Genomic DNA, 114,898 nt, shown 5'->3' on the forward strand with positions numbered 1-114,898 from the left:
CGTTCAGCGGACGCTGGCGAGTCAGTTCCTGGGCCCACTCGCGCGGCGTCTTGCCGGGCAGGCGAGCTTCCGGACCGCGATAGCCATGGCGTTGATCGTAGGCGATCAGCCCGGAGCTGATGGCGTGGTTGGCGTCTTCCTGCAGATTGCTCGGCACCGTGGTGGTGACGTTGAAGCCCTGTGTATAGGCCTCGCTGCCGTAGCGCCCGACCATTTCGGCACGGGCCATTTCGGCGATCCACGGCGCGCTGACTTCCGGCGTGGGCACGTGATAGCTGGCGTTGAGCGGCTCGCCGACGGCAGCGTTGTAGCTGGCTTCGTCGATTTTGCCCAGGCGGAACATGCGTCCCAGGATCCAGTCGCGACGCTCCTTGCTGCGCACCGGGTTGGCCAGCGGGTTGAAGCGCGAAGGCGCCTTGGGCAGGCCGGCGATCATCGCCATCTGCGCCAGGCTTACGTCGCGGATCGACTTGCCGTAATACACCTGTGCGGCGGCTTCGATCCCGTAGGCCCGGTTGCCCAGGTAGATCTTGTTCACGTACAGCTCGAGAATCTCATCCTTGGTAAGTTGGCGCTCGATTTGCAAGGCAAGGAGGATTTCAGTGATTTTGCGTGAAAAACTGCGTTCGGACGTCAAGAAATAGTTCTTGGCGACCTGCATGGTGATGGTACTGCCGCCGGTCTGGATATGACCGCTGCGCACCAGCTGCGAGGCGGCGCGCATGAGGCTGCTGGGGTCGACGCCGTAATGGTTTTCGAAATTGTCGTCTTCTGCGGACAACAGGGCTTGGATGAAATGTGGCGGAATCTCGGCGAACTTGATCGGCGAGCGGCGCATCTCGCCGAACTCGGCGATCAGTTTTCCGTCGCTGCTGAAGACCCGCAGGGGGATCTGCAGCTCGACGCTGCGCAGGGCGTCGACAGACGGCAAGCTGGGGCTGAGATACAGAAATGCCCCGCTGAGTACGAGCAACAGCCCGCAGACGACGGCGAGGAAAGACCACCAGAAAAACTTCAGCAGGCGTATCAAGGCTTTTGGATTTCCAGATAAAAGAATGGGTTAAGCGCAGCACGCGGTACGTGGAAAAAAACGCTGGGCATTATAAGCATTTTTCGACCCGGAGCGTCATTTGCGCTTCTGTCAAGACTGCTATTAAATGCCTCGTACGACAAAGGGTCCGTAAGTCGCGGATAGTAATAGGGAATCGGTTGTGCGTGGACTCTTCAGCAAGAAAGCACATTCGCTATTGGGCATCGACATCAGCTCCACGTCGGTCAAATTGCTCGAGCTGAGCCGCACGGGCAACCGTTTCCGGGTCGAGTCGTATGCCGTGGAACCGTTGCCGGCCAATGCCGTGGTCGAGAAGAACATTGCCGAACTCGAAGGCGTCGGGCATGCCCTGAGCCGCGTGCTGGTCAAGGCGCGCACCGGTACCCGCATCGTCGCGGTGGCCGTGGCCGGTTCGGCGGTGATCACCAAGACCATCGAGATGGACGCCGGCCTGTCGGACGACGAGCTGGAAACCCAGCTCAAGGTCGAGGCCGACCAGTACATTCCCTACCCCCTCGAAGAAGTCGCCATCGACTTCGAAGTGCAGGGCTATTCGGCGCGCAACCCCGAGCGGGTCGAGGTATTGCTGGCTGCCTGCCGCAAGGAAAACGTCGAGGTCCGCGAGGCTGCCCTGGCCCTGGCCGGGCTGAGCGCCAAGGTGGTGGATGTCGAGGCGTATGCGCTGGAGCGTGCCTTTGGCCTGCTCACCGCGCAGCTGGCCGGTGGCAACCAGGCCCTGACCGTGGCCGTGGTGGACATCGGCGCGACCATGACCACCCTCAGCGTGCTGCACAACGGCCGCATCATCTATACCCGCGAGCAGTTGTTCGGTGGGCGCCAGCTGACCGAGGAAATCCAGCGCCGCTACGGCCTTTCCAACGAGGAAGCCGGCCTGGCCAAGAAGCAGGGCGGGCTGCCCGACGACTATGTGGCCGAAGTGCTGCAACCGTTCAAGGATGCCGTGGTACAGCAGGTGTCGCGCTCGCTGCAGTTCTTCTTTGCCGCCGGCCAGTTCAACGATGTCGACTACATCATGCTCGCCGGTGGCACTGCTTCGATTTCCGGCCTGGATCGACTGATCCAGCAACGCCTGGGCACCCCGACCCTGGTGGCCAACCCGTTCGCCGACATGGCCCTGAGCAGCAAGGTCAATGCCGGTGCGCTGGCCAGCGATGCACCGGCCTTGATGATCGCCTGTGGCCTGGCGCTGAGGAGCTTCGACTAGATGGCAAGGATCAACCTGCTGCCGTGGCGCGAGCAGCTGCGAGAAGAGCGCAAGCGACAATTCCTGATTGCCATGGCCGGCGTGCTGGTCGGCGCCATCGCGGTCATTTTTCTGGCGGACCGATTCATCGGCAATGCCATCGACACCCAGACGGCGCGCAATGCCCACCTGCAGTCCGAGATCGTCCTGCTCGATCAGCGCATCAAGTCGATCAGTGAGCTCAAGGCGCGGCGCAAGCAATTGCTCGAGCGCATGAAAACCATCCAGGACCTGCAGGGCAACCGCCCGATCATCGGACGCATCTTCGACCAGATGGCGCGCACGCTGCCCGACGGCGTGTACTTCACCGACGTGAAAATGACCGACAAGAGCATTGCCATTGCCGGCGCCGCCGAGACCAACAACCGCGTGTCCGACCTGCTGCGCAACCTCGACGCTTCGCCCTGGCTGGAAGCGCCCGCCCTCAACGAAGTCAAGGCCAACACCAGTGCCGACGTCAACGGCGCCAACAGTTTCCAGCTGACCGTGCGCCAGACCGCTCCGGTCCAGGCCGAAGGGGACGACAAATGAACCCTTCGAGCTGGATGGACAGCCTGCGCAAGGTCGAGCTCAGCGAGCTTGACCTGAACAACATCGGTTCGTGGCCGACTGCGGTCAAGGTGATTGCCGGCGTGTTGCTGATGGCGCTCATTCTCGGCCTGGGCTACAACTTCCACATCTCGGACCTCGAAGCGCAATTGCAGCAGCAGGCCGATCAGGAAACTGCGCTCAAGGAGCAGTTCTCCACCAAGGCCTTCCAGGCGGCGAACCTGGAAACCTACACCGAGCAGATGCAGGAAATGGAAACGTCGTTCGGCGCGATGCTGCGCCAGTTGCCCAGCGACACCGAAGTGCCGGGCCTGCTCGAGGACATCACGCGCACCGGTCTGGGTTCGGGGTTGGAGTTCGAAGAAATAAAATTGTTGCCTGAGGTGACCCAGCAGTTTTATATCGAGCTGCCGATACAGATCAGCGTGACCGGCACCTACCACGACCTGGCCACCTTCGTCAGTGGCGTGGCCAGCCTGCCACGGATCGTCACCCTGCACGATTTCGAAGTGAAACCCGTGGATCCGAAGGCCAGCAACAGCCAGCTGCGCATGAGTATCCTGGCCAAGACCTACCGCTACAACGATCAAGGCCTGCCTGGCGCGGACGCGGCACCGACACAGGGGCAAGCGAAATGAAAGCAGTATTCGTTGCAGGCCTGGCCGCGTGCATGCTGGTGCTGGCAGGTTGCGGTGGCAACGGCGATTTCGCCGACCTCGACGCATTCATGGCCGAGGTCAAGGCCAGGCCCAAGGGCAAGATCGAACCGATACCGCGCTTTGCGCCCTATCAGGCGTTCAGTTACGAGGCTGCGTCGTTGCGCAGTCCGTTCCAGCCACCGATCAAGATCGAACTGGTGAACAGGCAGAAGGGCTCCCGGCTCATCAAGCCCGACACGACGCGGGTCAAGCAATTCCTGGAGGGTTTCAACATCGAGGATTTCGAAATGGTCGGCACCCTGGGCAATGCCGGTGGGCGCTTTGCCCTGATGCGCGGCGCCGGTGGCGTGCACCGCCTGAAGGTAGGCGATTACCTGGGTCGCAACGACGGGCGGATCATCGCCATCAGCGATGCCCAGGTCGATGTCGTTGAAATCGTTCCCGATGGGGATGGTGGTTGGTTGGAGCGGCCTCGCACCATCCCGCTCAAAGAGCGCTCGTAAAGGGCTTGGGTCAAGCATGTCTAGTGGAACTCGAAAATGAACAGGATTCTCTCAGCCTTCGGTATTTCGCTAGGGATAGCGATGCTTTCACCGATCGTCATGGCCGCGAACTTGAAGACGCTCGACGTTGCCTCCCTGCCCGGTGATCGCGTCGAGCTCAAGCTTTCGTTCGACGGCCCGGTCACGGCGCCACGCGGCTATACCACCGAGCAACCGGCCCGGATCGCCCTCGACCTGCCGGGTGTGACCAGTCAACTGGGCGCCCGCAGTCGCGACCTGGGCGTGGGCAATGCCCGCAGTGTGGTGGTGGTCGAGGCCACCGACCGCACACGGATCATCGTCAACCTGACAAAGCTCGCGCCCTACAGCACTCGCGTGCAGGGCAACGACCTGTTCGTGTTGGTGGGCGAGGGTGCCGCGGCCCTGCAGGGCACGGCGATACCGGCTCCGACGGCAGCCCGGCCCGCCCCGCGACCCGCAGCCGTGCCTGCGCCTGCGCCTGCGCGCGCGGCAGTGCCCGCCGGCCGGGCCATTCGCAACGTCGATTTCCAGCGCGGCGAGCTGGGTGAGGGCAATGTCATCATCGACCTGAGCGACCCGACCATCAGCCCCGATATCCAGGAGCAGGGCGGCAAGATCCTGCTCACTTTCGCCAAGACCCAGCTGCCCGATCCGTTGCGCGTGCGTTTGGACGTGAAGGATTTCGCGACCCCGGTGCAGTTCGTCAACTCCTCGGTCGGCGCCACTGGCGCGACCGTGACCATCGAGCCCAGCGGCAGCTTCGACTACTCCTCGTACCAGACCGAAAACCGCCTGACCATCAGTGTGCGGCCGCTGACCAACGAGGACGTCGCGCGGCGCAATGTCGAGCGCAATGTCTATACCGGCGAGAAGCTCTCGCTGAACTTCCAGGACATCGACGTGCGTTCGGTGCTACAGCTGATCGCCGATTTCACCAACCTCAACCTGGTGGCCAGTGACACGGTGCAGGGTGGCATCACCCTGCGCCTGCAGAACGTTCCCTGGGATCAGGCGCTGGACCTGGTGCTCAAGACCAAGGGCCTGGACAAACGCAAGGTCGGCAACGTGCTGCTGGTGGCCCCGGCCGACGAGATTGCCGCCCGCGAGCGCCAGGAGCTGGAGTCGCAGCGGCAGATTCAGGAGCTGGCGCCGCTGCGCCGCGAGTTGATGCAGGTCAACTATGCCAAGGCTGCCGACATCGCCAAGCTGTTCCAGTCGGTGACCCGCGGCGAGAACGTCGAGACCGAGCGTGGCTCGATCACTGTCGACGAGCGCACCAACAACATCATTGCCTACCAGACCCAGGATCGCCTCGACGAACTGCGTCGTATCGTTACCCAACTGGATATTCCGGTGCGTCAGGTGATGATCGAGGCGCGCATCGTCGAAGCCAACGTCGGCTACAACAAGGCGCTGGGCGTGCGTTGGGGCGGTTCGACCAACCTGAGGGGCAAGAACAACTGGACGGCCTACGGGCTGGACAACAATGGCGACGAAGCCGGCAACACCGGCGCCGACGTCGGCAGCAACACGCCCTTCATCGACCTGGGGGCCGCCGATGCAACCTCCGGCATCGGCCTGGGCTTCGTGACCAACAACGTTCTGCTGGACCTCGAGCTCAGTGCCATGGAAAGCACCGGCAATGGCGAGATCGTCTCCCAGCCCAAGGTGGTGACCTCGGACAAGGAAACCGCGAAGATCCTCAAGGGCACCGAGGTGCCCTACCAGGAGGCCAGCTCCAGCGGCGCCACCACGGTGTCGTTCAAGGAGGCTTCGCTGTCACTCGAGGTGACGCCGCAGATAACCCCGGACAGCCGTATCATCATGGAAGTGAAGGTCACCAAGGATGAGCCCGACTACCTGAACGCGGTGCTGGGTGTACCGCCGATCAGCAAGAACGAGGTCAACGCCAAGGTGCTGGTCAACGACGGCGAGACCATCGTCATCGGTGGGGTTTTCTCCAACACGCAAAGTAAAACCGTGGACAAGGTGCCCTTTTTGGGCGACGTGCCGTATGTTGGGCGCCTTTTCCGTCGGGATGTCGTGTCGGAAGCCAAATCCGAGCTGCTGGTATTCTTGACACCGCGTATCATGAATAACCAGGCGATTGCTGTGAGTCGTTGATTCTGTGCGAAATTTGATACTTGTTGGGCCAATGGGTGCAGGCAAGAGCACCATTGGCCGTTTGCTGGCCAAAGAGCTTCGGTTGCCGTTCAAGGATTCCGACAAGGAAATCGAGACCCGTACCGGAGCGAATATCCCGTGGATCTTCGATCAGGAAGGCGAGGCCGGCTTTCGCGACCGCGAGCAGGCCATGCTGGCCGAGCTGTGCGAGTTCGACGGCCTGGTGCTGGCTACCGGCGGTGGCGCGGTCATGCGTGATGAAAACCGCCAGGCATTGCACGCCGGCGGGCGCGTGGTCTACCTGCACGCCTCGGTCGAACAGCAAGTCGGTCGCACGGCACGCGATCGCAATCGGCCTCTATTGCGCACCGCCAACCCGGAGGCCACGCTGCGGGCCTTGCTGGCAATCCGCGATCCGCTGTACCGCGAGATCGCCGACCTGGTGGTGCAGACCGACGAGCGCCCACCGCGCATGGTGGTCCTCGATATCCTCGAACGCCTGCAACGCCTGCCGCCGCGCTGAAGGCGGCCGTACGCGCGGCTATCCGCTACCGGCGCAGGGCGCCGTTTGACGGCATTCGATTCACAGAACAATAGTGGGGACACATGCAGACACTCAAGGTTGACCTCGGCGAACGCAGCTATCCGATCTACATTGGCGAAGGGCTGCTAGATCAGGCTGGGCTGCTGGCCCCGCACATTGCCGGGCGAAAGGTGGCGGTCATCTCCAACGCCACGGTGGCGCCGCTCTACCTGGATCGCCTGACCCAGACCCTGGGCGCCTATTCGGTGGTGCCCGTGGTGCTTCCGGACGGCGAAGCGTTCAAGAACTGGGAAACCCTGCAGACCATTTTCGATGCCATGCTCACGGCACGGCTGGATCGGCGCGTTACGGTCATTGCCTTGGGCGGCGGTGTCATTGGTGACATGGCCGGGTTCGCTGCTGCCTGCTACCAGCGCGGTGTCGATTTCATCCAGGTGCCGACCACGCTGCTGTCCCAGGTCGACTCGTCGGTGGGCGGCAAGACCGGCATCAACCATCCGCTGGGCAAGAACATGGTCGGTGCGTTCTATCAGCCGCAGGCGGTGGTGATCGACACCACCACCCTGGCCACCTTGCCGCCGCGCGAGCTGTCGGCGGGGCTGGCGGAGGTGATCAAGTACGGATTCATCTGCGACGAACCGTTCCTGGGCTGGCTGGAAGATAACGTCGATGCCCTCCGGGCGCTCGATCAGGCGGCCCTCACGCTGGCCATTGCCCGTTCCTGCGAGGCCAAGGCACGAGTGGTGGGTGCGGACGAACGCGAGTCCGGTGTGCGCGCCACGCTGAACCTGGGGCATACTTTCGGCCACGCCATCGAGACCCATATGGGGTATGGTGTGTGGCTTCACGGTGAGGCCGTGGGGGCCGGTACGGTGATGGCGCTGGAGATGTCCATGCGCCTTGGCTGGATCACCCAGGCCGAGCGGGATCGCGGCATTCGTCTGCTGCAGCGCGCCGGCCTGCCGGTGGTGCCGCCGGCGGAAATGACGCCGACCGATTTCCTCGAGCACATGGCAATCGACAAGAAAGTGCTGGATGGCAGTCTGCGCCTGGTGCTGCTGCGCAGCATCGGCGAAGCAGTGATCACCGCCGACTACCCGCACGATGTGCTTCAGGCGACCCTGGAAGCGGATTACCGCGCCATCGTCGCCGGGCTGGAAGCCTAGTGGAGCCTGTTCCAGCAGGACGTGTTTCCAGCAACCCATCAACGATCCACCTTTGTTCTACGAGAGTTCGATGACAAGTCTGCATGCCGATGAGGCCTTTCTCGGCCACTACCAATTGGATCATGACCCCTTCGCCGCAAGGGTGCCTGGCTTCAAATTCTTCCCGGCCCAGCGCAAGCCGGTGCTGGGCCAATTGCACCATCTGGCGCGCTATAGCCAGCTGTTGCTGGTGGTTACCGGCCCGCATGGCAGTGGCAAGACCCTGCTGCGCCAGGCTTTGGTCGCCAGTACCAACAAGCAGTCGGTGCAAAGCATCGTGGTGTCGGCGCGCGGAGCCGGCGATGCCGCCAGCGTGCTGACCCAGGTCGCCCAATCGCTCAACCTCAATACTCTGGAAGTGCCGGCCCTGCTGGCGCAGATCGTCCAGCTGGGGCTGACCGGGCAGGAAGTCTACCTGCTGGTGGACGACGCGGAACAACTCGACGAATCCGCACTCGAAGCCCTGCTGGCGTTGGCGGCGGGCACCGCGGACGGGCGCCCACATGTGTTCCTGTTCGGCGAGCCTTCATTGATCGCGGGCCTGGAGCAGTTCAGCGCCGGGCAGGAATTGTTCCACGTGATCGAGCTGCAACCGTACAGCCTCGAGGAAACCCGCGAATACCTGGCCCTGCGTCTGGAGGGTGCCGGTAAGGGAATCCAGTTGCTCACCAATGATCAGATCGCCGACATTCACGAGAACTCGGATGGTTGGCCAGGAGCCATCAACCAGGTTGCTCGTGACGCGCTGATCGAGGCCATGATCGCTAGCCGCTCGTCGGTGAAGCGTCCTGCTATGGGGTTTAAGATGCCTAAGAAACACGTATTGGCGATTTCCGCCGTTGTCGTCGTCGCTGTGGCTGCCGCCTGGCTGATCCCCAGCCGCGACGGCAAGGCACCGAGCACGACAGAACAGGCCCAGTTGCCAATGGGGCAGGGGCAGCCAAGTGCAGCTCAGTCCAACAACGGCAATCCATCGGTCGAATTCAATGGCAGTTCGCAGTCGTTGCCGATGAATGGACAGCAGCCGGTCATGCGTGGCCCGCTGGCCGAGTCCACCGGCATGGGCGACGGAGAAGAGACGGGCGACGCGGTGAATACGTCGCCGCAGCCGCCTACCGTGACCACCATCGCACCGCCAGCCGGTGTGCCGGCAGGTTCGCCTGCAGCGGTTGCGCCGAGCCCGGCGCCTGCGCGTCAGACAGCTCCGCCAGCAACCACCAAACCTGCGCCGACCACTGCCGTCAAGCCTGCGCCTGCGCCCACCGTGGCGGCCAAGCCAGCTCCGGCGGCCCCTGCAGCGGCCGGCAAACCTGCCGCCGGCGGCAGCTGGTATGCCGGGCAGTCGCCAAGCAATTATGTGGTGCAGATTCTGGGGACCAGCAACGAAGGCGCTGCGCAGGCCTACGTCAAGGAACAGGGTGGCGAGTTCCGCTACTTCAAGAAAACCCTGCAAGGCAAACCGCTCTACGTGATCACCTATGGCAGCTTCGCCAGCCGTGATGCCGCCGTTGCCGCCATCAAGAACTTGCCAGCCAAGGTCCAGGCTGGTAAACCTTGGCCACGCACTGTCGCCAGCGTCCAACAGGACCTCGCGACAGCTCGCTGATTGTCGGGCGGCACCCTATCCCCGCCGCCCCACCCTCCGGCGTCATCTGAATCCCGAGCCTGCCCCGCACTGCGAGGCAGGCTTCGCCGTCCCTGTCCCCTGGTTTGCTCTGAAAGGCTCAAGCACGGGCCCTGCAGGCATGCGGGCTTGCACTGTCAGGCTGCGGGATTCAGAATCCAGCTCAAGTCGCTATCACAATAGCCTGCTGGAAACGTTCACATTTGCGACAAATGAGTTATTGATTTCGTCGCTGAATTTGTGACCACCCGTAGCGCTGTGTACAATGACCTCCCTTTTGCCCCCGCAAAGCCGGCGAACGTTCGGCGCGTGTGGTAACTAGTTGAATCGAAAAGAAATTGCCTCGAACAAGAGGCAGCCTGGTGAGAATGTGTCTATGAAAACAGGTCTGTATCGTCCGGATGAATTCAAGGATAACTGCGGTTTTGGCCTGATTGCCCATATGTCGGGTGAGCCCAGCCATAACCTGTTGCAAACGGCCATCGAGGCCCTGACCTGCATGACCCACCGCGGTGGGATCAACGCCGACGGCAAGACCGGCGACGGGTGCGGCTTGCTGATCCAGAAGCCCGACCTGTTTCTGCGTGCCATCGCCCAACAGCACTTCGGCAACGAACTGCCCAAGCAATATGCCGTGGGCATGGTCTTCTTCAATCAAGACCCGGTACGCGCCCAAGCGGCCCGCGAAAACATGAACCGCGAAATCGAGGCTGCCGGCCTGCAGTTGGTCGGCTGGCGCGACGTACCGATCGACACCAGCGTGCTGGGCCGCCTGGCCCTTGAGCGCCTGCCAAAAATCCAGCAAGTGTTCGTCGGGGGCGAAGGCCTGAGCGATCAGCAGTTCGCGATCAAGTTGTTCAGTGCCCGCCGCCGGTCCTCCGTGGCCAATGCCGCCGACACCGATCACTACATCTGCAGTTTTTCGCACAAGACCATCATCTACAAAGGCCTGATGATGCCGGCCGATCTCACGGCCTTCTATCCAGACCTGTCCGACGAGCGTCTGCAGACCGCCATCTGCGTGTTCCACCAGCGCTTCTCCACCAATACCCTGCCGAAATGGCCGCTGGCCCAGCCATTCCGCTTTCTCGCCCACAACGGCGAGATCAACACCATCACCGGCAACCGCAACTGGGCGCTGGCCCGTCGCGCCAAGTTCGCCAACGATCTGATCCCGGATTTGGAAGAGCTCGGCCCGCTGGTCAACCGCGTGGGTTCCGACTCTTCGAGCATGGACAACATGCTCGAACTGATGGTCACCGGTGGTATCGATCTGTTCCGTGGCGTGCGCATGCTGATTCCGCCGGCCTGGCAGAACGTCGAGACCATGGACCCGGACCTGCGGGCGTTCTACGAATACAACTCGATGCACATGGAGCCCTGGGATGGGCCGGCCGGCGTGGTCATGACCGACGGCCGCCATGCCGTGTGCCTGCTCGACCGCAACGGCCTGCGTCCGGCGCGCTGGGTCACCACCAAGAATGGCTACATCACCCTGGCCTCGGAAATCGGCGTGTGGAACTACCAGCCCGAGGACGTCATCGCCAAGGGGCGTGTGGGCCCGGGCCAGATCCTGGCCGTCGACACCGAAACCGGCCAGGTGCTGCACACCGATGACATCGACAACCGCCTGAAGTCGCGCCACCCTTACAAGCAGTGGCTGCGCAAGAGTGCGCTGCGTATCCAGTCGACCATGGAAGACAACGACCACGGTTCGGCCTTCTACAGCAGCGACCAGCTCAAGCAGTACATGAAGATGTACCAGGTGACCTTCGAGGAGCGCGACCAGGTGTTGCGCCCACTGGGTGAACAAGGCCAGGAAGCCGTGGGTTCGATGGGCGACGACACGCCGATGGCCGTGCTGTCGCGTCGCGTGCGCACGCCTTACGACTATTTCCGCCAGCAGTTCGCGCAGGTGACCAACCCGCCGATCGACCCGCTGCGCGAAGCGATCGTGATGTCCCTGGAAATCTGCCTGGGTGCCGAGCGCAACATCTTCCAGGAATCCCCGGAGCATGCTTCGCGGGTGATCCTCAGCTCGCCGGTCATCTCGCCCGCCAAGTGGCGCTCGCTGATGAACCTGGATCGGCCGGGGTTCGATCGGCAGGTCATCGAGCTGAACTACGACGAAGCCATGGGCCTTGAAGCGGCCGTGCGCAACATCGCCGATCAGGCCGAGGAAGCGGTACGCGCCGGACGTACCTTGCTGGTGCTCAGTGACCGCAACATCGCTGCGGGCAAGCTGCCGGTGCATGCGTCGCTGGCCACCGGTGCGGTGCACCACCGCCTGACCGAAAAGGGCCTGCGCTGCGACAGCAACATCCTCGTGGAAACCGCCACCGCCCGCGACCCGCATCACTTCGCCGTGCTGATCGGCTTTGGCGCTTCGGCGGTCTATCCGTTCCTGGCCTATGAAGTGCTGGGCGACCTGATCCGCACCGGTGAAGTGTTGGGCGACCTCTACGAGGTGTTCAAGAACTACCGCAAGGGCATCACCAAGGGTTTGCTCAAGATTCTCTCGAAGATGGGCATCTCCACCGTGGCGTCGTACCGCGGCGCCCAGCTGTTCGAGGCCATCGGTCTGTCCGAGGAAGTCTGCGAGCTGAGCTTCCGTGGTGTGCCGAGCCGCATCAAGGGCGCGCGCTTCGTCGACCTGGAAGCCGAGCAGAAAGCCCTTGCCGCCGAGGCCTGGAGCCCGCGCAAGCCGATCCAGCAAGGCGGTCTGCTGAAGTTCGTGTACGGCGGCGAGTACCACGCCTACAACCCGGACGTGGTCAACACCCTGCAGGCCGCCGTGCAGCAGGGCGACTACAGCAAGTTCAAGGAATACACCGCGATCGTCGACAACCGTCCGGTGTCGATGATCCGCGACCTGCTCAAGGTCAAGACGCTCGACGAGCCGCTGGGCATGGACCAGATCGAACCGCTGGAAGCGATTCTCAAGCGTTTCGACTCGGCGGGCATTTCCCTGGGTGCATTGTCGCCCGAAGCCCACGAAGCGCTGGCCGAGGCAATGAACCGCCTGGGTGCGCGTTCCAACTCCGGTGAAGGCGGCGAAGACCCTTCGCGCTACGGCACCGTGCGCAGTTCGAAGATCAAGCAGATCGCAACCGGCCGCTTCGGTGTCACTCCCGAATACCTGGTCAACGCCGAAGTGCTGCAGATCAAGGTGGCCCAGGGCGCCAAGCCCGGCGAGGGCGGCCAGCTGCCCGGCGGCAAGGTCAACGGCCTGATCGCCAAGCTGCGCTATGCCGTGCCTGGCGTGACGCTGATCTCGCCGCCGCCGCACCACGACATCTACTCCATCGAGGACTTGTCGCAGCTGATCTTCGACCTCAAGCAGGTCAACCCGGCCGCGCTGGTGTCGGTCAAACTGGTGGCCGAGGCAGGTGTGGGCACCATCGCCGCTGGCGTGGCCAAGGCCTATGCCGACCTGATCACCATTTCCGGCTACGACGGTGGCACCGGTGCATCGCCGCTGAGCTCGATCAAGTATGCCGGTGCACCGTGGGAACTGGGCCTGGCTGAAACCCACCAGACCCTGCGCGGCAACGACCTGCGCGGCAAGGTGCGGGTACAGACCGACGGCGGCCTGAAGACCGGCCTGGACGTGATCAAGGCGGCGATCCTGGGTGCCGAGAGCTTCGGCTTCGGCACCGCGCCAATGATTGCCCTGGGCTGCAAATACCTGCGCATCTGCCACCTGAACAACTGCGCCACCGGCGTGGCCACGCAGAACGAGAAGCTGCGCAAGGATCACTACATCGGCACGGTCGACATGGTGATCAACTTCTTCACCTACGTGGCCGAGGAAACCCGCGAGTGGCTGGCCAAGCTGGGCGTGCGCAGCCTGGGCGAGCTGATCGGGCGCACCGATCTGCTGGAAATGCTGCCGGGTGAAACCGCCAAGCAGCAGCACCTGGACCTGACCCCTTTGTTGGGCAGCGACCATATTCCAGCCGACAAGCCGCAGTTCTGCCAGGTGGAGCGCAACCCGCCGTTCGACAAGGGCCTGCTGGCCGAGAAGATGGTGGAAATGGCCTTGCCGGCGATTCAGGGCAAGACCGGTGGCGAATACGCGATGGACATCTGCAACTGCGACCGCTCCATCGGCGCGCGCATCTCCGGGGAAATCGCCAAGCTGCATGGCAACCAGGGCATGAACGCCAATCCGCTGACCTTCCGTTTCAAGGGCACTGCGGGCCAGAGCTTCGGCGTCTGGAATGCCGGTGGCTTGAACATGTACCTGGAGGGTGATGCCAACGACTACGTCGGCAAGGGCATGACCGCTGGCAAGCTGGTGATCGTGCCGCCCAAGGGCAGCCCGTTCAAGACCCAGGACAGTGCCATCATCGGCAATACCTGTCTGTACGGCGCCACCGGTGGCAAGCTGTTCGCCGCCGGTACCGCAGGCGAGCGTTTCGCGGTGCGCAACTCCGGTGCCCACACGGTCGTGGAAGGCACGGGTGATCACTGCTGCGAATACATGACCGGCGGTTTCGTCTGCGTGCTCGGCAAGACCGGCTACAACTTCGGCTCGGGCATGACCGGCGGTTTCGCCTACGTGCTCGACCAGGACAACAGCTTCGTCGACCGGGTCAACCACGAGCTGGTGGAAATCCAGCGCATCAGTGGCGAAGCCATGGAGGCCTACCGTACTCACCTGGAGCGCGTGCTGGCCGAATACGTCGCCGAAACCGACAGCGAATGGGGCCGCAACCTTTGGGAAAACCTGGACGACTATCTGCGTCGCTTCTGGTTGGTCAAGCCCAAGGCCGCCAACCTGAAATCGCTGCTGTCCAGCACCCGTGCCAACCCGCAGTGATATGCGCCTGAACAGTTTGATGAGGTTTTAACAATGGCTGAACGTCTGAGTAATGACTTCCAGTTCATCGAGGTCGGGCGCAAAGATCCGAAGAAGAAACTGTTGCGTCAACGCAAGAAAGAGTTCGTAGAGATCTACGAGCCCTTCAAACCCGCGCAGTCGGCCGACCAGGCCCACCGCTGCCTGGGCTGTGGCAACCCGTACTGCGAGTGGAAGTGCCCGGTGCACAACTTCATTCCCAACTGGTTGAAACTGGTGGCCGAGGGCAACATCCTCGCCGCCGCCGAGCTGTCGCACCAGACCAACACCCTGCCTGAAGTGTGCGGCCGGGTGTGCCCGCAGGATCGTCTGTGCGAGGGTGCCTGCACCCTCAATGACGGCTTCGGCGCGGTGACCATCGGTTCGGTGGAGAAGTACATCACCGACACCGCGTTTGCCATGGGCTGGCGCCCGGACATGTCCAAGGTCAAGCCGACCGGCAAGCGCGTCGCCATCATCGGCGCCGGCCCGGCCGGTCTGGGCTGCGCCGATGTGCTGGTGCGCGGTGGCGTGACCCCGGTGGTGTTCGACAAGAACCCGGAAATCGGCGGCCTGCTGACCTTCGGTATCCCCGAGTTCAAGCTGGAGAAGAGCGTGTTGAGCAATCGGCGCGAAGTCTTCACCGGCATGGGCATCGAGTTCCGCCTGAACACCGAGGTGGGCAAGGACATCAGCGTCGAGCAGTTGCTGGAAGAATACGATGCGGTGTTCATGGGCATGGGCACCTACACCTACATGAAGGGCGGCTTCCCCGGTGAAGACCTGCCTGGCGTGCACGATGCCCTGGATTTCCTGATCGCCAACGTCAACCGCAACCTGGGCTTCGAAAAGTCGCCGGAAGATTTCGTCGACATGAAGGGCAAGAAGGTCGTGGTGCTGGGCGGTGGCGATACGGCGATGGACTGCAACCGTACCTCCATTCGCCAGGGTGCCAAGGCGGTGACCTGTGCCTATCGGCGTGACGAGGCGAACATGCCGGGCTCGCGCAAAGAGGTGAAGAACGCCAAGGAAGAGGGGGTCAGATTCCTCTACAACCGCCAGCCGATCGCCATCGTTGGCGAAGACAAGGTCGAAGGGGTGAAGGTGGTCGAAACCCGTCTGGGCGAACCCGATGCCCGTGGCCGTCGCAGCCCCGAGCCGATTCCGGGTTCCGAGGAGATCATCCCGGCCGATGCCGTGGTCATCGCTTTCGGTTTCCGCCCAAGCCCGGCGGCGTGGTTCCAGGACCACAGCATCCAGACCGACAGCCAGGGCCGCGTGGTGGCGCCGGAGCAGGGTCGGTTCAAGCACCAGACCAGCAACCCGAAGATCTTCGCTGGCGGCGACATGGTCCGCGGTTCGGACCTGGTGGTGACCGCCATCTTCGAAGGCCGCAACGCTGCCGAAGGGATCCTGGATTACCTGGAAGTCTGAGTCAGACTGGGCGGTGGTGAGCTAGGAGCGGTCATCGGCCGCGAAAAGAGCACCGCGGGGTGTTCAGCCATACCGCGGCGCACCCTTCGCGGCCGATGACCGCTCCTACGGTGGAACTGCGGTGGCATGAGCGAGATGTAGGAGCGGTCCGTGGCCGCGAACGGGACGACCCGGTGCTCAGGCGGCCATTACGGCCTGAATGTCGCGGGCCAGCTCGCGCACGCGGGCTTCCTCGGTGTCCCATGAGCACATGAAGCGAGCGCCGCCGCTGCCGATGAAGGTGTAGAAGCGCCAGCCCTTGGCGCGCAGGGCTTCCAGCGCCGGTTCCGGCATCTGCAGAAACACCCCGTTGGCCTCTACTGGAAACATCAACTCCACCCCCGGTATACCCTCGACCAACGCCTTGAGCAGTTGCGCGCAATGGTTGGCGTGCCCCGCATGCTTGAGCCAGGCATCGTTCTCCAGCAGCCCCACCCAAGGCGCCGACAGGAAACGCATCTTCGACGCCAGCTGCCCCGCCTGCTTGCAGCGATAGTCGAAATCTTCGGCCAGCCGGTGGTTGAAGAACAGAATGGCCTCGCCCACGGCCATGCCGTTCTTGGTGCCGCCGAAGCACAACACATCCACTCCCGCTTTCCAGGTCAGCTCGGCCGGTGTACAGCCCAGAAACGCACAGGCGTTGGCAAAGCGCGCGCCGTCCATGTGCAGGTTCAGGTTCAGTTCCTTGCAGGTGGCGCTGATGGCCTTGAGTTCTTCGGGGCGGTACACGCTGCCCACTTCGGTGGCCTGGGTCAGGGTGACCACGCGAGGCTTGGGGTAGTGGATGTCCTGGCGCTTGAGCGCGACTTCGCGAATGGCCTGAGGGGTCAGCTTGCCCAGCTCGGTGCGTGCTGTCAGCAGTTTGGAACCGTTGGAGAAGAATTCCGGAGCACCGCACTCATCGGTTTCGACGTGCGCGGTTTCCGAGCAGATGACGCTGTGGTAGCTCTGGCACAGCGACGACAGGGCCAGGGAGTTGGCCGCAGTGCCGTTGAAGGCGAAAAACACTTCACAGTCGGTTTCGAACAGGCGGCGGAATTCATCGGCGGCGCGTGCGGTCCATTGATCGTCGCCATAGGCGCGCTGATGGCCCTGGTTGGCCTGCTCCATGGCCGCCCAGGCCTCGGAGCAGATGCCCGAATAATTGTCGCTGGCGAACTGTTGGGTTTGGTCGTTCATGGGCGGGTCCTTGGTGTTAGGTATGGGGGCACTGTAAACCAACTGTGAAAGATGTGTCGTCTAGGCGGGCCTCTTCGCGGCCACTGGCCGCTCCTACGGGAAACGTGTCGTCCATGCGGACAGCTCCTGCGCTGTGTGAGGCTCGCGTGGAAGCGGTCTGTCGCCGCGAAGAGGCCGGTATGACAACCCAAAAACTGGAGCTTTTTCTCGGATGATCCGACATCACGCACTGGATCTGCTCAAATGGCTGGCCATGCTGTGCATGGTCCTCGACCACCTGCGCTATGTCGGCTGGTCGCTGGACTTCCTCTACGTGCCGGGCCGCCTGGCTTTCCCCTGGTTCTGCCTGGCGATTGCCGCCAACCTGACGCGCCGCCCTGAGGCTCCCCTGGGCGGCCGCTACCTGGCCTGGTTGCTGAGCTTTGCCGCTCTGTCTGAAATCCCCTACCGCCTGTTCGTCTACCCGGCCGACACTCTCAACGTGCTGCCCACCCTCGCTCTGGGCTTGATCGTGGCCAAGGCCTGGCAGCAACGTCGACAACCCGCCATGGTCGCACTTGGCTGCGCGGTGGTTGCCGTGGCGGCGTTGTTCGACCACCAGTTGATGTTCGGTCTGGCGGGCGTGCTGCTGCCATTGGGGTTTGTCCTGGCCTGGCAGCGCCCGCTGTACTGGGCGTTGCCCCTGGGCGTGCTGTGCCTGGCCGCCAACGCCTGGGCCAACCTGTTCGAATCCGCGCGGCACTTCTACTGGCCGGCAATCGGCGGCATCGTTGCCTGTCTGCTGGCACCAGGGCTGGGCCTGCTGGTGCTGCGCGTCGGGATACACCAGGCAGTTGTCCCCATGCGCCGTTGGGCGTACGCCATCTACCCCCTGCATTTCCTCGCCCTGCTGGGCCTGCGCCTGCTGTTGCGGGCACTCTGACGCTGGCCTGATCGCGCCATGTCGTAAACGAACCTCTGCAAGGCGCGCGCAGGCATTTGGTCGGATCGCGCCGGCCCTACCATCGCAATCAAGGGAGGCAGCCGTTGCCGGTCGCCTTCGTCCAACATGCCAGGCGCCACGCCGCCGCTGGGGAGACCGCGATGTTCAGCAAACAAGATCAGATCCAAGGTTATGACGACGTCCTGCTGGCTGCCATGAACGCCGAGGACCAGCGTCAGGAAGACCACATCGAACTGATCGCCTCGGAAAACTACACCAGCAAGCGCGTGATGGAAGCCCAGGGCAGCGGCCTCACCAACAAGTACGCCGAAGGCTATCCGGGCAAGCGCTACTACGGTGGCTGCGAGCACGTGGACAAGGTCGAGCAACTGGCCATCGATCGCGCCAAGCAGCTGTTCGGTGCCGACTATGCCAACGTCCAGCCGCACTCGGGTTCCCAGGCCAACGCCGCGGTCTACCTGGCACTGTTGCAGGCCGGCGATACGGTCTTGGGCATGAGCCTGGCCCATGGCGGTCACCTGACCCACGGTGCTAAGGTCAGCTTCTCCGGCAAGCTCTACAACGCCGTGCAGTACGGCATCGACACCGACACCGGCCTGATCGACTACGACGAAGTCGAGCGCCTGGCGGTCGAGCACCAGCCGAAGATGATCATTGCCGGCTTTTCGGCCTACTCCAAGACCCTCGACTTCCCTCGCTTCCGTGAAATCGCCGACAAGGTCGGAGCCTACCTGTTCGTCGACATGGCCCACGTTGCCGGGCTGGTTGCCGCTGGCCTGTACCCCAACCCGATCCCGTTCGCCGACGTGGTCACCACCACCACCCACAAGACCCTGCGCGGTCCGCGTGGCGGGCTGATCCTGGCCCGTGCCAACGAAGCCCTGGAAAAGAAATTCAACGCCGCGGTATTCCCCGGCGGCCAGGGCGGCCCGCTGATGCATGTGATCGCTGCCAAGGCGGTGTGCTTCAAGGAAGCGCTGGAGCCCGAGTTCAAGACCTACCAGCAGCAGGTCATCGACAACGCCCAGGCCATGGCCGGCGTGTTCATCGAGCGTGGCTTCGACGTGGTGTCCGGCGGTACCGACAACCACCTGTTCCTGGTCAGCCTGATTCGCCAGGGCCTCACCGGCAAAGACGCCGACGCCGCCCTGGGCCGTGCGCACATCACCGTGAACAAGAACGCCGTGCCGAATGACCCGCAGTCACCGTTCGTGACCTCGGGCCTGCGCATCGGTACCCCAGCGGTCACCAGCCGTGGTTTCAAGGTGGCCCAGTGCCTTGATCTGGCCGGCTGGATCTGCGACATCCTCGACAATTTGGGCGATGCCGACGTCGAGGCCAACGTGGCCCGTCACGTGACGGCCCTGTGCAGCGACTTCCCGGTCTACCGCTGAGAGTGGAGTGAACACCATGCAACGTTATTCTGGCTTCGGCCTTTTCAAGCACTCGCTCAGCCACCACGAAAACTGGCAGCGCATGTGGCGCACACCGACCCCCAAGAAGGTCTACGACGTCGTCATCGTCGGCGGCGGCGGGCACGGCCTGGCGACCGCCTATTACCTGGCCAAGGTCCACGGCATCACCAATGTGGCCGTGGTCGAGAAGGGCTGGCTGGGCGGCGGCAATACCGCGCGCAACACCACCATCGTGCGCTCCAACTACCTGTGGGATGAGTCGGCCCACCTGTACGAACATGCCATGAAACTGTGGGAAGGCTTGTCCCAGGACATCAACTACAACGTGATGTTTTCCCAGCGCGGCGTGTACAACCTGTGCCACACCCTGCAGGACATGCGCGACTCCGAACGCCGCGTCAGCGCCAACCGCCTCAACGGCGTGGACGGCGAGCTGTTGAACAACAAGCAGGTGGCCGAAGAGATCCCCTACCTGGACTGCACCAGGAACACCCGTTACCCGATCATCGGCGCCACCGTCCAGCGCCGTGGCGGCGTGGCCCGCCACGACGCCGTGGCCTGGGGCTATGCCCGTGCCGCCGATGCCCTGGGCGTGGACCTGATCCAGCAGACCGAAGTGACCGGCTTTCGCAAGGAAAACGGCGTGTGCATCGGTGTCGAAACCAACAAGGGTTTCATCGGTGCCAAGCGCGTCGGTGTGGTTACCGCCGGCAACTCCGGGCACATGGCCAAGCTGGCCGGTTTCCGCCTGCCGGTCGAATCCCATCCGCTGCAGGCGCTGGTGTCCGAGCCGATCAAGCCCATCATCGACAGCGTGATCATGTCCAACGCCGTCCATGGTTACATCAGCCAGTCGGACAAGGGCGACCTGGTGATCGGTGCCGGTATCGACAGCTGGGTCGGCTACGGCCAGCGCGGTTCGTACCCGATCATCGAACACACCCTGCAGGCCATCGTCGAGATGTTCCCGGTGCTCTCGCGGGTGCGCATGAACCGCCAGTGGGGCGGCATCGTCGACACCACGCCGGACGCCTGCCCGATCATCTCCAAGACCCCGGTGCCGAACATGTTCTTCAATTGCGGCTGGGGCACCGGTGGCTTCAAGGCCACGCCGGGCTCGGGCCATGTGTTCGCGGCCAGCCTGGCCACGGGCGAGATGCACCCGCTGGCCAAGCCGTTTTCCATCGAGCGCTTCCACAACGGCGCGTTGATCGACGAACACGGCGCCGCCGCCGTCGCCCACTGACAGGAGAAACCACCATGCTCAACATCTTCTGTCCACACTGTGGCGAGCTGCGCAGCGAAGAAGAATTCCACTGCTCGGGCCAGGCGCACATTGCCCGCCCGCTCGACCCGGGTGCGTGCACCGACGCGCAATGGGGCGAGTACATGTTCTTCCGCAACAACCCGCGCGGCCTGCAGCACGAGCTGTGGATCCATGCCGCCGGTTGCCGCCAGTATTTCAATGCGACCCGCAACACGGTGACCTACGAGATCCTGGAAACCTATCGCATCGGCAGCCAGCCGCAGTTCGTCGAGAAGACCATTGATGAGGCGCCGCAGATCGCCTCGGGAGACAAGCCATGAGCCAGGTCAATCGCCTCTCCACCGGCGGACGTCTGGAGCGCAGCAAGAAGCTGACCTTCACCTTCAATGGCACGACCTACATCGGCTATGAAGGCGACACCCTGGCCTCGGCCCTGCTGGCCAATGGCGTCGACGTGATCGGTCGCAGCTTCAAGTATTCGCGTCCGCGCGGCATTGTCGCAGCGGGTGCCGAGGAACCCAACGCGGTGCTGCAGATCGGCGCCACCGAAGCCACCCAGATTCCCAACGTGCGGGCCACTCAGCAGGCGCTTTACCAAGGCCTGGTCGCCACCAGTACCAACGGCTGGCCGAACGTCAACACCGACATGATGGGTATCCTCGGCAAGGTCGGCGGCAAGCTGATGCCGCCGGGGTTCTACTACAAGACCTTCATGTACCCGCAGTCCTTCTGGATGACCTACGAGAAGTACATCCGCAAGGCCGCCGGCCTGGGTCGCTCGCCGACCGAGGTGGACCCGGATTCCTACGACTACATGAGCCGCACCTGCGACGTGCTGGTGGTCGGCGCCGGTCCTGCCGGCCTGGCTGCCGCTCTGGCCGCCGCGCGCAGTGGCGCCCGGGTGATCCTGGCCGACGAGCAGGAAGAGTTCGGCGGCTCGCTGCTCGACACCCGTGAAAGCCTCGATGGCAAGCCGGCCGGCGAATGGGTTGCCGCGGTGATCCGCGAGCTGGCAGGCATGCCTGACGTGGTGCTGTTGCCGCGTGCCACCGTCAACGGCTACCACGACCATAATTTCCTGACCATTCACCAGCGCCTCACCGATCACCTCGGCGACCGACCGCCGATGGGCCAGGTCCGCCAGCGCATGCACCGGGTTCGCGCCGGGCGCGTGGTGCTGGCAACCGGCACCCACGAGCGGCCGCTGGTGTACGGCAACAACGACGTGCCGGGCAATATGCTGGCCGGTGCGATCTCCACCTACGTGCGCCGCTACGGCGTGGCGCCGGGCAAGAAACTGGTGCTGTCGACCAACAACGACCACGCCTACCGCGTGGCCCTGGACTGGCACGACGCCGGCCTCAAGGTGGTTGCCGTGGCCGATGCCCGCCACAATCCGCGCGGCGCGCTGGTCGAGGAAGCACGCGCCAAGGGTATTCGCATTCTGACTGCAAGCGCGGTGATCGAAGCTCGTGGCAGCAAGCATGTCACCGCTGCCCGGGTCGCTGCCATCGACGTCAAGGCGCACAGGGTAGTCAGCCCCGGCGAATGGCTCGATTGCGACCTGATCGGCAGCTCGGGCGGTTACAGCCCGGTGGTGCACCTGGCCTCGCACTTGGGCGGCAAACCCGTCTGGCGTGAAGACATCCTCGGTTTCGTGCCGGGCGAAGCGCCGCAGAAACGCGTGTGCGTGGGCGGCGTGAACGGCGTGTATGCCTTGGCCGACGCCATGGCCGACGGTTTCGAAGGCGGTGCCCGGGCAGCGTCCGAGACCGGTTTCGGCATCGTCGAAGGCACCCTGCCCAAGGTCTTGAACCGTGCAGAGGAACCGACCCTGGCGTTGTTCCAGGTCCCTCACGACAAGGACACGGCGCGCGCGCCAAAGCAATTCGTCGACCTGCAGAACGACGTCACCGCGGCCGCCATCGAACTGGCCACCCGTGAGGGCTTCGAGTCGGTGGAGCACGTCAAGCGCTACACCGCGCTGGGCTTCGGCACCGATCAGGGCAAGCTGGGCAACGTCAACGGCCTGGCCATCGCCGCCCGTTCGCTGAACGTCACCATTCCGGAAATGGGCACCACCATGTTCCGCCCCAACTACACGCCGATCACCTTCGGTGCGGTGGCCGGGCGTCACTGTGGCCACCTGTTCGAGCCGGTGCGTTTCACCGCGCTGCATGCCTGGCATGTGAAGAACGGTGCCGAGTTCGAAGACGTCGGCCAATGGAAGCGCCCCTGGTACTTCCCCAAGCGTGGCGAGGACATCCATGCTGCCGTCGCCCGCGAGTGCAAGGCGGTGCGCGACAGCGTCGGTCTGCTGGACGCCTCGACCCTGGGCAAGATCGACATCCAGGGCCCGGACGCCCGCGAATTCCTCAACCGCATCTACACCAACGCCTGGACCAAGCTGGACGTGGGCAAGGCACGCTACGGCCTGATGTGCAAGGAAGACGGGATGGTCTTCGACGACGGTGTCACCGCCTGTCTGGCCGACAACCACTTCCTGATGACCACCACCACCGGCGGTGCCGCGCGGGTCCTGCAATGGCTGGAAATCTACCAGCAGACCGAATGGCCAGACCTGAAGGTCTACTTCACTTCGGTCACCGACCATTGGGCGACCCTGACCCTGTCCGGCCCCAACAGCCGCAAGCTGCTCAGTGAAGTGACCGACATCGATCTGGACAAGGACGCTTTCGGCTTCATGACCTGGAAAGAAGGGCAGGTGGGGGGTGTGCCGGCGCGCGTGTTCCGCATCTCCTTCACCGGCGAGCTGTCGTACGAGGTCAACGTCCAGGCCGACTACGCCATGGGCGTGCTGGAGAAGATCATCGAGGCCGGCAAGCAGTACAACCTGACCCCCTACGGCACAGAAACCATGCACGTGCTGCGTGCCGAGAAGGGCTTCATCATCGTCGGCCAGGACACCGACGGGTCGATGACCCCCGACGACCTGAACATGGGCTGGTGTGTCGGGCGGACCAAGCCCTTCTCGTGGATCGGCTGGCGCGGCATGAACCGCGAAGACACCGTGCGCCACGAGCGCAAACAACTGGTCGGCCTCAAGCCGGTCGATCCGAACAAGTGGTTGCCCGAGGGTGCCCAGCTGGTATTCGACCCCAAGCAGGCCATCCCCATGAGCATGGTCGGCCACGTAACGTCGAGCTATGCCAGCAACTCGCTGGGTTATTCGTTCGCGATGGGTGTGGTCAAGGGCGGTCTCAAGCGCATGGGCGAACGGGTGTTCTCGCCGCAGGCCGATGGCAGCGTGATCGAAGCCGAAATCGTCTCCTCGGTGTTCTTCGATCCGAAGGGCGAGCGGCAGAACATCTAGCACAAGGCGCCCGTAGGAGCGGCCAGTGGCCGCGAAAGGCACGCCGCGGTGTGCCAGGCCTACCGCAGCAAGCCCTTCGCGGCCGATGATCGCTCCTACGGGAGCTCACCACCTTCTTACAGGCTTGAACAGCATTCACTGACAGGTGCAGCAAAATGACCACAGTCAACGTATACCAGCAACGCCCCGCTTCGGGCGCCAAGGCCGAAGACCCGCTCCACCATGCCGACCTCGCCAGCCTGGTGGGCAAGGGTCGCCAGGGCGCCGGTGTGACCCTGCGCGAGAAAAAGCTGCTGGGTCACCTGACCCTGCGCGGCGACGGCCATGACCCGATCTTTGCCGGCGCCGTGCACAAGGCAACCGGCCTGGAATTGCCCGGCGCCTTGAGCCTGGTCAGCAGCGGCGACACGTCGCTGCAGTGGCTGGGCCCGGACGAGTGGCTGCTGATCGTTCCCGGTGGCGAGGAACTGGCCACCGAGCAACGCCTGCGCGAAGCGCTGGCCGGGCTGCATGTCGCGGTGGTCAACGTCAGCGGCGGCCAGTCGCTGATCGAACTGAGCGGGCCGAACGTGCGCGACGTGCTGATGAAGTCCACGAGCTACGATGTGCACCCGAACAATTTTCCGGTAGGCAAGGCGGTGGGCACCGTGTTCGCCAAGTCTCAGCTGGTGATCCGCCGCACCGACGAGGACACCTGGGAGCTGTTGATCCGCCGCAGCTTCGCCGATTACTGGTGGCTGTGGTTGCAGGATGCCTCGGCCGAGTATGGGCTGAGCATCCAGGCCTGACAGTGCAGGGATTGCACAGCCCTGTGGGAGTGGTCATCGACCGCGAACCAGGCGCCGCGGTGCATCGGACATACCACCGTGCGCCGTTCGCGGCCGATGACCGCTCCTACAGTTGTTTCGACCTCGACACCAAGGACTACCCATGAGCCGCGCCCCTGACACCTGGATCCTCACCGCCGATTGCCCCAGCGTATTGGGCACGGTGGATGCGGTTACGCGCTACCTGTTCGAGCAGGGCTGCTATGTCACCGAGCACCACTCGTTCGATGACCGACTGTCGTCGCGCTTCTTCATCAGGGTCGAGTTTCGTCAGCCCGACGGCTTCGATGAAGTTGCCTTTCGCGAAGGCCTCGCCGAGCGCGGAGCCAGCTTCGGCATGATCTTCGAGTTGACCGCGCCGCAATACCGGCCCAAGGTGGTGATCATGGTTTCCAAGGCCGATCACTGCCTCAACGACTTGCTCTACCGCCAGCGCATCGGCCAGTTGCCGATGGACGTGGTCGCGGTGATCTCCAACCACCCGGACCTCGAGCCGCTGGCGCGCTGGCACGACATTCCCTATTACCATTTTCCGCTCGACCCCAAGGACAAACCCTCCCAGGAGCGCAAGGTGTTGCAGGTGATCGAGCAGGCCGGCGCCGAACTGGTGATCCTCGCCCGCTACATGCAGGTGTTGTCGCCAGAGCTGTGTCGGCGTCTGGACGGGTGGGCGATCAACATCCATCACTCGTTGCTGCCTGGTTTCAAGGGCGCCAAACCCTATCATCAGGCCTACAACAAAGGCGTCAAACTGGTCGGGGCAACGGCGCACTACATCAACAACGATCTGGACGAAGGCCCGATCATCACCCAGGGTGTAGAAGTGGTCGATCACAGTCACTACCCCGAAGACCTCATCGCCAAGGGCCGCGACATCGAATGCCTGACCCTGGCCCGAGCCATCGGCTACCACATCGAGCGCCGCGTGTTCCTCAACGCCAACCGCACGGTAGTGCTGTAGCAGCGGCGCGAGCCGCGTCAGGGCATCGCACGAACAAACGCATGACCGCAGCACGCAAAACCCAAGCTCAAAAACAACAAACAGCGAGGTGAAAGCATGTCTGGTAATCGTGGAGTGGTGTATCTGGGCTCCGGCAAAGTCGAAGTGCAGAATATCGATTTCCCCAAATTGCAGGACCCCAGGGGCAAACGCATCGAGCATGGCGTGATCCTGCGCGTGGTCTCGACCAACATCTGCGGCTCCGACCAGCACATGGTCCGTGGCCGTACCACCGCTCAGGTCGGCCTGGTGCTGGGCCATGAGATCACGGGCGAAGTCATCGAAGCCGGTCGCGACGTGGAACACCTGAAAGTCGGCGATCTGGTTTCGGTACCGTTCAACGTCGCCTGCGGCCGCTGCCGCTCCTGCAAGGAGCAGAACACCGGCGTCTGCCTGACCGTCAACCCGGCGCGCCCCGGCGGCGCCTATGGTTACGTCGACATGGGCGACTGGGTCGGTGGCCAGGCCGAGTTCGTGCTGGTGCCCTATGCGGACTTCAACCTGCTGAAGCTGCCGGACCGCGATGCCGCCATGGAGAAGATCCGCGACCTGACGTGCCTCTCCGACATTCTGCCGACCGGCTATCACGGTGCCGTGACCGCAGGCGTTGGCCCTGGCAGTACCGTCTACGTGGCCGGTGCAGGTCCGGTCGGGCTCGCTGCCGCGGCTTCCGCGCGCCTGCTGGGTGCGGCAGTGGTGATCATCGGTGACGTCAACCCGGTACGTCTGGCGCATGCCAAGGCCCAGGGCTTCGAGATTGCCGACCTGTCCCAGGACACACCGTTGCACGAGCAGATCGCCGCCTTGCTGGGCGAGCCGGAAGTGGATTGCGCAGTCGATGCGGTAGGCTTCGAAGCACGCGGTCACGGTCACAGTGGGGCCAAGGCAGAAGCACCGGCTACCGTGCTCAACTCATTGATGGGCGTGGTGCGTGTGGCGGGCAAGATCGGCATTCCCGGCCTGTACGTTACCGAAGATCCGGGCGCGGTGGACGCGGCGGCGAAAATGGGCAGCCTGAGCATTCGCTTCGGACTGGGTTGGGCCAAGTCGCACAGCTTCCATACCGGCCAGACCCCGGTGATGAAGTACAACCGGCAGCTGATGCAGGCCATCATGTGGGACCGCATCAAGATCGCCGATATCGTCGGCGTGGAAGTCATCTCGCTGGACGAGGCCCCGCGCGGCTACGGCGAATTCGACGCGGGCGTACCGAAGAAATTCGTCATCGACCCGCACAAGCTGTTCAGCGCCGCCTGACCAGACCCGCTCCCACAACCTCCCTGTGGGAGCGGGGCGGGCGACGAGCCCTCTGCCCGCGAAAACGCAACGCGTCGCGCCTGATGCGCCACGGTTCTCTGTGGGAGCGGGCTCTGCCCGCGAAAAGTACACCGCGCAGTACCTGAATCCTGTGGGAGCGGGCTCTGCCCGCGAAGAGTACACCGCGCAGTACCTGAATCACCGCAGCGCGCCCTTCGCGGCCACAGACCGCTCCTACGTGGCTTCATCTTTGCCATTACACAATTTTCACCCCCGAGGAACATAATGGGACCGAACTGCCGTTTGACGACGGTCCGTCTATCTGTCCCCGAGGTTGCTGCACAATGAACATCACTCGCGCCATGGCCCTGGCTTCCCTGATGGCCGTTGCCACCAGTCCCGCCTTCGCCTTCAACCTGAACGACGCGGTCAATGCCGCCTCCACCCTGCAGAACGGCAAGCAAGGCAACAACGCTGCCGTCGCTGCAGCCCCGGAAGCCGCAGGCCTGCTGAACACCTTGGGTTCGACCCTGAACATCACTCCGACCCAGGCCATCGGCGGCACCGGCGCCATGCTGGGCCTGGCCAAGAATCAACTCAGCACCGCCGACTATTCGCAACTGAGCAAATCCGTTCCCGGCATCGACAAGCTTTCGGGCAACAACGCCTTGGGTGGATTGGGTGGCCTGAGCGGCCTGCTCGGCAAGTCCGACCAGAAAAACATCAGCGCACTGAACAACGCCCTTGGCGACGTGAAAACCACCAGCGACATGAACAGCGCCTTCAGCGCGCTGGGCATGAACAGCGGCATGGTCGGTCAGTTCGCGCCAGTCATTCTTCAGTACCTGGGCCAGCAGGGTGTCGGCGGCCCGTTGCTGCAAAGCCTGGGCAGCATCTGGGGCGCCACCGGCAGCTGATCAACGTCCCGATTCGGTGCGCAATGTGCCGATCAATTGGTCTTTCTCGGTCCATAGCTGGTTGACCCAGTTCTGGACCTTGAGCCGAAATACCGCATCGTTTTCATAATCGCCATCGATCAGGCCCGGATCGATGCTGCGCGACTTGATATCCACGATCACCTTGCGCACATCCCCGCACAACAGGTTCCAGAAGCCCGGGGTACGCCCGTGCGGATACACCACCGTGACGTCCAGCAAGCGATCCAGTTGCGGCCCCATCGCGGCCAGTACGAAGGCCACGCCGCCTGCCTTGGGCTTGAGCAGATAGCGGAAAGGGGAGGCCTGCTGCTCGCGCTTGGCCTGGGTGAAGCGAGTCCCTTCCAGATAATTGACGATGGTCACCGGCTGACGCTTGTACAGCTCGCACGCCGCCTTGGTGATTTCCAGGTCCTGGCCCTTGAGGTGTGGGTGCTTGTCCAGAAACGCCTTGCTGTAGCGCTTCATGAACGGATAGTCCAGCGCCCACCAGGCCAGCCCCAGGAACGGTACCCAGATCAGCTCCTTCTTCAGAAAGAACTTGAAGAACGGCGCGCGACCGTTGAGTGCCTGGATCAACGCGGCAATGTCGATCCACGACTGGTGATTGCTTACCACCAGATAGGACGTGCCCTTGCGCAGGTCGCGTGCCCCGCGAATATCCCACTCGGTACGGGTGCAGACCTTGAAGATCAGTTTGTCGATCTCCGACCAGGTCTCGGCAGTCCACATGACCGCCGCCGAGGCACGGTCGCGCCAGCGACCACGCACCCCCAGCTTGACCAAGGCGAACACCAGCAAGGGGCCGATCAACACCAGCGTATTGAGCAGCAGAAGGGCGGTCGCGAGACAGCCGGTGAGAAGGCGGCGCATAGGGCTACTCTGGCTTCATGAAGCAGGCAATGATAAGCACAAGCGCGCCTGTAACCAATTCTGCCCGAGGGTTTCGTCAACAAATGTTTCACTTTTATCTCGGTATGCTGCGCGCATTGCACACTGCCCCGAAGGAATCCCAGGTGAAGAACGTACTCGCCCTGTTGTCCATACTGGCCCTGCCCGCGCTGGCAGCAGAGCCGACCCTGTATGGTCGCTATGAATACATCAAGCTGCCCGAAATTGGCGGGCAGACGCTCAAGGCCAAGATGGACACCGGCGCACTGACAGCGTCGCTGTCGGCCAAGGACATCCAGACGTTCACCCGCGACGGCGACGACTGGGTACGCTTTCGCCTGGCCACCAAGGATGCCGACAACAAGATTTACGAGCACAAGATCTCGCGCATGAGCAAGATCAAGAACCGCGCCGAAGAAGACGACGATGGTGAAGGTACCGAAGTCTCGCAACGCCCCGTGGTCGACCTGGAGCTGTGCCTGGGCGACGTCAAGCGCACCATCGAGGTCAACCTGGTAGACCGCAGCAGCTTCAACTACCCCCTGCTGATCGGCGCCAAGGGCCTGCGTGAATTCAAGGCCGCGGTAAACCCTGCCCGCCGCTTCGTCGCCGACAAGCCCGACTGCTGATTCTGCGTGTGACAGGCTGGCAATGCGCCTGTCACGTATCCAACGTGCATTAATCAGGATCGTGAGGCCTACGAGGCGAACGGAAAATCTCTCATTTTCCCCCCTTGGATGCTGGTATATATTGTGGTGTATACCAGCACTGGGGAATGCACATGTCTCAGACAGCAAAAGTCTTCGTAAATGGTCGAAGCCAAGCCGTGCGCTTGCCTGCCGCTTTCCGATTCGACACCGATGAAGTCTTCATACGGCGCGATCCCGAGACCGGCGATGTTATTTTGTCCAGAAAGCCGGATTCATGGGATGAGTTTCTGGCACTTGTCGCGGAAGGCGGCATTCCAGACGACTTCCTGAACGCCGACGATCGCACCAAGGTGGGTGGTGAAAACCGTGATCCACTTGACGGTATCCCTGAATGAAGCAGCTGATGCTGGACACCAATACAGTCAGCTACCTGCTCAAGGGGCATCCAGCGGTCATCAAGAACTTGAGCGCTGTGCCAATGGCATCGGTGTGCATTTCCTCCATCACCGAGGCAGAGTTGCTTTATGGCCTGGCCAAGCGACCGTCGGCGCAGCGATTGGCGGGGCTTGTCAATGCGTTCTTGAAAACCGTCGATATCCTTCCCTGGGGCAGCCAGGCGGCCCAGGCCTATGGCTCGAGCCGAGCCGTAGGCGAGCGTCGCGGGCAATGTCTGGGCACATTGGACGGCCTTATCGCCGCCCATAGCCTTTCGCTCGGGATGACACTGGTCACCAGTGACAAGGCGTTTCGTTTTGTCGAGGGACTCGAGGTACAGGACTGGTGCGAGGTCGCGTGAGCACCCCGGCCTGTCAGGCCGACGGCACAGTCGAGCGCAGCGACTCGCGCTCACTCACCTCGGCATACCACCCTGCCAACCCCGGATAGCGCTGCCGCCAGCCAGACTCCGGCATGCGAAAATCAACATACCCCAGCGCACAGGCCACCCCGATCGCTGCGATATCGAACGCTGCGCTCAACTCCGCGACCGCCGTGGCCTCCAGATACGCCAGTCCCCGTTCGATCTTTTCCGCCTGATTATCCAGCCACAACGGCCAGTGCAGCTCAGGCGGCCGCAGGGCCTTCTCGTAGCGAATCAGCACGGCCGCGTCGAGCATCGCATCCGCCAATGACGCCACCGTCAACCGCCGCCAGCGCGACGCCCCTTCCCGAGGGATCAGCGGGTTGCCCACATGCTGGTGATCCAGATACTCCAGGATCACCCGACTGTCATGCAGCGTAGTGCCGTCTTCGAGCACCAACGCCGGAATCTTCCCGGCCGGGTTGTCCTGGTTCACTGACGCATCCGGACTGACAGGGCTCAACGCCACCGTCTTCAGCGCGACCCGCTCCAACTGACCGGTCTCATGCAGCAGCACCATGACCTTGCGAGCAAAGGGGGAGGCGGGGTTGTGGTAGAGCGTCATGGCGGGCATGAGGTGTTCTCCTTGGATAAGGAAACACCCTGTATCAGCTGTGAGATGGGGTCAAGCCGTCTCAACTTGATCGTGACCTACGCTCTCCGACATTGGGTGCGTTGGCCAGGAATGCAGGTTCACAGCTCAACTTGTACACAGGGCTATCGCTCAGCGTTCTGGCACCTCCGCTATGCCTTCGAGCAGACCTGCCTTCTTTCTCAACAGATGCCATGGCCCATCGGCAACGATTCTGCCCTGCTGAATAACCAGAACCCGGTCGAAACGCGCCAATGCTTCGATATCGTGAGTAACGCAGATCAACCCTTTACCTTTGAATGCATGCATCAAGGTGTCCCACGTAGCCATGGCCAGCTCCTGATCGAGTGAAGCGGTTGGCTCGTCAAAAAGATTGAAGCGTCCAGGTCTGTTCAACAAGCGAAGCAGGCCAAGCCGCTTGGCCTGTCCACCGGAAAGGTTGGAAGCGTTGTCGTTGAGATTCAATTGGCTCAGGAGTGCGCTCAATGATAGTTGCCGGGCCTGCTTCAACAGTTCAGGTCCGGCGGCATGGCCATACATCACGCCCGATTCCAGATCGCCCGGCAGAAATACCGCACTTTGCGGGCAGTAGCGCAGCGCGCGCAGCTGCAAGGCGCCGCAGATACGCTGGACGCAGATACCATTCAAAGAGAGATATTGTCGATACGCCGCATCCATACCCGCCAGCAACTCGAGCAGTGTTGACTTGCCTGCACCACTGGGGCCCGTGATGGCCACGCTCTCATCGGACTTGAATCGCAGGGAAGCGTCGAGCGTCAAATGTCGGCCTGACACCTCGCATGCTGCCAACTCCAACGAGGAGAAGAGGGGTGTCCCAGGTTCCAGGGATCGGTCCGGTCCATCGAATCGCGGAAGGCTGAGGGTCTGCTGCAGTTTCACTCTGTCAGCCATGAACTGGTGGGCCGAACGATAGGCTTCGGCAATGCCCGATATGTTGGTGAGAAATCCACCCGCAATCGAGCACAGGGCAACCAACTCGCCGATGGTCAATGTCGGGTTTGTCACCCCCTGGTTTCGAACGCCCCACACCAGAAGTCCACACGTGGAAAGCCCGATGAAGAGCATTTTCGCGGACCCCAGCGCCGCGGCAGAACTGGCGACGGTGGTAGCGCAACGCGCGTAGCGCTCGAATGCGAGGTTGAGCGGGGATAGCGTTTGTTCTGCCGCGCCTTCCAGCTTGATCGACCGTGCGGCGCGCAGCGTGCTGAACAGACGTTCAGAGACTTCGTCTTCGCTGTCGTTGACGTCGTTGATATGTCGAGTCCGCCACTGAATGATTCTGTGGCACACATATAAATAGATGCATGACGCCGTCAACAGCGCTGCAAAGAGTTGGGCGCCGCCAAAGTGCACAAACAGAACGCTGACGACAAGGATCTCGATGATCAGGGGCAGCCCAACGGTGACAAAGAAATTCAGTATCTGCTCATGAGCGGTAATGCCCCGGTCCGTCGCTTTGATCAAATGGCCGATTCTCAGATTATTGAAGATGCTGAATTCTTTTCTGAATATCTCCGCCATCCAGCTGATGGATCGATCCTTGACCGTCTGCTGCACCAGTCGAGTCAGGACATACGTCTGGATGGGTGCAACCGCAGCTGTCACCAGTATGACCAACGCATAACCACCGAGCAGATAAGGTATCGTCAGGTTTTCAGCGCTGTTGTCGAGTGACAGGTTGTCAATAATGGAACCCAGCAAGAGTGGAGGCGCAAACAACGAAAGCTTGAGGATGAATATCGTGATCAAGGTAGCCCCGAACAGGGCTGGCCTTTGCGTTACTGCATGCGCCAGGAAACGCCTCATACCGATGGGGCCTCATTTCAATGTTGGTTTGTTCACGAGCTGAATGCACAATTAGCCCGAGCAAACCAGTGGGCGTAGTGCGAGGCAGATAGAGATATCATTATGTTTGATTCGATACAACGTTAACGCACAGTGCTGCGTCCTGAAAAATTGTAGGATATTTAACAGTGAGCTATCAGAGTAATTAGCTTCAAAGTAGGGCGTGATCTTCGATTGTTTGATGTAGAACGGTTTGATGTGTAGGATTTGGAAACTTCGGTTGCTCGGATGATAAAGTTAAACAAAACATTACCGCCTAGTTAACCAGGGGTAACTTCCTTCCTCCCAGCTCAGCCCTTCCTCACCAATCCCCACACCCCCAGCACCGCAGGAACCCCCAACCCCACCCACGCCAGGGCATCCCACCCGCCATCCCCCAACAGGGCGGCGAACAATCCGGTGGTGCCGAGCACGCTGACCAACAGCGGAATGCGGAACACCGGCCAGAACATCGACTTCTTCCTTTTCGTCACGCCGTGGCCTCTGCGCCAGAGGCCTTGGCGGCGCGGCGGCGGACCCACCACAGGTACACGCCACTGCCCAGCACGATGATGGTCAATACATCCAGCGCCGCCCACAGGATCTGCATCGGCATGCCGCCGTAATCGCCGAAGTGCAGCGGCTGCGACAGGCCCATGGCGTCCATGTACCAAGGCCGTTCGACCACGGCAGTGACGTCCAGCGTGGTGGCGTCGATCAGCACTGGCGTCAGCAGGTGCGAGGTCAGGTGGGTACCGCCTTGCATGAACACCGCGTAATGATGTTCGCTGGAAAAGCGCGTCCCGGGGAAGGCGATGAAGTCGGGTGTCATGCCTGGCGCAGCGCCATGGGCGATGTCCAACAGGCGGGTGGCGGGCGCCAGTTGTTTGAGCGGTGGCGCGTCGCGGTAGGGTTCGATCAAGGCGCTGAGGGTTTCTGCCCGCCAGGCACCGATCAGCAGGTCGGCGCAGGCGCTGATCACCCCCGTCACGCCCACCACCAGCGCCCAGGTCAAGGTGACCACGCCGATCAGGTTGTGCAGGTCGAGCCAGCGGGTGCGGGTGGATTTCTGATTGCGCACGGTGCCAAACGTGAGTTTGCGCATGAACGGCGCATACAGCACCACCCCGGAAACGATCGCCAGCACGAACAGCAGACCCATGAATGCCAGCAACAGCTTGCCGGGCAGGCCGGCATACATGTCCACATGCAGGCGCAGCATGACCATCATGAAGCCACCGTTGGCCGAGGGCGTTTCCACGGCTTCGCCGGTACGCGCATCGAGCATGAAGGTGTGCGACGAATTGGGCTCGGTGTTGGCGGTGGCAGCGGTAATCGCCAGCACGCCGTGAGGCTCGTCCTCGTCCCAGCTGAAGTATTGCACCACTTCACCCGCACGATGGGCCTGGGCGGCTTCCACCAGTTGTTGCAGATCCAGTTGCGGCGTATTGGCAGGCATTTCGCGGAACTGTGGCGCATCGCCCAGCAGGTGTTCGATCTCGTGATGGAACACCAGGGGCAGGCCAGTGATGGCAAGCATCAGCAGGAAAAGGGTGCAGATCAGGCTGGTCCAGGTGTGGATGAAGGACCAGCGGCGGATGGTGGTGCTTTTCATTTCAGGGCCTGCAAAAAGAACCCAGCCGTCCACACAGGGATGGCTGGGTCATGGCGCGTTGAGTGCCAGGACGTTATCACCTGTAGTCGATACTGGCGACCGCTGTCGGGTAGCGGTCGGGTGCATACACGCCTTTGCGCTGGTCAGAACACCTGGTTCTGCTGCCTGCGCCGCCACTGGCTCACTTTCTCGGCCAGGACGCGGGGGCTATCCAGACCTTGGCGGCGCGCACGGCTGAACAGCAGCATGGCCAATTCCGCGGTGACCAGCGCATCGGCACTGGCGTGATGGCGCTCGCCGACCTGCAGGCCGAAATGCATGGTCCAGTCGTCCAGTCCAGCTGCGCGCAGCAGCGCATCGGGGCAGAGCATCGGCGCCAGCTCGGCGACATCGATGAAGGGGTGTTGCAACGTGCAGCCCAGACTGTCCTTGAGCGCGCGGCCCAGCATGTGCTCGTCGAACGGTGCGTGGAACGCCAGCAGCGGGCTGTCACCGACGAAGGTCATGAAATCGAGCAGGGCGTCTGCGGGCACCTGGCCGGCGGCGATCGCTTCCGGCCCCAGGCCATGGATCAACACACTGGCGCCCAGCCGCGGTTGCTCACGCAGCAATGTGCGTTCGAACTGCTGGGAGAAGTCCACCGCGCCGTCTTCGATGACCACCGCGCCGATCGACAGCACCTGGTCCTTGTTCAGGTTCAAGCCACTGGTTTCCAGGTCCAGCACCACCCAGCGCTGTTCGCGCAGGCTGCAGTCAGTCAAAGGCTGCGGGCCTGGCAACCCTTGCAGGCGCTGCTGCAGCTCGGCCGCCAGCGGCATCGGGCGTGGCCGCCGCCACGGGAACAAATTCACAGTTGATACCTCAGGCTCAGGCTGGCCTGCAGACGTTGGGCCTGGCGCAGCGACTCGCGCAGGATGCGCCGGTCCAGGTGGTTGAGTTCGGCGGGGTCGATGCGATTGGAGTAGGGCAAGTGCTGCCGAGCCTGGGCCTGATGCTGCTGCATGCGGGTCTGCTGGATGAAATGGTACGCCTCTTCGTAGGCGGCGCCGTCCTGCGCGTCGATGACCTCCTTGGCCACCAGTTGGCGCAGGCGCTCCAGGGTATTGCCGGTGTCGATGCCGTTGGCCAAGGCCAGCAGGCGCGCGCCGTCGACGAAGGGCGTCAGGCCTTGCACCTTGAGGTCCAGGGTGGCTGCCTTGTCGCTGCCTTGACGGGTCAGCACGAAGTCGCGAAAGCGCCCCACCGGTGGGCGTTGGCGCAAGGCGTTCTGCGCCAGCATGCGCTGGAACAGTCGATTGTCGGCCACCTGCTCCAGCACGCTGCGGCGCAACTGCGCACACGCCGAATCATCGCCCCATACCGTGCGCAGGTCGAAGTAGATGCTCGAATTGAGCAGGTTCTCCGGGCTCGCTTCGCGAATGAAACCGGCGAAACGCCGTGCCCATTCCAGACGCGACAGGCACAGCTCGGGGTTGCTGGCCATGACGTTGCCCGAGCACAGGCTGAAGCCGCACTGCGCCAGGGCCAGGGTGATCTGGTGCGCCAGCGGCAGCAGCTTGCCGCGGATCTCGGCGGCGTGGGCGGCGTCACGGGCTTCGAAGACGATGCCGTTGTCTTGATCGGTGTGCAGGGTCTGCTCGCGGCGGCCCTCGCTGCCGAAACACAGCCAACTGAAAGGCACGCCCGGATCACCGCGCTCTTCCAGCACCAACTCGATCACCCGGCAGACGGTGTGATCGTTGAGCAAGGTAATGAGCTGGGTGATCTGCGTCGACGATGCGCCATGGGCCAGCATGCGCTCGACCAGAGCGCTGATCTCCCCGCGCAAGGCAACCAACTGTTCCAGGCGCGAGGCATGGCGAATGGTGCGTGCCAGGTGCACCAGATCCACCCGCTGCAGGGAAAACAGGTCGCGCTCGGACACCACGCCGCACAGGCGCTGGTCTTTCACCAGACAGACATGGGCGATGTGTCGTTCGGTCATGGCCACGGCAGCATCGAAGGCGCTGGCTTCAGGGCTGAGGTGGAAGGGCCGCGGGATCATGTAGCGCTCGATGCCCGCACCGAAATCGGTGGCCGCGTCGGCCACGGCCTGGCGCAGGTCGCGCAGGGTGAAAATGCCCTGGGGGGCCTTCAGGTCATCGACGATGACGATGCTGCCCACTTGCTGCTCGTGCATCAGCCGCACGGCGTCGCGCAGCGGCAGAGAGCCTGAGCAAGTCACCGGGTGGCGCATGGCAAGGTCCCCCAGTCGGGTGTTCAGCGAATACTGGGTGCCGAGGGTTTCCACGGCCTGGCGCTGCACTTGCTGGTTGACCTGATCGAGCAGGCTGCTCACCCCGCGCAGGGCGAAGTCGCGGAACACCGTCGACAGCGCGAACAGCTTGATGAAGGCCGGCTTGTTCAACTGCAGGCAGAAGGTGTCTTCGGCCGCCAGATGCTCGGTGCGCGTGGCGCGCTCGCCGAGCAGGGCGGCCAGCGGGAAGCACTCGCCGGCAGTGATCTCGAACGTGGTTTCGGTGCCGCGACGCGCACTGTGCGGCCGCTCGCCCACCACCTGCCCTTGCTTGACGATGTAGAAATGCTCGACAGCACCGTCGGCCGGTTTGATGATGCTTTCACCGCCGGCATAGAAGCGCAGCTGGCACTGCTCGACCAGGTACGCCAGGTGGGCGTTTTCCATCTGGTTGAACGGTGGGAAACGTTGCAGGAACTGCACGGTGCCGTGGATGTTCTGCAGCACCGCGGTCTTGCCCGCCTGGGTGAAGGCGTCGGTTTTGCTCATGGCCATTACCGCTCGATAGGTCGAATCGGAAGTTGTTGTTATGGGAGATTTGTCTTTATCGTTCGGCCATGGTCGACTGCATGGGCGAAGGTGCCCATTGGACGTAAGTCTAAAAGGCGGGATCGAGCGCAATGGCCAGATGGATAGGTTCTGGATGACGGGAAGCGTATGTCCGATCACGAATTGTTGTTGAGCGATGCCGAGCGTGAAGCGCTCAGCGAACTGGGCCAGGTGCAGGCGCTGCCGCCGCAGCTGGTGCTGGTAGTGGATGATGACGACGACACGCGGGATGTCCTTGCGCAGATTCTGGCGCTGCATGGCATCGAGTGCCTGCAGGCCGACAGCGCCATGGGCGCAATGCTGCAGTTGCGCGCCAACAGGGGCATCGGGCTGTTGATCACCGACCTGCGCATGGGGCCCGAGTCGGGCCTGGACCTCATCCGTGAAGTGCGCGAGTCGGAGCGTGCGGCGCTGCCGATCATCATCATTTCAGGCGATGCCAGCGTGAAGGATGCGATTACTGCCATGCACCTGAGCGTGGTGGATTTTCTCCTCAAGCCGATCGACCTGGACCTGCTGGTAAAACTGGCGCGCGAAGAGCTCGGCTTGATCTGAAGCCTCTCTCAGGTTATCCAAGGTTATCCTGCGCCTGCCTGTGGATAACCTGTGTCGACCTCTCTGCAGGGCGCGTCCTGCAAGGCTTACAGGAAATCGTTCAAAAAACAGCCAGTTTACGGCATGTTGTGCACAATCCACGGGGACCAGGCTGTGGATAACCTCGGCGTAGATCTCTGTACACTACGCCCGGCGTGGCCTGCAGCCGGTAGATCATTTTTTGATCAGTGACGTTCGCGCCGGTTCCACCAGATATCCACACTGTAGATAACCAGTCCCGCCCAGATGAAGATGAACGTGACCAATGTCGCTGGCGCCAGATGTTCCCCGAATACCTGAACGGCCAACAGCAGCACCAGCGTGGGTGCGATGTACTGCAAAAATCCCAGTGTGGTGTAAGGCAGGTGGCGCGCGGCGGCATTGAAACACAGCAGCGGCACCAGTGTGATCGGCCCTGCAGCCATCAACCAGAGTGCATCGCTGGTAGTCCAGAAGGCCGGCTGGATACTGACGGCATCGCCGTGCCAAAGCAGCCAGCCCGCGGCCAGCGGTACCAGCAACCAGGTTTCGATCACCAACCCTGGCAACGCGGCCACCGGTGCCCGCTTGCGGATCAGTCCGTAGAAACTGAACGTCAGGGCCAGTGCCAACGAGACCCATGGCAGGCTGCCCACCTGCCAGACCTGCTGCGCCACCCCCGTCGCCGCCAGCGCCACGGCGATCCATTGCAGCGGGCGCAGCCGCTCGCGCAGGATCAGCAAGCCGAGCACGACGTTGAGCAGCGGGTTGATGTAGTAGCCCAGGCTGGCCTCGAGCAGTCGACCGTTGTTCACCGCCCACACATAGACCAGCCAGTTGGCGGCGATCAGGCAACCGCTGCCCACCAGGATCGCCAGGCGCACAGGGTTGTCGCGCAATTCGCGCAGCCAGCCGGGATGCTTCCACACCAGCAGCAGCAATGAGCCGAGCAGCGCCGACCAAAGCACGCGCTGGGCGATGATCTCCACGGCCGGGTAGTGCGCAAGGGTCTTGAAGTAGAGAGGGATGAACCCCCAACAGATGTAGGCGCTCAGGCCCAGGATGTACCCCCGACGGGGATTGGCGACTTGCATGGAGCTCCCTGCTGGCACGGTTTCGAAATCGAATCGCTGGTCGGTAACTGTTACACATCAAAGCATTGGAAACAAAAAGGCGAACGCTGCTTTCAGGTCCGGCGCCCGGCTAGAACAGCTTCAACGGTTCTTCGTTGAGTGCTGCCAGCTGCTCGCGCAACGCCAGCACCTGGTCACCCCAATACCGCTCGGTGCCGAACCAGGGAAAACTGCGCGGAAAGGCTGGATCTTCCCAGCGCCGCGCCAGCCAGGCGCTGTAGTGCATCAGGCGCAGCGCCCGCAGGGGTTCGATCAGCGCCAGCTCACGCGGATCGAAGTCGTGGAATTCGCGGTAGCCGTCCATCAGCTCGGACAACTGGCCGAGGCATTCCTGGCGGTCGCCGGCGAGCATCATCCACAGATCCTGAACCGCCGGGCCCATGCGGCAATCGTCGAGGTCGACGATATGAAACACTTCGTCGCGGCACATCATGTTGCCCGGGTGGCAGTCGCCGTGCATGCGGATGTTCTGGTGCGGTGTGGCCTTGTACACCTCTTCCACGCGCTTGAGCAGGTCTCGGGCGACCGACTCGTAGGCGGGCAGCAGGCTGCGCGGTACATGGTTGCCTTCGAGCAAGGTCTGCAGCGAATCGTGGCCGAAATTCTGCACCCCCAACGCTTCGCGGTGCTCGAACGGGCGTGTGGCGCCCACGGCATGCAGGCGGCCCAGCAGCTGGCCCAGGCGATAGAGCTGATCGAGATTGCCCGGCTCCGGCGCCCGGCCGCCGCGGCGAGGAAACAGGGTGAAGCGGAAACCGGCGTGCTCGAACAGCGTTTCGCCTTCATGCACCATGGGGGCGACCACGGGCACTTCGCAATCGGCCAGCTCGGCGGTGAAGGCGTGTTCTTCGAGGATGGCCGCGTTGGTCCAGCGATCGGGACGGTAGAACTTGGCAATCAGCGGTTGGCCATCTTCGATGCCCACCTGGTAGACGCGGTTCTCGTAGCTGTTGAGCGCCAGCACCCGGGCATCGCTGAGAAAGCCGATGCTTTCCACGGCGTCGAGCACCAGGTCTGGGGTCAGTGTTTCAAAAGGGTGGGCCATGCGTACTCCTGCGCGCGGCAGGCTGCCGCGTCCGGCTCGCCATGGTAGCGCAGACGCTGCGGCAGCGGTGGCGCGTTACGCGCCGATCACCCCGCCATCCTCGCGGCTGATGGCAATCACCGAGGAGCGCGGCTTGCCGTTGGGCAGGTGCTCGGGGAAGGTCGAACCACCGTTTTCACCCGGATGCTGGATGCCGATGAACAGGGTGCGTTGATCGGGGGCGAAGCTGACGCCGGTGACTTCGCAGCCGACCGGGCCGACCATGAAGCGACGGATCTCGCCGCTGGCCGGGTCCGCGCAGAGCATCTGGTTGTTGCCCATGCCGGCGAAGTCACCCGCGTTGCTGGTGTCGCCATCGGTCTGTACCCACAGTCGACCGGCATCGTCGAACGCCAGGCCATCGGGGCTGTTGAACATGTTCTGCGGATTGATGTTGGACGAGCCGCCCTTGGCCTGGCCAGGGTGCACGCTGGGGTTGCCGGCCACCAGGAACAGGTCCCACTCGAATTCCATGGCGCCGTGCTCGTCGCCGCTTTCGCGCCAGCGCAGGATCTGACCGTAGACGTTCTTCGCGCGCGGGTTGGGGCCGCCGACCGGTTGGCCGTCGTCACCGCGTTTGACGTTGTTGGTCAGGGTGCAATAGACCTGGCCATCTTTCGGGCTGACCACGATCCACTCGGGACGGTCCATGCGCGTGGCCTGCATGACGGTGGCAGCCAGTCGCGCGTGGATCAGTACCTCGGCCTGGCTGGCAAAGCCTTTGCTGGCATCCAGGCCGTGCTTGCCATGGGTCAGCTCCAGCCATTGGCCGCGGCCCTTGGGGTGGTCGGGGTTGCCGTCGCCGTCGTCGAAACGCGCAACGTACAGTGTGCCGTGGTCGAGCAGGTCACGATTGGCCTTGGGGTTGTGGTGATCGATGCGATCGCGGCTGATGAATTTGTAGATGAATTCGCCACGCTCGTCGTCGCCCATGTATACCACGGCATGCCCGTCGCGGGTTTCGGCCAGGGCTGCGTTCTCATGCTTGAAGCGACCCAGTGCGGTGCGCTTGACCGGCATGGCGGTGGGGTCGAACGGGTCCACTTCCACGACCCAGCCATGACGGTTGAGTTCGTTGGGGTTGCGCGCCATGTCGAAGCGCGGATCGTGGGGGTGCCAATTGATTTCCTTGCTGGCCGCGACCACGCCGTAGCGTTTCTGCGGCGCCGTGAAGGCCAGCGTCGCGTCGGTGCTGCCGAAGCAGTCGGTGAAGTTTTCTTCGCACGTGAGGTAGGTGCCCCAGGGCGTCTTGCCATTGGCACAGTTCTGGAACGTGCCATGCACCAGTTGCCCGGTGCTGTCGGCGGCGGTCTTGAGCAGAGCGTCGCCTGCGGCTGGCCCGCTGACGCGGATCGGCGTGTTGCCGTGAACGCGGCGGTTGTACTGCGAGCCCTGGACGAAGTGCCAGTGGCCGGCCTTGCGCTGGATCTCGATCACCGACAGGCCTTCGCAGGCCAGGGCCTTGCGCACCTCTTCAGCCGACTGCGGGCTGCCGCCGTGGGCGTAGAGGTAGCGGTAGTTGGTGTATTCGTTGTTGATGGCCATCAACGCGCGATTGGCGTCGTTGGGGAAGGGGAACAGACTCATGCCATCGTTGTTGTCGCCGAACTGCACTTCCTGGGCTTCGGCGCTGCCGTTGCCACTGGGGTCGAACGCAGGGCCGCCGGCTTGCAGGGGTTGCCCCCAGCTGATCAGCACGCTGGCCCGATAGCCTGGCGGCAGGCTGATGGTGTCGCTGGTGGCAGCCGCAATGCCGGTGAAACCGAGCAGGCCGCTGTTACCGGCGCTCACGGCGCTGGCCACGGCCGTGCGGGTCAGCAGGTTACCGCCCATGAACATTGCGGCACCGCACAATGCGCCAGCACCGATGAAGCGACGACGGCTCAGGCCGGTGATCTTTTCCAGGTCGGTGGCTTGATGTTCTTCTAATAGGCTCATGATCATCTCCCTTCAGGTCAGCGAGTACCTTAAGGAGGGATTATGACGAACAGGTTGCAGGCAGGGGGTGTGCCGATGCGTGCGTGCAGAAATGTTTCCGAATACAGCAATACGGGGGGAACCACGGTGCAAAGCCAGCATGAATGCGCACAAGAGAATTAGCTAACCAGATGGGCTAAGATACACTGTAGTCACCTGTACAAAGGAGTCGCCACCGATGGCCATTCACAATGTTCACGATGCCAAAAGCAATCTGTCCCGGCTACTGGATCAAGCTGCGGCCGGTGAAGTGGTCGTCATTGCCAAAGCCGGCAAGCCGGTTGCCCGGCTGGTGGCTTATGACACGCCACTAGCGGGTGAAGCAAAGCGTATCGGTTTCATGCTTGACCTGGAGGTACCCGAAGACTTTGATGAGCTGGACATTGAGGTCGCCAATCTCTTCGAGGGCAAGGTGTGAAGTTACTGCTCGACACGCATATCCTGATCTGGGTTGCCAAGGACAGCCCGATGCTTTCAGCAAGTGCTCGATCGTTGATCGGCAATATGGATCACGAGGTGTACTTCAGCGCAGCGAGCCTGTGGGAAGTGGCCATCAAGAACGGTCTGAGCCGCAGCGCCACGGTCATCGATACGGCGCGTCTGCGCCGGCAGCTATTGCTCAATGGCTACAGCGAGCTACCCATCACTGCAGCCCATGGCATGGCCGTGGAAAAACTGCCGCCCATTCATCGCGATCCGTTCGATCGCCTGCTATTCGCCCAGGCTACCCTCGAGAGCATGCAGTTACTGACGGCCGACGCATTGTTGAGCCAATACGGCGCACCCGCATTGCACGTTTGAATCGTCCTACCCAATAAGCTCCAGATGCAGATGCTCGGCAACGCTTTGGGCACTGGCGTCCTTCAGGTAGGGCACGCGACCCAGGCAGGGCGCTGGCATGCGTTCGGCCAGGGTGGCGAGGTTATCTTCCAGGCGTGAGGTTTTCGGTTCGATGATGTTGGCCACCCAGCCGGCCAGCTGCAGGCCGTCGCGGGCGATCGCTTCCGCACTGAGCAGCGCATGGCTGATGGCGCCCAGGCGCACGCCCACCACCAGAATCACCGGCAGTTTCAGGGCAATGGCCAAGTCCGACAGGTTGGCCTGGTCGGACAGCGGCACGCGCCAGCCGCCGGCGCCTTCGATCAGGGTGAAGTCTGCCTGCTGGGCCAGCACGTGGCGCATGGGCGCCAGCAACGATCCAACCGTCAGCGCCACGCCAGCCTCGCGAGCGGCAATGTGTGGAGCGATCGCCGGTTCGAAGGCCACTGGATTGACCTGCGCATATTCCAGGCTGATCGAACTCTGCGCCATCAAGGCCAGCGCATCACTGTTGCGCAGGCCCTTGGGTGTGACATCGCAGCCCGAGGCAACGGGCTTGGCACCCAGCGTGCTGAGGCCCCTGAGCATAGCGCCGTGCAACAGGCCGGCCGCGATCGTGGTCTTGCCGATGTCCGTGTCGGTACCGGCGATGAAATAGGCGCTCATCGGGATTGTCCTTGCTCGACAGGTTTGCGCAACACAGCGTAGACCACCTGGTAGGTGGCGGGCAGCCCCAGCGGTGTGCGAAAGGTTTCATAGGCGTGCAGCAGGCCAAGCATGCGCGTGCGGCCAGTCAGGCCGTCGGGTCGGCCGGGGTTGAGATTGTGCGCGCCCAGCGCCTTGAGTTCATGGGTCAGGCCGCGCACGTCCGCGTAGTGCAGCACATGGGGCACGTTATCCAGGCTCAGTACCTCCAGACCGCTGTTGGCGCACAGGCGCTGGTAGTCGGCGAACTCACGGAAGCGGTTGACGTGCACCCGGCCATCCACTGCGCGCCAGCTCTGGCGCAGCTCGTGCAGCGTGCCCGCGCACAGGCTGGCGAATGCCAGCACGCCACCGGGCTGCAGTGTTCGGTGGGCCTCGGCAAGCACCGCGGCGAAGTCGCCGCACCATTGCACCGCCAGGCTGGAATAGATCAGGCCACAGCTGCCATTGCGCAACGGCAGTTGCTCGGCATCTCCGGCCACATGCCAAGAGGTGCCGCCCTGGGCGCGGGCGTGGGTCAGCATGCCTTCGGCAATGTCCAGCGCCACGCCGGCGACCTCGGGAAAACGCTGCGCCAGGGCGCGGCTGAAATAGCCCGTGCCGCTGCCCAAGTCGAGCCATTGCGAGGGTTGCAGACCGGTCGGCAGGCGTGCGAGCAGCGCGTGCCCAACGTCGCGTTGCAACTGCGCGACGCTGTCGTAACTCGCCGCTGCCTTGGAAAAGGAAGCCGCCACCCGCCGCTTGTCCGGCAACGCAGACCCCGCCTCGGCCCCTGTAGCAGCGGCGCAAGCCGCGTCATCTACCATCGCCAAACGTGCGTCAAACGCAAAACCCTTGCCGTTATTCATCAAAACCTCGCTCACGCAGGAAGGCCTGAATTGCACCGGCGACCCTTTGCGAGTCCTCCAGCATGAACGCATGGCTGGTCTGCTCGACCAGGCCGATCTCCGCCTCTGGCAGCAGCTCCCGCAACGCGCTTACGGCACCAACAGGCACCAGCGAATCGTTCCCGGCAAACAGGTGCAGTTGCGGCCCGGCAAACGCCTGCAACGCGGCCCGGGTATCCAGCTCCGCCAGCACATGCAGGCCCTCCACCAACGTCTGTGTCGAAGTCGGCTCAGCAACCGCCAGTCGCCGAGAAAGCCCGCGCGGATCAGCAGCGCCTTGCGCACAAAGCGACGCGAAGCGCTTCAGCAGGTTTTTCGGATCCGCCTCGCAAGCGGCCAGAAACGCTTCGAACGTCTTAGCGGGCATTGCATCCGGCCAGTCGGCCCGGGCCACGAAACAGGGGTTGCTGGCCAGCGTCAGCAAGCCACGACAGCGCTCGCCACGGCGCGCCGCCAGTTCGGCAGCAAGCATGCCTCCCAGCGACCAGCCGCCCAGCCAGACACCGTCCGGCAGGCGTTCGTCGAGCGCGTCGAGCCAGTCGGAAAGCTGGATGGAACCGGGCTCGGGCAAGGCTTCGATCCGCGCCTGCACGGGTTCAGCGAGCCCTCGCAAGGCGGCGACCAGGGGATCCAAAGCACCGTTGCCCAGGCCCCAGCCAGGTAGCAGGATCAAGCGATCAAGCATGTTCAGCTCCCAGCAGCGGGTAGCACTCAGCCAGCGCATCGAGCAGTCGCTGCACCTGGGCACTGCTGTGAGCGGCCGAAAGCGTGACCCGCAATCGCGCACTGCCGACGGGCACCGTTGGCGGGCGAATGGCCGTCACCAGCACTCCGCGCTCGCGCAGCAGACGCGACAAATGCAGGGCTCGCCCGGCGTCGCCGATGAGAATGGGTTGAATGGGCGTGAAGCTGTCCATCAAGGTCAGGCCCAACCGGGCAGCGCCCTGCCTGAACTGCGCGATCAGGGTCGCCAGGTGCTCGCGCCGCCAGTGCTCGCTGCGCAGCAGCTGCAGGCTGCGCAACGTGGCGCAGGCCAGCGCCGGTGGCTGGCTGGTGGTGTAGATGTAGGGCCGGGCGAACTGCACCAGCGTCTCGATCAGTTCCTCGCTGCCGGCTACGAAGGCGCCCGCAGTGCCGAAGCCCTTGCCCAAGGTCCCGACCAGCACCTGCACATCGTCCAACCCCAACCCGAAGTGTTCGACGATACCGCCACCGGTGGCGCCCAGGGCACCGAACCCGTGGGCATCGTCGACCATCAGCCAGGCACCCTTGGCGCGGGCCGAAGCGGCCAGTTGCGGCAGCTCGGCAAGGTCACCGTCCATGCTGAAGACGCCATCGGTCACCACCAGCGTATTGCCGGTGGCTTTGTCGAGGCGCGTGTTCAGGCTGGCGGCATCGTTGTGCAGGTAACGGCTGAAGCGCGCGCCGCTGAGCAGCCCGGCGTCCAGCAGCGAGGCGTGGTTGAGCCGGTCCTGCAGCACGGTATCGCCTTGCCCCACCAGGGCGGTGACCGCCCCCAGGTTAGCCATGTAGCCGGTGGAAAACAGCAACGCCCGCGGACGCCCGGTCAATTCGGCCAAGGCCTCTTCCAGCGCGTGGTGAGGGCTGCTGTGACCGACCACCAGATGCGATGCTCCACCGCCCACGCCCCAGCGCTCGGCGCCCTCGCGCCAGGCCTTGATCACTTCGGGGTGGTTGGCCAGGCCCAGGTAGTCGTTGCTGCAGAAAGCCAGCAGCGGTTGGCCATCGACCACCACGCATGGCCCCTGCGGGCTTTGCAGCAATGGACGCTGACGATAGAGGTCGGCGGCGCGGCGCTCGGCCAGGCGCGCGCTGAGGTCGAAGGGCATGCAGGCCTCGAATGGCAGGGGGTGAACGCCGGCCGCTGGGGCCGGCGCAGGGTCAGGCGGACGCGGCGTCGTAGAACAGGTCGCTGCTCTTCTGCTCGACCAGGGCCTGTTCGATGGCCGCTTGATGGACCTCGTCGGCGTGTTCTTCGCGCGCTTCGGGAGCGATCCCCAGGCGGGCGAACAACTGCATGTCCTTGTCCGCCTGCGGGTTGGCCGTGGTCAACAGCTTGTCGCCGTAGAAGATCGAATTGGCTCCGGCCAGGAAGGCCAGGGCCTGCATCTGTTCGTTCATCGCTTCACGCCCGGCGGAGAGTCGTACATGGGACTGCGGCATGAGAATGCGCGCCACGGCCAGCATGCGGATGAAATCGAACGGGTCGATATCCTCGGCGTTTTCCAGCGGTGTACCGGCCACTTTCACCAGCATGTTGATCGGCACCGACTCGGGATGCTCGGGCAGGTTGGCCAACTGGATCAGCAGCCCGGCGCGGTCGTCCAGCGACTCGCCCATGCCCAGGATGCCGCCGGAGCAGATCTTCATGCCGGCGTCGCGCACGTGGGCCAGGGTCTGCAGGCGTTCGCTGTAGGTGCGGGTGGTGATGATGCTGGCGTAGAACTCCGGCGAGGTGTCCAGGTTGTGGTTGTAGTAGTCGAGGCCGGCCTGGGCCAGCGCCTTGGTCTGGTCTTCGTCCAGGCGCCCCAGGGTCATGCAGGTTTCCAGGCCCAGCGCCTTGACCCCGGCAACCATTTGCAACACGTACGGCATGTCCTTGGCCGAGGGGTGTTTCCAGGCCGCGCCCATGCAGAATCGCGTCGAACCGATCGCCTTGGCGCGGGCGGCTTCCTCGAGCACCTTCTGCACTTCCATCAGCTTTTCTTTTTCCAGCCCGGTGTTGTAGTGCCCCGATTGCGGGCAGTACTTGCAGTCCTCGGGGCAGGCGCCGGTCTTGATCGACAGCAGGGTCGAGACCTGGACCCGATTGGGGTCGAAATGCGCCCGGTGCACGCTTTGCGCCTGGAACAGCAGGTCGTTGAACGGCTGCACGAACAGCGCCTTGACCTCGGCCAGGGTCCAGTCGTGACGAACGGTTGCAGTTGTACTGGCGCTCATCGGCGATTCCTTGTTTATGCTTGGGCGCGCGCAGGGACGCTGCAATGTCCATGGGCGCAACGCGGCTATTGAGTCGAATGCGGGCATGATTAAGGAAGCTCCATGCACTGTCAACCTTCTGTAGGCGCCAAGGTCTACAAGTGGCTAGAAACTGATCAGATTTGCTTGCTGTGCGACGAAGCGTCGGGCAATCCCTATGCCCTGTGCGAGGCCTGCGAATGCGACCTTCCCTGGCTGGAGGAGCAGTGCACGGTGTGCGCATTGCCCTTGGCGATGAGTGGGTTCACCTGCGCGCCCTGTCGGCGCCGGCCACCCGCATTCGGCAAGGTGGAAACCCCCTGGCACTATGGTTTCCCCCTCGACAGTCTGATCACCCGCTTCAAGCACAACAGCCAGTGGCCCTACGGACGTTTGCTGGCCGAGTTGACCAGTCACTGGCTCGATCATCGTTTCAATGAAGGGTTGCCACGCCCGCAGTTGCTGATCCCGGTGCCCATGGGGCGCAAACGCCTGCGCAGACGGGGTTTCAACCAGGCTGAAATGCTCGCTCGATGGTTGTCCGAGGCACTGCACATCGACTGCGATTCGACCCTGGTGCAACGACCGCGCGAGACCCAGGCGCAGCAGGAACTGGGCGCCAAGGCGCGCCTGCACAACCTGGAACGCGCCTTTGCCTTGATGCCCGGTGCGGTGCTCGATGGAGTGCACGTCGCCTTGGTCGACGATGTGATGACCACCGGCGCCACCGCGCAGGCCCTGGCCACGCTGCTTCGCGAGGGCGGCGCCGCGCGGGTCGACGTCTACTGTCTGGCGCGCACGGCCAAGCCCGAGTAGCCTTGGGCCATGACCTTGCCTCCTTTGCTTGCCCAGTACATCGCACGTCGTCCGCAACGCATCGAACTGCTGCGTCATATCGCCGAGCAGGGTTCGATCACCCGTGCCGCCAAGGCGGCTGGCCTGAGCTACAAGGGCGCCTGGGACGCCATCGACGAACTCAACAACCTGGCCCAAACGCCGCTGGTCGAACGGGTCGTGGGCGGCAAGGGCGGTGGTGGCGCGTGCTTGTCCGCGGAAGGGCAGCGCATGCTGCGCCTTTACCAGAAGCTCCAGGCCTTGCAGGCGCAGGTGCTCGAAGCCGCCGAGGACGTCGGCGACCTCGACCTGCTGGGCCGACTCATGCTGCGTACCAGTGCCCGCAATCAACTGCACGGCCGCGTGACTGCCATCGACGCTCAAGGGCGCAACGACGAAATCACCCTGGACCTGGGCGCCGGGTTGAGCCTGCGCGCGCAGATCACCCATGACAGCACGCAAACCCTGACGCTGGTGCCCGGCGCTGGTGTGGTGGCCTTGATCAAGGCGGGTTGGTTGTGCGTGTTGCCACTGGATGCCCCCGCCATGCCTGGTCACAGCTGCCTGCAGGGTGTGCTGGAGCAGGTCCTGAAGGACGCTCGAGGGCCTTGCGAAATGCGTATCGGCCTGGCGAATGGGCAGACCCTGTGCGCACTTTCCGAGCACTGCTCGATCCGCGAGGGCGACTCGGTCAATGTGTGGCTCGATCCTGCCAACGTTCTACTCGGTACTCCGCTCTAACCCGCGCCATACCCGCCGAACCCTGTCGATCCCCCTTTTCAGCGAGCCAGCCCGCAGCCGCCACTGCACCGTGACGGCCGCCGGGCGGGTATTGACTTTGCGCAGGCGTAAACGTATGTTTCAAACAGCCGTTTGATAGCGACAACCTGTCGCAGGTCGAACCCATCGGAATTCATCAGCAGAGGTTTATCGCTATGCCTGAGTACAAGGCCCCCTTGCGTGATATTCGCTTCGTCCGCGACGAGTTGCTCGGCTACGAAGCGCACTATCAAAGCCTGCCCGGCTGCCAGGATGCGACCCCGGACATGGTCGATGCCATCCTCGAAGAAGGCGCCAAGTTCTGCGAACAGGTACTGGCGCCGCTGAACCGTGTGGGCGACATCGAAGGCTGCACCTGGAGCGAAGACGGCGTGAAGACGCCGACCGGCTTCAAGCAGGCCTACAAACAGTTCGTCGAAGGCGGCTGGCCAAGCCTGGCCCATGACGTCGAACACGGTGGCCAGGGCCTGCCCGAATCCCTCGGTCTGGCGGTGAGCGAGATGATCGGCAGCGCCAACTGGTCGTGGGGCATGTACCCCGGCCTGTCCCACGGCGCCATGAACACCATTTCCGCCCACGGCACGCCCGAGCAGCAAGAGGCCTACCTGACCAAGCTGGTGTCCGGCGAGTGGACCGGCACCATGTGCCTGACCGAACCGCACTGCGGCACCGACCTGGGCATGCTGCGCACCAAGGCCGAACCCCAGGCCGACGGCAGCTATGCAATCAGCGGCACGAAGATCTTCATTTCTGCCGGCGAACACGACATGGCCGACAACATCGTGCACATCGTGCTGGCACGCCTGCCCGATGCACCGGCCGGCACCAAGGGCATCTCGCTGTTCATCGTGCCCAAGTTCCTGCCTGACAGCGATGGCGCGATCGGCGCGCGCAATGCGGTGAGCTGTGGCTCGCTGGAACACAAGATGGGCATTCACGGCAACGCCACCTGCGTGATGAACTTCGACAGCGCCACCGGCTACCTGATCGGCCCCGCCAACAAGGGCCTGAACTGCATGTTCACCTTCATGAACACGGCACGCCTGGGCACTGCCCTGCAGGGTCTGGCCCATGCCGAAGTCGCGTTCCAGGGTGGCCTGCGCTATGCCCGCGATCGCCTGCAGATGCGCTCGCTGACCGGCCCCAAGGCGCCCGACAAGGCTGCCGACCCGATCATCGTGCACCCGGACGTACGGCGCATGCTGCTGACCATCAAGGCCTTCGCCGAAGGCACGCGGGCCATGGTCTATTTCACCGCCAAGCTGGTGGACGTGCTCAAGTTCAGCCAGGACGAGGAAGAGCGCAAGCGCGCCGATGCCCTGCTGGCGTTCATGACGCCGATCGCCAAGGCATTCATGACCGAAGTCGGTTTCGAGGCCGCCAACCACGGCGTGCAGATCTACGGCGGGCACGGTTTCATTGCCGAGTGGGGCATGGAGCAGAACGTGCGCGACAGCCGTATTTCCATGCTGTACGAAGGCACCACCGGCATCCAGGCACTCGACCTGCTGGGGCGCAAGGTACTCATGACCCAGGGCGAGGCCCTCAAGGGCTTTACCCGGATCGTGCACAAGTTCTGCCAGGCCAACGAAGGCAACGAAGCCGTTGCCGAGTTCGTTACACCCCTGGCGCAGTTGAACAAGGAGTGGGGCGAGCTGACCATGAAGGTTGGCATGGCCGCCATGAAGGATCGCGAAGAAGTCGGCGCAGCCTCGGTCGATTACGTGATGTATTCGGGTTACGCCTGCCTGGCCTATTTCTGGGCCGACATGGCTCGTGTGGCAGCGCAGAAGCTGGCTGAAGGCACGGGCGATGCCGCGTTCTACACGGCCAAGCTGCAAACGGCGCGCTTCTACTTCCAGCGCATCCTGCCGCGCACCCGCACTCACGTTGCCGCCATGCTCTCGGGCGCGGCCAACCTGATGGACATGGACGAAGCGCACTTCGGCCTGTCCTACTGACAGGTACGCCAACCAGCCGGGCGGCGCGCGTCTTGCCGAGCGCGCCACCCGGCTTTCGAACCTCAGCCCTCGAATTTCTGCGAGTCAGCCATGGCGGATTACAAAGCTCCCCTGCGCGATATGCGCTTTGTTCTGAACGAAGTATTCGACGTTGCCAGCCACTGGGCGCAGCTGCCGGGCCTGGCCGACAGCGTCGATGTCGACACCATGGAGGCCATTCTCGAGGAGGCCGGCAAGGTCACCGCCCAGGCCATCGCGCCCTTGAGCCGGGCGGCCGATGAAGAGGGCTGCCACTGGCGCGATACCGCGGTGACCACTCCGGCCGGGTTCATCCAGGCCTATCGGACCTACGCCGAGGGTGGCTGGGTCGGCGTGGGTGGCGAACCTGCCCACGGTGGCATGGGCATGCCCAAGGTGATTTCGGCGCAGGTCGAGGAAATGGTCAACTCGGCCAGCCTGGCGTTCGGCCTGTACCCGATGCTGACTGCCGGTGCCTGCCTGTCCATCAACGCCCATGCCAGTGAAGAGCTGAAACGCACCTACCTGCCCAAGATGTATGCCGGGACCTGGGCCGGCTCCATGTGCCTGACCGAAGCCCATGCGGGTACCGATCTGGGCCTGATCCGCACGCGTGCCGAACCGCAGGCAGACGGCAGCTACAAGGTCAGCGGGACGAAAATCTTCATCACCGGCGGCGAACACGACCTGACCGAGAACATCATTCATCTGGTGTTGGCCAAGCTTCCCGACGCACCGCCCGGCCCCAAGGGCATCTCGCTGCTGCTGGTGCCCAAGTTCATGGTCGATGCCGACGGTAACCTGGGCGCGCGCAACGCGGTGTCCTGCGGTTCCATCGAACACAAGATGGGCATCCAGGCGTCGGCCACCTGCGTGATGAACTTCGATGGCGCCACCGGTTACCTGGTCGGCGAGGCCAACAAGGGCCTGGCGGCCATGTTCACCATGATGAACTACGAGCGTCTGGGCGTAGGCATTCAGGGCCTAGCGTCGGCCGAGCGCTCCTATCAGAACGCTGTGGAGTACGCCCGTGACCGGCTGCAGAGCCGTTCGCCCACCGGGGCCATGCAGGCCGACAAGATGGCCGACCCGATCATCGTCCACCCGGACGTGCGGCGCATGCTGCTGACCATGAAAGCCTGCAATGAAGGCGGGCGGGCGTTCTCCACCTACGTGGCGCTGCAGTTGGACACCGCCAAGTACAGCGAAGAGCCGGCCACGCGCAAGCGCGCCGAAGACATGGTGGCTTTGCTGACTCCGGTGGCCAAGGCCTTCCTCACCGACCTGGGCCTGGAAACCACGGTGCATGGCCAGCAGGTATTCGGTGGCCACGGCTATATCCGCGAATGGGGCCAGGAGCAGTTGGTCCGCGATGTGCGCATTACCCAGATCTACGAGGGCACCAACGGCATCCAGGCACTGGACCTGATGGGCCGCAAGGTGGTGGGCAACGGTGGTGCGTTCTATCAGCTGTTTTCCGACGAAGTGCGTGCCTACGCCGCCGATGCCGACGCCGCGTTGCAGGAGTTCACCCAGCCGCTGATCCACGCGCTGGACCGTTTGGATGCGCTGACTGCCGGGGTTCTGGACCGCGCCGCGAACGACCCGCGCGAGATCGGCGCCGCGTCGGTCGAGTACCTGCAAGCCTTTGGCTACACCGCCTATGCCTACATGTGGACAAGGATGGCGGCTGCTGCGCTGGGCCGGCAGGACGAGGCTTTCTATGCCAGCAAACTGGGCACTGCGCGCTTTTATTTCGCCCGGTTGCTGCCGCGGATCCACTCGTTGGCGGCTGCCGTCGATGCTGGCAGCGCGTCACTGTTTCTGTTGGATGAAGAGCAATTCTGACGGTGTAAGCTTTGGCTTACATCACGTGGTGTCTTTGAGCTATATCCGTAGATTGGATCCACAGTTAATCTTCACTCCAAGGACGTTGCGCAGGATGCGCCTAGATATAACAGGGACACGTAGGATTTCTGCCAGGACGGCGGACGGAAATGGATGTCATGGGAAACAGTCTGCAAAACCCCGCTTCGGCGGGGTTTTCTTTTTTCCGCTCCCGAATAATTTCCCCTGTAGCAGCGGCGCAAGCCGCGTCACCGACTGCGCGGTACACCTGACCCACTGCATCAAGGCCGGACGCGGCTCGCGCCGCTGCTACAGGAACGCGTGGGGCTCATTACGGGCTGCGCGACCCCTGTAGCAGCGGCGCAAGCCGGTCACTCGCGACGCGATACACCTGACACTCCGCATCGACGTCGGACGCGGCTCGCGCCGCTGCTACAGGAACGCGTGGGGCTCATTACGGGCTGCGCGACCCGTGTAGCAGCGGCGCAAGCCGCGTCACTGGCGACGCGATACACCTGACACCCCGCTTCGACGCCGGACGCGGCTCACCCACCCCCTGTAGCAGCGGCGCGTCAGGTCATGGTTTCGCTGGCGGCTTGAGCAGCGCTTCGGCCGCTTTGGCCAGGTCTGGCGGGAGGAAATCCCGGTCCGGGTTGTAATCGGCCTTGAGGAATCGTGTCAGGTCCTGCAGGTCGCCGGGGCTCAGAATGCCCGCCGCCTGCTTGAGCCGCAGGTTGTCGAGAATGTAGTCATAGCGGGTGTTGTTGTAGTCGCGCACCGAGCTGTACAGCTGGCGCTGCGCATCGAGCACGTCGACGATGTTGCGCGTTCCCACCTGATAGCCGATTTCCGTGGCCAGCACCGAGCTCTGGTTGGAGATGATCGACTGCTTGCGCGCCTGCACCTGCTCGACATCGGTGTTCACCGCACGGTGCAGGTTGCGGGTGTTCTCCACCACCTGTCGGCGCAGGCTTTCACGCTGCTGCTCACTTTGCGTGAGCCGCGCATAGGCCTCACGGACCTGCGAACTGGTCAAACCGCCGCTGTAGATTGGAATGTTCAACTGCACCCCAATGCTGCGCTGCGACACGTCGCTGCCATAGCTCACGCCCGGCAGATTGGAGGGATTGCTGAAACCCAGATTGTCGTTGTCACCCTTCTGGTATTGCGCCACCGCATCCACCGTGGGCGCATGCCCGGCCTTGCGCTGGCGCAAGGTCTGCTCGGCAGCTTCCACGGCGTAGTTGCTGGCCAGCAGATCGAGGTTCTGCCGGGAAGCGGTGTCGACCCACGCACTCGCGTCGTTGGGCATCGGCGCCAGCACCGGCAAGGTGTGAACGATGCCCTGGATCGAGTTGTATTCGCGGTTGGTCAGCGTGATCAGGGCCTGGAAGGCGTCGTCGACCTGACGCTGGGCGATGATTCGATTGGCCCGGGCGGTGTCGTAGCTGGCCTGGGATTGCAGGGTGTCGGTCTTGTCGGACAGACCGACGTTGAAACGCTCCTGCGACTGATCGAGCTGGCGCCGGAAAGCATTCTCTTCGGCACGCGCGGTGGCCAGGTTGTCCTGCGCGCGCAGCACCGAGAAATAGGCCTGGGCACTCTGCAGAATCAGGTTCTGCTCGGTGGCCGACAGCTGCACGGCCGCCTGCTCGTCGACCGCTTTGGCGGCCTTGAGCTGAAACCAGCGGTCGGCGCGGAACAGCGGCTGGCTCAACTGCGCCCGGTAGGAATTGCCGCTGCGGTTGTACACCGCCGACGGTTGGTCCAGCGCCGTGCGGGTATCGTTGATGTCGTAGCCCGCCGACAGGTTGGGCAGCAAGCCGGCCCGCGCCTGCGGCACGATTTCGCTTTGCGCGGCGTAGTCGGCCCGCGACGCGGCCAGGTCGGCGTTGTTCAGCACCGCTTCCTGATAGACGCTGACCAGGTCGGTCATGCTCGCCAGCGGTGCCTGCTGCGCCAGGGCCATGCCTGGAATGGCACCGGACACGGCCAGGGCGAGGGCCGTTGCCGAGGGAAATCTACTGCGCAGCATGGGGCAATCCTTGGTCTGAAAGCTGGGTCTGGGCATCAGCTGTGAAAATAGGCGTGGGGCAGGGCGAGTGTAGAGCGCGGCGCGCCGCACAACAATCCGGCGCAACGGCCAATATCAAGACCTGCAGGCGGAGTTGGCGTTCCGTGTGCGGGCCGTCTATGCTGTGCACGTTCTTGTCGGGGTGCCTTGCTATGAGGCTGAGATCGGATAATCCGGATCCCGTTGAACCTGATCAGGTTAACGCCTGCGTAGGGAACAAGATTTCTCGTCCTTTCGGCGAGTCCTCTTGTGCTTCGTCCGGGGTCTCGCGCATTTTCTGCACAGCACCTCGCGTACAAGCACAGCATCCGTTCACAGGGTGCATCCGTGCCTTTCAGGTTCGCTCCGACATTCCCGTGCTGGATGCCGTCTGGAGAGCCTGTGATGAATACAAAAGCAAAAAACACCGTGCATTTGAGCGAATCGGCCCAAGTCGATTCCGGCTCCGTGCAGCCCTTCACCCGTTCACGCAAGATCTACGTCCAAGGCTCGCGTGCGGACATCCGCGTGCCGATGCGCGAGATCAGCCTGGATGTCACGCCCACCGACTTCTCGACCGGCAACGGCGCGGGCGAGATCAATCCGCCGGTGACCGTCTACGACACGTCGGGCCCCTACACCGACCCCAGCGTCGTCATCGACGTACGCAAGGGCCTGGCTGATATACGTTCGGCCTGGATCGACGACCGCGGCGACACCGAGCGCCTGGCCGGCCTGAGCTCGAACTTCGGCCAGCAACGCCTGAGCGACGACGAACTGACCAAACTGCGCTTCGCCCATGTGCGCAACCCGCGCCGCGCCAAGGCCGGCGCCAACGTCAGCCAGATGCACTATGCCCGCCAGGGCATCATTACCGCCGAAATGGAATACGTCGCCATCCGCGAGAACATGAAGCTGGCCGAGGCGCGCGCTGCCGGCCTGCTCAAGGACCAGCACAAGGGCCACAGCTTCGGCGCCAGCATTCCCCGGGAGATCACCGCCGAATTCGTGCGCGACGAGATCGCCCGCGGCCGCGCCATCATTCCGGCCAACATCAACCACACCGAACTCGAGCCGATGATCATCGGCCGCAACTTCCTGGTGAAGATCAACGGCAACATCGGCAACAGCGCGCTGGGTTCTTCCATCGAGGAAGAAGTGGCCAAGCTCACCTGGGGCATTCGCTGGGGCTCTGACACGGTAATGGACCTGTCCACCGGCAAGCACATCCATGAAACCCGCGAGTGGATCATCCGCAACTCGCCCGTGCCGATCGGCACCGTACCCATCTATCAGGCCCTGGAAAAAGTCGGCGGCGCGGCTGAGGACCTGACCTGGGAGCTGTTCCGCGACACCCTGATCGAGCAGGCCGAGCAGGGCGTCGACTACTTCACCATCCATGCCGGCGTGCTCTTGCGCTACGTACCGCTGACGGCCAAGCGGGTCACCGGCATCGTCAGTCGCGGCGGGTCGATCATGGCCAAGTGGTGCCTGGCGCATCACAAGGAAAACTTCCTGTACACGCACTTCGACGAGATCTGCGAGATCATGAAGGCCTACGACGTCAGCTTTTCCCTGGGCGACGGCCTGCGTCCCGGGTCGATCGCCGACGCCAACGACGAAGCCCAGTTCGGTGAGCTGGAAACCCTCGGCGAGCTGACCAAGATCGCCTGGAAGCACGACGTGCAGTGCATGATCGAAGGTCCGGGGCATGTGCCGATGCAGTTGATCAAGGAGAACATGGACAAGCAGCTGGAGTGCTGCGACGAAGCGCCGTTCTACACCCTGGGCCCACTGACCACCGACATCGCGCCGGGTTACGACCACATCACCTCGGGTATCGGTGCGGCGATGATCGGCTGGTTCGGCTGCGCCATGCTCTGCTACGTGACGCCCAAGGAGCACCTCGGGTTGCCGAACAAGGATGACGTGAAGACCGGCATCATCACCTACAAGATTGCCGCCCATGCCGCCGACCTGGCCAAGGGACACCCGGGCGCGCAGATCCGCGACAACGCCTTGAGCAAGGCGCGCTTCGAGTTTCGCTGGGAAGACCAGTTCAACCTGGGGCTGGACCCAGACACCGCGCGCGCCTACCACGACGAAACCCTGCCCAAGGATTCGGCCAAGGTCGCGCATTTCTGCTCGATGTGCGGACCGAAGTTCTGCTCGATGAAAATCACCCAGGAAGTGCGCGAGTACGCGGCCAACCAGAAGATCGAAGCCGTCGACCTGAGCGTGGAGGAGGGCATGCGCGAACAGGCGCAGCGCTTCAAGCAGGAAGGCAGCCAGCTGTACCAAAAGGTCTAGTCAGTATCTTCGGTGGTGCGGTTTTCGCGGCCGCTGACCGCTCCTGCGATCCCTCCGTAGGAGCGGTCAGCGGCCGCGAACAGGCACCGCCAATGCCCCAACAACCTTCGACCCATTTCCACTCGAGCCCAGCCATTGAAAACCTCCTATTCTCCCGATACTGCGGTGTCCGCCGCCCAGCGCGTGCTGGGCGGGCGCGACCTGTTCTCCCTGTGGTTTTCCCTGGGCGTGGGCCTCATGGTGCTGCAGACCGGCGCCCTGCTGGCGCCTGGCCTGGGCCTGGCTGGCGCACTGGCGGCGATCTTCCTGGGCACCCTGGTGGGTGTTTTGCTGCTCGCCTCGGTCGGCGTCATCGGCAGCGACACCGGCCTGTCCGCCATGGCGGCCCTGCGCCTGACCCTGGGCCGTGGCGCCGGCAGCGTTCCGGCCTTGCTCAACCTGTTGCAACTGATCGGCTGGGGATCGTTCGAGATCATCGTGATGCGCGATGCGGCGAGCCTGCTGGGCACGCGCGCGTTCGGTGAGGGCAGCCTGGGCAGCAACCCCTGGCTGTGGACCGTGTTTTTCGGCGGCCTGGCGACATTGCTGGCGGTCACCGGGCCGCTGACCTTCGTGCGCAAGGTGCTGCGCAAATGGGGCATCTGGCTGCTGTTGGCAGCGTGCCTGTGGCTGACCTGGAACCTGTTCGCCAAGGCCGACCTGACGACCCTGTGGAACACCGCTGGCGACGGTTCCATGGACCTGGCCACGGGCTTCGACATCGCCATCGCCATGCCCTTGTCGTGGCTGCCGCTGATTGCCGACTATTCGCGATTCGGCAAGCGCGCCAAAAGCGTGTTCGGCGGCACCGCCGTCGGGTTTTTCATAGGCAACTTCTGGTTGATGAGCCTGGGCGTCGCCTACACCCTGGCGTTCGCGCCCAGTGGCGAAGTCAATGCGCTGCTGCTGGCGTTGGCCGGGGCCGGCCTGGGCATACCGCTGTTGTTGATCCTGCTGGACGAGTCGGAGAACGCCTTCGCCGATATCCATTCGGCGGCGGTATCGACCAGCTTGCTGTCAGGGCTCAAGGTCGAACACCTGGCCTTGGCCATCGGCATCATCTGCACGCTGATCGCCTGCCTGGCACCGCTGGCGCAGTACCAGAACTTCCTGCTGCTGATTGGCTCGGTGTTCGCGCCGCTGTTCGGCGTGGTGCTGATGGACCACTTCGTGCTGCGCAGGCGTTCGGCGCAGGTCGAACCGCGCGCCGTGCACTGGAGTGCGCTGCTGGCCTGGCTTGGCGGCGTATGCCTGTACCACGTGCTGGCCAATCTGTACCCGCAGATCGGCGCAACCCTGCCAGCGCTGCTGGTGGCCGGGTTGCTGTACTACCTGATCGAGCGAGTGCTCAACCGCGACCCGGGAACAGCTCGGGCTTGATCACGCCATTGAGGCGCGGGTAGGCGATCTTCACTTCCGGGTGGCCCATGGCGTAGGGGGCGATGCTGTACACATTGTACTTGAGCACCACGCCCCCATAGGTCAGGGCAATGTTCGGCGTTTGCTGGAAGGGCCACTGGCGAATGAACTCGGCATCCTTGTCCAGTTTGCTGGCGACCAGCCAGCCGCGGTGGGCTTCTTCGGCGGCCTGCCAGAACGCACGCTCCTGGCCCGGGACCAGCATGTCCTGCAGGGTCAGCTCGCGGTGTTCGCGACGCGACCAGTTGATGAAGCCGCGCCCGGGCATGCCATGGGCGCCGCCGGTCATGGCGTAGCTGGACAGCTCGACCACAACAATGCCGTCATGCTGTTCGCGTACCTTGGCTTGCAGGTAGCTGCTGTAGCGTGGCTGGGCCTCGCGCATGAACTGCTCTTCGTAGGCCTTAAGGGTCGCTGGCACGCGGGCGTCGGGTGTATTGACGGTCATCTCGCGCAGGCGTTTGTCGATGGCTGCATCCAGGCCCGGCTCGTCGGGAAAGTGCACCACGTCGATGTTCACCAGCGGGCAGTCCTGATTGTCGCAGCCAGGCTTGAGGTGCTCGAAAGCCTCGCGCTTGGTGTCCAGCGGCGCCCGGTAGTTGGGCTGGAAGACACTGGAGCAGGCACCCAGGGTCAGGGCGACGCAGGCCACGGAGGCGAACTTGAGAAACGACATGAGGGTCCTTGGCGGGTAATGGAATTATCGTGGTTGGACTGTCGGTCGAACCGTCGGTTCGCCAGCTGCGCCATCTTAATGCCTGCTCGCCCAACCGCCTATCCCGAGGCTTGCGGCTTCACCGCAAAGGGGGCTGCAATACAGGCGCATCGCGGTTAGGATGGCCCCATGCTGCATGCACGAGTAAGAGGTTTTTCCATGTCAGATTCATCCCGGTCGATGCCTACAAGGGTCGAAATCGACAAGCGCGAGCTCTGCTTCCAGGGCTTCTACAAACTGGACAAGCTGTTCCTGCGCCACGAGCTGTTCAACGGTGGCATGAGCAAGCAGATCAGCCGCGAATTGTTCGTGCGCCATGATGCCGTGTGCGTGTTGCCCTACGACGCCGCTCGCGACGAACTGGTGCTCATCGAGCAGTTCCGGGTCGGCGCGGTGGGCAAGGTCGACAACCCCTGGCTGATCGAAATGGTTGCCGGGCTGATCGACAAGGACGAGCTGCCCGAGGAAGTCGCGCACCGCGAGGCCGATGAGGAAGCCGGCCTGCAGATTCAAGCGCTGTGGCCGATCAGCAAGTACTTCCCGTCTCCCGGTGGCAGCGACGAGTACGTGCACCTTTACCTGGGCCGCTGCAGCAGCGAGGGCGCAGGTGGCCTGCATGGCCTGGAAGAAGAGGGCGAGGACATCCGCGTCAAGGTCTGGGCATTCGACGATGCCCTGCAGGCCGTGCGCGATGGTCGAATCATCAACGCGGCAGCGATCATCGCCATCCAATGGCTGGCCCTGAACCGCGACGAAGTCAGGGGGCTGTGGTCGTGAGCCCGTTGCGCGAGCGCTACCGTGTCGATCTGGTCGGCCTGCAGGCCGCCTGCGAAGCCAATTACGCGCGGCTCATGCGCCTGCTGCCGGACATGCGCAGCCAGCAGTTGTCACGCCGCATCGCCATGACCCAGGCCGACCAGATGCTCGGTGTGCTGACGCTGGAGGTGCTGCTTGCCTGTCCGTACACCACCACCCTGCGCGTACGCCAGGAACACAGCCTGCCATGGCTGCCGGTGCCGCAGATGGAGGTGCAGGTGTACCACGACGCGCGCATGGCCGAAGTCGTCAGCGCCGAGCACGCCCGGCGTTTCCGCAGCGTCTATCCCTACCCCAACGCGGCCATGCACCAGCCTGACGAAAAGGCCCAGCTCAACCTGTTCCTGGGTGAGTGGCTGAGTCATTGCCTGGCCTGTGGCCACGAGTACGAAGCGGTACGCTGAACATCGGCCTGCACGAGCGCCGCAGGTCGCATTGCCCTTGTCATCCAGGCTACGCATAATTTGCCGGTTCGCCCTTTTGCCTGGAGACGGTCTTGTCGAGCCTATCTGATCCTGCTGTCGATGCACCGGTAGTGCTCGTGCAGCTTTCCGACAGCCACCTGGTGGCCGCAGCCGACGGTGCCATGTTCGGCTTGAACACGCGACGGAGCCTGGCGCAGGTGGTTGCGCAGGTGCTCGAGGAGCAGCCGCGCATCGACCTGCTGGTCGCCACCGGTGACCTGTCTCAGGACGGCACGCTGGCGTCTTACCAGGCATTCGCGCAGGCCACCCAGGTCATTTGCGCACCCACGCGCTGGCTGCCTGGCAACCATGATGAGCCTGCGCTCATGCAGCAGGCCGCCCAAGGCACCCAGTGGCTGGAGCCTGTGGCGGACGTGGGCGCCTGGCGGGTGACGCTGCTCGATTCGACCATCGCCGGTTCGGCAGCCGGCCATCTGGCCGACGACCAGTTGCAGTTGCTCGAGCGGGCGCTCGCTGAAGCACCGCACAAGCATCATCTGGTGTGCCTGCATCACCATCCGGTTGCGATCGGCAGCCAATGGATAGAGCCCATCGGGCTGCGCAACGCCGGGGCCCTGTTCGAGCTGCTCGGGCGTTTTCCGCAGGCGCGTGGTGTGCTCTGGGGGCATGTGCATCAGGAGATCGACCGGCACGCCCATGGCTTGCGCCTGCTGGCGTCGCCGTCCACGGGCATTCAGTTTCTGCCAGGCAGTGAGGATTTCGCCCTGGACAACCGCGCGCCGGGCTACCGCTGGCTGCGCCTGATGCCCGACGGGCAGATCGAGACCGGCGTGTCGCGGCTGGCGAACTTCACCTTCACCCCGGACCTGGACGCGGCGGGTTATTGAATCGGAGGCGGTAGTGCGGCCTTCGCGGCCAGAGCCCGCTCCCGCAGGGTTTCGCGCCAGGATTGCGGCTTGCCCATATACCGACGCAGCAACACCCCAACTGCACCCCCGACAAGGTAAACTGCGCGCCATCTCTATGCCCGGAGGCCCCCATGCCCGGTTCGATCCTCTACATTCACGGTCTGAACAGTTCGCCGGATTCGCAGAAAGCCCGCCAGCTGAGCGCGCTGATGCAACGCATCGGCCTGGCCGACCAGCTACGCGCGCCGGCGCTGCACCACCATCCGCGCCAGGCCATTGCCCAACTGGAAGCCGCGCTGGCGCAGCTCGACGCACCATTGCTGGTGGGAAGCTCCCTCGGCGGCTACTATGCGACGCACCTGGCAAAGCGCTTCGGCCTCAAGGCATTGTTGATCAACCCGGTGGTCAATCCCCACCACCTGTTCGATGGCTACCTGGGAATGCAGACCAACCACTACACGGGCGAACGCTGGCAGTTGACCCGCGACCACGTCACGGCCCTTGCCGAGCTGGAAGTGCCGGCGCCCACCGACCCCGAGCGGCTTCAGGTGTGGCTGCAGACCGGCGACGAAACCCTCGACTATCGCCAGGCTGCGGCCTTCTACCAAGCCTGCAGCGTACACATCGAAAACGGCGGCGACCACGGCTTCCAAGGCTTTGCGCAAAAGTTGCCAGCGCTGCTGGCATTCGCCGGCATCGATGCGGCGCGTTACCAGGCCGTCGATTTTGCCCAGCTTTGATCACTCTTTTCACGAACGACTGACGACGAGACCCCATGGCCAATCCCAGCGCTAGCTCCTATAACGCAGACGCCATCGAAGTCCTCTCGGGCCTCGACCCGGTGCGCAAGCGCCCGGGCATGTACACCGACACCAGTCGGCCCAACCACCTGGCCCAGGAAGTCATCGACAACAGTGTCGACGAAGCCCTGGCGGGCCATGCGCGGTCCATTCAGGTCATCCTGCACGCCGATCACTCTCTGGAAGTGTCCGACGATGGCCGTGGCATGCCCGTGGACATCCACCCCGAGGAAGGCGTCAGCGGCGTCGAGCTGATCCTTACCAAGCTGCACGCGGGCGGCAAGTTTTCCAACAAGAACTACCAGTTTTCCGGCGGCCTGCACGGGGTGGGCATCTCGGTGGTCAACGCCTTGTCCAATCAGGTGCGGGTCAGGGTCAAGCGCGACGGCAACGAGTACCAGATGACCTTCGCCGATGGCTTCAAGGCCACCGATCTGGAAGTCATCGGCACCGTCGGCAAGCGCAACACCGGCACCAGCGTGTACTTCGCCCCGGACCCGAAATACTTCGATTCGCCGAAGTTTTCCGTCAGCCGCCTCAAGCATGTGCTCAAGGCCAAGGCGGTGTTGTGTCCCGGCCTGCTGGTCAGCTTCGAAGACAAGGGCAGCGGCGAGAAGGTCGAGTGGCATTATGAAGACGGGCTGCGTTCGTACCTGATCGATGCGGTCACCGAATTCGCTCGCCTGCCCGACGAGCCGTTCTGCGGCAGCCTGGCGGGCAACAAGGAAGCCGTGGACTGGGCACTGCTGTGGTTGCCCGAAGGCGGCGACAGCGTTCAGGAAAGCTACGTCAACCTGATCCCGACGGCTCAGGGCGGTACCCACGTCAACGGGCTGCGCCAGGGTCTGCTGGATGCGATGCGCGAGTTCTGCGAGTTCCGCAACCTGCTGCCGCGCGGCTTGAAGCTGGCGCCGGAAGATATCTGGGAACGCATCGCCTTCGTGCTCTCGATGAAGATGCAGGATGCGCAGTTCTCCGGCCAGACCAAGGAGCGGCTGTCCTCGCGCGAGGCGGCCGCGTTCGTCTCCGGCGTGGTCAAGGACGCCTTCAGCCTGTGGCTCAACGCCCATCCCGAATTGGGCATGCAGTTGGCCGAACTGGCGATCAGCAACGCCGGGCGCCGCCTCAAGGCGAGCAAGAAGGTCGAGCGCAAGCGCATCACCCAGGGCCCCGCATTGCCCGGCAAGCTGGCCGACTGCGCCGGCCAGGACCCAGCCCGCTCCGAGCTGTTCCTGGTCGAAGGCGACTCGGCAGGCGGCTCGGCCAAACAGGCGCGAGACAAGGAATTCCAGGCGATCCTGCCGTTGCGCGGCAAGATCCTCAACACCTGGGAAGTGGACGGCAGCGAAGTCCTCGCCAGCCAGGAGGTCCACAACATTGCCGTGGCCATCGGCGTCGATCCCGGTGCCGCCGATATCAGCCAGCTGCGCTACGGCAAGGTGTGCATTCTGGCCGACGCCGACTCCGACGGCCTGCACATCGCGACCCTGCTGTGTGCGCTGTTCGTCCAGCACTTCCGCCCCCTGGTGGACGCCGGTCACGTCTATGTCGCCATGCCGCCGCTGTACCGCATCGACCTGGGCAAGGAGATCTTCTATGCCCTGGACGAGGCCGAGCGCGACGGCATCCTCGACCGCCTGGTCGCCGAAAAGAAACGCGGCAAGCCGCAGGTCACGCGCTTCAAGGGCCTGGGCGAAATGAACCCGCCGCAGCTGCGCGAAACCACCATGGACCCCAACACCCGCCGCCTGGTGCAACTGACCCTGGACGATTTCGCCGGGACCACCGAAATCATGGACATGCTGCTGGCCAAGAAACGTGCGGGCGACCGCAAGGCGTGGCTCGAGTCCAAGGGCAATCTGGCCGAGGTGCTGGCTTGATCGCAGCGCTGCTGACAGCCCTGTTCGCCCTGGCCCTGCCGACGCTGGCCGTGGCGTCGGTGCAACCACCCGTGCCCGAGCTGACCCTGGTCGGCGAGCACGCGGTGGACGGTATGCCCACCGGAAACCTGTCCGGCCTGGCGCTGTGCCGCAAGACCTTGTGGGCCGTTTCGGACCGGGAGGACGGTACGGTTTATCGACTCGACACCTCGACCCCCAACTGGCAGGCCACGGCCGTAGCCTTCAAGGCGCCGCCGGTACCGCCCAGCGGGCTGCCCTTTCGTCTGCGCATGAGCAGTTGGGCGGCGGCCTTCGTGCGTGGCGGCGACCTGGATTTCGAAGGCATCAGCTGCGATGCCCGAGGCAACCAATACCTGGTCAGTGAATCCCACGTCGCGGTGCTGCAGATTCCCGTGTCAGGCGAGCCGAAATGGTTGCCCCTGGACCCGACCCTGGTCAGTCAGGCACGCGCCAGCCACCTGCTGTTGCATTTCAATGCCCTGTTCGAAGGGCTGACCGTCAATCTGGCCGGCGACCGCCTGTGGCTGGCTGCCGAACGTCAGCAGCGCGGCCTGCTGGCCGTTCGCAAGCGGCCATTGAGCTGGAGCTGTGAGGGGCGTTGCGTATTGCTTGCCGAAGGCGGTGCGGAAGCCCTGCCGGTGCAGATTCCCCGGGCCAGGCACATGCCGCGCGATTTTGCCGATCTGGCCTGGTTCGATGGCAAGCTGTTCACGCTGGAACGCAATGCCTATCGCATCTGTCGTCGCGACGCGGACACGGCTGCCGTGGAGCGATGCTGGTCGTTCGCCGCCGAGGCGCTGTTGCCGGCTCGCCGCTATGATGCTCCCTACGGTCTGACCGAAGCGCTGAGCGTCGATGCCGAGGGGGCATGGGTGGGCACCGACAATAACCAGTGGGCCCGCGCCGATGGCGAGCGGCGTCCGGTGGTCTGGCGCTTCGCGGCCCCCGCCGGCGGCTGGAGCGCCGCGCCATGAGCCAGGCCGCACCGGGCAGGCGTGTTGGCAAGGTGTTGATGCTGCTGGCCTGGGCCGCGGCGTTGTACCTGGCCACGCAGTTCTTCGGTGACTGGGAACAGCGTCGAGAAAATCCCAATGCGGTGCCGGTTTCCCAGCACGGCGACGGCTACGTGGAAGTGCAACTGGCCGGCAATGGCCAGGGGCACTTCGTCAGCGGCGGCTTCATCAATGGGCAGCCGGTGCAATTCATGCTCGACACCGGCGCCACCGATGTGGCCATGCCCGAAGCGGTCGCGCGCAAGCTCGATCTGGCCCGCGGTGCGCCGGTGCTGCTGACCACTGCCAATGGCAAGACCCAAGGCTATCGCACCGAGATCGCCACTCTGCAGCTGGGCGACATACGCCTGAGCAATGTCCGCGCCCTGGTGGTGCCGGGCTTCGACGGCGACCAGGTGCTGCTGGGCATGAGCGCCCTGAAACAACTTGAATTCACTCAGCGCGGCGGCAACTTGCTGCTGCGCCAGACTACGAAACGATGAGGCTTGCATGAGCGATTCCCTCGATCTCAGTCTTGACGGCGTAGAACGCCGGTCCCTGGCTGACTTCACCGAACAGGCCTACCTCAACTACTCCATGTACGTGATCATGGACCGCGCCTTGCCGCATATCGGTGATGGCCTCAAGCCGGTCCAGCGACGCATCGTCTATGCCATGAGCGAGTTGGGCCTGGACGCCGACGCCAAGCACAAGAAGTCCGCACGTACCGTGGGCGATGTACTCGGCAAGTTCCACCCCCACGGCGACTCGGCCTGCTACGAGGCCATGGTCCTGATGGCCCAGCCGTTCAGCTATCGCTACACGCTGGTCGATGGCCAGGGCAACTGGGGCGCACCGGACGATCCCAAGTCGTTCGCCGCCATGCGCTACACCGAGGCGCGTCTGTCGCGCTATTCCGAGGTGCTGCTCACCGAGCTGGGCCAGGGCACGGCAGACTGGGTGCCGAACTTCGACGGTACCCTCGACGAGCCGTCGGTGCTGCCGGCACGGCTGCCCAATATCCTGCTCAACGGCACCACCGGCATTGCCGTAGGCATGGCCACCGACGTTCCACCGCACAACCTGCGCGAAGTGGCCAGCGCCTGTGTGCGCCTGCTCGACGAGCCCAAGGCGACGATCGAGCAGCTCTGCGAACACATCCAGGGCCCCGACTACCCGACCGAAGCGGAAATCATCACCCCGCGCGCCGATCTGCTGAAAATCTACCAGACCGGTCGCGGCTCGGTGCGCATGCGCGCGGTGTATCGCCTGGAAGACGGCGACGTAGTCGTCACCGCCTTGCCGCACCAAGTGTCCGGCGCCAAAGTGCTGGAGCAGATCGCGGCGCAGATGCAGGCCAAGAAGCTGCCGATGGTGGCCGATCTGCGTGACGAGTCCGACCACGAGCATCCGTGTCGCATCGTCATCATTCCACGCTCCAATCGCGTCGAAGTCGACGACTTGATGCAGCATCTGTTCGCCACCACCGATCTGGAGTCGACCTACCGGGTCAACGTCAACATCATCGGTCTGGACGGTCGCCCGCAGTTGAAGAACCTGCGCACGTTGCTGGTCGAATGGCTGGAGTTCCGTGTCAACACCGTGCGCCGTCGCCTGCAGTTCCGCCTGGACAAGGTCGAACGTCGCCTGCACCTGTTGGACGGCTTGCTGATCGCCTTCCTCAACCTGGATGAAGTGATCCACATCATCCGCACCGAGGAGCATCCCAAGGCGCGCCTGATCGAACGCTTTGCCCTCACCGAGATCCAGGCCGACTACATTCTCGACACGCGCCTGCGTCAGCTCGCGCGCCTCGAGGAAATGAAGATCCGCAGCGAGCAGGAAGAACTGGCGAAGGAACGCGCCAAGCTGCAGGCGCTGCTGGGCAGCGAAAGCAAGCTGAAGAAGCTGGTGCGCGCCGAGCTGATCAAGGACGCCGAAACCTATGGCGACGAGCGTCGTTCGCCGATCGTTGCGCGCAGCGAAGCACGCGCGCTGTCGGAGAACGAGCTGATGCCGACCGAGCCGGTGACGGTAGTGCTGTCGGAAAAAGGCTGGGTGCGCTGTGGCAAAGGTCACGATATCGACGCCACGGGTCTCTCCTACAAGGCCGGTGACGGCTACAAGACCGCAGCCATCGGGCGTTCGAACCAGTTCGCGGTATTCATCGACTCGACCGGGCGCAGCTATTCGGTGGCCGCGCACACCCTGCCTTCGGCCCGTGGCCAGGGCGAGCCGCTGACCGGCCGCCTGACGCCGCCACCCGGCGCAAGCTTCGAGTGCGTGATGCTGCCCGACGACGACGCGTTGTACGTCATCGCGTCGGACGCCGGCTACGGCTTCGTGGTCAAGGGCGAAGACCTGCAGGCCAAGAACAAGGCTGGCAAGGCACTGCTCAGCCTGCCCAAAGGGGCCAAGGTGATCAACCCGCGTGCCGTACCCGATCGGGAACGGAACTGGCTGGCCGCGGTGACCACCGAGGGCCGCCTGCTGGTGTTCAAGATCAGCGACCTGCCGCAACTGGGCAAGGGCAAAGGCAACAAGATCATCGGCATTCCCGGTGATCGCGTGGCCAGTCGTGAAGAATTCGTCACTGACCTTGCGGTGGTCGCCGAAGGCTCGACGCTGGTGCTGCACGCGGGTAAACGCACGCTGTCGCTCAAACCCGATGACCTGGAGCACTATAAAGGCGAGCGCGGTCGGCGTGGCAACAAGCTGCCCCGCGGTTTCCAGCGTGTCGACGCCCTGGTCGTGGAAAACCTCTGATCGACGCCCGCGCCTGGACGGTGGCCGTGCTGCCGTTCGACGGACAAGCACTGGAGTCAGGGCGCGGATTCACGGATGATAGGCCCTTTCGCGGCGCTGCCAAGCGGCAGCGTCCAGACGACTCGGTCAAGTATTGCTGCGGTTGCCGTGTGGCAGCCGCCTGGATGAAATGATGAAACTGTTGCGCCTTCCCGTGATTTTATTGCTCAGCGGCGTGCTGGGACTGGCCGGATGCAGCACGCATCAACCGGTGGCCCTGTACCAGCTCGACAGCGGCAACCCCGGGCTGCCCAAGGAAAGTCGGGGTATGGCCGTGCTGCTGGGGCCAGTATCCGTGGCCGACTACCTGCAGCGCGAAACGCTGCTGCAGCGCCAGTCCGACGGCAGCCTGAGAGCGTCCACCGACGGTCGCTGGGCCGGCAGCCTTTCTGCCGACATCGACCAGTTGCTGTTGCGCCAGATGGCCTGGCGCCTGGACAGCCAGCGCGTGGTGTTGGCGCCTACGCCCGCCAACTTCACGCCTGACGCCCAGGTGCTGTTGTCGATCACGCGACTCGATTCAGGCAGCGGCCAGCCTGCCGTCCTGGATGCCCAGTGGCGTGTTCTCGACCGCCGTGGGCAAGTGCGTGACAACCGCATCGTCCATCTCGAGGAAAAGCATGACGGCGGCACCGCGGATCAAGTCCAGGCCCAGGGCGTACTGCTGCAGCGCCTGGCCGCGCAGCTGACTGCAGCGCTCAAGCCGTTGGCCAACCAGCCGGCGCTGGTCGAGGAGCGCAAGTCCGCGCCGGCGCAGGTGCGCCGCGAGCAGGAAAAGTCGCGAATTCCTCTGGCTACGCCCATCCGCACCGATCTGGAAGTGTTCCGCTTCTAGAACGGCGCCCACAAAAAAGCCCGCATTGCGGGCTTTTTTTATGGGCAAACGCTCAACCAATCAGCTGATTCGTGCCAGTTGGCGTTCCAGCAGGGACGGGTAGGGCTCCAGCAGACGCTCGACGCAGCAGGCCCCTTCGGGGCTGGCGATCGAGCGAATGCGCGCGCGTTGACGGATCAGCGGGTCTTCGCCGATCTCGCGCACGACCAGCAACAGGTTGCGGCTGTGCTGCGAAAGCGCCAGTGCATCCTGGGCCGATTCGGTCAGCAGCAGGTCGATGGAGTTCAAGCCGTGAACTTCGTCGCTGAGCACCAGACCCAACTGCAGTTGCAGGGTGATGCCGCTGTCGGCGACCTCGATCTGCAAGGCATGGCCCAGGGCACGCAACAGTTCGCCGCAGCAGATCGCGTTGGTCAGGTAGTCATCACCGCTGTGTTCACTGTGGAACAGCATCAGCGTGCTGCCGTCGTTGAGCATGTGCACTTCGCTCTCGTACAGCGAGGCGGCCTGTTGCAGGCAGTCGTGATAGCGCTCCAGCAGCTCGGCCAGACGTGCCTTGGGCAGGCGACGCAGTTGTTCCTGCGCACCCAGTTGCACGGCCAGCACGGCGCTGTCGGTGTGCACCCGAGCCACGGCAGTGGTCGGCTGCTTGATCACGGCCACCGGGGTTTCGCGCAGGTCGGCGAACGGGTCGTCACCGAAGTCTTCTTCGTCTTCGTCAGCCTGAATCTGGCGCATGACCGGTTTTACCGGCTTGGCTGCCACGGGCGGGAAGGGGCCCGGCTTGGCGGTTGTCGTGCGCACGGGTGGCGCTGCGTGCGGCACCTCGTCTTCGTCGGTGTCTTCGGGTTCGACCTCGGGCTCGCGCGGCTCTGGCGCCAGCTGTGCGTGCAGCTGCCGGGCCAGGTCGCCGATCTCGTCGGTGCGCTGGGTGGCCGGGGTGAACTCGTCGGGGTTGCGCAACCAGACCCGCAGTTGCAGCAGCGGCGTGGAAATGTAGCGACCCAGCCGCAGGCTCAACGCCAGTGCCAGCACCAACAGGATACCGGCCAGAACGCCCATGCTTTGCAGGCTGATGGTCAACGGCTGCTGGAACTGATTCATGTCCAGGCTGATGCGCAGTTGCCCGGCCAGCGCATCCTGGAAGTTGATCTTGGTTTCGTACAGCCCCTGGCTCTGCCCCAGCAGGCCGCTTTTGGGGCGCTGTCCGGCTTCGGCGAGAATGCGGTTGTCCGGGCTGAAGATCGCCGCGTGGGCGACCAGCGGGTTCTTCACCAGGTTGTTGAGCAGCACGTTGAGGCTGAGAATGTCGTTGGACACCAGCAACTCGGTGGCGGACGTGGCCGTTTGCGTGGTCAGGCTCTGCCCCACCGCGTCGGCCTGCTCGTGCATGGCCTGCTTGAACTGCAGACCCATGACACAGGCGTAGATCACCAGGGCAATGGCAACCAGCACGATGTTGGTGAACGCGATGCGCAAAGCCAGGGGCACTCGACGGTGGCGCAAGGCTCGGAAGATCAGCAGGAAGAAGTTGTCGGTTTTGACTGGCGTAGGCCGGTTCACTGAGCGCGGCTCTTTGTCCGTGAAGTTGGCGCGCAGTATAACGAGCACCCTCCGAGCGGCAAAGCGCTGCCTGTGCCCGATGGTCACTGAAAGTGGTTAGAATGCGTTTTTTTTCATGAAACGGGGTGCCTCTTGCGCGAAATCGTCCTGATCAACATCACCGCTCGGGAGCAGTCGGGCATCGCCGATGCCTTGCGCGCCGCCCTGGCCGCCGATACCACGTTCAGCGCCGCCCAGTCCGCCACGCCGGCTGAACATGTGGTCAGCGTGATGGGGCGCCAGGTCGGTTACCCTGCCTTGCAGCAGGTTATCAGCCTGCTGAGCGAGCATGGCTTGGCGTTGGCGAGCATCGAGCGCCTGTCTGCGGCGGCGGGCGGCAACGCCTGTTTCGAGCTGGGCCTGCTCGGCACGCTGGAGCAGCCGCTGCAATTGCGCGGGCAAGTGCTTGAGCTCAGCGCCGCGCTGGGTCTGGACATCGTCTACCAGCCCGAATCCCCTCAGCGCCGACAGCCACGCCTGGCGGTGTTCGACATGGATTCGACCCTGATCGAGGCCGAGGTGATCGACGAACTGGCCAAGGCCGCTGGCATCGGCGAACGTGTTGCGGCCATCACCGAGCAGGCCATGCGCGGCGAAATCGACTTTCGCGCCAGCTTCAAGGCACGCCTGGCCCTGCTCGACGGCCTCGACGTTGCGGTCCTCGATGACATCGGCGCCCAACTGCGCCTGAGTGAAGGGGCCGAGCGCCTGTTCGCCGAACTCAACCGCATGGGTGTGAAGACGGCCATTCTGTCCGGTGGCTTCACGTATTTCGCCAGGCAGTTGCAGGAGCGCCTGGGCATCACCCATGTGTTCGCCAACGAACTGCAGGTGGTCGACGGCAAATGCACCGGCGTGGCAGTCGAGCCGATCGTCGACGCCCAGCGCAAGGCCGACCTGCTGCAGCAGCTGGCTCGTGAACAGGGTGTGGAGTTGAGCGAGACCCTCGCCGTGGGCGATGGCGCCAACGACCTGGCCATGCTGGCGATTGCAGGCCTGGGCGTGGCGTTCCGTGCCAAGCCGCTGGTACGCCAGTCGGCGCGTCAGGCCATCAGCGTGCTGGGGCTGGACGCCGTGCTGTACCTGCTGGGCCGCCGCGACTGAACGCAGGCTGGCTCAGAGATCTTTCCACAGCGAATCGAAGTCTTCTTCGGGCGCCGCATCGTCGGCACCGGCCGGCGCCGGTTTGGCCACTTCCAGCAGGTGGTATTCGAACTGGTTGAAGCTGCCGGTGCCGGTCATGCGCTGACCAAGCCCGGCCGGGCGTTCTTCACCTTGGGTGTTGATGATCACCTTGTTGCCTTCCAGGAACGGCATGCGCGGGGCCAGCAGGGAGGCGGGTATGTCGATGGCGCGGATTTCCGGCAGCAACAGGCCGCGCAGGAACTGGCTGTTCTGCTCGCTGACGCGCACCAGTTGCAGACCGCATGGCTGCGCGTGCGGTGCCACCAGCTCGATGCCCATCTGCGTGCCGCCACTGCGCACCTGACGGATCCAGCGCACCACCGCCACGCTCCAGCCCTGGGCCTGGGTGTCCTGGATGCCGATCATTTCGCCGGCCTGCAGCTGCGGCGGGACTTCCCTTGGCCATGCCAGGCAATAGCCACCGGGGCTGTGGTTGACGATCTGCAGAGCGTAGGTAGGGAAGTGCTGGTCATTGTTGGACGCGCTGGCGGCGCCGCTGCCTTCGCCGCTCGGCAGGTCGTACTGGATTTCTTCGTAGTCGCCGTGCCGATCGGTTTCGCTCGGCCTGCTCCAGGACTGGGTGGCGGCGCCCGGCACGAACTGCGCGCTCTGGGAAAGGGCCGGGCGCTTGAGGATCTCGCTGAAGGAACGCTCGCCGCCAATGTAGTAATGCAGCGCGCTCATGCCGATGCACACCGTCAGGTTGCCCTGGCCGGGGGTGCGGGTAAAGGTGCGTTCCGCCACATCGCCCCAGGCGGCCGCCACGTGTTGCAGCAGATCGATACTGAAATTGCTGGGAATCAGCCGCGACTGAGCACGCTGCTCGACCGGCATTTCCAGGTGCGTCTTGATCGCCTCGACCAGATCGGCGGGGTCGAGTCCGACCAGCAGTGGCAACTGGTCCTCTTCATACAGCGTCTTATAGCGCGGTGGGCTGTCTTCGTCGGGCGCCATGGCGAACAGGCTCGAAGCCAGGGTGGCAGGCTGCACACGCACCAGCAGGCTCCAGGCCTCGAGCACTTCGGCCAGACGCAGGATCGCCTGCTGGCGCATCTGGTTGCAGCGTGAACTGCCCAGCAACAAGGCGGCGGTGTAGCTTTGCTGCACGCTCAGGGTCGTGCCATGCGCGGCCAGCGGGTCATTGATCGGAACGTTCTGCAACTGATGCGCCAGGGCCGCCTGGTACAGCTGGTGCAGTTCCAGCCAGACTCCGTCGGGCACCGGGCAGTACAGCAGGCTGGCGCGCATCACTGGCCCATTCAGGCAGTGCAGGGCGCGCTGCGCAGCGGTGGCCAGGAGCGTGGCGCGATCCTTGGAGGCGCGGTCTTTGGAGTAGGTGGCGCACATGCGCAGCACGATCTGCTTGTAGCCGATCGCCAGGTGGTTCTGCAGGGCCTGGCACAGGTTAGCGACCTTGCGCGAGCGTTCGTCGAGAACGATAGACTGGTTGAGGAAGTGTCGTTCCAGATGCTTGCAGACGAAATACACCTCGGGCCGCAGCAGCTCGAGCAGTTGCAGGCGGTTTTCGCTGGGCGTGAGCAGCTGGTTGAGCTCGCCGAGGCCCTGGTACAGCAACCGGGCGGTTTCCCCCAGATTGGCCTTGGGCAGCTTGGCAATCCAGCGCTTGAGGTCGCGCGGGGTCGCTTCGCAGAAGGTCAGGCTCAACTGCGATGGCGTCGGTGCGCGCAACAACAGATGGGGGCGTGGCGACATCGGTCGTTTCCTGGTTCAACTCAGGTCGTCGCTCGAGGGCTTGAACGACGAGAAAAGACAGGCCATTCATTTGGCCGTATGCAAGGACTCTAACAGCATTGGATAACGGTCGCAGCCTAGATGTCGCCGAGGCTGCGCCGCGCACGCCGCAGGCGGTTCAGATTACGGTGGAAGCCGGCGCCGGCGCCACGTCGTCCGCGCTGGCCGCCAGCCCGATGCCCTGGCCCATGTTCACCGGTGACAAGTTGGCCAGATGATGGGCCCATTTGACTTGCTCCGGGCCAAACAGCATGACCACGGTCGAGCCCAGCTTGAAGCGGCCCATCTCGGCACCCTTCTCCAGATGGATCGGCGCGCGAGCGGCTTCGTCGTAGCGAAAGGTCTTGAGTTCGCGCTTGGGCGGCGTCACCAGGCCCGCCCAGACGGTTTCAATCGAAGCGACGATCATCGCGCCCACCAGCACCATGGCCATCGGCCCGCGTTCGGTGTCGAAGATGCACACCACCCGTTCGTTGCGCGCGAACAGTTCAGGCACGTTCTCGGCGGTGGTCTGGTTGACCGAGAAGATGCGCCCCGGCACATAGATCATTTCACGCAGGGTACCCGCCAGTGGCATGTGCACCCGATGGTAGTCGCGCGGTGACAGGTAGATGGTAGCGAACTTGCCACCCATGAAAGGAGCGGCGTTGTCTGGATCGCCGCCCAGCAGTTCGAGCACGCTGAAGCTGTGACCCTTGGCCTGGAAAATGCGACCGTGTTCGATGGTGCCCAGCTGGCTGACGGCGCCGTCGGCCGGCGAGAGGATTGCACCGGGGGTCGGGTCCAGCGGACGCGCATCGGGCTTCAGGGCACGGGTGAAGAAGGCGTTGAAGTTCTCGTAGGCACTCAGGTCTTCGACCTGGGCCAGCGACATGTCGACGTTGTAGCGCTCGGCGAACCAGCGGGTGAAGGCGTTCTTGAACCAGCGCGAGCGGCATTCGGCAACGCACCCGGCCAGGCGCGAGAGCAGGTGATGGGGCAGCAGATACTGGCTGATGATGAACAGGCGATCTTTCATTGAGTGTCCTTAAACTTCGGTGGGGGTGTCGGGGTGGTTGCCCCATTCGCCCCAGGAACCGGCATAGCCCTTGACGCGTGGATAGCCCAGCGCCTTGGCCACGAGATAAGTGAAGCCAGAGCGGTGATGGGTCTGGCAGTGAGTGATGATTTCCTTGTCGGCGGTGATGCCCAGGCCGTCGAGCATCTGCGCGACGTCGCTGCGGATGCGCAGCTGGCGCGCCGGATCCATGGCGGCGGTCCACTCCAGGTTGATCGCACCGGGAATGTGCCCCGCCTTGGCTGCCAGCACTTTTTCGCCCGAGTATTCCAGCGGGCCGCGGGCATCCCAGATGGCCAGGTCGCTGGCGCCCAGGCGGCTTTGCAGGTACTCGCGGGTTGCGGTGGGCTCGTCATGCAGGGTCAGCGACACCGGGCCGCCGGCGCTGGCTGGCGTGTCCTGGCTCAGCGGCAGGCCGGCGGCCTCCCAGGCCAGGATGCCGCCATCGAGGTAGTGATAGCGAGAATGGCCGATCACGTCGAGCAGCCAGATGAAGCGTCCGGCCCAGCCGCCGCCCTCGTCGTCGTAGACCACGTAGGTCGCCTGCGGGTGGTGACCCAGCTCGCCGAACAGCTGCTCCAGTGACGCCAGCCCGGGCAACAGCCCCGGTGCAGGCGGCTGACCCAATTGGGTACGCTTGGGATCGACGAAACGCGCCCCGCGGATGTGCCCGGATGCGTAGCGCGCGTCGCTGGTCAGGTCGACCACGATCAGGTTGGCGGCGTCGAGCCGAGTACTCAGCGCCTCGGGCTCGATCACCAGGGGCAGGCCAGCGAAGTCAGGCATGCGGGTCTCCAGATAAAACGGAACGACGATTGTAGCGCAAGCCTTACCGGCTGCGGTTGGTAAAGGTGTCCAGCGCGCGCTCGATGCACTGTGCGGTCTTGCCGAAGCCCTGCACACTGATCTCGGAAAACGGGCGTCCGCCCTGGTCGGCGACCAGCAACGTGTGCACGCGGCCTTCGACGCCCAGCGAGCGCAGCAGCACGTGTTCACCGCGGAACAGCGCGCGCAGGGTCGCCGGCAGCAGTGCCTGCAGCTGCGCGCTGTTGGCGCTGCCCATGCGCAACTGCGTCGGTTGGGCGAGCAGCCGCTGCAACAGGCTGCTGTGCTCGATGCCCAGGCTCAGCGCGGCCGCCTCCTTGGGCAGCCCCGCGCTCTGGTGCACGCGCAGGCTGCCATGGCTGCGGTCGACCATCAGCAGCATGACCCGCTGCATGCCGCATGCCAGCAGTGCATCGCGCGCGCAGGTGGTCAGGTGCAAGGCATTGTTGAACGGCGTTGGCGTGGCCAGCAGCTGCGTGCACAGGTGCCGCCAGCCCGCCAGTGCCGCTTCGCTGGGTGCCGGCGCCGGTTCGCTGTCCTGCGTCGCGGGCGCGTGCTGCGGCGGCCACGGCAGGCTGCGCGCCGGGTGCCACAGGTCGGTAGCCCAGTGCACACGGGCGCTGTGCACCGCATGTTGATGAACCTGTTGCTGCACCTGCTCCAGCGGCACTTGCAGGTACAGGCAGCTCAGGTACTGCCAGCGCTGCAGGTGGGGGGTGAACCAGCCGTGCTGCGCCGCCAGGGCCAGACCATTGGCCATCAGGATGGTGTTGGCCGGCTGGTTCAACCAGCGGCGCAGCGCCGGCTCGTCGTCCAGCTGCTGTTGCTGACGCAGGCGGTGCTGGTTGTCGCGGGCGATGTGCAGCGCCTGCACCAGCGCCCGCCGTTCCCCCAGCAGCAGGCGATAGCCGTGCAGCACCCAGGCCGGCAAGCGCCATTTCTGCGCCAGTGCCTGGCAGAGCACCAGCAGCGGTACGCCGAACAGCGCCTGCTCGACCGTGGCCGCCGCTTCGCCCTCGGCAATGACCCGGTGCTCCCATTCATCGAGCAGTTCGGGGTAGGTGGCAGCCAGTGGCCAGAGCGGCGACAGGAACAACAGGCTGCCCCAGTGGATCTCCTGCCACAGCCGCGCCAGCCGTGCCGCGAACAGGCCATTGGCCTGCTGGCTGGCATGCTGGCTGATCATCTGCAACTGACGCAGGGTCAGCGGCATCTGCTGCGGGTCGAGCGCGGGCAGGCGCATCAGCAGCTCTTCGGCACGCGACAGGCCGAGCCGGTTCAGGGCCACTTCGAGGCTTTCCGCCGGTTCCGCCAGGCTGTTGCTGGCATGCCGGTTGGCTTCGCGCATCACGCTGAGCACCAGCGCCGGGCTGTGCTGCATCAGGTCAGCGATGTCGCGCAGCGAGCGGCGTCGGTCCTTGATCGCCGCGCGAACCTTGTCGTGGTAGAGCCTGGGGATCGGCAGGCGCACGCCATCGAGCAATGCGAGCCAGGTGTCGAGGGTTTGAGGCTTGGCGTTGGACACTATGCTTATCCTGATGCATGCCTGAATGCAGGCCGACTACACGAACGGACCAAACTGGCTTTTGAAAACCGCTGCCTATAGTCTGGCGCAGTTCTGCCGATAAGGAGAACAACAGATTCAACATCACCTTTTTCGTCCATGAACCCGACTTCTGAAGTGTTTTTTATCCATGGCTAAAATTATCGGCATCATTGTCGTGTTCGCCAGCGTGCTCGGCGGATACGTTCTTTCCCATGGTCAGTTGGCTGCCCTGGTGCAGCCCTTCGAGGTGCTGATCATCGGTGGCGCCGCACTGGGCGCGTTCCTGCAGGCCAACCCCGGCAGCACCACCATGATCGTGCTGAAGAAGTCGCTGAAGATGTTCAAGTCGCGCTTCAGCCATGCCTTCTATCTGGAAGTGCTGAGCCTGCTGTTCGAGATCCTCAACAAGAGCCGTCGCGAGGGCATGATGTCCATCGAGGCCGACATCGAGGACGTCGCCGCCAGCCCGATCTTCGCCAAGTACCCAGCCCTCCTCAAGGACGAGCAGATGATGGCGTTCATCTGCGATTACCTGCGCATCATGTCTTCGGGCAACATGGCCCCACACGAACTCGAAGGCCTGTTCGACATGGAGCTGCTGAGCATGAAGGAAGAGCTCGAGCACCCGTCCCACGCCGTCACCGGCATCGCCGATGCGTTGCCCGGTTTCGGTATCGTTGCGGCGGTGCTGGGTATCGTCGTGACCATGGCCTCGCTGGGTGATGGCGACAAGGCAGCGATCGGCGGCCACGTCGGCGCCGCCCTGGTCGGTACGTTCCTGGGTATCCTGGCGGCCTATGGTTTCTTCGGGCCCTTGGCGACCTGCCTGGCCCATGATGCCAAGGAAGAACTGAACGTCTACGAGGCCATCAAGGCGTCGCTGGTGGCTTCGGCCTCGGGCATGCCGCCGTCGCTGGCCGTGGAGTTCGGGCGCAAGGTGCTGTACCCGGCGCACCGGCCCAGCTTCGCCGAACTCGATCAAGCCGTACGCGGTCGCTGAGTCATGGAAAACAACCAGCCCATCATCGTCAAGCGGGTCAAGCGCTTTGGCGGCGGCCATCATGGCGGCGCCTGGAAGATCGCGTTCGCCGACTTCGCGACGGCGATGATGGCGTTCTTCCTGGTATTGTGGCTGTTGTCCGAAGCCACGCCTGAACAGAAGATCGCCATCGCTGGCTACTTCAAGGACCCGATCGGCTTCTCCGAAAGCGGCACGCCCTATGTCATCGACCTGGGCGGCTCGCCTCAACTATCGCCCGAGAAGACGCTGAATCCGGACGTCGAGGTGTCGCCGCCCAAGCCCGAGACCTCGACTCAGGTCGCGGCCGAGCAGGCCGAGCAAGTGGCCCAGCAGGTTGAAAAGGAACGCCTCGAATTGTTGCTGCAGGAACTGCAGAACAAGGTCGACGAAAACCCCCAGCTGCAGAAATTCAAGGACCAGATCCTTTTCGAGATCACTCAGGACGGTTTGCGCATCCAGATAACCGACGCCGAGAATCGGCCGATGTTCGACCTGGGCAGTGCGCGGCTCAAACCCTATTTCGAGGATATCCTGCTGGCCATGGCGGACACCATCAAGGCGGTGCCGAACAAGATCAGCGTCAGCGGTCATACCGATGCCAAGCCCTACGCCGGCAGTGCGGCGGGCGGCTTCGGCAATTGGGAGCTGTCGTCCAACCGTGCCAATGCCGCGCGCCGCGCGCTGGTAGCCGGCAGCTACCCGGAAGACCAGATCGCGCGCGTGGTTGGCTATGGCTCGTCTTCGCTGTTCGACCGCAAGGATCCGCTGAACTCCATCAATCGCCGTATCGATATCGTGGTTCTGACCAAGAAGGCCCAGCGCGATATCGAAGGCGAGCAACCGGCCCTGGAAACTCCGGCCCCCGGCGTGCCTCCAGCTGCCAGTCCTCCTGGCGCGTCGATCGGTGATCCCGATGCGCCGGTGCAGCCGCGCGAGCTGCGCCAGCGGCTGAACCTCTTCGAGGACGGCTCGACGAAGATGGTCGAGCCGGGCAAACCCGCGCCCTGATGGGCCGCACCGCCTTCCCAGCCTTGCGGCCGAGCTAGAATCCACGCCCGATGCGTTCGCGCAGGCCCCTGTGGATATCGCGCGCGCACAGCTGCAGCGGCGTCTCGCGCTGACTGGCCGGCATGCGCAGGGCCGCCTCGCGGTGGTAGGCCTCGATGACGAAGTCCAATTGCTGCGTGCGCGTCAGGGTCGGCCAATGGGCCAGGTATTCGGGCAGCGCCTGGTCACCCATTCGATACACGCAGATGCGTCGGTCCCACGAGGTCGCCTCGCCGATGGAGAAGGGTATCCACCAACGCCGCGCGCTGCTGTGGGACATCATCAGGATCACGTGGGTGCAGTCACGGATGTGCGCGGTGATCGTCTCGGTGACATGCAGGGTGGTCAGCGATTCGAAGTCCATCACGTCCATGCGCACCTCGATCCCGGCCCTGCGCAGTTGCTTGCGGACCCGCAACGCGTGTGGATGATCGGCATGCTGGTAGCCGATGAACACGCTCATCGCCGACTCCCGCCAGCAGTCGGTCGAACGAGGCGCAGGCAGGCAACGGGCAGGTCGAGCATGGAAAACCTTCATCGTGAGTGTTGAAGGTTGAAAGATTGTTCAATGCCGTTTAAGCGGCAAGGTATGTCATTCAAAAGAGACATTCCTTACCTAGGAAAGTAACTTCTCCTACGGCCAATTCCTCTAGCCGGCACCTGTGCAAAACCCTTGCGGCGCATGGACCAAGGCGTACAGGGCATCGGCAATACGCTCCACCTCAGCCGCACTCAGGATCAAGGGCGGCAGCAGGCGCAGGGTGGTGCCACGGGTTACGTTGATCAACAGGGCATGCTCTTGCGCCGCCCGCTGCATCAGCTCGCGGCAGGGCCGGTCCAGCTCTATGCCGATCATCAGGCCCATGCCCCGAACCGCTTTGACCCCGGGCAGGTTTCCCACTTCGCTGCACAAACGTTCGAGCAGTACTCGCCCTTGACGCGCCGCATTGTCCAGCAGCCCCTCGCGCTCGATGATGTCCAGCACCGTGCAGCCAACCCGGCAGGCCAGCGGGTTGCCGCCGAACGTGCTGCCATGGCTGCCGGGCGTGAACAGGCGGCCTACTGCCGCGCTGGCCAGGCAGGCGCCGATCGGAATGCCGTTGCCCAGGGCCTTCGCCAGCGTGACCACATCCGGCTGGATGTCCGCATGCTGGTAGGCGAACCACTGGCCGGTGCGACCGATGCCACTCTGGATCTCATCGAGCATCAGCAACCAGCCATGGTTGTCGCAGTGCTCACGCAGGGCGCGCAGGTAGGCGGCAGAGGCGACATGCACACCGCTTTCGCCCTGAATCGGTTCGAGCAGCACTGCCGCAATGCGCTGTCCGAACGCCTGGGTGACGCTGGCCAGCGCGTCGAGGTCGGCGAAGGGGATCCTAACGCAATCGCCCGGCAGTTGGCCCAGTCCGGCGCTCAGGTGCGCGCCGTCGCTGGCTGCCAGGGTGGCCAGAGTGCGCCCGTGAAAGGCGTTGTTCATGACCACCACCAAAGGCCGGGCGATGCCGCGGGCATGGCCATGCAGGCGGGCCAGCTTCAATGCGGTCTCGTTTGCCTCGGCCCCCGAATTGTTGAAAAACGCCAGGGCCAGGCCGGATTTTTCGGCCAGCTTCGCGCCCAATCGTTGCTGCCAGTCGATGGCATACAGGTTGGACGTGTGCAGCAACAGCCCGGCTTGTTCGGCAATGGCGGCTACCACGTCGGGATGGCTATGACCCACGTTGGTCACCGCCACGCCGGCCAGTGCATCCAGGTATTCGCGGCCGCTGTCGTCCCACAGGCGGGTGCCGAGGCCGCGGGTGAACGTCAGGGGCAGGGGTTGATAGGTCGGCATCAAGTGGCTGGCGCTCATCGCGAATCTCTCGGGAGGAAATGAATCTGCAGTATTCCCTTCAAGCTCAGATGGATAAACGCCGCTAGACTGGATGCACTTTTCACTTGGAGTTGATAATGGATCTGTTCCAAGCCATGCAGGTGTACGTGAAAGTCGTGGAGCTGGGCACCATGACGGCAGCCGCCAACGCCTGCGACCTGTCCACGACCATGGTCAGCAACCATCTGCAGGCATTGGAGCAGCGTCTGGGCGTTACCCTGTTGCTGCGCACCACGCGCCGTCAGCAGGTGACCGACGCGGGCCAGGCCTACTACCAGCGCTGCCTGGAGGTGCTGGGGCTGGTCGCCGATTCCGAGCGCTGGGCCGAACACACCCAAGGCACCCCGCAGGGCCTGTTACGGATCACCGCGCCGCCCACCTTCGGCGCCGAGTGCCTGGCGCCGGCACTGGCGGGGTTTCTTCAGCGTTATCCGCAGATCAGCGTCAGCCTCAGCCTCGGCGATCAGGTACAGGACATGCTCGACGGCCGGTACGACGCCGCCCTGCGCCTGGGTAATCTGGAGCCCTCGACCTTGATCGCACGTCCCCTGGACGACTATCGACTGAGCATCTGTGCGTCCCCGGACTACCTGCGTCGCCATGGCACGCCTGGCCACCCCGAAGAGCTGGCTGCGCACGAGTGCCTGCAATTCATGTACAACCCAGGCGATGAGTGGCGCGGCACGCAAAAGCGGTGGTCCATGCAGGGGCCCAATGGCTCGATCGGCGTCGATGTTCGAGGGCGTCTGGTCACCAACAGCAGCGCCGGGCTGCGTCAGGCCGCCCTGGCGGGCATGGGCCTGGTGATGCTTCCCGACGTGCTGGTGCGTGGCGATCTCGAGGAAGGCAAGCTGGTCCAGGTACTGGCTCGATACGCGTTGCCCGGCAGACCCATGCACCTGCTTTATCCACAGGCGCGCTACCGTTCGCCGAAGCTGCGCGCATTCGTGGACTACATCGTCCAGACCCTGGGGCCGCAGCCGGCCTCAGGGTCAGCAGATACCCTGGATCAGTAGGTGTCCTGGGTCAGGCTGGCGATGATCGAGCGGTAGCTGTTCATGCGCTGCTGCTGCACACGGCCATCGTCCAGTGCTGCGAGCAAGGCGCAGCCGGGTTCGCGGTCGTGCTTGCAATCGCGGAAGCGACAGGTGCCAAGCAGGTCGGCGAACTCGATGAAGCCGGCTTCGACGTCGGCGCGGCTGACATGGCCCAGGCCGAACTCGCGGATACCGGGGGAGTCGATCAGCTCACCGCCGCCGGGGAAGTGGAACAACCGTGCGGTGGTGGTGGTGTGCGTGCCCTGGCCGGACCATTCCGACAGCGCACCCACACGGGCCTGCACTTCAGGCAGCAGGCTGTTGACCAGCGATGACTTGCCTACGCCGGACTGGCCGACGAATACGCTGATGTGACCATCCAGGCGTGCCTGCAACTGCTGCATGCCATCGCCCTGATGAGCCGAGACCTCGAGCAGTGGGTAACCCAGCTGGCGATACACCGCCAGCAGCGCGTTGAGCGCCGGCGCATTTTGCTCGTCGATCAGGTCGGCCTTGTTCAGCAGCAGTAGGGGATGGATGCCCGCGTGTTCGGCAGCCACCAGGTAGCGGTCGATCAGGTTGGCATGGGGCTCGGGCATGGGCGCGAACACGATGACGATCAGGTCGACGTTGGCCGCGACCGGCTTGAGCTGCCCGCGGCTGTCGGGGCGGCACAGCTCGGTGCTGCGCGGCAGTTGGGCAACGATGACACCGATGCCCTGATTGCCGGCGCGCCAGACCACCTTGTCGCCAGTGACCAGCGCCGGCAGGTTGGCGCGCAGGTAGCAGCGGCAAACCTGACCGGTCTGTTCGCCTTCCAGCGCCTCGACTTCCACCTGAACACCGAAGTGCGCGATTACCAGCCCTGTCTGCTCGGGGCCCAGGTCACCGCCTTCCAGCGTCTCCAGGGCCTGGGACTCACGCTTGGCGGCGCGGGCAGCGCGCTCGCCCTGGATTTTTTCGATACGCCAGTTCTGGCGGCGGTTCAGTTGGCGTTTGGCCATGTGTGTTCCGTGTAAATGAATGCAGGTGTTGACGAAGGCGGGATACTAGCACGGCCGGCTAGGCTAAACTGCGCAGCTACGCCGAGGAGACTTTCATGCAGAACCCACAGAACCTGATCTGGATCGACCTGGAAATGACCGGCCTGGACCCGGATCACGATGTCATCATCGAAATGGCCACCATCGTCACCGACAGCGACCTCAATACCCTGGCCGAAGGGCCGGTTATCGCCATCCACCAGAGCGACGAGATCCTCGCCGGCATGGACGAGTGGAACACCCGTCAGCACGGCGGCTCCGGTCTGACCCAGCGGGTGCGCGAGAGCACCGTCAGCATGGCCGATGCGCAGGCGCAGACCATTGCCTTCCTCGAGCAATGGGTGCCCAAGGGCAAGTCGCCGATCTGCGGCAACAGCATCTGCCAGGATCGCCGCTTCCTCTACCGGCACATGCGCGAGCTGGAAAACTACTTCCACTACCGCAACCTCGATGTCTCGACCCTCAAGGAACTGGCCGCGCGCTGGGCTCCGGAGGTCAAGGACAGTTTCCAGAAGGGCAGCACCCACCTGGCCCTGGACGACATCCGCGAATCCATCGCCGAGCTGCAACACTACCGCAAGCATTTCATCAAGTTCTGAAGCCCGGAAACCTCTGCTGTGGGAGCGAAGCGGGCGGCGATCCCTCTGCCCGCGAAGAGCCCCTCAAGCCTACCTCTCTCAATACACCCGACGCCGCGGTGCCTGCATGGCACTGGCAATGTCGCCGGCCAACCGCGCGATATCGGCATGAGCCAGGTTGCCGACACTGACACGCACCGCCTGCCCGCTCTGCAACCGAAACGGGCTCCCTGCCTGGACCGCCCAACCCGCGGCGGCCAAGGCCTGCACCGTCGAGGTTTCATCCACAACCGGCAGCCACAGGTGCAGGCCTTCACCCGAACTGGACGGCCTCACACCGTTGAGTTCGAGCGCCTCGACCAGCGAGCGTCGTCGGCTTCGATAGGCTGCACCGACTTCCGCCAAACGATTCCCTTGCAGCATCGCGCTCCACAGATGGGCGGTCAGCCGTTGCAGCAGCAGACTGACCCAGCGCGGGCCGACCCGCTGCTGGCGTTGCATCTCGGCGTGCAGGGACGCGCTGGCGCCGGCAATCGACACCCGCAGATCAGGGCCCAGAAACTTGCTGGTCGACAGCACGTAGACCCATTGCTGTGGCAGCGGCTGCAAATCAATGGTCGGGGCCTGGCTCAGCGGCCCCCAATGATCGTCGATCACCAACAGGGTCTGCACCGGGTCCTGCATGGCCTGCGACCACTGCCGCCACCGCTGGGCGTCGAACGAACAGCCGGTCGGGTTCTGCGCGCGAGGCGTCAATACCACGGCCGCCGCACCGCGCAGCACCTCGGGCGCCGGTGGCAGCGCGCCATGGTCGTCCATCGCCAGGGTCACCGGCTTGAGCTGCAGCCCGGCGAGTAGATCGCGCAACGGTGGCCAGCACGGGTCTTCGATCAGCACCGTGGCGCCGGGTCGGCAGCGCGCCCGCAGTGCTCGCTCCACAGCGTCCAGCGCCCCGCAATATACGCCCACGTGCTCGCTGGGCAATCGCTGGCTCACGAGCCAGTCGCGTGCCAGGCCGGATAGCTGTGGATCATCGCCGAACTGGTCGAAACCATTCTGCTTGAAGTTGCGCAGCAGCCAGTCGTGATCCGCGGCTGGCAACAGCGCGGCATCCAGATTGCCGCTGGCCATGTCGTCGAGGCCCTGAGGGATAACGAAGCCGTGTTCGGCGACCTGCAACCCTGGTGCATTGACGCGCGTGCCGCGGCGCCCGTCGGTGATCAACAGGCCGCTGTCGCGCAGCCTTCCATAGGCCGCCGCGACGGTATTGGGGCTGACCTCGAGCTGCATGGCCAGGTTGCGGACCGAAGGCAGCGAAGCGTTTTGAAGCAAATCACCCTGGCGGATCTGCCGCTCGATGGCGTCGGCGATCTCGACGGCAGTGGACGCATTCGTCAATAATGTATTCATACATTCATATTATTGTATTGGTACAAAAATGAAAAGAGCATTGGTCCTGCGTCACCTCGCGTTCGAAGACCTCGGTTGCCTGGCTGCGGTGCTGGAAGCCGAAGGCTATGCAATCCAAACGATAGAGGCGCCTCTGCATCCGCTGGCGTCGCTTGATGTGAGCTCGGCAGACCTGCTGATCATCCTTGGCGGGCCCATTGGCGCTTTCGATGAAGGGCTGTACCCATTCCTGCTGGACGAACTCCAGCTCATCCGCCAACGCCTGGACAACGGTAAACCCTTGTTGGGCATCTGCCTGGGCGCTCAGCTGATCGCTCGCGCCCTGGGCGCCGACGTTGCCGCCATGAGCCATAAGGAAATCGGCTTCGGCCCCGTCACGCTGACCGCAGCCGGAAGCACCTCGGTACTGGCGCCCCTGGCGAACGGAATACCCGTACTGCACTGGCACGGCGATCAGTTCGACATTCCAGCGCAGGCCACGCTACTCGCCGGTACCGACGCCTGCCCCCATCAGGCATTCAGCGTGGGCGATCAGGTGCTCGCGCTGCAATTTCATCTCGAGGTGGCACCGCAGGCACTCGAAGCATGGCTGGTCGGCCACGCCAACGAACTGCATCAACAGCGAATCGACCCCCGCGAACTGCGCGCCCAGGCTCAGGCCTTGGGTTCTGCAGGCGTACAAGCAGCCAGTACGATCCTGATCGACTGGCTGGCGCGCCTGCGATGAGTGGGGCGCGGTCCGTCATCGAGTTGCGGCACGTGCTCGCGGGCAAGTCTCGCCGTTTTACGCGCCCAGGCAGTTTCACCGGTATCGACAAGGAGTCGGTGTGCGGACCGGTTGAAGTGGGAACGCTGGGAATAACAGGTGATGAGCAGGGGGACCGCCGCATCCATGGAGGCCCCGACAAAGCCCTTCACCACTACCCGTTCGAGCACTATCAGGAGTGGACACAGCTCATCGGCGAGCATCCACGCCTTGCATGGCCAGGCGCATTCGGTGAGAACCTGTCGACTGTCGGTCTCGACGAAACCACCGTTTGTCTGGGTGACATCTTTCGCTGCGGCGACGTGCTCCTCGAAGTCAGCCAGACCCGCCAGCCTTGCTGGAAGCTCAGCGACCGCTTCGAGGTGAGCGATATGGCCTTGCGCATGCAGGCCAGTGCAATGACCGGCTGGTATTACCGGGTCCTCGAGGGCGGTGTCCTGCGAGCAGGCGACGCAATGGTGCTCGAGGGCCGCCCCATCCCTCGATGGCCGTTGCGCAGAGTCATCGCGCTGTTGTACGAACGGCCGCTGGACCTCGATGAGTTGAGCCAACTTGCGCAACTGCCGCTCGTACCATCCTGGCGCTCACTCGTGGAGCGGCGCCTGACAACGGGGCAGATCGAGAACTGGGCCAGCCGAGTGCTGGGTCCCCTTTCAGGAGAGTAGAAACCATGCAGCACTTTCGCGTCATCGTTCAATTGCACCGGGCGTACTGGTGCCAGTTCGATATAGAGCATGCCGCTGCCGAGCATGCATTGGCGGATGTGGTCCGCCGCTTCCCCGAAGGCGAGGGCTACACCCTCGACATACAACGCAAAACGGGTGAGCGCCGGTTGTTGGAATCCACGCCTGACGGGATTCGGTTGCTGTATGCGCAGGGCATGTTTGCAAAGACTTGAATGCCATCAATGGCGCAATTGGTTGAACATTACAGGTAAAGAGGTACACAGCACGTGAATATGGAAGTTGGTCCGGAAAGCCATGATGGCGTCAGGAACATGCTGGAGAAGTTGTCTTCTTTGTGGAACGTACGGGCAGCAGTCAATAATGATGCGACCCCGTACAGCGAATTGCTCTTCGAACACGGCAGGTTGGACTTTAGCGAGTCGCTGGTTCCGTTTCGAAGTCATCCAGCCTGGCAGGCAACTACGGCTGAAATGAAATCCAGATGTCTGTCCTATGGCTGGATTATCTATAACCTCAAAACCATTTATATCGAATGCGACATTGTGACACCTGCCTGCGAGGACATCATCAAAAGGCCACCTGTTGAGTCTCGCAACCGCGACATCCTGCAGCGAGTGATGTCTGAGGCGCTGCTTGACGAAGCGCTCCATACCAAAATGTCAGTTACGGCATGCAATTACATCTATCTGAACCGCAAGCTGCCCTACCTCGATTTCAGCGACTTCAATCTCATCCGCTGGCGGGACCAGATATTGTCCACATGTAAGGCTGAGTGGCAGCGGCGGCTCACTCGATTCGGTATTGCCTGTGCCAGTGAAACCTTGATCACTGACTACCTGAAAACCTTGTCCGAGGATGACTCCATCCAGCAGGTGTGCCATGAGGTGACTCGTACTCACGCAGTGGATGAGTGGAGCCATTCAAGTGTTTTCAGTTTTGTAGCGTGCGATATCGTCCACACGCTAAGTGTTGGCGAACGAACGTACTTGCAGGCTGTGATTGCCAGGACGGTAGAGATGTTTGCCGATAACGAACTGGGTGCGTGGGCTCGGGCGCTTTCTCTAGCGGGATTCCAGGGGTATGAGGCAATGCTTCTGGAGTGTTCTCGATCAAGCGAAGTAGAGGTCTACACCGAGTCGGTTTCCAGTCTCCTTGCACGTATAGGTCTGGAATAGATGGTGCTTTCGGCCAAGAACAATTCATCTGCAGTAGAGCCAGTTGGGCCAGGTTTTCTACGGTGTGATGTGGCATGCGACGTTGCCGAGAACGCGAGGAGATTTGTCTTCACGGTGCTCGATGAACAGCGTGAAGAAGAATATGTCCCAGGCCGTTACCTGATACTTGAATACGCAGGTGCTACCGGTCAAGTTCGCACGGCCTGCTATTCGATAGTGGCCTGCCCCACGCGCTGGCAGGTTGAGATCATCGTCCAGCGCGTGCCTTCCAAAGGGTTGTCAGAGACGATGTTCAATCATCTGATGGTCGGCGCCTTGGTGCGCTGTGTGGGCGTTGCAGGAGATATCACGGCGCAACAACTTTCTGGTTTGGATAGCGTGGCGCTGTTGGCTGGTGGTATCGGGTTTACCTTGCCTTGGGCATTGATACGCGAATTCAGGCAATGGGCACGGCAAGGCCGCCGAGTGCCACGGATCACATTGCTGTTGTGCACGCCCTCTCTGGAAGCCGTGCCATGCTTCGCCGAGTTGATGACCCTGGAGCTTGCCGAACGCTGGTTCACTTTGCGCATCCATGTCACCCGGCAGTCGTTGTACCAAGACAACGGCTGCTTGTGGAGGGGGCGTCCAAACCAGGGGGTGCTGGACGCCCTGGAGGCGTCGCAAGGCATCGTAATCTGCGGAAGCCAGGCATTCGCTGTAGAAATACACCGGGCCATGCAGGTTCGGCATGGTGGGGCCCAGTACTTTATCGAAGCATTCAGCTCGGCCGATTCGCCGTTGCCCGCCAAGCAGGCCGACACTGGAACGGTGCGTTTGAAGATCCCCGCGTCGGGGGTCGAGTTCGAAGCGGTTCATTCGCTGACCCTGCTTGCGCAGTTGGAATCCCAGGGCCTGAAAGTGCGCAGTCAGTGTCGTGCTGGAATTTGTGGTGCGTGCAAGATCAAAGTCCTGAAAGGGGAATGTCGCAGCGAGGCCGATTTTGCACTGAGCGTACAGGAGCGCGCGGCTGGGTACGCATTGGCGTGTTGCAGCTATCCTGTGGGCGATGAACTCACGCTGTGTCTCCGGACCTCGTGAAGCGGACAACGCCAGTGCGTGCCCGGTATCATGAGCGATCATCGCGGCGCCCATGTTGCAGTCGATACCGCGCCCATCACACTGCTCGTCTTTTGGCTCCAGGTTCCCATGCTGCTGACCCTCTACCTCATCGCCATCACCGCTGAAGCCATGACCGGTGCCTTGTCCGCAGGGCGGCGCGGTATGGACTGGTTCGGCGTGGTGCTGATTGCCTGTGTGACTGCATTGGGCGGTGGGTCGATGCGCGACGTGTTGCTCGGCAACTATCCGCTGACGTGGGTCAAGCACCCGGAATATCTGGTGCTGACCAGCGTCGCGGCGCTGGTGACGATTTTCATCGCGCCGCTCATGCGCCGCCTGCGCTCGCTGTTTCTGGTGCTCGATGCGCTGGGGCTGGTGGCGTTTACCCTGATCGGTACCATGACTGCACTGGAGCTGGGCCACGATTATCTGGTGGCGTCCATCAGCGGCATGATCACCGGAGTCTTCGGCGGCATCCTGCGCGATATCCTCTGCAACGACATTCCCCTGGTGTTCCGCCGCGAGCTGTATGCCAGCGTCTCATTCGCTGCGGCGTGGTGCTTTCTGGGTTGCACCTACCTGGAGCTGGTGCCGATTCAGGCGCTGTCCATCACCCTGTGCGGCGGCTTTCTCCTGCGTCTGCTGGCTATTCGATTCCATTGGGAAATGCCCAAGTTTGTCTACGACGACCGTTGAGCGTGGGCCGCCAGGGCCCATTCGACGTGTTCACGGACCAGTTCGCTGGGGTCCTCGCGGCGTGCCTTCAAGGCTTCGAGCACCGGGATGCTCGACGGTGCGTTGCCCAGCCCCACCGCCAGGTTGCGCAGAAAACGCTCGTAACCGGCGCGGCGCAGGGGCGAGCCTTCGGTGCTGTTCAGAAACCGGTCTTCATCCCACAAAAACAGCTGCGCCAGTTCGGCATTGTCCAGTTGATGCCGCGGCTGGAAATCGCCTTCACCCGAAGGGCGGGCGAAGCGGTTCCACGGGCAAACGATCTGGCAGTCGTCGCAACCGAACACACGGTTGCCGATCAGCGGCCGCAGCTCGGTGGGAATGGGGCCCTTGAGCTCGATGGTCAGATAGGAAATGCAGCGACGAGCATCCAGCACGTAGGGCCCGACGAAGGCGGCGGTAGGGCAGATGTCCAGGCAGGCCGTGCAGCGCCCGCAGTGCTCGCTGGCGTGGGGCTCATCGACCGGCAACGGCAGGTCGACGAACAGTTCGGCGAGGAAGAAGTAGCTGCCGGCCTTGCGGTTGAGTACCAGGGTGTTCTTGCCGATCCAGCCCAGCCCCGCTTCCTGGGCAATGGCTTTTTCCAGCACCGGCGCGCTGTCGACGAAGGCGCGAAAGCCAAACGGGCCGATGTCCTGCTGGATGCGTTCGGCCAGGTGCTGCACACGTTTGCGGATCAGCTTGTGGTAGTCGCGGCCCAAGGCATAGCGCGACACATAGGCTTTTTCAGGCTGCGCCAGGCGTTGCGCCATCTGGGTGTCGCCGGGCAGGTAGTCCATGCGCAGCGAAACGACCCGCAAGGTGCCTGGCACCAGCTGCTCGGGGTGTGAGCGCTTGCTGCCATGGGCAGCCATGTAGTCCATTTCGCCGTGATAGCCAGCATCGAGCCAGCGCTGCAGGTGCTGTTCATGCTCGCCCAGGTCCAGGCCTGCGATGCCGACTTGCTGGAAACCCAGTTCGCGTCCCCATTGCTTGATGGAGAGCGCCAGGGCGGGAAGGTCGATGGTGGGAGCAGACATGCGAGCGAGGAAACCTGTGCGGAGGTGGGTATAATTCTGCCAGACATCGACAGTAAAGGTTCAAGCATGCCGCCAGACACGCAAATTCCCGACGCGGGGCAGCGCCAGCCTTCGGCCGCCGTGCAGCTCGACCCCACCACCTTGCCGGTTCTGGCCGCGCGGCCGATGGATGCGCACAAGGGCATGTACGGCCGTGTACTGGTGATCGGTGGCGACCATGGCACCGGCGGTGCGGCCTTGCTCAGCGCGCAAAGTGCCCTGCGCAGCGGGGCCGGCATGGTAACGCTGGCTACCCGCGGCGAGCACGTGGCGCCGGCGCTGGCGCGCATGCCGGAAGTGATGGTTGCCGATATCGCTTCGGCCAACCAGCTGCTGGCGCTGGCCGAAGCGGCCACGGTGCTGGTGGTCGGGCCCGGGCTGGGGCAGGCCAGCTGGGGCCGAAGCTTGCTGTCGGTGGCGGCCAGCCAGGACAAGCCACAGGTGTGGGACGCCGATGCACTGAATCAGTTGGCGCAGGGCGCCGTCGCGCTGCCGGCCGATGCCGTGCTGACCCCGCACCCAGGGGAAGCGGCCAGGCTGCTGGGTATTTCCACCGCGCAGGTGCAGGCCGATCGCCCCGCGGCGGCCCTGCGCCTGGCGCGTCAGTATTCGGCAGTGTGCGTGCTCAAAGGGGCGGGCAGTCTGATCGCTGCGCCCGATGGGCGCCTGGCGATCTGCGATCAGGGTCATCCCGCCATGGCCACCGGAGGCCTGGGCGACGTGCTCGCCGGGCTGGTCGGCGCGCTGCGTGCCCAAGGCCTGGATGGCTTCGATGCGGCCTGCCTGGGTGTGTGGCTGCATGCCGGCGCCGGAGAGCGGCTGGGCAAGCTCGGTCGTGGTTTGGCGGCCAGCGACCTGATACCTGCCATTCGTCAGTTGCTCGAGGAGCATTATCCGTGTCTGAAGTAGAAATCTACCTGGAAGGCGAGGCTGCCATGCTTGCATTCGGTGCGCGCATGGCAGAGGTGACCCATGGCCACGGATTGATCTTCCTGGAGGGTGATCTGGGCGCCGGCAAGACCACCTTTTCCCGAGGCCTGATCCGCGGCCTGGGCCACGTCGGAGCGGTCAAGAGCCCGACCTTCACTCTGGTCGAACCCTACGAGATCGGCCCTATAAAAGCCTTTCACTTCGACCTCTATCGTCTTGTTGATCCAGAGGAATTGGAGTATTTGGGCATCCGCGACTACTTTGAAGAGGACGCCTTGTGCCTGATCGAGTGGCCTCAGCAGGGCGCAGGCTTTTTGCCAAAGCCGGACCTGACCATTACCATAAGCCCGCAAGCGGCCGGAAGGCTGTTGAAGTTATCGCCACAGGGCCCGCGCGGTGTGTCCTGGTGTGCCGCTGTGGCACAGAAATCCAAATAAATTGATGGGGTTAGGTATGCGCATTCGCGCGCTGGTCGCGGTCGTTGGTCTGATGTTGACGGGTTTTGTCGTCAATGCCGTGGCCGCTACACAAGTCAAGAGCGTGCGCTTGTGGCGAGCGCCGGATAACACCCGGCTGGTCTTCGACCTGACAGGTCCCGTCCAGCACAGCGTGTTCACGCTGTCGTCGCCCGATCGACTGGTCATCGACATCAACGGCGCCACTGCGGCCGGTCCGTTGAGCGTGGCGCCTGGCGACTCGCCCGTCACCAGCGTGCGCTCGGCACAGCGTACCCCTACCGATCTGCGCGTGGTGGTGGACCTGAAAAAGGCCATCACCCCGAAAAGCTTCACGCTTGCGCCCAACCAGCAATATGGCAACCGCCTGGTGGTCGACCTGTTCGACTCCGCGGCCGATGCCGAGCCCACGCCACCCCAGCCGGCCGTGGCCATCACGCCGGCGGTGCCGGTGACGCCGACGCGTCCGGCCATCAAGCTGACCCCGGTGCCCAACGGCAAGCGCGATATCGTCATTGCCATCGATGCCGGCCACGGCGGCGAAGACCCAGGCGCCTCGGGGCCGCGCGGGCAGCACGAAAAAGACGTGGTGTTGCAGATCGCCAAGGAATTGCAACGCCAGATCAACGCCGAACAAGGTTTTCGCGCCGAGCTGACGCGCACCGGCGACTACTTCATTCCGCTGCGCGGGCGTACCGAAATCGCCCGCAAGAAGGGCGCTGACCTGTTCGTGTCCATTCACGCCGATGCCGCGCCCTCCTCGGCGGCTTTCGGCGCCTCGGTATTCGCCCTGTCCGAGCGCGGCGCCACGTCGGAAACCGCACGCTGGCTGGCCGATACCGAGAACCGTTCGGACTTGATCGGTGGCGCCGGCAACGTCAGCCTGGATGACAAGGACCGCATGCTCGCCGGCGTGTTGCTGGATCTGTCGATGACCGCTTCGCTGACTTCCAGCCTCAATGTGGGCCAGAAAGTGTTGAGCAACATTGGCCAGGTGACACCGCTGCACAAGCGTCGGGTCGAGCAGGCCGGGTTCATGGTGTTGAAATCGCCGGACATCCCTTCGATCCTCGTGGAGACCGGGTTCATCTCCAACTCCAACGAAGCCAACAAACTGCAAAGCTCGGGTCACCAGCAGGCGCTGGCGCGATCCATCCGTACCGGCGTGAAGCAGTTCTTCCAGCAGAACCCGCCGCCAGGTACCTACATGGCCTGGTTGCGCGACACCGGCAAGATTGCCCGCGGCCCCAGCACCCACGTGGTGCGTCCCGGCGAGACCCTGGCCATGCTCGCAGCGCGCTACGACTTGGGCATCGCCACCTTGCGCAGCGCCAATGACTTGAAAACCGATGAATTGAAGATTGGTCAGGAAGTCACCATTCCCAGCACTGCCCTGGCGTCCCAGTAATGGTTGAATCGGCGCGTATCGAGCTGCTCAGTCCGCGGCTCGCCAACCAGATTGCTGCTGGCGAGGTGGTCGAACGACCGGCTTCGGTGATCAAGGAGCTGCTGGAAAACAGCCTGGACTCCGGCGCCCGGCGCATCGACATCGAGGTCGAGCAGGGTGGCGTCAAGCTGCTGCGCGTGCGCGACGACGGCAGCGGCATCTCGGCCGACGACCTGCCGCTGGCCCTGGCGCGCCATGCCACCAGCAAGATCCGCGACCTGCAGGACCTCGAGCGCGTCATGAGCCTGGGTTTTCGCGGCGAAGCGCTGGCCTCGATCAGTTCGGTGGCGCGGCTCACCCTGACCTCGCGCACCGCGGCGGCCGATCAGGCCTGGCAGGTAGAAACCGAAGGCCGCGACATGGACGCCCGCGTGCAGCCTGCGGCGCACCCCGTCGGCACCTCGGTAGAGGTGCGCGACCTGTTCTTCAATACGCCGGCGCGGCGCAAGTTTCTCAAGACCGAAAAAACCGAGTTCGACCACCTGCAGGAAGTCATCAAGCGCCTGGCGCTGGCGCGCTTCGACGTAGGCTTCCACCTGCGGCACAACGGCAAGAGCATCCTCGGCTTGCATGAGGCCCATGATGAAACTGCTCGTGCACGGCGGGTCGCTGCGGTCTGCGGGCCGGCGTTCCTTGAACAGGCGATGCCTATAGAAGTCGAGCGCAACGGCCTGCGTCTGTGGGGCTGGGTTGGCTTGCCGACGTTCTCGCGCAGCCAGGCCGACCTTCAATACTTCTTCGTCAACGGCCGAGCGGTGCGCGACAAGCTGGTGGCCCACGCGGTACGCCAGGCTTATCGCGACGTGCTGTTCAACGGCCGTCATCCGACCTTCGTCCTGTTTCTGGAAGTGGACCCAGCGGTGGTCGACGTCAACGTGCACCCGACCAAGCATGAAGTGCGCTTTCGCGACGGGCGCATGGTGCACGACTTTCTCTACGGCACACTGCACCGGGCGCTGGCCGATGTTCGCCCGGAAGACCAGTTGGCGAGCGCGCCGGCGCAGGCCCAGCCGTTGCGGCCGAGCGGGGCCCAGGCAGGCGAGTTCGGCCCTCAGGGTGAAATGGGCCTGGCGGCCAACCTGCTGCACTCACCGATGGCCCAGCCGCAGTCAAGTGGGGGTTACAGCGGCGGTTATTCATACACGCCACGGCCGACCGCTGCCCTGCCGGTGGCCGAGGCGCAGAGCGCCTACCGGGAGTTCTTCGCACCGCTGCCTACCGCCGGCAGCAGCACCGCGCCGATTCCCAGTCTGCCACCAAGCCAGGGCGACATCCCCCCGCTGGGCTACGCGCTGGCACAGCTCAAGGGTATCTATATCCTGGCCGAAAACGCCCAGGGGCTGGTTCTGGTGGACATGCATGCGGCGCACGAGCGCATCATGTACGAGCGCCTGAAGATCGCCATGGCCAGCGAAGGTCTGAGCGGGCAGCCCTTGCTGGTGCCCGAATCGCTGGCCATGAGCCAACGCGAGGCCGACTGTGCCGAGGAGCACGCGGCGTGGTTCCAGCGGCTGGGCTTCGAGCTGCAGCGCCTGGGCCCGGAAACCCTGGCCATACGCCAGATTCCAGCCCTGCTCAAGCAGGCCGAGGCCAATCGCCTGGTCGGCGATGTCCTGGCCGACCTGATGGAGTACGGCACCAGCGACCGTATCCAGGCCCACTTGAACGAATTGCTGGGCACCATGGCCTGCCACGGTGCCATTCGTGCCAACCGGCGCCTGGCCATTCCGGAAATGAACGGCCTGCTGCGCGATATGGAAAACACCGAGCGCAGTGGCCAGTGCAACCATGGTCGACCGACCTGGACCCAGATGGGACTGGACGACCTGGACAAACTCTTCCTGCGCGGGCGTTGAACATGAGTGGCCTACCTCCGGCGATCTTCCTCATGGGGCCCACGGCCGCGGGCAAGACCGACCTGGCCATTGAGCTGAGCAAGGTGCTGCCGTGCGAGCTGATCAGCGTCGACTCGGCCCTGGTCTACCGCGGCATGGACATCGGCACCGCCAAGCCGTCGCGGGCGGTGCTCGACGCCCATCCGCACGCGCTGATCGACATCCTCGATCCGGCGCAAAGCTACAGCGCCGCCGACTTTCGCCGCGATGCCTTGCAGGCCATGGCGCAGATCACCGCGCGGGGCAACATCCCGCTGCTGGTTGGCGGCACCATGCTGTATTTCAAGGCTTTGCTCGAGGGGTTGGCGGACATGCCGGGCGCCGATGCCCAGGTGCGCGCCGATCTCGAGGCGCAGGCCGCGCTGCACGGCTGGCAGGCACTGCATGACCAGCTTGCGGCGGTCGATCCGGTTTCTGCCGCGCGCATTCATCCCAACGATCCGCAACGGCTGATCCGAGCGTTGGAGGTCTACCGCGTGAGTGGTTCGAGCATGACCGAGCTGCGCGCGCGACAATCTGCGCAAAGTACCGAGGCAGGCGCATTGGCAAGCGGGCAATTGCCCTATACTGTGGCCCACTTGGCAATCGCACCCGCCGATCGCTCGGTGCTGCATGAGCGAATTGCCTTGCGTTTCGGACAAATGCTGGAACAAGGCTTCGTCGACGAGGTCACTGCCTTGCGTGCTCGAAGTGACTTGCATGCTGGGCTTGCGTCTATACGAGCGGTGGGCTATCGGCAAGTCTGGGATCATCTGGATGGCCAGCTGACCGAGGTGCAGATGCGCGAACGCGGCATCATCGCCACGCGCCAATTGGCCAAGCGACAGTTTACCTGGTTGCGCAGTTGGGCCGATCTGCACTGGCTCGACAGCCTGGCCATCGACAATCTGCCTCGCACCTTGAAATACCTGGGTTCGGCCTCCATATTGAGCTGAGTCCCGCAATTGCCGTCTATCCTTGGGTCTGACGGTCAGAGCCTTCATCTTTTCAAAGCTTTTCCACTATTGATCCTTAAAGGAGTGCGGCACATGTCAAAAGGGCATTCGCTACAAGACCCTTACTTGAACACCTTGCGTAAAGAGAAGGTCGGCGTCTCGATCTATCTGGTGAACGGTATCAAGTTGCAGGGCCAGATCGAATCGTTCGACCAGTTCGTCATTTTGCTGAAGAACACGGTCAGCCAGATGGTCTACAAACACGCTATTTCCACGGTTGTACCGGTGCGTCCGATTCGTCTGCCAAGTGCGACCGAATCCGAGCAGGGCGACACCGACCCAGGTAACGCTTGATAGGAGTCTGCCTTGTTCTTTGAGCGCCACGGTGGTGGTGAGCGAGCGATCCTCGTTCATCTGGATGGTCAGGACCCTGAGGCGCGCGAAGACCCGCAGGAGTTTCAGGAGCTGGCCATCTCGGCCGGCGCCGAAACTGTCGCATTCGTCAATGTCGCCCGTCATCGGCCCAGTGCCAAATTTCTGATCGGCAGCGGCAAGGTCGAGGAGCTGCGTGACCAGGTCAAGGCCGAGCACGCAGATCTGGTGATCTTCAATCACACCCTCACACCCAGCCAGGAGCGCAACCTCGAGAAAGTCTTCGAGTGCCGCGTGCTGGACCGTACCGGTCTGATCCTGGATATCTTCGCGCAACGCGCCCGTACCCATGAAGGCAAGCTGCAGGTCGAACTGGCCCAGCTCGAGCACATGAGCACGCGGCTGGTTCGCGGCTGGACTCACCTCGAGCGCCAGGGCGGTGGTATCGGCCTGCGCGGCCCTGGTGAAACCCAGCTGGAAACCGACCGGCGTCTGCTGCGGGTACGCCTGCGGCAGATCAAGCAGCGCCTGGAAAAGGTTCGCAGCCAGCGCGAGCAGGCACGTCGCGGCCGCCGGCGAGCCGACATTCCGTCGGTGTCCCTGGTGGGCTACACCAACGCCGGCAAGTCGACCTTGTTCAACGCCGTCACGCAGTCCGAGGTGTACGCGGCCGACCAACTGTTCGCCACGCTCGATCCGACCCTGCGCCGACTCGAGTTGAACGACCTGGGACCGGTGATCCTGGCCGACACGGTGGGTTTCATTCGTCACCTGCCGCACAAGCTGGTCGAAGCGTTTCGCGCCACCCTCGAGGAATCGAGCAACTCCGACCTGCTGCTGCACGTGATCGATGCCCATGAGCCCGAGCGCATGGCGCAGATCGAACAGGTCATGGCCGTGCTCACCGAGATCGGCGCGCAAGGCTTGCCGATACTCGAGGTGTATAACAAACTCGACCTGCTCGAGAACGTCGAGCCGCAGATACAGCGCGATGCCGACGGCAAACCGGTCAGGGTATGGGTGTCGGCGCGCGACGGGCGCGGTCTCGAGCTGGTCAAGCAGGCGGTTGCCGAGCTGCTCGGCGAAGACCTGTTCGTCGGCACGCTGCAGCTGGGCCAGACACTGGGCCGCCTGCGCGCCCAGCTGTTTTCGCTGGGCGCGGTGCAAAGCGAAGCGCATGATGAGCAAGGTGGCAGTCTGCTGGCAATACGCCTGCCGCGTGCGGAGCTCAATCGCCTGGTCAGTCGCGAAGGCATGGAGCCCGCTGAATTCATCGAGCAACACACTTTGCAATAAAAGCCTCGTGTGGCAGCTGTGCTGTCATGTCGGGCATTCTGTAGCATTGGTCGGCGCGCCGTGGGTGCGTCTTTGCTTTATCAGATGGAGAGCGCTATGGCTTGGAATGAGCCGGGTGGCAACTCGAACAATCAAGATCCTTGGGGTGGTAAACGCCGTGGAGGCGACCGCAAGGGGCCACCGGATCTCGACGAGGCCTTCCGCAAGCTGCAGGACAGCCTGAACGGGTTGTTCGGCGGTGGAAAGAAACGCACAGGTGGCGGTGGCGACGGTGGAGGCACGTCCAAGGGCGGTGGTCTCGGCCTGTTGGGCATCGGCCTTGCCGTGCTTGGCGCGATCTGGCTGTACAGCGCGGTGTATGTGGTCGACGAGCAGGAGCAGGCCGTGGTGCTGCGCTTCGGCAAGTATTACGAAACGGTAGGTCCGGGCCTGAACATCTATTTCCCGCCGATCGACCGCAAGTACCTGGAAAACGTCACGCGCGAGCGTTCGTATACCAAGCAGGGGCAGATGCTCACCGAAGACGAGAACATCGTCGAAGTGCCGCTGACCGTGCAGTACAAGATCACCAACCTGCAGGACTTCGTCCTGCGCGTCGACCAGCCCGAAATCAGCCTGCAGCATGCTACCGACAGTGCGCTTCGCCACGTGGTGGGTTCCACCGCCATGGACCAGGTGCTGACCGAAGGTCGCGAGCAGATGGCCGGCGAGATCAAGGAGCGCCTGCAGCGTTTCCTCGACACCTACCAGACCGGTATCACCGTGACCCAGGTCAACGTGCAGAGCGCGGCAGCCCCGCGTGAAGTGCAGGAAGCCTTCGACGACGTGATCCGCGCCCGGGAAGACGAGCAGCGCTCGCGCAACCAGGCCGAAGGCTATGCCAACGGCGTGATTCCCGAGGCTCGCGGGCAGGCCCAGCGCATCATCGAAGATGCCAACGGCTACCGCGACGAAGTCGTATCGCGCGCCAAGGGTGAGGCCGACCGCTTCACCAAGCTGGTCACCGAGTACCGCAAGGCACCCGACGTGACCCGTCAGCGCCTGTACCTGGAAACCATGCAGGACGTGTACAGCAACACCAGCAAGGTGCTGGTGGCCAGCAAGGAAGGTCAGAACAACCTGATCTACCTGCCGCTGGACAAGATGGTCGGTGGCGACCGCAACAACGGCAGCACGCCTGCCGCCAGCACGCCGGCCTCGGCCAGCGACGCCGCCGGCGCACGCGCTGCGGCCGACCTGCAGCAGCAACAGCGTGAAATGCGTTCAAGGGAGAGTCGCTGATGGGCAATAAATCTGTGATCGCCCTTGTCGTCACCGTCGTTCTGGCGGTGGCAGCATGGAACTGCTTCTACATCGTTGCGCAAACCGAACGTGCGGTCCTCCTGCAATTCGGTCGCGTGGTCCAGGCCGATGTCCAGCCCGGCCTGCATGTGAAGCTGCCGTACGTCAACCAGGTGCGCAAGTTCGATGCGCGGCTGATGACCCTCGACGCCCCGACCCAGCGGTTCCTGACCCTGGAGAAGAAAGCGGTGATGGTCGATGCCTATGCCAAGTGGCGTGTGAAGGATGCCGAGCGCTACTACACCGCTACTTCCGGCATGAAGCAGATCGCCGACGAGCGTCTGTCGCGACGTCTCGAATCGGGTCTGCGTGACCAGTTCGGCAAGCGCACCCTGCATGAAGTGGTGTCGGGCGAGCGTGACGCGTTGATGTCCGACATCACCACGTCGCTCAACCGCATGGCAGACAAGGAGCTGGGTATCGAGGTCATCGACGTGCGCGTCAAGGCCATCGACCTGCCCAAGGAAGTCAACCGCAGCGTGTTCGAGCGCATGAGCACCGAGCGTGAGCGCGAGGCGCGCGAGCACCGTGCCAAGGGTAACGAGTTGGCGGAAGGCATTCGTGCGGACGCCGATCGCCAGCGTCGTGTGCTGTTGGCCGAAGCCTATCGCGAGTCCGAGGAAGCGCGTGGTGACGGCGATGCGCAGGCAGCGTCCATCTACGCCCAGGCCTATGGTCAGGATCAGGAATTCTATTCCTTCTTCCGCAGCCTGCAGGCATACCGCCAGAGCTTCGCCAACAAGAGCGACGTGATGGTGCTGGACTCCAAGAGCGATTTCTTCCGCTTCATGGAGAAGTACAAGCCCTGATCGGCTTTCCCCGTCGAGCGGTTTAACCGTTCGGCGGGGTGAACGATCGGCGAAACGTGTGTATGATGCGGCAGCCGGGAAATTCCCGGCTTTTTTGCGTCTGCAAGTTAGATTGGCCGATTCATAGGCCCGGTTCATGAGGACATTGCCCCGCGACCTGCTTGCGGTGGGCGATTTCTGCTTCACTCAAGGCTAGCCCGACGGCAGGCCGCCCGGATCATAGGGGAAAGGCGTAATGGCAACGGTAGACCGCTGGCTGCTGCCAGATGGCATCGAAGAAGTACTGCCGCCCGAGGCTGCGCGAATCGAAGTCGCGCGGCGTCAGGTGTTGGACCTGTTCCAGAGCTGGGGTTACGAGTTCGTCGTAACGCCGCACATCGAATACCTCGAGTCGCTGCTGACCGGTGCCGGGCAGGACCTGGACCTGCGCACCTTCAAGGTGATCGACCCGCAATCGGGTCGGCAAATGGGCTTTCGTGCCGACATCACGCCGCAGGTGGCGCGCATCGATGCGCACACCTTGCGCCGTGAAGGGCCGAACCGCCTGTGCTATGCCGGCAGTGTGCTGCATGCACAGCCGCGGGCACTGTCCAGTTCGCGCAGCCCGATCCAGCTGGGCGCCGAGCTGTATGGCGATGCCAGTCCGAGCAGCGACGTGGAAGTCATCAGCCTGATGCTGACCATGCTGGAAATGGCCGATGTGCCAGACGTGCACATGGATCTGGGGCATGTCGGTATCTACCGCGGCCTGGCCCGCGCGGCCGGGCTGTCGGGCGATGTCGAGCAGCAGTTGTTCGATGCCCTGCAGCGCAAGGCCATCGACGAAGTGATCGTCCTCACCGAAGGGCTGCAAGCGGACATCGCCGAGATGCTGCGTGCCCTGGTTGGCCTGTGTGGCGGTCGCGAAGTGCTGGCTCAGGCCAAGGTACGCCTGGCCAACGCACCGGCGCCGGTGATGACCGCACTGGACGACCTGCTGGCGATTGCCGAGCGGCTGTCGTTGCGTTTTCCACAATTGCCGCTGTACTTCGACTTGGGCGAGTTGCGCGGTTATCACTATCACACCGGCGTTGTGTTCGCCGTGTTCGTTCCAGGCATGGGCCAGTCCATCGCCCAGGGCGGCCGCTACGATGACATTGGTGCGGACTTCGGCCGTGCCCGCCCGGCAACCGGTTTCTCCACGGACCTCAAGTCCCTGGTGACGCTGGGTCGGGCCCGGATCGAACTGCCCGTCGGTGGCGTCTGGATGCCTGACAGCACCGATGCGGCCTTGTGGCAGGCAGTCTGCCAGCTGCGCCGCGAGGGTCGCCGCGTGGTCCAGGCATTGCCGGGACAGACGATCGAGGCTGCCGGCGAGGCAGATTGCGACTGTCAATTGATTCAGCAGAACGGGCAATGGCAAGTGCTGCCACTGGCCTCTTGAGTTTTCCTGCCGGCCGCTGCCGGCACCAAGTTTGCGCGAATGAGGACAAGTGTTATGGGTAAGAATGTCGTAGTCCTGGGCACCCAATGGGGTGATGAGGGCAAAGGCAAGATCGTTGATCTGCTGACCGAACATGCTGCTGCGGTGGTGCGCTATCAAGGCGGCCACAACGCCGGTCACACGCTGGTCATCGACGGCGAGAAAACCGTCCTGCACCTGATCCCTTCGGGCGTGCTGCGCGAGGGCGTCCAGTGCCTGATCGGCAACGGTGTGGTAGTTGCACCCGACGCTCTGATGCGCGAGATCACCAAGCTCGAGGACAAAGGCGTACCGGTGCGCGAGCGCCTGCGTATCAGCCCGTCCTGCCCGCTGATCCTGTCTTTCCACGTGGCGCTGGATCAAGCCCGTGAAAAGGCCCGTGGCGAGCTCAAGATCGGCACCACCGGTCGCGGCATCGGCCCGGCGTATGAAGACAAGGTTGCTCGTCGCGGCCTGCGTGTGGGCGACCTGCTCAACATGCCGCGCTTCGAAGACAAGCTGCGTGAACTGGTGGATTACCACAACTTCATGCTGGTGGGTTACTACAAAGAGCCTGCCATCGAGTTTGAAAAGACTCTGGCCGAGTGCAAGGAATACGCCGAGCTGCTCAAGCCGCTGATGCTCGACGTGACTGCCGAACTGCACGACCTGCGTCGTGCAGGCAAAGACATCATGTTCGAAGGTGCCCAAGGTTCGTTGCTCGACATCGACCACGGTACCTACCCGTACGTGACCAGTTCCAACACCACCGCGGGTGGCGTTGCGACCGGCTCCGGCGTTGGTCCCATGTTCCTGGACTACATCCTGGGCATCACCAAGGCGTACACCACCCGTGTAGGTTCGGGTCCGTTCCCGACCGAGCTGTTCGATGAAGTCGGTGCGCACCTGGCCAAGCAAGGCCACGAGTTTGGCGCGACCACCGGCCGTGCTCGTCGTTGTGGCTGGTTCGACGCCGTCATCCTGCGTCGCGCTATCGATGTGAACAGCATCTCGGGCATCTGCCTGACCAAGCTGGACGTACTCGATGGTCTGGAAACCATCAATATCTGCATCGGCTATAAAGATGCGGAGGGCAAAGACGTTGCCCCCACTGACGCTGACAGCTACGTGGGCCTGCAGCCCGTGTACGAAGAAGTACCGGGTTGGAGCGAGTCGACCGTGGGTGCGAAAACCCTGGAAGAGCTGCCCGCCAACGCTCGTGCCTATATCAAGCGAGTCGAGGAGCTGATCGGCGCACCGATCGACATCATCTCGACCGGCCCGGACCGCAACGAAACCATCGTGCTGCGTCACCCGTTCGGCTGACAGCGGTTCGCGCAATACAGCAAAGGGCCCTTCGGGGCCCTTTGTCGTTCGAGCAACAGGCAAACCTTCTCGGCACGGCCTTTGCTGTGTGAGTCCTCAATCAGGCGCCATCGTCAGAATGGCGTCAATAAAAAGGGGATTCACATGTCCGCTGTCCTTTCTCTTATGCGCAGCCGTTTGCTGCGTCCGGTCTTCATCGCCCTGGGCATCGCTCTTTTGGTGCAGGTGCTGGCCGCCATTGCGCTGACCCGAAGCACGGTCACCGCGCTGGAAGCGGACCTGGACCGTCGCATGGCTCAGGACAGCCAGCGGCTGACGGGCGAGCTGCAAAGCGCGAGCGCGGAAGTGTCTTCCGGCCTCGAGGGCCTTTCGGGCAATACTCGCCAGCGCCTGAGTGCCGGTTTGTCGGCGCGTTTGAGCGGCGAGCAGGCGCAGATCCGCGCCACGCTGGACAAGGACCTGCAGGAATCGGCCACCGACATGGCCGAATTGCTGGCCTCGGTCGCGCCGCGGGCAATGTGGGACAACGATGTACCGACGCTTTCCGAGTTCGCCCGCCGTGCCCAGCGCAATCCCAACGTACTGTTCGTGATCTACAACGACGCCCAGGGCGAGCACTTGACCCGTTACTTGAACCGCGACAACCCCATCAACCAGGCGCTGTTGGCCAAGGGCGCCGGTGAGCGAGCCTTGGACAAGGTGCTCGATGCGGCCAAGACAGACCCGGCGGTGATCTATGTCGAGGCCTCGATCAACCCCAATGGCGCAGAGATCGGCCGGGTACTGATGGCTGTCTCGCGCACTGGTGTAGAGGCCGAGGTGGCCGAACTGGACAAGCGCTTCGCGGCATTGATTGCCAGTGCGGGGCAGTTGGTGGGCGAGAGCCTGCAAGGCGCCTCGGCCGAAAGTGCCAAGGCGCTGCAGGCGCGTCTGCAGTCGGCGGAATCGGCGGCGGCGACCATGCAGGCCAATACCCACAACACGGTGCAGGCCGCTGCGGCGCAGTTGCGCTGGCGCATCGGGCTGTGTCTGGCCCTGGTCGGCATGGTCATGCTGGTGGTGCTGACCGCGGTACTGGGGCGGCGCGTGGTGCATCGTCTGCGTCTGCTGGTCGGTGCGCTGGATGATCTGGCCGCAGGCGAGGGTGATCTGACCAAACGCGTCGCTATCCACAGCCGTGACGAGATCGGCGACATGGCGGCGGCGGTCAATCGTTTCGTCGACAAGCTGCAGCCTATCGTTCGCGAGGCGGGTGAGGTGGCGCACAAGACCGGTATCGAGATCGGCAGCATGGCCCAACGCAACGCTGGTGCCGATGATGCCGCTCGACTGCAGCGCGATGAAGTGGCGCAGAGCCTGCACGACCTGTCGCAGATGGCCGATGAGGCTCAGGCCGAGAGCCAGGCGATGCAGTCGGCCTTGCAGCAGGTGGCGCAGATTCGCAAGGCCACCGACGACAATACCCGTGCCTCGCAACAGGTCGGAGGGTTGATCGAGGCGTTGGCCGGCCAGGTGCAGAGCGGCTCAAAGGTGATCGAGCGCCTGGCCGAGCAGAGCCAGCAGATCGAGGTGGTGTTGACGGTGATCCACGGGATCGCCGAGCAGACCAATCTGCTGGCGCTCAATGCCGCCATCGAGGCGGCGCGGGCCGGTGAGACCGGGCGCGGTTTCGCCGTGGTCGCCGACGAGGTGCGCGCGCTGGCAAGCAAGACGCAGAGTTCGACCGGCGATATCCAGGCCCACATCGGCGCTTTGCAGGCCGGTGCGCGGGAAGCGGTGGCGGCTATCGGTCAGGCCGGACGGCAGGCGGACGAAGGCCTGGCAGTGCTGCGCGACAGTGCGCGGCTGCAGCAGGCCGTTCAGGCTTCGGTGGAACAGGTGCACTCGGCGATCGGCCTGGCAACCCAGGCGGCCGAACAGCAGGCGCGAGGCGCGCAGGCGGTGAAGGGCAGGGTGCAGGTGATCCACGCCCAGGCAGAGAAAGCAGCGTTCGCGGTACAACAGACCACGGCCAGCAGCCGGGAACTGGACAAGCTCGCTGCCCAGCTCAAAGCCAGCCTGGGCCAATTCCGCGCCTGAAGCCGCGCTGCGGTCTGCCTGACGAACCGCGGTGCCTTTTCGCGGCCACGGACCGCTCCTACAGGATTGCGTGGCATCAGCGGTCATCGGCCGCGAAAGGCGCACCGCGGTCCTTGCTGACGAACCGCGGCGCCCGTTTCGCGTCCACGGACCGCTCCTACAGGATTGCGTGGCTTCATTGTAGGAGCGGTCATCGGCCGCGAAGGGCGCGCCGCGTTCTGTCTGACGAGCCTCGGGTCAGGAGGTGCGGTTCAGGTACATGCGGGTGGTGAGCAGGTACACCGGTACGCCGGAAATCAGGATCAGCAGTGCCGCGTAGGGCGCGGCGGCGGCGAATTCCATGTTCGAGGTGTGCGACCACACCTCGGTGGCCAGGGTTGTCATGCCGGTGGGGGCCAGCACCAGGGTAGCGGTCAGTTCCTTCATGCCATCGAGGAATACCAGCGCGAATGCCGCTGCCATCGCCGGGAAGATGATCGGCAGTGTCACCTGGCAGAACGCGGTGAACGGCGTGGCGCCCAGGGTCCGTGCCGCTTCTTCGAGCGCAGGCGCAGCCTTGTTCAGGGCAGTACGCACCGGCGCCTGCGCCAAGGGCAGAAACAGCAGCGCGTAAGCCAGCAACAGCAGCCCGGTGGTCTGGTACATCGCCGGAACGTAGTGCAGGGCGAAATACACCAGCGTCAAGGCGATCACCAGCCCCGGTAGCGCATGCAGCAGATAGGGCAGGCGTTCTGCCCAGATGGCCAGGCGGCCCCGGTGGCGCACCACCAACAGCCCCACGGGCAATGCCAGCGCCAGGCACAGCGCGGCGCCGCCCAGGGCCAATGCCAACGAGGTCAACAGTGCCTCGCCGATGGCCGCTGCGGGAAAAGCCGCCGACGAGCCTTTCAGCAGCCAGTAGCCGAGCATGGCCAGTGGCACCCCACTGCCAACGACCACCAGCAGCAGGCAATACAACTGCGCCAACACCCGCCAGGCGCCGAGCCGCAAAGGGGTTGCACGCCGGGCAGCGCCCTGGCCGGTGCGAATGTGACGCGCGTTGCCACGCACCTTCAGCTCCAGCCACAGCAGCAATAGGCACAGAACCAGCAGCAGTGCCGACAGCATCGCCGCATTGGTGTTGCTGAATTCCAGTTCGAACTGTTGATAGATCGCTGTGGTGAAGGTCTGCAGCCCCAGGATCGACAGGGCGCCGAACTCCACCAGCATATGCAGCGCGATCAGCAGCGCCCCACCCAGTACCGCCGGCCACAGCAGCGGCAGGGTGACCTTGAAGAACACTCCCGTGCGGTTCTGCCCCAGCGTGCGCGCCGATTCCTCCAGAGAGGTGTCCAGATTGCGCAGCGTCGCGGCGACCGGCAGAAACACCAGCGGGTATTTCGACAGGGTCATCACCAGAATCGCGCCGCCCAATCCTTCGAATCGCGAGCTGAGCGAAACCCAGGTGAAGCCGCTGACGAAAGCCGGTACCGCGAATGGCAGGCAGAGTATTACGCCCCAGAGACGTCGGCCGGCCAGGTCGCTGCGCTCCAGCAGCCAGGCCAGGCTCACACCGATGATCACGCAGGCTGCCGTCACCCCGGCCATCAACATCAGGGTGTTGCCCAGCAAGCGCAGCACGTAGGGACGCCACAACAGCCTGATGGCTTCGTGGAGGCCCGCTTGCCACGCCTTCAGGCCAACATAGAGCAGGGGCAGCAGGCTCAGCCCGACCAGCAGCAGGACGGGTACGAGCACCCAGACCGAGGGGCGCTTGCGCCGCCCCGCAGGCATGACGAGAGAGGTGGTCAATTCAGGCCGACGTCCCGTTCCAGGTCCAGTGCGTCCTCGGCATTGCCGATGTCTGCCGGAGTGATGGCCGGTGCCTGCAGCTCGTCGAACGGCTTCAGGCCGCGGTCCGAGACCATGCCTTTGTGCAGTGGGTACTCGGCAGTGGTCTGGGTGATGACGCGCTGGCCTTCCTCGCTGGCCATGTAGGCGAGAAGCGCCTGGGCTTCACGCGGGTGCTTGCTGGACTTGAGAACGGCAGCGGAAGAAATGGTGATCAGGCCGCCGGCGTCGCCGTTGCTGAAGTAATGCAGTTTGGAGTCGAGTTGGCCTTTCTCGCGCTGGAGTGCGAACCAGTAGTAGTTGTTTACCAGAACAGTGGCGACTTCACCGTTTTCCACCGCCTTGAGGGCGACCATGTTGTTGGTGTAGGTCTTGCCGAAGGCGCGCAGACCGGTCAGCCATTCCTCGGCGGCCTCGCGACCGTGCAGCTTGATGATGGCCACGGCCTGCTCCTGGAAGGCTCCGCTGGTGGGCACGAAGCCGACCTTGCCCTGCCACTCCGGCTCGGCGAACTCCAGCACCGTTTCAGGCAGGTCTTTTTCGTCGATCAGCTTCGGGTTGTAGGCCACCACCCGTACGCGAGCGGTCACGCCCATCCACGAACCGTCCTTGGCGACGTATTCGGGCGGCAGCATGCTCAGGGTGCTGTCGTCGATTTTGGCCAGAAAGCCTTTCTCGCCCAGATTGTTCAGAGGAGGTGATTCTTCGGTGTAGATGAGATCCGCCGGAGAGCGCTGGCCTTCTTCCATTACCTGGCTGGCCAATTGATTGCTGCTGCCCTTGCGGACATTGACATGAATCCCGGTCTTGGCCTCGTAGGCCTGCGCGATGGCCTCGCCTATTTCCTTGTGCTGGCCATTGTAGAGGGTCAGTTCGACCTTGTCGGCGGCCAGGGCCAGCGGGGCGGCCAGTGCCGTGCCCAGCAGGCAGGCGGCCAGGGTGCGAAAAAGGGACCGGAGGGTTGGTGTGGGCATGGGGCAACTTCCTTACGGCAGGGCAGCGGAATCTTGAAACAATTGTAAACGATATAGGTTCTCAGGTGGCCTTTCGGATCCACGCAAGGCTTATCCCTGGGAGCGGTCATCGGCCGGGAAGGGCGCCCTGGGGTGTGTCAGGAAGACCGCGTCGCCTGTTTCGCGGCCACGGACCGCTCCTACGGGAGCGCGCGTATGCAGGCCTACCGTAGGAGCGGTCATCGGTCGCGAAAGGCGCCCTGGGGTGTGTCAGGAAGACCGCGTCGCCTGTTTCGCGGCCACGGACCGCTCCTACGGGAGCGCGCGTATGCAGACCTACCGTAGGAGCGGTCATCGGCCGCGAAAGGCGCGGCGGGGTGTGTCTGATATACCGATGCGCTCTTTCGCGGCCACGGACCGCTCCTACGGGAGAAAGGTGGGGAGATTTTTGGGGTGCCGGAAACGCAAAAACCCGCTTTCGCGGGTTCTTGTGAAGAATTGGTGCCCAGAAGAAGACTCGAACTTCCACGACCGTAAGGTCACCAGCACCTGAAGCTGGCGTGTCTACCAATTTCACCATCTGGGCAGCATCAGCAGCGTTGCACGCCGTTGATGGGGCGCACTATACGACCGCCCTTTTGATCTGTAAACCCCTGTTTTGATTTTGTTAATTCAAAACATCCAACTGCCTGAAAAAGCCCTGAAACGCAAAAACCCGCTTTCGCGGGCTTTTGTGAGTGGCACAAGATTGATGTAATCTCGTGTCCTGAATTGGTGCCCAGAAGAAGACTCGAACTTCCACGACCGTAAGGTCACCAGCACCTGAAGCTGGCGTGTCTACCAATTTCACCATCTGGGCAGCATCTGCAACGCTGTGCGTTGTCGATGGCGCGCACTATACGGAGCGCTCTTTACGCTGTAAACCCCTGTGGCGAGAAAAATCGACTAAAATTCCCCAGTGGCGTCCCGGACACTGTTTTCGACCTCGGGGCAGGGCTTTTAACTGGCAGGCAGCGCCTGAAATTTCCCGTTTCAATACGCGTATGCCAAACTAACGCCTATATAGACAAGGTGAATTCTCTCTAATGGCCGATTGGCAGACCCTCGATCCCGAGGCCGCTCGTGAAGCGGAAAAATACGAAAACCCCATTCCCAGCCGTGAGCTGATCCTCAAGCACCTCGACGAGCGCGGCTCTCCCGCCAGCCGCGAGCAGCTGGTGGACGAGTTCGGCCTCACCACCGAGGACCAGCTGGAAGCCCTGCGCCGCCGCTTGCGTGCCATGGAGCGCGATGCGCAACTGATCTACACCCGTCGCGGCACCTATGCCCCGGTCGACAAGCTCGACCTGATCGCCGGCCGCATCAGCGGTCACCGCGATGGCTTCGGCTTCCTGATCCCCGACGACGGCAGCGACGACCTGTTCATGAGCCCGGCGCAGATGCGTCTGGTGTTCGATGGCGACCGTGCCCTGGCACGGGTTTCCGGCCTCGACCGTCGCGGTCGTCGTGAAGGCGTGATCGTCGAAGTGGTGTCGCGTGCCCATGAAACCATCGTTGGCCGCTACTTCGAAGAAGGCGGCATTGGTTTCGTGACACCGGACAACCCCAAAGTGCAGCAGGAAGTGCTGATCACCCCCGGTCGCCATGGCGCCGCGAAGATCGGCCAGTTCGTCGGGGTGAAGATCACCCACTGGCCAACCGCGCGCTTCCAGCCTCAGGGTGACATCGTCGAGGTGCTGGGCAACTACATGGCGCCCGGCATGGAAATCGATGTCGCCCTGCGCACCTACGACATTCCTCATGTATGGCCCGAAGCCGTGCTCAAGGAGGCCGCCAAGCTCAAGCCGCAGGTGGAAGACAAGGACAAGGAGAAGCGCATCGACCTGCGCCATCTGCCGTTCGTGACCATCGACGGCGAAGACGCGCGCGACTTCGACGATGCCGTCTATTGCGAAGCCAAGAGCAAGCTGCGCCTGTTCAACGGCGGCTGGACCTTGTACGTCGCCATTGCCGACGTGTCCAGCTACGTGAAGCTTGGCTCGGCGCTCGATACCGAAGCTCAGGTACGTGGCAACTCGGTGTACTTCCCCGAGCGCGTGATTCCGATGCTGCCCGAGCAGCTGTCCAACGGCCTGTGTTCGCTGAACCCCCATGTCGACCGCTTGGCCATGGTCTGCGAGATGACCATCTCCAAGACCGGCGAGATGACCGACTACAGCTTCTACGAAGCCGTGATCCACTCCCATGCGCGCCTGACCTACAACAAGGTCAGTACCCTGCTCGAGCATTCGCGCAGCAGCGAAGCCAAGGCCCTGCGTGGCGAGTTCGGCGATGTGCTGCCGCATCTCAAGCAGCTGTATGCCCTGTACAAGGTGCTGCTGTCGGCGCGTCACGTGCGTGGTGCCATCGACTTCGAAACCCAGGAGACGCGCATCGTCTTCGGTTCCGAGCGCAAGATCGCCGAGATCAAGCCGACCATCCGCAACGATGCCCACAAGCTGATCGAGGAATGCATGCTGGCGGCCAACGTGGCCACTGCCGAATTCCTCAAGAAACACGAAATCCCGGCTCTGTATCGCGTCCACGACGGTCCGCCGCCGGAGCGTCTGGAAAAGCTGCGTGCCTTCCTCGGCGAGCTAGGCCTGTCGCTGAACAAGGGCAAGGACGGTCCGTCGCCCAAGGATTACCGTGCACTGCTGGAAACCATCCAGGGTCGCCCGGATTTCCACGTGATCCAGACCGTCATGCTGCGTTCGTTGAGCCAGGCGGTGTACAGCGCCGACAACCATGGTCACTTCGGCCTGAACTACGAGGCGTACACCCACTTCACCTCGCCGATCCGCCGCTACCCCGACCTGCTCACGCACCGGGCGATCCGCAGCGTGATCCACTCCAAGCAGGACACCCCGCACGTCAAGCGCGCCGGTGCCCCGACCATTCCCAAGGCGCGCATCTATCCGTACGACGAAGCGGCGCTGGAACAGTTGGGCGAAGAGTGTTCGATGAGCGAGCGCCGTGCCGACGAAGCCACCCGTGACGTGGTCAATTGGCTCAAGTGCGAGTTCATGAAGGACCGCGTGGGCGAAACCTTCCCTGGCGTGATCACCGCCGTGACCGGTTTCGGCCTGTTCGTCGAGCTGACCGATATCTTCGTCGAAGGCCTGGTGCACGTCACCGCGCTGCCGGGCGACTACTACCATTTCGACCCGATACACCATCGCCTGGCCGGCGAGCGCACCGGGCGCAATTTCCGCCTTGGCGACACGGTCGAGGTGCAGGTCATGCGGGTCGACCTGGACGAGCGCAAGATCGATTTCGGTATCGGCGAAGCAACGCTGAACCAGCCGATCGGGCGCAAGAACCGCAAGGCCGACGCGCCGGCCGGCAAGCCCAAGAGCTACCCGACCACGCCGGCGGTCGAAAAGACCGCCGCCGAGAAGCCGGCCGCCGCTGCCGCCAAGCGCAGCGCTGCCCCGAGCAAGGCGCGCAAGGCCGACAGCGACGAGGTCTATCGGGCATCCGATGCCGCCGCGCAGAACGCCGAGGTGCGCAGGAGCCGTGAAATGAAGAAGGCCCTGCTTGCCGATGCAGCCAAGGGCGGCTCGGCCAAGGCTTCCGGCAGCCGCAACGGCGGTACTGGCAGCACGGGCGCCGGAGGCGATGCCAAGGCGACCAAGCACCGCAAGGGTCCATCGAAATCGGGCAGCCGCAAATCCAAGGCCAAGTCATGAGTCAGCTGGAAAAAATCTACGGCGTGCACGCGGTGGAGGCGCTGTTGCGCCATCATCCCAAGCGGGTCAAGCAGATCTGGCTGTCCGAGGGGCGCAGTGAGCCTCGGGTACAGACCCTGGTCGAGCTCGCCACGCAGAATCGTGTGGCGGTTGGCCAGGCCGAGCGGCGTGAGCTGGATGCCTGGGTCGAAGGCGTGCACCAAGGGGTAGTGGCGGAGGTCAGCCCGAGCCAGGTGTGGGGCGAGGCGATGCTCGACGAGCTGCTGGATCGCACCGAGGGCCCGCCGTTGCTGCTGGTCCTGGATGGCGTGACCGATCCGCACAATCTGGGTGCCTGTCTGCGTACCGCCGATGCGGCCGGTGCGCTGGCGGTGATCGTGCCCAAGGACAAATCGGCTACCCTCACTCCTGCCGTGCGCAAGGTGGCGTGTGGCGCAGCGGAAGTGATTCCGCTGGTGGCCGTGACCAACCTGGCCCGTACCCTGGAAAAACTCCAGCAGCGTGGCCTGTGGGTCGTGGGTACCGCCGGCGAGGCGGACAACGAGATCTACCAGCAGGACATGACCGGGCCCACCATCCTGATCATGGGCGCCGAAGGCAAGGGCATGCGTCGCCTGACCCGCGAGCACTGCGACTACCTGGTCAAGCTGCCGATGGCGGGCAGCGTGAGCAGCCTGAACGTGTCGGTGGCGACCGGGATCTGTCTGTTCGAAGCGGTTCGTCAGCGTAACGCCAAGAAGAAATGATCCACCCGGGCCAACCCCTCCGCGAGCCCTCTGCCCGCGAAGGGGTTGGCCGCGACACCGCCATCGCTGTACAAATATTCACCAATCCCCTTGCTTCCCCCCAACCCCTTCTCTACAATTGCGCCCCTTGCCGTGATGGCTGGTGCACTCGTGCGCCTCTATCCAAAAGCCACAAGGCAAGACACACAGTGTCATTCACTCCTTGTCTGACCGCTCTGGCGGCAGGCTACAACCCGTAAGGAGCATTCATGCGTCATTACGAAATCATCTTTCTGGTCCACCCGGATCAGAGCGAGCAAGTCGGCGGCATGGTTGAGCGTTACACCAAGCTGATCGAAGAAGACGGCGGCAAGATCCACCGTCTGGAAGATTGGGGCCGTCGTCAGCTGGCCTACGCCATCAACAACGTTCACAAGGCTCACTACGTGATGCTGAACGTTGAGTGCACCGGCAAGGCCCTGGCCGAGCTGGAAGACAACTTCCGCTACAACGATGCCGTGATCCGTAACCTTGTCATCCGTCGCGACGAAGCCGTCACCGACCAGTCCGAGATGCTCAAGGCAGAAGAAAACCGCAGCGAGCGCCGTGAGCGTCGTGACCGTCCTGAGCACTCTGACAGCGCCGATGGCGATGACAGCGACAACAGCGACGCCAGCGATAACGCTGACGAGTAATCCACGGACCTTTTGAGGAGCCCATTACATGGCACGTTTCTTCCGTCGTCGTAAATTTTGCCGCTTCACCGCTGAAGATGTGAAGGAGATCGATTACAAGGATCTCAACACTCTGAAAGCCTACGTATCCGAAACCGGCAAGATCGTTCCAAGCCGTATCACCGGTACCAAGGCTCGTTATCAGCGTCAGCTGGCCGTCGCTATCAAGCGCGCCCGCTTCCTGGCCCTGCTGGCCTACACCGACAGCCACGGCCGCTGAGACCGGGTTGTCGATACGCAGTAAAAGGATAGATACGCATGCGTGCCCTGGCTGATTTCATCATGCGCGGTCGCATGCAGGCCACTCTGGTAGTGGTCGGATGCGCGGCATTGCCGCTGTTGTTCTGGTTGAGTGCTGCCGCAGCGTGCCTGGTGTACCTGCGGCGCGGCATGAGTGACGCCATTGGCGTCCTCATCTGGGCTCTGCTGCCGGCTTTGGCCTGGTGGTACTTCGGTGAACCGCGCACCTTGATGGTGTTGCTGGGCGCACTGGGGCTCGCGGCGCTGTTGCGCGCGGGGTGGGCCTGGAATCGCGTGCTGCTGGCCAGCATAGCGCTGGGGCTGGTGTACGGAGTGTTGTTGGGCGTGGTGTTTCGCGAACCCATCGAAGCGTTGGCGCAGGCGTTGAACGAACGCCTGCCGCAGATGCTCGGTGGTCTCTACCAGCAGATGTCGGTAGAGGAGCGGGCCAGCCTTGGCAGCCTCATTGCGCCGGTACTCAATGGCCTGATAGCGGCCTTGTTGCAAGTCGTCAGCGTGGCAGCCCTGATGCTGGGGCGTTACTGGCAGGCGGCGTTGTACAACCCGGGTGGTTTTGGCAGCGAGTTTCGCGCCATTCGCATTCCACTCTGGCCGGCGGTATTGCTGCTGGCGTGCATGCTCATCGGTCCGAACTTCGGACCTCAGATGGCCATGTTGACGCCGCTGTGCAGCGTACCGCTGGTGTTCGCCGGGCTGGCCCTGATGCATGGGCTGGTCAAGGCGGGCAAGCTGGGCAGGTTCTGGCTCGTGGGGATGTACGTCACGCTCGTGCTGTTCATGCAGCTGATCTATCCGTTGCTCGTGGTCCTGGCCATTGTCGACAGCCTGATTGATTTTCGCGGTCGAATCGGGCCGAAAGGCACCGATAGCGATTCCGCGAACGGTGAAGGTTAAAAGTTAAGAGGTTTATACCAAATGGAACTGATCCTGCTGGAAAAAGTCGCCAACCTGGGCAACCTGGGCGATAAGGTAAATGTTAAGGCCGGCTACGGTCGTAACTTCCTGCTGCCATTCGGCAAGGCTACCGCTGCGACCGCTGCCAACCTGGCTGCGTTCGAAGAGCGTCGCGCCGAGCTGGAAAAAGCAGCTGCCGACAAGAAGGCTTCGGCCGAAACGCGTGCTGCCCAACTGGCCGAGCTGGAAGTGACCATCACTGCCACCGCTGGCGACGAAGGCAAGCTGTTCGGTTCGATCGGCACTCACGACATCGCTGACGCCCTGACCGCCTCCGGCGTCGAAGTGGCCAAGTCTGAAGTGCGTCTGCCGAACGGCACCATCCGTAACGTTGGCGAATACGACGTAGCCGTGCACCTGCACAGCGACGTTGAAGCTACCGTACGCGTTGTCGTAGTAGCTGCATAAGTCGGCTGGCACCTCTGGTGCCAGGCGGTTTAACATCGGGCACGACCTGTTCACAGGTCGTGCCTTTTGTTTTTGTGAAGAAGCTGTTTTCTGCAACCCGAATTTCAAGTGGCCATGAACGAGATATCCGCTCCCGAGCAATACGATCTGCAAACCGCTGCCCTCAAGGTGCCGCCGCATTCCGTCGAGGCCGAACAGGCCGTGCTCGGTGGGTTGATGCTGGACAACAACGCCTGGGAACGTGTGCTCGATCAGGTTTCGGACGGCGATTTCTATCGTCATGACCACCGGCTGATCTTCCGCGCCATCGCCAAGCTGGCCGATCAGAACACGCCTTTCGACGTGGTCACCCTGCACGAACAGCTCGACAAGGAAGGCCAGGGCACTCAGGTCGGTGGCCTGGGTTACCTGGGCGAGCTGGCGAAGAACACCCCGTCGGTGGCCAACATCAAGGCCTACGCGCAGATAGTCCGCGAGCGTGCCACCCTGCGCCAGTTGATCAGCATCAGCAGCGAGATCGCCGACAGTGCGTTCAATCCGCAGGGGCGCAATGCT

At 63.4% G+C, this 114,898-nt stretch carries 100 protein-coding genes, 2 tRNA genes, 1 pseudogene and 1 riboswitch (2 of these 104 only partly in view); of the genes and pseudogenes, 70 read left to right on the plus strand and 33 right to left on the minus strand.

Going from position 1 to position 114,898, the window contains the following annotated elements; genetic code table 11:
- Nucleotides 1-1,027: the start of a penicillin-binding protein 1A gene (locus IFT80_RS11165; protein WP_446730991.1), read on the minus strand. It extends 1,418 nt beyond the left edge of the window; the window shows 1,027 of its 2,445 coding nt (coding positions 1-1,027); the start codon lies at nt 1,025-1,027; its stop codon lies off the left edge, out of view.
- Nucleotides 1,028-1,211: 184 nt separating this feature from the next.
- Here IFT80_RS11165 and IFT80_RS11170 point away from each other — a divergent pair, with 184 nt between their 5' ends.
- The 10 genes from IFT80_RS11170 to IFT80_RS11215 all read left to right on the plus strand — a co-directional run bounded on the left by IFT80_RS11170 (nt 1,212) and on the right by IFT80_RS11215 (nt 15,821).
- Entirely contained in the window at nt 1,212-2,276 is a 1,065-nt protein-coding gene (locus IFT80_RS11170) for a pilus assembly protein PilM (protein ID WP_122480446.1), read from the plus strand.
- Nucleotides 2,277-2,846 carry a PilN domain-containing protein gene (locus IFT80_RS11175; protein WP_122480445.1) on the plus strand — a complete coding sequence of 190 codons (570 nt, stop codon included), beginning with the start codon at nt 2,277-2,279 and terminating at the stop codon, nt 2,844-2,846. It abuts the gene before it with no gap.
- Nucleotides 2,843-3,502, plus strand: a complete 660-nt coding sequence (gene pilO, locus IFT80_RS11180) for a type 4a pilus biogenesis protein PilO (RefSeq protein WP_122480444.1) — start codon at nt 2,843-2,845, stop codon at nt 3,500-3,502. The genes IFT80_RS11175 and pilO overlap by 4 nt, the downstream gene beginning before the upstream one ends.
- Entirely contained in the window at nt 3,499-4,026 is a 528-nt protein-coding gene (pilP, locus tag IFT80_RS11185) for a type 4a pilus biogenesis lipoprotein PilP (protein ID WP_122480443.1), read from the plus strand. Before pilO ends, pilP begins: the two co-directional genes overlap by 4 nt.
- Nucleotides 4,027-4,062: 36 nt before the next feature.
- On the plus strand, nt 4,063-6,171 hold the full coding sequence (gene pilQ, locus IFT80_RS11190; protein ID WP_192137565.1) for a type IV pilus secretin PilQ: 2,109 nt from the start codon (nt 4,063-4,065) through the stop codon (nt 6,169-6,171).
- A 4-nt stretch (nt 6,172-6,175) separates the two neighbouring features.
- Nucleotides 6,176-6,694, plus strand: coding sequence for a shikimate kinase AroK (aroK, locus tag IFT80_RS11195; RefSeq protein WP_043191342.1), 519 nt, complete (start codon nt 6,176-6,178; stop codon nt 6,692-6,694).
- An 83-nt stretch (nt 6,695-6,777) separates the two neighbouring features.
- Nucleotides 6,778-7,881: a 3-dehydroquinate synthase gene (gene aroB, locus IFT80_RS11200; RefSeq protein WP_185794941.1), complete on the plus strand. Its 1,104-nt coding sequence runs from the start codon at nt 6,778-6,780 to the stop codon at nt 7,879-7,881.
- Between the two features lie 70 nt (nt 7,882-7,951).
- Complete coding sequence (locus IFT80_RS11205; protein WP_192137566.1) at nt 7,952-9,526, plus strand: SPOR domain-containing protein; 1,575 nt, start codon at nt 7,952-7,954, stop codon at nt 9,524-9,526.
- Nucleotides 9,527-9,920: 394 nt separating this feature from the next.
- Nucleotides 9,921-14,369: a glutamate synthase large subunit gene (gltB, locus tag IFT80_RS11210; protein ID WP_185794942.1), complete on the plus strand. Its 4,449-nt coding sequence runs from the start codon at nt 9,921-9,923 to the stop codon at nt 14,367-14,369.
- Between the two features lie 33 nt (nt 14,370-14,402).
- Nucleotides 14,403-15,821 carry an FAD-dependent oxidoreductase gene (locus IFT80_RS11215; RefSeq protein ID WP_122714560.1) on the plus strand — a complete coding sequence of 473 codons (1,419 nt, stop codon included), beginning with the start codon at nt 14,403-14,405 and terminating at the stop codon, nt 15,819-15,821.
- 177 nt (nt 15,822-15,998) lie between these two features.
- Here IFT80_RS11215 and IFT80_RS11220 read toward each other — a convergent pair whose 3' ends face one another.
- Nucleotides 15,999-17,039, minus strand: coding sequence for a threonine aldolase family protein (locus IFT80_RS11220; protein ID WP_122480438.1), 1,041 nt, complete (start codon nt 17,037-17,039; stop codon nt 15,999-16,001).
- A 211-nt stretch (nt 17,040-17,250) separates the two neighbouring features.
- Between IFT80_RS11220 and IFT80_RS11225 the strand changes: the two genes are divergently transcribed.
- The 9 genes from IFT80_RS11225 (at nt 17,251) to IFT80_RS11265 (ending at nt 27,999) form a co-directional block, all read left to right on the plus strand.
- On the plus strand, nt 17,251-17,961 hold the full coding sequence (locus tag IFT80_RS11225; protein ID WP_192137567.1) for a TraX family protein: 711 nt from the start codon (nt 17,251-17,253) through the stop codon (nt 17,959-17,961).
- A 161-nt stretch (nt 17,962-18,122) separates the two neighbouring features.
- Complete coding sequence (gene glyA, locus IFT80_RS11230) at nt 18,123-19,376, plus strand: serine hydroxymethyltransferase (RefSeq protein ID WP_122480436.1); 1,254 nt, start codon at nt 18,123-18,125, stop codon at nt 19,374-19,376.
- Nucleotides 19,377-19,392: 16 nt separating this feature from the next.
- Nucleotides 19,393-20,643, plus strand: coding sequence for a sarcosine oxidase subunit beta family protein (locus tag IFT80_RS11235; protein WP_192055818.1), 1,251 nt, complete (start codon nt 19,393-19,395; stop codon nt 20,641-20,643).
- 14 nt (nt 20,644-20,657) lie between these two features.
- Nucleotides 20,658-20,984 (plus strand): sarcosine oxidase subunit delta, encoded by a 327-nt coding sequence (locus tag IFT80_RS11240; protein ID WP_122480434.1) that lies wholly within the window; start codon nt 20,658-20,660, stop codon nt 20,982-20,984.
- Nucleotides 20,981-23,998, plus strand: coding sequence for a sarcosine oxidase subunit alpha (locus IFT80_RS11245; protein WP_192137568.1), 3,018 nt, complete (start codon nt 20,981-20,983; stop codon nt 23,996-23,998). The genes IFT80_RS11240 and IFT80_RS11245 overlap by 4 nt, the downstream gene beginning before the upstream one ends.
- Before the next feature lie 155 nt (nt 23,999-24,153).
- The gene (locus IFT80_RS11250) at nt 24,154-24,786 is read left to right on the plus strand and encodes a sarcosine oxidase subunit gamma (protein ID WP_122480432.1); all 633 of its coding nucleotides are present in this window, start codon (nt 24,154-24,156) and stop codon (nt 24,784-24,786) included.
- Nucleotides 24,787-24,928: 142 nt separating this feature from the next.
- The gene (purU, locus tag IFT80_RS11255) at nt 24,929-25,786 is read left to right on the plus strand and encodes a formyltetrahydrofolate deformylase (protein WP_185794946.1); all 858 of its coding nucleotides are present in this window, start codon (nt 24,929-24,931) and stop codon (nt 25,784-25,786) included.
- A gap of 96 nt (nt 25,787-25,882) precedes the next feature.
- On the plus strand, nt 25,883-27,082 hold the full coding sequence (fdhA, locus tag IFT80_RS11260; RefSeq protein WP_122480430.1) for a formaldehyde dehydrogenase, glutathione-independent: 1,200 nt from the start codon (nt 25,883-25,885) through the stop codon (nt 27,080-27,082).
- 344 nt (nt 27,083-27,426) lie between these two features.
- Nucleotides 27,427-27,999, plus strand: a complete 573-nt coding sequence (locus IFT80_RS11265; protein ID WP_122480429.1) for a DUF2780 domain-containing protein — start codon at nt 27,427-27,429, stop codon at nt 27,997-27,999.
- Here the strand turns inward: IFT80_RS11265 and IFT80_RS11270 are convergent, their stop codons facing one another.
- Nucleotides 28,000-28,890, minus strand: coding sequence for an acyltransferase (locus IFT80_RS11270; RefSeq protein WP_192137569.1), 891 nt, complete (start codon nt 28,888-28,890; stop codon nt 28,000-28,002).
- A 143-nt stretch (nt 28,891-29,033) separates the two neighbouring features.
- On the opposite strand from IFT80_RS11270, the gene rloA2 reads away from it, so the two are divergent.
- The 3 genes from rloA2 to IFT80_RS11285 all read left to right on the plus strand — a co-directional run bounded on the left by rloA2 (nt 29,034) and on the right by IFT80_RS11285 (nt 30,354).
- Nucleotides 29,034-29,537, plus strand: coding sequence for a retropepsin-like aspartic peptidase RloA2 (gene rloA2, locus IFT80_RS11275; protein WP_192055815.1), 504 nt, complete (start codon nt 29,034-29,036; stop codon nt 29,535-29,537).
- Between the two features lie 152 nt (nt 29,538-29,689).
- Nucleotides 29,690-29,953, plus strand: a complete 264-nt coding sequence (locus IFT80_RS11280; protein WP_192137570.1) for an antitoxin — start codon at nt 29,690-29,692, stop codon at nt 29,951-29,953.
- Nucleotides 29,950-30,354, plus strand: a complete 405-nt coding sequence (locus tag IFT80_RS11285; protein WP_122480426.1) for a type II toxin-antitoxin system VapC family toxin — start codon at nt 29,950-29,952, stop codon at nt 30,352-30,354. Before IFT80_RS11280 ends, IFT80_RS11285 begins: the two co-directional genes overlap by 4 nt.
- 13 nt (nt 30,355-30,367) lie before the next feature.
- Here IFT80_RS11285 and IFT80_RS11290 read toward each other — a convergent pair whose 3' ends face one another.
- From IFT80_RS11290 to IFT80_RS11315, 6 genes are all read right to left on the minus strand, one after another.
- On the minus strand, nt 30,368-30,991 hold the full coding sequence (locus IFT80_RS11290; protein WP_240998857.1) for a glutathione S-transferase: 624 nt from the start codon (nt 30,989-30,991) through the stop codon (nt 30,368-30,370).
- A gap of 150 nt (nt 30,992-31,141) precedes the next feature.
- Nucleotides 31,142-32,836 (minus strand): ATP-binding cassette domain-containing protein, encoded by a 1,695-nt coding sequence (locus tag IFT80_RS11295; protein WP_192137571.1) that lies wholly within the window; start codon nt 32,834-32,836, stop codon nt 31,142-31,144.
- A gap of 329 nt (nt 32,837-33,165) precedes the next feature.
- Entirely contained in the window at nt 33,166-33,348 is a 183-nt protein-coding gene (locus tag IFT80_RS11300) for a hypothetical protein (RefSeq protein WP_192102987.1), read from the minus strand.
- Entirely contained in the window at nt 33,345-34,469 is a 1,125-nt protein-coding gene (locus IFT80_RS11305; RefSeq protein ID WP_192137572.1) for a PepSY-associated TM helix domain-containing protein, read from the minus strand. The genes IFT80_RS11300 and IFT80_RS11305 overlap by 4 nt, the downstream gene beginning before the upstream one ends.
- 143 nt (nt 34,470-34,612) lie before the next feature.
- A complete protein-coding gene (locus IFT80_RS11310) occupies nt 34,613-35,320 on the minus strand; it encodes a 3'-5' exonuclease (RefSeq protein WP_446730986.1) in 708 nt (235 codons plus the stop codon).
- A complete protein-coding gene (locus IFT80_RS11315) occupies nt 35,317-37,260 on the minus strand; it encodes a putative nucleotidyltransferase substrate binding domain-containing protein (RefSeq protein ID WP_192137573.1) in 1,944 nt (647 codons plus the stop codon). Before IFT80_RS11315 ends, IFT80_RS11310 begins: the two co-directional genes overlap by 4 nt.
- 162 nt (nt 37,261-37,422) lie before the next feature.
- Between IFT80_RS11315 and IFT80_RS11320 the strand changes: the two genes are divergently transcribed.
- Nucleotides 37,423-37,869: a response regulator gene (locus IFT80_RS11320; protein WP_192055805.1), complete on the plus strand. Its 447-nt coding sequence runs from the start codon at nt 37,423-37,425 to the stop codon at nt 37,867-37,869.
- A 224-nt stretch (nt 37,870-38,093) separates the two neighbouring features.
- Here IFT80_RS11320 and rarD read toward each other — a convergent pair whose 3' ends face one another.
- The 3 genes from rarD to IFT80_RS11335 form a co-directional block, all read right to left on the minus strand.
- Nucleotides 38,094-38,981 (minus strand): EamA family transporter RarD, encoded by an 888-nt coding sequence (rarD, locus tag IFT80_RS11325; RefSeq protein ID WP_192137574.1) that lies wholly within the window; start codon nt 38,979-38,981, stop codon nt 38,094-38,096.
- Between the two features lie 109 nt (nt 38,982-39,090).
- Nucleotides 39,091-40,065 carry a serine/threonine protein kinase gene (locus IFT80_RS11330; RefSeq protein WP_122714579.1) on the minus strand — a complete coding sequence of 325 codons (975 nt, stop codon included), beginning with the start codon at nt 40,063-40,065 and terminating at the stop codon, nt 39,091-39,093.
- Nucleotides 40,066-40,140: 75 nt separating this feature from the next.
- A complete protein-coding gene (locus IFT80_RS11335; RefSeq protein ID WP_192137575.1) occupies nt 40,141-42,042 on the minus strand; it encodes a PhoX family protein in 1,902 nt (633 codons plus the stop codon).
- A gap of 217 nt (nt 42,043-42,259) precedes the next feature.
- On the opposite strand from IFT80_RS11335, the gene IFT80_RS11340 reads away from it, so the two are divergent.
- Nucleotides 42,260-42,499, plus strand: a complete 240-nt coding sequence (locus tag IFT80_RS11340; RefSeq protein ID WP_122480418.1) for a type II toxin-antitoxin system Phd/YefM family antitoxin — start codon at nt 42,260-42,262, stop codon at nt 42,497-42,499.
- Nucleotides 42,496-42,882 (plus strand): type II toxin-antitoxin system VapC family toxin, encoded by a 387-nt coding sequence (locus IFT80_RS11345; RefSeq protein ID WP_122480417.1) that lies wholly within the window; start codon nt 42,496-42,498, stop codon nt 42,880-42,882. Before IFT80_RS11340 ends, IFT80_RS11345 begins: the two co-directional genes overlap by 4 nt.
- Nucleotides 42,883-42,888: 6 nt before the next feature.
- Here the strand turns inward: IFT80_RS11345 and bioD are convergent, their stop codons facing one another.
- Genes bioD through bioB form a run of 5 tightly spaced genes read right to left on the minus strand, consistent with a single transcriptional unit; the run spans nt 42,889 to nt 47,453 of the window.
- Nucleotides 42,889-43,566 carry a dethiobiotin synthase gene (bioD, locus tag IFT80_RS11350; RefSeq protein ID WP_192137576.1) on the minus strand — a complete coding sequence of 226 codons (678 nt, stop codon included), beginning with the start codon at nt 43,564-43,566 and terminating at the stop codon, nt 42,889-42,891.
- The gene (gene bioC, locus IFT80_RS11355) at nt 43,563-44,411 is read right to left on the minus strand and encodes a malonyl-ACP O-methyltransferase BioC (protein WP_192137636.1); all 849 of its coding nucleotides are present in this window, start codon (nt 44,409-44,411) and stop codon (nt 43,563-43,565) included. The genes bioD and bioC overlap by 4 nt, the downstream gene beginning before the upstream one ends.
- A gap of 34 nt (nt 44,412-44,445) precedes the next feature.
- On the minus strand, nt 44,446-45,177 hold the full coding sequence (locus IFT80_RS11360; RefSeq protein WP_192055795.1) for an alpha/beta fold hydrolase: 732 nt from the start codon (nt 45,175-45,177) through the stop codon (nt 44,446-44,448).
- Nucleotides 45,170-46,342 (minus strand): 8-amino-7-oxononanoate synthase, encoded by a 1,173-nt coding sequence (bioF, locus tag IFT80_RS11365; protein ID WP_192137577.1) that lies wholly within the window; start codon nt 46,340-46,342, stop codon nt 45,170-45,172. The genes IFT80_RS11360 and bioF overlap by 8 nt, the downstream gene beginning before the upstream one ends.
- 52 nt (nt 46,343-46,394) lie before the next feature.
- Nucleotides 46,395-47,453: a biotin synthase BioB gene (gene bioB, locus IFT80_RS11370; protein WP_122480412.1), complete on the minus strand. Its 1,059-nt coding sequence runs from the start codon at nt 47,451-47,453 to the stop codon at nt 46,395-46,397.
- Between the two features lie 102 nt (nt 47,454-47,555).
- Between bioB and IFT80_RS11375 the strand changes: the two genes are divergently transcribed.
- The 4 genes from IFT80_RS11375 to IFT80_RS11390 all read left to right on the plus strand — a co-directional run bounded on the left by IFT80_RS11375 (nt 47,556) and on the right by IFT80_RS11390 (nt 52,912).
- Nucleotides 47,556-48,287: a ComF family protein gene (locus IFT80_RS11375; RefSeq protein WP_192137578.1), complete on the plus strand. Its 732-nt coding sequence runs from the start codon at nt 47,556-47,558 to the stop codon at nt 48,285-48,287.
- Between the two features lie 9 nt (nt 48,288-48,296).
- Nucleotides 48,297-49,046, plus strand: coding sequence for a TOBE domain-containing protein (locus IFT80_RS11380; RefSeq protein WP_192059029.1), 750 nt, complete (start codon nt 48,297-48,299; stop codon nt 49,044-49,046).
- Nucleotides 49,047-49,240: 194 nt separating this feature from the next.
- Entirely contained in the window at nt 49,241-51,046 is a 1,806-nt protein-coding gene (locus tag IFT80_RS11385; RefSeq protein WP_122480409.1) for a phenylacyl-CoA dehydrogenase, read from the plus strand.
- Between the two features lie 90 nt (nt 51,047-51,136).
- A complete protein-coding gene (locus IFT80_RS11390; RefSeq protein WP_192137579.1) occupies nt 51,137-52,912 on the plus strand; it encodes an acyl-CoA dehydrogenase C-terminal domain-containing protein in 1,776 nt (591 codons plus the stop codon).
- A 577-nt stretch (nt 52,913-53,489) separates the two neighbouring features.
- Here the strand turns inward: IFT80_RS11390 and IFT80_RS11395 are convergent.
- Nucleotides 53,490-54,947, minus strand: coding sequence for a TolC family outer membrane protein (locus IFT80_RS11395; RefSeq protein ID WP_122480407.1), 1,458 nt, complete (start codon nt 54,945-54,947; stop codon nt 53,490-53,492).
- A gap of 167 nt (nt 54,948-55,114) precedes the next feature.
- A riboswitch (TPP riboswitch) is annotated at nt 55,115-55,219 on the plus strand.
- Between the two features lie 151 nt (nt 55,220-55,370).
- On the opposite strand from IFT80_RS11395, the gene thiC reads away from it, so the two are divergent.
- Entirely contained in the window at nt 55,371-57,275 is a 1,905-nt protein-coding gene (thiC, locus tag IFT80_RS11400) for a phosphomethylpyrimidine synthase ThiC (RefSeq protein ID WP_192059034.1), read from the plus strand.
- A gap of 135 nt (nt 57,276-57,410) precedes the next feature.
- Nucleotides 57,411-58,694, plus strand: a complete 1,284-nt coding sequence (cytX, locus tag IFT80_RS11405) for a putative hydroxymethylpyrimidine transporter CytX (RefSeq protein WP_197975832.1) — start codon at nt 57,411-57,413, stop codon at nt 58,692-58,694.
- On the opposite strand, the gene IFT80_RS11410 is transcribed toward cytX, so the two are convergent.
- Nucleotides 58,663-59,409 (minus strand): RsiV family protein, encoded by a 747-nt coding sequence (locus IFT80_RS11410; protein WP_122714591.1) that lies wholly within the window; start codon nt 59,407-59,409, stop codon nt 58,663-58,665. The two genes, cytX and IFT80_RS11410, sit on opposite strands and share 32 nt — an antisense overlap.
- Before the next feature lie 198 nt (nt 59,410-59,607).
- Between IFT80_RS11410 and IFT80_RS11415 the strand changes: the two genes are divergently transcribed.
- The 9 genes from IFT80_RS11415 to IFT80_RS11455 all read left to right on the plus strand — a co-directional run bounded on the left by IFT80_RS11415 (nt 59,608) and on the right by IFT80_RS11455 (nt 68,930).
- Complete coding sequence (locus IFT80_RS11415) at nt 59,608-60,225, plus strand: NUDIX domain-containing protein (protein ID WP_122714592.1); 618 nt, start codon at nt 59,608-59,610, stop codon at nt 60,223-60,225.
- Nucleotides 60,180-60,668, plus strand: a complete 489-nt coding sequence (locus IFT80_RS11420) for a DUF1249 domain-containing protein (RefSeq protein ID WP_197975833.1) — start codon at nt 60,180-60,182, stop codon at nt 60,666-60,668. Before IFT80_RS11415 ends, IFT80_RS11420 begins: the two co-directional genes overlap by 46 nt.
- A gap of 92 nt (nt 60,669-60,760) precedes the next feature.
- Nucleotides 60,761-61,576 (plus strand): 3',5'-cyclic-AMP phosphodiesterase, encoded by an 816-nt coding sequence (cpdA, locus tag IFT80_RS11425; RefSeq protein WP_192137580.1) that lies wholly within the window; start codon nt 60,761-60,763, stop codon nt 61,574-61,576.
- Nucleotides 61,577-61,728: 152 nt separating this feature from the next.
- Nucleotides 61,729-62,337 (plus strand): YqiA/YcfP family alpha/beta fold hydrolase, encoded by a 609-nt coding sequence (locus tag IFT80_RS11430; RefSeq protein WP_122480400.1) that lies wholly within the window; start codon nt 61,729-61,731, stop codon nt 62,335-62,337.
- Between the two features lie 35 nt (nt 62,338-62,372).
- Nucleotides 62,373-64,277: a DNA topoisomerase IV subunit B gene (gene parE / locus IFT80_RS11435; RefSeq protein WP_043191207.1), complete on the plus strand. Its 1,905-nt coding sequence runs from the start codon at nt 62,373-62,375 to the stop codon at nt 64,275-64,277.
- A gap of 8 nt (nt 64,278-64,285) precedes the next feature.
- Nucleotides 64,286-65,272, plus strand: coding sequence for an esterase-like activity of phytase family protein (locus tag IFT80_RS11440; protein WP_192137637.1), 987 nt, complete (start codon nt 64,286-64,288; stop codon nt 65,270-65,272).
- Entirely contained in the window at nt 65,269-65,793 is a 525-nt protein-coding gene (locus IFT80_RS11445; RefSeq protein WP_185794971.1) for a retropepsin-like aspartic protease family protein, read from the plus strand. The genes IFT80_RS11440 and IFT80_RS11445 overlap by 4 nt, the downstream gene beginning before the upstream one ends.
- 7 nt (nt 65,794-65,800) lie before the next feature.
- Nucleotides 65,801-68,056: a DNA topoisomerase IV subunit A gene (parC, locus tag IFT80_RS11450; protein ID WP_192137581.1), complete on the plus strand. Its 2,256-nt coding sequence runs from the start codon at nt 65,801-65,803 to the stop codon at nt 68,054-68,056.
- Between the two features lie 169 nt (nt 68,057-68,225).
- Nucleotides 68,226-68,930: a PqiC family protein gene (locus IFT80_RS11455; RefSeq protein ID WP_122480397.1), complete on the plus strand. Its 705-nt coding sequence runs from the start codon at nt 68,226-68,228 to the stop codon at nt 68,928-68,930.
- Between the two features lie 60 nt (nt 68,931-68,990).
- Here the strand turns inward: IFT80_RS11455 and IFT80_RS11460 are convergent, their stop codons facing one another.
- Nucleotides 68,991-70,493: a histidine kinase gene (locus tag IFT80_RS11460; RefSeq protein ID WP_192137582.1), complete on the minus strand. Its 1,503-nt coding sequence runs from the start codon at nt 70,491-70,493 to the stop codon at nt 68,991-68,993.
- Nucleotides 70,494-70,685: 192 nt separating this feature from the next.
- On the opposite strand from IFT80_RS11460, the gene serB reads away from it, so the two are divergent.
- Nucleotides 70,686-71,636 (plus strand): phosphoserine phosphatase SerB, encoded by a 951-nt coding sequence (serB, locus tag IFT80_RS11465; protein ID WP_240998861.1) that lies wholly within the window; start codon nt 70,686-70,688, stop codon nt 71,634-71,636.
- 12 nt (nt 71,637-71,648) lie between these two features.
- Here the strand turns inward: serB and IFT80_RS11470 are convergent, their stop codons facing one another.
- From IFT80_RS11470 to IFT80_RS11485, 4 genes are all read right to left on the minus strand, one after another.
- Nucleotides 71,649-73,430 carry a molecular chaperone gene (locus IFT80_RS11470; protein WP_192137584.1) on the minus strand — a complete coding sequence of 594 codons (1,782 nt, stop codon included), beginning with the start codon at nt 73,428-73,430 and terminating at the stop codon, nt 71,649-71,651.
- Between the two features lie 157 nt (nt 73,431-73,587).
- On the minus strand, nt 73,588-74,487 hold the full coding sequence (gene asd / locus IFT80_RS11475) for an archaetidylserine decarboxylase (protein WP_122480394.1): 900 nt from the start codon (nt 74,485-74,487) through the stop codon (nt 73,588-73,590).
- A 9-nt stretch (nt 74,488-74,496) separates the two neighbouring features.
- Nucleotides 74,497-75,312, minus strand: coding sequence for a rhodanese-like domain-containing protein (locus IFT80_RS11480; RefSeq protein WP_185794977.1), 816 nt, complete (start codon nt 75,310-75,312; stop codon nt 74,497-74,499).
- Nucleotides 75,313-75,355: 43 nt separating this feature from the next.
- Nucleotides 75,356-76,876, minus strand: coding sequence for an HDOD domain-containing protein (locus IFT80_RS11485; protein ID WP_342214286.1), 1,521 nt, complete (start codon nt 76,874-76,876; stop codon nt 75,356-75,358).
- Between the two features lie 169 nt (nt 76,877-77,045).
- Here IFT80_RS11485 and motA point away from each other — a divergent pair, with 169 nt between their 5' ends.
- Both motA and motB read left to right on the plus strand, forming a co-directional pair.
- Nucleotides 77,046-77,897 carry a flagellar motor stator protein MotA gene (gene motA, locus IFT80_RS11490; protein ID WP_192137585.1) on the plus strand — a complete coding sequence of 284 codons (852 nt, stop codon included), beginning with the start codon at nt 77,046-77,048 and terminating at the stop codon, nt 77,895-77,897.
- 3 nt (nt 77,898-77,900) lie between these two features.
- Complete coding sequence (motB, locus tag IFT80_RS11495) at nt 77,901-78,926, plus strand: flagellar motor protein MotB (protein ID WP_192137586.1); 1,026 nt, start codon at nt 77,901-77,903, stop codon at nt 78,924-78,926.
- A 34-nt stretch (nt 78,927-78,960) separates the two neighbouring features.
- Here motB and IFT80_RS11500 read toward each other — a convergent pair whose 3' ends face one another.
- Both IFT80_RS11500 and IFT80_RS11505 read right to left on the minus strand, forming a co-directional pair.
- On the minus strand, nt 78,961-79,428 hold the full coding sequence (locus IFT80_RS11500; RefSeq protein ID WP_163007695.1) for a toll/interleukin-1 receptor domain-containing protein: 468 nt from the start codon (nt 79,426-79,428) through the stop codon (nt 78,961-78,963).
- A 186-nt stretch (nt 79,429-79,614) separates the two neighbouring features.
- Nucleotides 79,615-80,814, minus strand: a complete 1,200-nt coding sequence (locus IFT80_RS11505; RefSeq protein ID WP_192137587.1) for an aspartate aminotransferase family protein — start codon at nt 80,812-80,814, stop codon at nt 79,615-79,617.
- Nucleotides 80,815-80,912: 98 nt separating this feature from the next.
- Between IFT80_RS11505 and IFT80_RS11510 the strand changes: the two genes are divergently transcribed.
- Nucleotides 80,913-81,851 carry a LysR family transcriptional regulator gene (locus tag IFT80_RS11510; protein ID WP_192055776.1) on the plus strand — a complete coding sequence of 313 codons (939 nt, stop codon included), beginning with the start codon at nt 80,913-80,915 and terminating at the stop codon, nt 81,849-81,851.
- Here IFT80_RS11510 and rsgA read toward each other — a convergent pair.
- Entirely contained in the window at nt 81,845-82,876 is a 1,032-nt protein-coding gene (gene rsgA / locus IFT80_RS11515) for a small ribosomal subunit biogenesis GTPase RsgA (RefSeq protein ID WP_122480386.1), read from the minus strand. The two genes, IFT80_RS11510 and rsgA, sit on opposite strands and share 7 nt — an antisense overlap.
- Nucleotides 82,877-82,971: 95 nt before the next feature.
- Between rsgA and orn the strand changes: the two genes are divergently transcribed.
- Entirely contained in the window at nt 82,972-83,514 is a 543-nt protein-coding gene (gene orn, locus IFT80_RS11520) for an oligoribonuclease (protein ID WP_122480385.1), read from the plus strand.
- Between the two features lie 78 nt (nt 83,515-83,592).
- On the opposite strand, the gene IFT80_RS11525 is transcribed toward orn, so the two are convergent.
- Nucleotides 83,593-84,903: an aminotransferase class I/II-fold pyridoxal phosphate-dependent enzyme gene (locus tag IFT80_RS11525; protein ID WP_192137588.1), complete on the minus strand. Its 1,311-nt coding sequence runs from the start codon at nt 84,901-84,903 to the stop codon at nt 83,593-83,595.
- Nucleotides 84,904-84,931: 28 nt separating this feature from the next.
- Here IFT80_RS11525 and IFT80_RS11530 point away from each other — a divergent pair, with 28 nt between their 5' ends.
- The 6 genes from IFT80_RS11530 to IFT80_RS11555 all read left to right on the plus strand — a co-directional run bounded on the left by IFT80_RS11530 (nt 84,932) and on the right by IFT80_RS11555 (nt 89,327).
- A complete protein-coding gene (locus tag IFT80_RS11530) occupies nt 84,932-85,630 on the plus strand; it encodes a glutamine amidotransferase (protein ID WP_192137589.1) in 699 nt (232 codons plus the stop codon).
- Nucleotides 85,627-86,334 (plus strand): MOSC domain-containing protein, encoded by a 708-nt coding sequence (locus IFT80_RS11535; RefSeq protein ID WP_192137590.1) that lies wholly within the window; start codon nt 85,627-85,629, stop codon nt 86,332-86,334. The genes IFT80_RS11530 and IFT80_RS11535 overlap by 4 nt, the downstream gene beginning before the upstream one ends.
- A 5-nt stretch (nt 86,335-86,339) precedes the next feature.
- Entirely contained in the window at nt 86,340-86,567 is a 228-nt protein-coding gene (locus IFT80_RS11540) for a hypothetical protein (RefSeq protein ID WP_049862045.1), read from the plus strand.
- Nucleotides 86,568-86,627: 60 nt separating this feature from the next.
- Nucleotides 86,628-87,530 (plus strand): diiron oxygenase, encoded by a 903-nt coding sequence (locus tag IFT80_RS11545; RefSeq protein ID WP_192137639.1) that lies wholly within the window; start codon nt 86,628-86,630, stop codon nt 87,528-87,530.
- Complete coding sequence (locus IFT80_RS11550) at nt 87,531-88,610, plus strand: 2Fe-2S iron-sulfur cluster-binding protein (RefSeq protein ID WP_192137591.1); 1,080 nt, start codon at nt 87,531-87,533, stop codon at nt 88,608-88,610.
- Between the two features lie 108 nt (nt 88,611-88,718).
- Nucleotides 88,719-89,327 (plus strand): trimeric intracellular cation channel family protein, encoded by a 609-nt coding sequence (locus IFT80_RS11555; protein ID WP_122480379.1) that lies wholly within the window; start codon nt 88,719-88,721, stop codon nt 89,325-89,327.
- On the opposite strand, the gene queG is transcribed toward IFT80_RS11555, so the two are convergent.
- Nucleotides 89,312-90,382 carry a tRNA epoxyqueuosine(34) reductase QueG gene (gene queG / locus IFT80_RS11560; protein ID WP_192137592.1) on the minus strand — a complete coding sequence of 357 codons (1,071 nt, stop codon included), beginning with the start codon at nt 90,380-90,382 and terminating at the stop codon, nt 89,312-89,314. The two genes, IFT80_RS11555 and queG, sit on opposite strands and share 16 nt — an antisense overlap.
- Before the next feature lie 126 nt (nt 90,383-90,508).
- Between queG and IFT80_RS11565 the strand changes: the two are divergent.
- The 12 genes and pseudogenes from IFT80_RS11565 to IFT80_RS11620 form a co-directional block, all read left to right on the plus strand.
- Nucleotides 90,509-91,330, plus strand: a pseudogene (locus IFT80_RS11565) (NAD(P)H-hydrate dehydratase); the annotation flags it as partial.
- A complete protein-coding gene (gene tsaE / locus IFT80_RS11570; protein WP_185794988.1) occupies nt 91,318-91,788 on the plus strand; it encodes a tRNA (adenosine(37)-N6)-threonylcarbamoyltransferase complex ATPase subunit type 1 TsaE in 471 nt (156 codons plus the stop codon). The pseudogene IFT80_RS11565 and the gene tsaE, both read left to right, overlap by 13 nt.
- A gap of 16 nt (nt 91,789-91,804) precedes the next feature.
- Nucleotides 91,805-93,214 (plus strand): N-acetylmuramoyl-L-alanine amidase, encoded by a 1,410-nt coding sequence (locus tag IFT80_RS11575; protein ID WP_192048115.1) that lies wholly within the window; start codon nt 91,805-91,807, stop codon nt 93,212-93,214.
- Nucleotides 93,214-95,109: a DNA mismatch repair endonuclease MutL gene (gene mutL, locus IFT80_RS11580; RefSeq protein WP_192059066.1), complete on the plus strand. Its 1,896-nt coding sequence runs from the start codon at nt 93,214-93,216 to the stop codon at nt 95,107-95,109. The genes IFT80_RS11575 and mutL overlap by 1 nt, the downstream gene beginning before the upstream one ends.
- A gap of 2 nt (nt 95,110-95,111) precedes the next feature.
- Complete coding sequence (gene miaA / locus IFT80_RS11585; RefSeq protein ID WP_122480373.1) at nt 95,112-96,083, plus strand: tRNA (adenosine(37)-N6)-dimethylallyltransferase MiaA; 972 nt, start codon at nt 95,112-95,114, stop codon at nt 96,081-96,083.
- A gap of 93 nt (nt 96,084-96,176) precedes the next feature.
- Complete coding sequence (gene hfq / locus IFT80_RS11590; RefSeq protein ID WP_043191144.1) at nt 96,177-96,437, plus strand: RNA chaperone Hfq; 261 nt, start codon at nt 96,177-96,179, stop codon at nt 96,435-96,437.
- 12 nt (nt 96,438-96,449) lie between these two features.
- Nucleotides 96,450-97,751, plus strand: a complete 1,302-nt coding sequence (gene hflX, locus IFT80_RS11595; RefSeq protein WP_122480372.1) for a ribosome rescue GTPase HflX — start codon at nt 96,450-96,452, stop codon at nt 97,749-97,751.
- Between the two features lie 96 nt (nt 97,752-97,847).
- A complete protein-coding gene (gene hflK, locus IFT80_RS11600; protein WP_122480371.1) occupies nt 97,848-99,032 on the plus strand; it encodes an FtsH protease activity modulator HflK in 1,185 nt (394 codons plus the stop codon).
- The gene (gene hflC / locus IFT80_RS11605) at nt 99,032-99,901 is read left to right on the plus strand and encodes a protease modulator HflC (RefSeq protein WP_122480370.1); all 870 of its coding nucleotides are present in this window, start codon (nt 99,032-99,034) and stop codon (nt 99,899-99,901) included. Before hflK ends, hflC begins: the two co-directional genes overlap by 1 nt.
- A 235-nt stretch (nt 99,902-100,136) precedes the next feature.
- Entirely contained in the window at nt 100,137-101,324 is a 1,188-nt protein-coding gene (locus tag IFT80_RS11610) for an ATP phosphoribosyltransferase regulatory subunit (RefSeq protein ID WP_122480369.1), read from the plus strand.
- 54 nt (nt 101,325-101,378) lie between these two features.
- Complete coding sequence (locus IFT80_RS11615) at nt 101,379-102,668, plus strand: adenylosuccinate synthase (RefSeq protein WP_192055760.1); 1,290 nt, start codon at nt 101,379-101,381, stop codon at nt 102,666-102,668.
- Between the two features lie 144 nt (nt 102,669-102,812).
- Nucleotides 102,813-104,747, plus strand: coding sequence for a methyl-accepting chemotaxis protein (locus IFT80_RS11620; protein ID WP_192137593.1), 1,935 nt, complete (start codon nt 102,813-102,815; stop codon nt 104,745-104,747).
- Nucleotides 104,748-104,984: 237 nt separating this feature from the next.
- Here the strand turns inward: IFT80_RS11620 and IFT80_RS11625 are convergent, their stop codons facing one another.
- The 4 genes from IFT80_RS11625 to IFT80_RS11640 all read right to left on the minus strand — a co-directional run bounded on the left by IFT80_RS11625 (nt 104,985) and on the right by IFT80_RS11640 (nt 108,389).
- The gene (locus IFT80_RS11625; RefSeq protein ID WP_192137640.1) at nt 104,985-106,520 is read right to left on the minus strand and encodes an ABC transporter permease; all 1,536 of its coding nucleotides are present in this window, start codon (nt 106,518-106,520) and stop codon (nt 104,985-104,987) included.
- 14 nt (nt 106,521-106,534) lie between these two features.
- Nucleotides 106,535-107,551 (minus strand): iron ABC transporter substrate-binding protein, encoded by a 1,017-nt coding sequence (locus tag IFT80_RS11630; protein ID WP_192137594.1) that lies wholly within the window; start codon nt 107,549-107,551, stop codon nt 106,535-106,537.
- A gap of 478 nt (nt 107,552-108,029) precedes the next feature.
- Nucleotides 108,030-108,116 (minus strand) — tRNA-Leu (locus tag IFT80_RS11635).
- A gap of 186 nt (nt 108,117-108,302) precedes the next feature.
- Nucleotides 108,303-108,389, minus strand: a tRNA-Leu gene (locus IFT80_RS11640).
- Between the two features lie 226 nt (nt 108,390-108,615).
- On the opposite strand from IFT80_RS11640, the gene rnr reads away from it, so the two are divergent.
- From rnr to dnaB, 7 genes are all read left to right on the plus strand, one after another.
- A complete protein-coding gene (gene rnr, locus IFT80_RS11645) occupies nt 108,616-111,261 on the plus strand; it encodes a ribonuclease R (RefSeq protein WP_192137595.1) in 2,646 nt (881 codons plus the stop codon).
- Nucleotides 111,258-112,007 (plus strand): 23S rRNA (guanosine(2251)-2'-O)-methyltransferase RlmB, encoded by a 750-nt coding sequence (gene rlmB / locus IFT80_RS11650; protein ID WP_192137596.1) that lies wholly within the window; start codon nt 111,258-111,260, stop codon nt 112,005-112,007. Before rnr ends, rlmB begins: the two co-directional genes overlap by 4 nt.
- 248 nt (nt 112,008-112,255) lie before the next feature.
- A complete protein-coding gene (gene rpsF, locus IFT80_RS11655; protein ID WP_122480362.1) occupies nt 112,256-112,681 on the plus strand; it encodes a 30S ribosomal protein S6 in 426 nt (141 codons plus the stop codon).
- A gap of 28 nt (nt 112,682-112,709) precedes the next feature.
- Nucleotides 112,710-112,940, plus strand: a complete 231-nt coding sequence (rpsR, locus tag IFT80_RS11660; RefSeq protein WP_008368574.1) for a 30S ribosomal protein S18 — start codon at nt 112,710-112,712, stop codon at nt 112,938-112,940.
- Between the two features lie 38 nt (nt 112,941-112,978).
- Complete coding sequence (locus IFT80_RS11665; protein ID WP_122480361.1) at nt 112,979-113,875, plus strand: hypothetical protein; 897 nt, start codon at nt 112,979-112,981, stop codon at nt 113,873-113,875.
- A 21-nt stretch (nt 113,876-113,896) separates the two neighbouring features.
- A complete protein-coding gene (rplI, locus tag IFT80_RS11670; protein WP_122480360.1) occupies nt 113,897-114,343 on the plus strand; it encodes a 50S ribosomal protein L9 in 447 nt (148 codons plus the stop codon).
- A gap of 114 nt (nt 114,344-114,457) precedes the next feature.
- On the plus strand, nt 114,458-114,898 hold the 5' portion of the coding sequence (dnaB, locus tag IFT80_RS11675; RefSeq protein ID WP_122480359.1) for a replicative DNA helicase. Its footprint extends 957 nt past the window's final position; 441 of the gene's 1,398 nt are visible here — the first part of the coding sequence; it begins with the start codon at nt 114,458-114,460; its stop codon lies beyond the right edge, outside the window.

It is taken from the genome of Pseudomonas sp. CFBP 8771 (assembly GCF_014841695.1).
Lineage (GTDB): Bacteria > Pseudomonadota > Gammaproteobacteria > Pseudomonadales > Pseudomonadaceae > Aquipseudomonas > Aquipseudomonas baltica.

Excerpts from the sequence above, each read along its gene's own strand:
- IFT80_RS11175 (WP_122480445.1), top strand. The coding sequence starts at position 2,277 with ATGGCAAGGATCAACCTGCTGCCGTGGCGCGAGCAGCTGCGAGAAGAG.
- pilO (WP_122480444.1), top strand. The coding sequence starts at position 2,843 with ATGAACCCTTCGAGCTGGATGGACAGCCTGCGCAAGGTCGAGCTCAGC.
- pilP (WP_122480443.1), top strand. The coding sequence starts at position 3,499 with ATGAAAGCAGTATTCGTTGCAGGCCTGGCCGCGTGCATGCTGGTGCTG.
- pilQ (WP_192137565.1), top strand. The coding sequence starts at position 4,063 with ATGAACAGGATTCTCTCAGCCTTCGGTATTTCGCTAGGGATAGCGATG.
- aroB (WP_185794941.1), top strand. The coding sequence starts at position 6,778 with ATGCAGACACTCAAGGTTGACCTCGGCGAACGCAGCTATCCGATCTAC.
- IFT80_RS11205 (WP_192137566.1), top strand. The coding sequence starts at position 7,952 with ATGACAAGTCTGCATGCCGATGAGGCCTTTCTCGGCCACTACCAATTG.
- gltB (WP_185794942.1), top strand. The coding sequence starts at position 9,921 with ATGAAAACAGGTCTGTATCGTCCGGATGAATTCAAGGATAACTGCGGT.
- IFT80_RS11215 (WP_122714560.1), top strand. The coding sequence starts at position 14,403 with ATGGCTGAACGTCTGAGTAATGACTTCCAGTTCATCGAGGTCGGGCGC.
- IFT80_RS11220 (WP_122480438.1), bottom strand. The coding sequence starts at position 17,039 with ATGAACGACCAAACCCAACAGTTCGCCAGCGACAATTATTCGGGCATC.
- IFT80_RS11225 (WP_192137567.1), top strand. The coding sequence starts at position 17,251 with ATGATCCGACATCACGCACTGGATCTGCTCAAATGGCTGGCCATGCTG.
- glyA (WP_122480436.1), top strand. The coding sequence starts at position 18,123 with ATGTTCAGCAAACAAGATCAGATCCAAGGTTATGACGACGTCCTGCTG.
- IFT80_RS11235 (WP_192055818.1), top strand. The coding sequence starts at position 19,393 with ATGCAACGTTATTCTGGCTTCGGCCTTTTCAAGCACTCGCTCAGCCAC.
- IFT80_RS11240 (WP_122480434.1), top strand. The coding sequence starts at position 20,658 with ATGCTCAACATCTTCTGTCCACACTGTGGCGAGCTGCGCAGCGAAGAA.
- IFT80_RS11245 (WP_192137568.1), top strand. The coding sequence starts at position 20,981 with ATGAGCCAGGTCAATCGCCTCTCCACCGGCGGACGTCTGGAGCGCAGC.
- IFT80_RS11250 (WP_122480432.1), top strand. The coding sequence starts at position 24,154 with ATGACCACAGTCAACGTATACCAGCAACGCCCCGCTTCGGGCGCCAAG.
- purU (WP_185794946.1), top strand. The coding sequence starts at position 24,929 with ATGAGCCGCGCCCCTGACACCTGGATCCTCACCGCCGATTGCCCCAGC.
- fdhA (WP_122480430.1), top strand. The coding sequence starts at position 25,883 with ATGTCTGGTAATCGTGGAGTGGTGTATCTGGGCTCCGGCAAAGTCGAA.
- IFT80_RS11265 (WP_122480429.1), top strand. The coding sequence starts at position 27,427 with ATGAACATCACTCGCGCCATGGCCCTGGCTTCCCTGATGGCCGTTGCC.
- IFT80_RS11270 (WP_192137569.1), bottom strand. The coding sequence starts at position 28,890 with ATGCGCCGCCTTCTCACCGGCTGTCTCGCGACCGCCCTTCTGCTGCTC.
- IFT80_RS11280 (WP_192137570.1), top strand. The coding sequence starts at position 29,690 with ATGTCTCAGACAGCAAAAGTCTTCGTAAATGGTCGAAGCCAAGCCGTG.
- IFT80_RS11285 (WP_122480426.1), top strand. The coding sequence starts at position 29,950 with ATGAAGCAGCTGATGCTGGACACCAATACAGTCAGCTACCTGCTCAAG.
- IFT80_RS11290 (WP_240998857.1), bottom strand. The coding sequence starts at position 30,991 with ATGCCCGCCATGACGCTCTACCACAACCCCGCCTCCCCCTTTGCTCGC.
- IFT80_RS11295 (WP_192137571.1), bottom strand. The coding sequence starts at position 32,836 with ATGAGGCGTTTCCTGGCGCATGCAGTAACGCAAAGGCCAGCCCTGTTC.
- IFT80_RS11305 (WP_192137572.1), bottom strand. The coding sequence starts at position 34,469 with ATGAAAAGCACCACCATCCGCCGCTGGTCCTTCATCCACACCTGGACC.
- IFT80_RS11315 (WP_192137573.1), bottom strand. The coding sequence starts at position 37,260 with ATGGCCATGAGCAAAACCGACGCCTTCACCCAGGCGGGCAAGACCGCG.
- IFT80_RS11320 (WP_192055805.1), top strand. The coding sequence starts at position 37,423 with ATGTCCGATCACGAATTGTTGTTGAGCGATGCCGAGCGTGAAGCGCTC.
- rarD (WP_192137574.1), bottom strand. The coding sequence starts at position 38,981 with ATGCAAGTCGCCAATCCCCGTCGGGGGTACATCCTGGGCCTGAGCGCC.
- IFT80_RS11330 (WP_122714579.1), bottom strand. The coding sequence starts at position 40,065 with ATGGCCCACCCTTTTGAAACACTGACCCCAGACCTGGTGCTCGACGCC.
- IFT80_RS11335 (WP_192137575.1), bottom strand. The coding sequence starts at position 42,042 with ATGAGCCTATTAGAAGAACATCAAGCCACCGACCTGGAAAAGATCACC.
- IFT80_RS11340 (WP_122480418.1), top strand. The coding sequence starts at position 42,260 with ATGGCCATTCACAATGTTCACGATGCCAAAAGCAATCTGTCCCGGCTA.
- bioD (WP_192137576.1), bottom strand. The coding sequence starts at position 43,566 with ATGAGCGCCTATTTCATCGCCGGTACCGACACGGACATCGGCAAGACC.
- bioC (WP_192137636.1), bottom strand. The coding sequence starts at position 44,411 with ATGGTAGATGACGCGGCTTGCGCCGCTGCTACAGGGGCCGAGGCGGGG.
- IFT80_RS11360 (WP_192055795.1), bottom strand. The coding sequence starts at position 45,177 with ATGCTTGATCGCTTGATCCTGCTACCTGGCTGGGGCCTGGGCAACGGT.
- bioF (WP_192137577.1), bottom strand. The coding sequence starts at position 46,342 with ATGCCCTTCGACCTCAGCGCGCGCCTGGCCGAGCGCCGCGCCGCCGAC.
- bioB (WP_122480412.1), bottom strand. The coding sequence starts at position 47,453 with ATGAGCGCCAGTACAACTGCAACCGTTCGTCACGACTGGACCCTGGCC.
- IFT80_RS11375 (WP_192137578.1), top strand. The coding sequence starts at position 47,556 with ATGCACTGTCAACCTTCTGTAGGCGCCAAGGTCTACAAGTGGCTAGAA.
- IFT80_RS11380 (WP_192059029.1), top strand. The coding sequence starts at position 48,297 with ATGACCTTGCCTCCTTTGCTTGCCCAGTACATCGCACGTCGTCCGCAA.
- IFT80_RS11385 (WP_122480409.1), top strand. The coding sequence starts at position 49,241 with ATGCCTGAGTACAAGGCCCCCTTGCGTGATATTCGCTTCGTCCGCGAC.
- IFT80_RS11390 (WP_192137579.1), top strand. The coding sequence starts at position 51,137 with ATGGCGGATTACAAAGCTCCCCTGCGCGATATGCGCTTTGTTCTGAAC.
- IFT80_RS11395 (WP_122480407.1), bottom strand. The coding sequence starts at position 54,947 with ATGCTGCGCAGTAGATTTCCCTCGGCAACGGCCCTCGCCCTGGCCGTG.
- thiC (WP_192059034.1), top strand. The coding sequence starts at position 55,371 with ATGAATACAAAAGCAAAAAACACCGTGCATTTGAGCGAATCGGCCCAA.
- IFT80_RS11410 (WP_122714591.1), bottom strand. The coding sequence starts at position 59,409 with ATGTCGTTTCTCAAGTTCGCCTCCGTGGCCTGCGTCGCCCTGACCCTG.
- IFT80_RS11415 (WP_122714592.1), top strand. The coding sequence starts at position 59,608 with ATGTCAGATTCATCCCGGTCGATGCCTACAAGGGTCGAAATCGACAAG.
- IFT80_RS11420 (WP_197975833.1), top strand. The coding sequence starts at position 60,180 with ATGGCTGGCCCTGAACCGCGACGAAGTCAGGGGGCTGTGGTCGTGAGC.
- IFT80_RS11430 (WP_122480400.1), top strand. The coding sequence starts at position 61,729 with ATGCCCGGTTCGATCCTCTACATTCACGGTCTGAACAGTTCGCCGGAT.
- parE (WP_043191207.1), top strand. The coding sequence starts at position 62,373 with ATGGCCAATCCCAGCGCTAGCTCCTATAACGCAGACGCCATCGAAGTC.
- IFT80_RS11445 (WP_185794971.1), top strand. The coding sequence starts at position 65,269 with ATGAGCCAGGCCGCACCGGGCAGGCGTGTTGGCAAGGTGTTGATGCTG.
- parC (WP_192137581.1), top strand. The coding sequence starts at position 65,801 with ATGAGCGATTCCCTCGATCTCAGTCTTGACGGCGTAGAACGCCGGTCC.
- IFT80_RS11455 (WP_122480397.1), top strand. The coding sequence starts at position 68,226 with ATGATGAAACTGTTGCGCCTTCCCGTGATTTTATTGCTCAGCGGCGTG.
- IFT80_RS11470 (WP_192137584.1), bottom strand. The coding sequence starts at position 73,430 with ATGTCGCCACGCCCCCATCTGTTGTTGCGCGCACCGACGCCATCGCAG.
- asd (WP_122480394.1), bottom strand. The coding sequence starts at position 74,487 with ATGAAAGATCGCCTGTTCATCATCAGCCAGTATCTGCTGCCCCATCAC.
- IFT80_RS11480 (WP_185794977.1), bottom strand. The coding sequence starts at position 75,312 with ATGCCTGACTTCGCTGGCCTGCCCCTGGTGATCGAGCCCGAGGCGCTG.
- motA (WP_192137585.1), top strand. The coding sequence starts at position 77,046 with ATGGCTAAAATTATCGGCATCATTGTCGTGTTCGCCAGCGTGCTCGGC.
- motB (WP_192137586.1), top strand. The coding sequence starts at position 77,901 with ATGGAAAACAACCAGCCCATCATCGTCAAGCGGGTCAAGCGCTTTGGC.
- IFT80_RS11500 (WP_163007695.1), bottom strand. The coding sequence starts at position 79,428 with ATGAGCGTGTTCATCGGCTACCAGCATGCCGATCATCCACACGCGTTG.
- IFT80_RS11505 (WP_192137587.1), bottom strand. The coding sequence starts at position 80,814 with ATGAGCGCCAGCCACTTGATGCCGACCTATCAACCCCTGCCCCTGACG.
- IFT80_RS11510 (WP_192055776.1), top strand. The coding sequence starts at position 80,913 with ATGGATCTGTTCCAAGCCATGCAGGTGTACGTGAAAGTCGTGGAGCTG.
- rsgA (WP_122480386.1), bottom strand. The coding sequence starts at position 82,876 with ATGGCCAAACGCCAACTGAACCGCCGCCAGAACTGGCGTATCGAAAAA.
- orn (WP_122480385.1), top strand. The coding sequence starts at position 82,972 with ATGCAGAACCCACAGAACCTGATCTGGATCGACCTGGAAATGACCGGC.
- IFT80_RS11525 (WP_192137588.1), bottom strand. The coding sequence starts at position 84,903 with ATGAATACATTATTGACGAATGCGTCCACTGCCGTCGAGATCGCCGAC.
- IFT80_RS11530 (WP_192137589.1), top strand. The coding sequence starts at position 84,932 with ATGAAAAGAGCATTGGTCCTGCGTCACCTCGCGTTCGAAGACCTCGGT.
- IFT80_RS11535 (WP_192137590.1), top strand. The coding sequence starts at position 85,627 with ATGAGTGGGGCGCGGTCCGTCATCGAGTTGCGGCACGTGCTCGCGGGC.
- IFT80_RS11540 (WP_049862045.1), top strand. The coding sequence starts at position 86,340 with ATGCAGCACTTTCGCGTCATCGTTCAATTGCACCGGGCGTACTGGTGC.
- IFT80_RS11545 (WP_192137639.1), top strand. The coding sequence starts at position 86,628 with ATGGAAGTTGGTCCGGAAAGCCATGATGGCGTCAGGAACATGCTGGAG.
- IFT80_RS11550 (WP_192137591.1), top strand. The coding sequence starts at position 87,531 with ATGGTGCTTTCGGCCAAGAACAATTCATCTGCAGTAGAGCCAGTTGGG.
- IFT80_RS11555 (WP_122480379.1), top strand. The coding sequence starts at position 88,719 with ATGCTGCTGACCCTCTACCTCATCGCCATCACCGCTGAAGCCATGACC.
- queG (WP_192137592.1), bottom strand. The coding sequence starts at position 90,382 with ATGTCTGCTCCCACCATCGACCTTCCCGCCCTGGCGCTCTCCATCAAG.
- IFT80_RS11575 (WP_192048115.1), top strand. The coding sequence starts at position 91,805 with ATGCGCATTCGCGCGCTGGTCGCGGTCGTTGGTCTGATGTTGACGGGT.
- mutL (WP_192059066.1), top strand. The coding sequence starts at position 93,214 with ATGGTTGAATCGGCGCGTATCGAGCTGCTCAGTCCGCGGCTCGCCAAC.
- miaA (WP_122480373.1), top strand. The coding sequence starts at position 95,112 with ATGAGTGGCCTACCTCCGGCGATCTTCCTCATGGGGCCCACGGCCGCG.
- hfq (WP_043191144.1), top strand. The coding sequence starts at position 96,177 with ATGTCAAAAGGGCATTCGCTACAAGACCCTTACTTGAACACCTTGCGT.
- hflK (WP_122480371.1), top strand. The coding sequence starts at position 97,848 with ATGGCTTGGAATGAGCCGGGTGGCAACTCGAACAATCAAGATCCTTGG.
- hflC (WP_122480370.1), top strand. The coding sequence starts at position 99,032 with ATGGGCAATAAATCTGTGATCGCCCTTGTCGTCACCGTCGTTCTGGCG.
- IFT80_RS11610 (WP_122480369.1), top strand. The coding sequence starts at position 100,137 with ATGGCAACGGTAGACCGCTGGCTGCTGCCAGATGGCATCGAAGAAGTA.
- IFT80_RS11615 (WP_192055760.1), top strand. The coding sequence starts at position 101,379 with ATGGGTAAGAATGTCGTAGTCCTGGGCACCCAATGGGGTGATGAGGGC.
- IFT80_RS11620 (WP_192137593.1), top strand. The coding sequence starts at position 102,813 with ATGTCCGCTGTCCTTTCTCTTATGCGCAGCCGTTTGCTGCGTCCGGTC.
- IFT80_RS11625 (WP_192137640.1), bottom strand. The coding sequence starts at position 106,520 with ATGCCTGCGGGGCGGCGCAAGCGCCCCTCGGTCTGGGTGCTCGTACCC.
- IFT80_RS11630 (WP_192137594.1), bottom strand. The coding sequence starts at position 107,551 with ATGCCCACACCAACCCTCCGGTCCCTTTTTCGCACCCTGGCCGCCTGC.
- rnr (WP_192137595.1), top strand. The coding sequence starts at position 108,616 with ATGGCCGATTGGCAGACCCTCGATCCCGAGGCCGCTCGTGAAGCGGAA.
- rlmB (WP_192137596.1), top strand. The coding sequence starts at position 111,258 with ATGAGTCAGCTGGAAAAAATCTACGGCGTGCACGCGGTGGAGGCGCTG.
- rpsF (WP_122480362.1), top strand. The coding sequence starts at position 112,256 with ATGCGTCATTACGAAATCATCTTTCTGGTCCACCCGGATCAGAGCGAG.
- rpsR (WP_008368574.1), top strand. The coding sequence starts at position 112,710 with ATGGCACGTTTCTTCCGTCGTCGTAAATTTTGCCGCTTCACCGCTGAA.
- IFT80_RS11665 (WP_122480361.1), top strand. The coding sequence starts at position 112,979 with ATGCGTGCCCTGGCTGATTTCATCATGCGCGGTCGCATGCAGGCCACT.
- rplI (WP_122480360.1), top strand. The coding sequence starts at position 113,897 with ATGGAACTGATCCTGCTGGAAAAAGTCGCCAACCTGGGCAACCTGGGC.